The 94,673-nt window shown below is 69.2% G+C and carries 93 protein-coding genes and 4 pseudogenes; 37 read left to right on the top strand and 60 right to left on the bottom strand.

All coding sequences use genetic code 11. The features are described 5' to 3' along the window. Both groEL and groES (MKL01_RS05845) read right to left on the bottom strand, forming a co-directional pair. Window positions 1–669: chaperonin GroEL (groEL, locus tag MKL01_RS05850; RefSeq protein WP_243904273.1), on the bottom strand; the 669-nt coding region annotated here is incomplete at its 3' end. A 99-nt stretch (window positions 670–768) separates the two neighbouring features. After that, window positions 769–1,056, bottom strand: a complete 288-nt coding sequence (gene groES, locus MKL01_RS05845; protein ID WP_243904272.1) for a co-chaperone GroES — start codon at window positions 1,054–1,056, stop codon at window positions 769–771. Between the two features lie 460 nt (window positions 1,057–1,516). On the opposite strand from groES (MKL01_RS05845), the gene MKL01_RS05840 reads away from it, so the two are divergent. After that, window positions 1,517–2,344 (top strand): B12-binding domain-containing protein, encoded by an 828-nt coding sequence (locus MKL01_RS05840; RefSeq protein ID WP_243904271.1) that lies wholly within the window; start codon window positions 1,517–1,519, stop codon window positions 2,342–2,344. Between the two features lie 367 nt (window positions 2,345–2,711). Here the strand turns inward: MKL01_RS05840 and MKL01_RS05835 are convergent, their stop codons facing one another. Continuing rightward, the gene (locus MKL01_RS05835) at window positions 2,712–2,924 is read right to left on the bottom strand and encodes a hypothetical protein (RefSeq protein WP_409566204.1); all 213 of its coding nucleotides are present in this window, start codon (window positions 2,922–2,924) and stop codon (window positions 2,712–2,714) included. Between the two features lie 164 nt (window positions 2,925–3,088). Here MKL01_RS05835 and MKL01_RS05830 point away from each other — a divergent pair, with 164 nt between their 5' ends. Continuing rightward, entirely contained in the window at window positions 3,089–3,481 is a 393-nt protein-coding gene (locus tag MKL01_RS05830; protein ID WP_243904270.1) for a TIGR02300 family protein, read from the top strand. Here MKL01_RS05830 and MKL01_RS05825 read toward each other — a convergent pair. Then, entirely contained in the window at window positions 3,459–3,809 is a 351-nt protein-coding gene (locus MKL01_RS05825) for a hypothetical protein (protein ID WP_243904269.1), read from the bottom strand. The two genes, MKL01_RS05830 and MKL01_RS05825, sit on opposite strands and share 23 nt — an antisense overlap. Window positions 3,810–4,147: 338 nt before the next feature. Here MKL01_RS05825 and MKL01_RS05820 point away from each other — a divergent pair, with 338 nt between their 5' ends. After that, window positions 4,148–4,360 carry a hypothetical protein gene (locus MKL01_RS05820; protein WP_243904268.1) on the top strand — a complete coding sequence of 71 codons (213 nt, stop codon included), beginning with the start codon at window positions 4,148–4,150 and terminating at the stop codon, window positions 4,358–4,360. 141 nt (window positions 4,361–4,501) lie between these two features. Here MKL01_RS05820 and MKL01_RS05815 read toward each other — a convergent pair whose 3' ends face one another. Then, window positions 4,502–4,711 (bottom strand): cold-shock protein, encoded by a 210-nt coding sequence (locus tag MKL01_RS05815; RefSeq protein WP_243904267.1) that lies wholly within the window; start codon window positions 4,709–4,711, stop codon window positions 4,502–4,504. 303 nt (window positions 4,712–5,014) lie between these two features. Between MKL01_RS05815 and MKL01_RS05810 the strand changes: the two genes are divergently transcribed. Beyond that, window positions 5,015–5,281 carry a hypothetical protein gene (locus MKL01_RS05810; protein ID WP_243904266.1) on the top strand — a complete coding sequence of 89 codons (267 nt, stop codon included), beginning with the start codon at window positions 5,015–5,017 and terminating at the stop codon, window positions 5,279–5,281. 40 nt (window positions 5,282–5,321) lie between these two features. After that, window positions 5,322–5,453, top strand: a complete 132-nt coding sequence (locus MKL01_RS35640; protein ID WP_279604417.1) for a hypothetical protein — start codon at window positions 5,322–5,324, stop codon at window positions 5,451–5,453. Between the two features lie 149 nt (window positions 5,454–5,602). Here the strand turns inward: MKL01_RS35640 and MKL01_RS05805 are convergent, their stop codons facing one another. Beyond that, on the bottom strand, window positions 5,603–5,758 hold the full coding sequence (locus tag MKL01_RS05805) for a hypothetical protein (RefSeq protein WP_243904265.1): 156 nt from the start codon (window positions 5,756–5,758) through the stop codon (window positions 5,603–5,605). A 621-nt stretch (window positions 5,759–6,379) separates the two neighbouring features. Between MKL01_RS05805 and MKL01_RS05800 the strand changes: the two genes are divergently transcribed. From MKL01_RS05800 to MKL01_RS05790, 3 genes are all read left to right on the top strand, one after another. Beyond that, on the top strand, window positions 6,380–6,589 hold the full coding sequence (locus MKL01_RS05800) for a cold-shock protein (RefSeq protein WP_243904264.1): 210 nt from the start codon (window positions 6,380–6,382) through the stop codon (window positions 6,587–6,589). Window positions 6,590–6,693: 104 nt separating this feature from the next. Continuing rightward, entirely contained in the window at window positions 6,694–7,056 is a 363-nt protein-coding gene (locus tag MKL01_RS05795) for a DUF6481 family protein (RefSeq protein WP_243904263.1), read from the top strand. 45 nt (window positions 7,057–7,101) lie between these two features. Continuing rightward, window positions 7,102–7,299: a hypothetical protein gene (locus tag MKL01_RS05790; RefSeq protein WP_243904262.1), complete on the top strand. Its 198-nt coding sequence runs from the start codon at window positions 7,102–7,104 to the stop codon at window positions 7,297–7,299. A gap of 255 nt (window positions 7,300–7,554) precedes the next feature. Here MKL01_RS05790 and MKL01_RS05785 read toward each other — a convergent pair whose 3' ends face one another. From MKL01_RS05785 to MKL01_RS05775, 3 genes are read right to left on the bottom strand one after another with little or no spacing between them, the layout of a single operon-like run. Then, window positions 7,555–8,190 carry a glutathione S-transferase family protein gene (locus tag MKL01_RS05785; protein WP_243904261.1) on the bottom strand — a complete coding sequence of 212 codons (636 nt, stop codon included), beginning with the start codon at window positions 8,188–8,190 and terminating at the stop codon, window positions 7,555–7,557. A 19-nt stretch (window positions 8,191–8,209) separates the two neighbouring features. Continuing rightward, window positions 8,210–9,862: a cation/acetate symporter ActP gene (actP, locus tag MKL01_RS05780; RefSeq protein ID WP_243904260.1), complete on the bottom strand. Its 1,653-nt coding sequence runs from the start codon at window positions 9,860–9,862 to the stop codon at window positions 8,210–8,212. Continuing rightward, window positions 9,859–10,122, bottom strand: a complete 264-nt coding sequence (locus MKL01_RS05775; protein ID WP_243904259.1) for a DUF485 domain-containing protein — start codon at window positions 10,120–10,122, stop codon at window positions 9,859–9,861. Before MKL01_RS05775 ends, actP begins: the two co-directional genes overlap by 4 nt. 216 nt (window positions 10,123–10,338) lie before the next feature. On the opposite strand from MKL01_RS05775, the gene MKL01_RS05770 reads away from it, so the two are divergent. The 3 genes from MKL01_RS05770 (at window position 10,339) to MKL01_RS05760 (ending at window position 13,373) form a co-directional block, all read left to right on the top strand. Further along, the gene (locus tag MKL01_RS05770) at window positions 10,339–11,040 is read left to right on the top strand and encodes a hypothetical protein (protein WP_243904258.1); all 702 of its coding nucleotides are present in this window, start codon (window positions 10,339–10,341) and stop codon (window positions 11,038–11,040) included. A 220-nt stretch (window positions 11,041–11,260) separates the two neighbouring features. Beyond that, a complete protein-coding gene (locus MKL01_RS05765; RefSeq protein ID WP_243904257.1) occupies window positions 11,261–12,259 on the top strand; it encodes an NAD(P)H-binding protein in 999 nt (332 codons plus the stop codon). A gap of 250 nt (window positions 12,260–12,509) precedes the next feature. Then, entirely contained in the window at window positions 12,510–13,373 is an 864-nt protein-coding gene (locus tag MKL01_RS05760; protein ID WP_243904256.1) for a transglutaminase family protein, read from the top strand. Window positions 13,374–13,618: 245 nt separating this feature from the next. Here MKL01_RS05760 and MKL01_RS05755 read toward each other — a convergent pair whose 3' ends face one another. From MKL01_RS05755 to MKL01_RS05740, 4 genes and pseudogenes are all read right to left on the bottom strand, one after another. Beyond that, window positions 13,619–14,161, bottom strand: a complete 543-nt coding sequence (locus MKL01_RS05755) for a TetR family transcriptional regulator (protein ID WP_243904255.1) — start codon at window positions 14,159–14,161, stop codon at window positions 13,619–13,621. An 89-nt stretch (window positions 14,162–14,250) separates the two neighbouring features. Beyond that, a pseudogene (locus tag MKL01_RS05750) lies at window positions 14,251–14,547 on the bottom strand (hypothetical protein); the annotation flags it as partial. A gap of 191 nt (window positions 14,548–14,738) precedes the next feature. Next, window positions 14,739–16,463, bottom strand: coding sequence for an ATP-binding protein (locus MKL01_RS05745; protein WP_243904254.1), 1,725 nt, complete (start codon window positions 16,461–16,463; stop codon window positions 14,739–14,741). Then, entirely contained in the window at window positions 16,444–17,961 is a 1,518-nt protein-coding gene (locus MKL01_RS05740) for an ATPase domain-containing protein (RefSeq protein WP_243904253.1), read from the bottom strand. The genes MKL01_RS05745 and MKL01_RS05740 overlap by 20 nt, the downstream gene beginning before the upstream one ends. A 344-nt stretch (window positions 17,962–18,305) precedes the next feature. Here MKL01_RS05740 and MKL01_RS05735 point away from each other — a divergent pair, with 344 nt between their 5' ends. Together MKL01_RS05735 and MKL01_RS05730 are read left to right on the top strand one after the other, a co-directional pair. Continuing rightward, window positions 18,306–19,049, top strand: coding sequence for a dienelactone hydrolase family protein (locus tag MKL01_RS05735; RefSeq protein ID WP_243904252.1), 744 nt, complete (start codon window positions 18,306–18,308; stop codon window positions 19,047–19,049). 112 nt (window positions 19,050–19,161) lie between these two features. After that, window positions 19,162–20,781 carry an FAD-dependent oxidoreductase gene (locus MKL01_RS05730; protein WP_243904251.1) on the top strand — a complete coding sequence of 540 codons (1,620 nt, stop codon included), beginning with the start codon at window positions 19,162–19,164 and terminating at the stop codon, window positions 20,779–20,781. 267 nt (window positions 20,782–21,048) lie between these two features. Here MKL01_RS05730 and MKL01_RS05725 read toward each other — a convergent pair whose 3' ends face one another. The 5 genes from MKL01_RS05725 to MKL01_RS05705 form a co-directional block, all read right to left on the bottom strand. Next, window positions 21,049–21,360 (bottom strand): response regulator transcription factor, encoded by a 312-nt coding sequence (locus MKL01_RS05725; RefSeq protein WP_243904250.1) that lies wholly within the window; start codon window positions 21,358–21,360, stop codon window positions 21,049–21,051. 45 nt (window positions 21,361–21,405) lie between these two features. After that, window positions 21,406–22,623 carry an ABC transporter permease gene (locus MKL01_RS05720; protein ID WP_243904279.1) on the bottom strand — a complete coding sequence of 406 codons (1,218 nt, stop codon included), beginning with the start codon at window positions 22,621–22,623 and terminating at the stop codon, window positions 21,406–21,408. Next, on the bottom strand, window positions 22,623–23,339 hold the full coding sequence (locus MKL01_RS05715) for an ABC transporter ATP-binding protein (RefSeq protein ID WP_243904249.1): 717 nt from the start codon (window positions 23,337–23,339) through the stop codon (window positions 22,623–22,625). Before MKL01_RS05715 ends, MKL01_RS05720 begins: the two co-directional genes overlap by 1 nt. Then, complete coding sequence (locus tag MKL01_RS05710; protein WP_243904248.1) at window positions 23,336–24,778, bottom strand: efflux RND transporter periplasmic adaptor subunit; 1,443 nt, start codon at window positions 24,776–24,778, stop codon at window positions 23,336–23,338. The genes MKL01_RS05715 and MKL01_RS05710 overlap by 4 nt, the downstream gene beginning before the upstream one ends. 162 nt (window positions 24,779–24,940) lie before the next feature. Further along, on the bottom strand, window positions 24,941–25,561 hold the full coding sequence (locus MKL01_RS05705; protein WP_279604416.1) for a response regulator transcription factor: 621 nt from the start codon (window positions 25,559–25,561) through the stop codon (window positions 24,941–24,943). Window positions 25,562–25,909: 348 nt separating this feature from the next. On the opposite strand from MKL01_RS05705, the gene MKL01_RS05700 reads away from it, so the two are divergent. The 5 genes from MKL01_RS05700 (at window position 25,910) to MKL01_RS05680 (ending at window position 32,100) form a co-directional block, all read left to right on the top strand. Further along, complete coding sequence (locus MKL01_RS05700; RefSeq protein WP_243904246.1) at window positions 25,910–26,257, top strand: hypothetical protein; 348 nt, start codon at window positions 25,910–25,912, stop codon at window positions 26,255–26,257. Window positions 26,258–26,463: 206 nt separating this feature from the next. Continuing rightward, window positions 26,464–26,952 (top strand): hypothetical protein, encoded by a 489-nt coding sequence (locus MKL01_RS05695; protein ID WP_243904245.1) that lies wholly within the window; start codon window positions 26,464–26,466, stop codon window positions 26,950–26,952. Window positions 26,953–26,990: 38 nt separating this feature from the next. Beyond that, window positions 26,991–27,245: a hypothetical protein gene (locus tag MKL01_RS05690; protein ID WP_243904244.1), complete on the top strand. Its 255-nt coding sequence runs from the start codon at window positions 26,991–26,993 to the stop codon at window positions 27,243–27,245. An 85-nt stretch (window positions 27,246–27,330) separates the two neighbouring features. After that, window positions 27,331–27,702, top strand: a complete 372-nt coding sequence (locus MKL01_RS05685; RefSeq protein WP_243904243.1) for a hypothetical protein — start codon at window positions 27,331–27,333, stop codon at window positions 27,700–27,702. 621 nt (window positions 27,703–28,323) lie between these two features. Beyond that, complete coding sequence (locus tag MKL01_RS05680) at window positions 28,324–32,100, top strand: PAS domain S-box protein (RefSeq protein WP_243904242.1); 3,777 nt, start codon at window positions 28,324–28,326, stop codon at window positions 32,098–32,100. Window positions 32,101–32,545: 445 nt separating this feature from the next. Here the strand turns inward: MKL01_RS05680 and MKL01_RS05675 are convergent, their stop codons facing one another. After that, a complete protein-coding gene (locus tag MKL01_RS05675) occupies window positions 32,546–33,142 on the bottom strand; it encodes a hypothetical protein (RefSeq protein ID WP_243904241.1) in 597 nt (198 codons plus the stop codon). A gap of 580 nt (window positions 33,143–33,722) precedes the next feature. On the opposite strand from MKL01_RS05675, the gene MKL01_RS05670 reads away from it, so the two are divergent. Together MKL01_RS05670 and MKL01_RS05665 are read left to right on the top strand one after the other, a co-directional pair. Then, entirely contained in the window at window positions 33,723–34,775 is a 1,053-nt protein-coding gene (locus MKL01_RS05670) for a hypothetical protein (RefSeq protein ID WP_243904240.1), read from the top strand. A gap of 45 nt (window positions 34,776–34,820) precedes the next feature. Beyond that, entirely contained in the window at window positions 34,821–35,921 is a 1,101-nt protein-coding gene (locus MKL01_RS05665) for a TAXI family TRAP transporter solute-binding subunit (RefSeq protein ID WP_243904239.1), read from the top strand. A 129-nt stretch (window positions 35,922–36,050) separates the two neighbouring features. Here MKL01_RS05665 and MKL01_RS05660 read toward each other — a convergent pair whose 3' ends face one another. The 11 genes from MKL01_RS05660 to MKL01_RS05610 all read right to left on the bottom strand — a co-directional run bounded on the left by MKL01_RS05660 (window position 36,051) and on the right by MKL01_RS05610 (window position 47,732). After that, window positions 36,051–37,052 carry a zinc-dependent alcohol dehydrogenase family protein gene (locus MKL01_RS05660; RefSeq protein WP_243904238.1) on the bottom strand — a complete coding sequence of 334 codons (1,002 nt, stop codon included), beginning with the start codon at window positions 37,050–37,052 and terminating at the stop codon, window positions 36,051–36,053. A 154-nt stretch (window positions 37,053–37,206) separates the two neighbouring features. Continuing rightward, on the bottom strand, window positions 37,207–38,406 hold the full coding sequence (locus MKL01_RS05655; RefSeq protein ID WP_243904237.1) for an alcohol dehydrogenase catalytic domain-containing protein: 1,200 nt from the start codon (window positions 38,404–38,406) through the stop codon (window positions 37,207–37,209). Between the two features lie 67 nt (window positions 38,407–38,473). Continuing rightward, a complete protein-coding gene (locus tag MKL01_RS05650; RefSeq protein ID WP_243904236.1) occupies window positions 38,474–38,773 on the bottom strand; it encodes a putative quinol monooxygenase in 300 nt (99 codons plus the stop codon). A gap of 346 nt (window positions 38,774–39,119) precedes the next feature. Continuing rightward, on the bottom strand, window positions 39,120–39,668 hold the full coding sequence (locus MKL01_RS05645) for an Hsp20/alpha crystallin family protein (RefSeq protein ID WP_243904235.1): 549 nt from the start codon (window positions 39,666–39,668) through the stop codon (window positions 39,120–39,122). A gap of 176 nt (window positions 39,669–39,844) precedes the next feature. After that, window positions 39,845–40,168, bottom strand: a complete 324-nt coding sequence (locus MKL01_RS05640) for a chaperone modulator CbpM (protein ID WP_243904234.1) — start codon at window positions 40,166–40,168, stop codon at window positions 39,845–39,847. A 13-nt stretch (window positions 40,169–40,181) separates the two neighbouring features. Then, complete coding sequence (locus MKL01_RS05635; RefSeq protein ID WP_243904233.1) at window positions 40,182–41,057, bottom strand: DnaJ C-terminal domain-containing protein; 876 nt, start codon at window positions 41,055–41,057, stop codon at window positions 40,182–40,184. Between the two features lie 55 nt (window positions 41,058–41,112). Further along, window positions 41,113–41,721: a nucleotide exchange factor GrpE gene (locus MKL01_RS05630; protein WP_243904232.1), complete on the bottom strand. Its 609-nt coding sequence runs from the start codon at window positions 41,719–41,721 to the stop codon at window positions 41,113–41,115. A 28-nt stretch (window positions 41,722–41,749) separates the two neighbouring features. Further along, window positions 41,750–44,338: an ATP-dependent chaperone ClpB gene (gene clpB / locus MKL01_RS05625; protein ID WP_243904231.1), complete on the bottom strand. Its 2,589-nt coding sequence runs from the start codon at window positions 44,336–44,338 to the stop codon at window positions 41,750–41,752. Window positions 44,339–44,480: 142 nt separating this feature from the next. Beyond that, entirely contained in the window at window positions 44,481–46,388 is a 1,908-nt protein-coding gene (gene dnaK, locus MKL01_RS05620) for a molecular chaperone DnaK (RefSeq protein WP_243904230.1), read from the bottom strand. A gap of 335 nt (window positions 46,389–46,723) precedes the next feature. Further along, on the bottom strand, window positions 46,724–47,254 hold the full coding sequence (locus MKL01_RS05615) for a DsbA family protein (RefSeq protein ID WP_243904229.1): 531 nt from the start codon (window positions 47,252–47,254) through the stop codon (window positions 46,724–46,726). Next, window positions 47,220–47,732, bottom strand: coding sequence for a redoxin domain-containing protein (locus MKL01_RS05610; RefSeq protein ID WP_243904228.1), 513 nt, complete (start codon window positions 47,730–47,732; stop codon window positions 47,220–47,222). Before MKL01_RS05610 ends, MKL01_RS05615 begins: the two co-directional genes overlap by 35 nt. Window positions 47,733–48,122: 390 nt before the next feature. On the opposite strand from MKL01_RS05610, the gene MKL01_RS05605 reads away from it, so the two are divergent. Then, complete coding sequence (locus tag MKL01_RS05605; RefSeq protein ID WP_243904227.1) at window positions 48,123–48,827, top strand: helix-turn-helix domain-containing protein; 705 nt, start codon at window positions 48,123–48,125, stop codon at window positions 48,825–48,827. On the opposite strand, the gene MKL01_RS05600 is transcribed toward MKL01_RS05605, so the two are convergent. Beyond that, the gene (locus MKL01_RS05600) at window positions 48,824–49,789 is read right to left on the bottom strand and encodes an LLM class oxidoreductase (RefSeq protein ID WP_243904226.1); all 966 of its coding nucleotides are present in this window, start codon (window positions 49,787–49,789) and stop codon (window positions 48,824–48,826) included. The two genes, MKL01_RS05605 and MKL01_RS05600, sit on opposite strands and share 4 nt — an antisense overlap. 471 nt (window positions 49,790–50,260) lie before the next feature. Next, entirely contained in the window at window positions 50,261–51,220 is a 960-nt protein-coding gene (locus MKL01_RS05595; protein WP_243904225.1) for a helix-turn-helix domain-containing protein, read from the bottom strand. Between the two features lie 611 nt (window positions 51,221–51,831). Between MKL01_RS05595 and MKL01_RS05590 the strand changes: the two genes are divergently transcribed. The 3 genes from MKL01_RS05590 to MKL01_RS05580 all read left to right on the top strand — a co-directional run bounded on the left by MKL01_RS05590 (window position 51,832) and on the right by MKL01_RS05580 (window position 57,657). After that, window positions 51,832–52,290, top strand: coding sequence for a MucR family transcriptional regulator (locus MKL01_RS05590; RefSeq protein WP_243904224.1), 459 nt, complete (start codon window positions 51,832–51,834; stop codon window positions 52,288–52,290). A gap of 448 nt (window positions 52,291–52,738) precedes the next feature. Next, window positions 52,739–57,028 carry a diguanylate cyclase domain-containing protein gene (locus tag MKL01_RS05585; RefSeq protein ID WP_243904223.1) on the top strand — a complete coding sequence of 1,430 codons (4,290 nt, stop codon included), beginning with the start codon at window positions 52,739–52,741 and terminating at the stop codon, window positions 57,026–57,028. A 308-nt stretch (window positions 57,029–57,336) separates the two neighbouring features. Further along, the gene (locus tag MKL01_RS05580; protein ID WP_243904222.1) at window positions 57,337–57,657 is read left to right on the top strand and encodes a PsiF family protein; all 321 of its coding nucleotides are present in this window, start codon (window positions 57,337–57,339) and stop codon (window positions 57,655–57,657) included. Window positions 57,658–58,045: 388 nt separating this feature from the next. Here the strand turns inward: MKL01_RS05580 and MKL01_RS05575 are convergent, their stop codons facing one another. Next, complete coding sequence (locus tag MKL01_RS05575) at window positions 58,046–59,257, bottom strand: alkene reductase (RefSeq protein WP_243904221.1); 1,212 nt, start codon at window positions 59,255–59,257, stop codon at window positions 58,046–58,048. Between the two features lie 389 nt (window positions 59,258–59,646). Here MKL01_RS05575 and MKL01_RS05570 point away from each other — a divergent pair, with 389 nt between their 5' ends. After that, complete coding sequence (locus tag MKL01_RS05570) at window positions 59,647–60,183, top strand: SRPBCC family protein (protein ID WP_409566203.1); 537 nt, start codon at window positions 59,647–59,649, stop codon at window positions 60,181–60,183. Window positions 60,184–60,409: 226 nt separating this feature from the next. Here the strand turns inward: MKL01_RS05570 and MKL01_RS05565 are convergent, their stop codons facing one another. Continuing rightward, complete coding sequence (locus tag MKL01_RS05565; protein ID WP_243904278.1) at window positions 60,410–61,069, bottom strand: BON domain-containing protein; 660 nt, start codon at window positions 61,067–61,069, stop codon at window positions 60,410–60,412. A 607-nt stretch (window positions 61,070–61,676) separates the two neighbouring features. On the opposite strand from MKL01_RS05565, the gene MKL01_RS05560 reads away from it, so the two are divergent. The 4 genes from MKL01_RS05560 (at window position 61,677) to MKL01_RS05545 (ending at window position 65,371) form a co-directional block, all read left to right on the top strand. Further along, entirely contained in the window at window positions 61,677–62,255 is a 579-nt protein-coding gene (locus MKL01_RS05560) for an HdeD family acid-resistance protein (protein WP_243904219.1), read from the top strand. Window positions 62,256–63,118: 863 nt separating this feature from the next. After that, the gene (gene trxC / locus MKL01_RS05555; RefSeq protein ID WP_243904218.1) at window positions 63,119–63,562 is read left to right on the top strand and encodes a thioredoxin TrxC; all 444 of its coding nucleotides are present in this window, start codon (window positions 63,119–63,121) and stop codon (window positions 63,560–63,562) included. A gap of 49 nt (window positions 63,563–63,611) precedes the next feature. Beyond that, a complete protein-coding gene (locus MKL01_RS05550) occupies window positions 63,612–64,139 on the top strand; it encodes a DUF1931 family protein (protein ID WP_243904217.1) in 528 nt (175 codons plus the stop codon). A gap of 77 nt (window positions 64,140–64,216) precedes the next feature. Then, a complete protein-coding gene (locus tag MKL01_RS05545) occupies window positions 64,217–65,371 on the top strand; it encodes an L-dopachrome tautomerase-related protein (protein WP_409566202.1) in 1,155 nt (384 codons plus the stop codon). A 165-nt stretch (window positions 65,372–65,536) separates the two neighbouring features. Here the strand turns inward: MKL01_RS05545 and MKL01_RS05540 are convergent. Then, window positions 65,537–65,662, bottom strand: a pseudogene (locus MKL01_RS05540) (IS701 family transposase); the annotation flags it as partial. Window positions 65,663–65,784: 122 nt separating this feature from the next. Here MKL01_RS05540 and MKL01_RS05535 point away from each other — a divergent pair. Beyond that, window positions 65,785–66,165, top strand: coding sequence for a nuclear transport factor 2 family protein (locus tag MKL01_RS05535; protein ID WP_243904216.1), 381 nt, complete (start codon window positions 65,785–65,787; stop codon window positions 66,163–66,165). A 197-nt stretch (window positions 66,166–66,362) separates the two neighbouring features. Further along, window positions 66,363–66,854: a hypothetical protein gene (locus MKL01_RS05530; protein WP_243904215.1), complete on the top strand. Its 492-nt coding sequence runs from the start codon at window positions 66,363–66,365 to the stop codon at window positions 66,852–66,854. 18 nt (window positions 66,855–66,872) lie between these two features. Here the strand turns inward: MKL01_RS05530 and MKL01_RS05525 are convergent, their stop codons facing one another. From MKL01_RS05525 to MKL01_RS05465, 13 genes are all read right to left on the bottom strand, one after another. Then, a complete protein-coding gene (locus MKL01_RS05525) occupies window positions 66,873–67,400 on the bottom strand; it encodes a hypothetical protein (protein WP_243904214.1) in 528 nt (175 codons plus the stop codon). A gap of 388 nt (window positions 67,401–67,788) precedes the next feature. Then, window positions 67,789–68,511 (bottom strand): TMEM175 family protein, encoded by a 723-nt coding sequence (locus tag MKL01_RS05520; protein ID WP_243904213.1) that lies wholly within the window; start codon window positions 68,509–68,511, stop codon window positions 67,789–67,791. A 191-nt stretch (window positions 68,512–68,702) separates the two neighbouring features. Then, window positions 68,703–70,349 (bottom strand): chaperonin GroEL, encoded by a 1,647-nt coding sequence (gene groL / locus MKL01_RS05515; protein ID WP_243904212.1) that lies wholly within the window; start codon window positions 70,347–70,349, stop codon window positions 68,703–68,705. A 52-nt stretch (window positions 70,350–70,401) separates the two neighbouring features. Next, window positions 70,402–70,692, bottom strand: coding sequence for a co-chaperone GroES (gene groES, locus MKL01_RS05510; protein WP_243904211.1), 291 nt, complete (start codon window positions 70,690–70,692; stop codon window positions 70,402–70,404). 203 nt (window positions 70,693–70,895) lie between these two features. Continuing rightward, window positions 70,896–71,402: a PRC-barrel domain-containing protein gene (locus MKL01_RS05505; RefSeq protein WP_243904210.1), complete on the bottom strand. Its 507-nt coding sequence runs from the start codon at window positions 71,400–71,402 to the stop codon at window positions 70,896–70,898. A 481-nt stretch (window positions 71,403–71,883) separates the two neighbouring features. Continuing rightward, window positions 71,884–73,152, bottom strand: a complete 1,269-nt coding sequence (locus MKL01_RS05500; RefSeq protein WP_243904209.1) for an MSMEG_0569 family flavin-dependent oxidoreductase — start codon at window positions 73,150–73,152, stop codon at window positions 71,884–71,886. Between the two features lie 39 nt (window positions 73,153–73,191). Then, a complete protein-coding gene (locus MKL01_RS05495; protein WP_243904208.1) occupies window positions 73,192–73,473 on the bottom strand; it encodes an MSMEG_0570 family nitrogen starvation response protein in 282 nt (93 codons plus the stop codon). Next, window positions 73,466–74,641, bottom strand: coding sequence for an MSMEG_0565 family glycosyltransferase (locus MKL01_RS05490; RefSeq protein WP_243904207.1), 1,176 nt, complete (start codon window positions 74,639–74,641; stop codon window positions 73,466–73,468). Before MKL01_RS05490 ends, MKL01_RS05495 begins: the two co-directional genes overlap by 8 nt. Further along, on the bottom strand, window positions 74,638–75,633 hold the full coding sequence (locus tag MKL01_RS05485) for a sll0787 family AIR synthase-like protein (RefSeq protein WP_243904276.1): 996 nt from the start codon (window positions 75,631–75,633) through the stop codon (window positions 74,638–74,640). Before MKL01_RS05485 ends, MKL01_RS05490 begins: the two co-directional genes overlap by 4 nt. Continuing rightward, window positions 75,633–76,178, bottom strand: coding sequence for an MSMEG_0567/Sll0786 family nitrogen starvation N-acetyltransferase (locus MKL01_RS05480; RefSeq protein ID WP_243904206.1), 546 nt, complete (start codon window positions 76,176–76,178; stop codon window positions 75,633–75,635). The genes MKL01_RS05485 and MKL01_RS05480 overlap by 1 nt, the downstream gene beginning before the upstream one ends. Continuing rightward, on the bottom strand, window positions 76,175–77,278 hold the full coding sequence (locus tag MKL01_RS05475) for an MSMEG_0568 family radical SAM protein (RefSeq protein WP_243904275.1): 1,104 nt from the start codon (window positions 77,276–77,278) through the stop codon (window positions 76,175–76,177). The genes MKL01_RS05480 and MKL01_RS05475 overlap by 4 nt, the downstream gene beginning before the upstream one ends. Further along, window positions 77,232–78,308 carry a Nit6803 family nitrilase gene (locus tag MKL01_RS05470; protein WP_243904205.1) on the bottom strand — a complete coding sequence of 359 codons (1,077 nt, stop codon included), beginning with the start codon at window positions 78,306–78,308 and terminating at the stop codon, window positions 77,232–77,234. Before MKL01_RS05470 ends, MKL01_RS05475 begins: the two co-directional genes overlap by 47 nt. A 64-nt stretch (window positions 78,309–78,372) precedes the next feature. Continuing rightward, window positions 78,373–78,855, bottom strand: a complete 483-nt coding sequence (locus tag MKL01_RS05465) for an MSMEG_0572/Sll0783 family nitrogen starvation response protein (protein WP_058191264.1) — start codon at window positions 78,853–78,855, stop codon at window positions 78,373–78,375. A gap of 354 nt (window positions 78,856–79,209) precedes the next feature. Here MKL01_RS05465 and MKL01_RS05460 point away from each other — a divergent pair, with 354 nt between their 5' ends. Continuing rightward, window positions 79,210–80,649, top strand: coding sequence for a PLP-dependent aminotransferase family protein (locus tag MKL01_RS05460; protein ID WP_243904204.1), 1,440 nt, complete (start codon window positions 79,210–79,212; stop codon window positions 80,647–80,649). A gap of 361 nt (window positions 80,650–81,010) precedes the next feature. Here the strand turns inward: MKL01_RS05460 and MKL01_RS05455 are convergent, their stop codons facing one another. Genes MKL01_RS05455 through MKL01_RS05435 form a run of 5 tightly spaced genes read right to left on the bottom strand, consistent with a single transcriptional unit; the run spans window position 81,011 to window position 87,174 of the window. Next, the gene (locus MKL01_RS05455; protein WP_243904203.1) at window positions 81,011–81,787 is read right to left on the bottom strand and encodes a hypothetical protein; all 777 of its coding nucleotides are present in this window, start codon (window positions 81,785–81,787) and stop codon (window positions 81,011–81,013) included. 43 nt (window positions 81,788–81,830) lie between these two features. Beyond that, complete coding sequence (locus MKL01_RS05450; RefSeq protein WP_243904202.1) at window positions 81,831–84,938, bottom strand: efflux RND transporter permease subunit; 3,108 nt, start codon at window positions 84,936–84,938, stop codon at window positions 81,831–81,833. After that, window positions 84,935–86,128, bottom strand: coding sequence for an efflux RND transporter periplasmic adaptor subunit (locus tag MKL01_RS05445; RefSeq protein WP_243904201.1), 1,194 nt, complete (start codon window positions 86,126–86,128; stop codon window positions 84,935–84,937). Before MKL01_RS05445 ends, MKL01_RS05450 begins: the two co-directional genes overlap by 4 nt. Before the next feature lie 59 nt (window positions 86,129–86,187). After that, complete coding sequence (locus tag MKL01_RS05440) at window positions 86,188–86,400, bottom strand: hypothetical protein (protein WP_243904200.1); 213 nt, start codon at window positions 86,398–86,400, stop codon at window positions 86,188–86,190. Window positions 86,401–86,409: 9 nt separating this feature from the next. Further along, complete coding sequence (locus MKL01_RS05435; RefSeq protein ID WP_243904199.1) at window positions 86,410–87,174, bottom strand: hypothetical protein; 765 nt, start codon at window positions 87,172–87,174, stop codon at window positions 86,410–86,412. Window positions 87,175–87,323: 149 nt separating this feature from the next. Here MKL01_RS05435 and MKL01_RS05430 point away from each other — a divergent pair, with 149 nt between their 5' ends. Both MKL01_RS05430 and MKL01_RS05425 read left to right on the top strand, forming a co-directional pair. Then, a complete protein-coding gene (locus MKL01_RS05430) occupies window positions 87,324–88,172 on the top strand; it encodes a MurR/RpiR family transcriptional regulator (protein ID WP_243904198.1) in 849 nt (282 codons plus the stop codon). Between the two features lie 70 nt (window positions 88,173–88,242). Then, the gene (locus tag MKL01_RS05425) at window positions 88,243–89,028 is read left to right on the top strand and encodes a hypothetical protein (RefSeq protein WP_243904197.1); all 786 of its coding nucleotides are present in this window, start codon (window positions 88,243–88,245) and stop codon (window positions 89,026–89,028) included. A 90-nt stretch (window positions 89,029–89,118) separates the two neighbouring features. Here the strand turns inward: MKL01_RS05425 and MKL01_RS05420 are convergent, their stop codons facing one another. After that, window positions 89,119–89,640 carry a DUF1993 family protein gene (locus tag MKL01_RS05420; protein WP_243904196.1) on the bottom strand — a complete coding sequence of 174 codons (522 nt, stop codon included), beginning with the start codon at window positions 89,638–89,640 and terminating at the stop codon, window positions 89,119–89,121. A gap of 354 nt (window positions 89,641–89,994) precedes the next feature. On the opposite strand from MKL01_RS05420, the gene MKL01_RS05415 reads away from it, so the two are divergent. Beyond that, window positions 89,995–90,708 (top strand): DUF6065 family protein, encoded by a 714-nt coding sequence (locus MKL01_RS05415; protein WP_243904195.1) that lies wholly within the window; start codon window positions 89,995–89,997, stop codon window positions 90,706–90,708. 44 nt (window positions 90,709–90,752) lie between these two features. Here MKL01_RS05415 and MKL01_RS05410 read toward each other — a convergent pair whose 3' ends face one another. From MKL01_RS05410 to MKL01_RS05390, 5 genes and pseudogenes are all read right to left on the bottom strand, one after another. Further along, window positions 90,753–91,136, bottom strand: coding sequence for a hypothetical protein (locus MKL01_RS05410; RefSeq protein ID WP_243904194.1), 384 nt, complete (start codon window positions 91,134–91,136; stop codon window positions 90,753–90,755). Between the two features lie 178 nt (window positions 91,137–91,314). Beyond that, window positions 91,315–92,010, bottom strand: coding sequence for a VIT family protein (locus MKL01_RS05405; RefSeq protein WP_243904193.1), 696 nt, complete (start codon window positions 92,008–92,010; stop codon window positions 91,315–91,317). 4 nt (window positions 92,011–92,014) lie between these two features. Beyond that, window positions 92,015–92,223: pseudogene (locus tag MKL01_RS05400) on the bottom strand (cytochrome b); the annotation flags it as partial. A gap of 6 nt (window positions 92,224–92,229) precedes the next feature. Beyond that, window positions 92,230–92,493 (bottom strand): annotated as a pseudogene (locus MKL01_RS05395) (IS5/IS1182 family transposase); the annotation flags it as partial. Between the two features lie 173 nt (window positions 92,494–92,666). Further along, the gene (locus tag MKL01_RS05390; RefSeq protein WP_243904192.1) at window positions 92,667–93,062 is read right to left on the bottom strand and encodes a heme utilization protein; all 396 of its coding nucleotides are present in this window, start codon (window positions 93,060–93,062) and stop codon (window positions 92,667–92,669) included. A gap of 171 nt (window positions 93,063–93,233) precedes the next feature. On the opposite strand from MKL01_RS05390, the gene MKL01_RS05385 reads away from it, so the two are divergent. Together MKL01_RS05385 and MKL01_RS05380 are read left to right on the top strand one after the other, a co-directional pair. Next, the gene (locus MKL01_RS05385) at window positions 93,234–93,791 is read left to right on the top strand and encodes a sigma-70 family RNA polymerase sigma factor (protein WP_243904191.1); all 558 of its coding nucleotides are present in this window, start codon (window positions 93,234–93,236) and stop codon (window positions 93,789–93,791) included. Further along, the gene (locus MKL01_RS05380) at window positions 93,788–94,483 is read left to right on the top strand and encodes an anti-sigma factor domain-containing protein (RefSeq protein ID WP_243904190.1); all 696 of its coding nucleotides are present in this window, start codon (window positions 93,788–93,790) and stop codon (window positions 94,481–94,483) included. The genes MKL01_RS05385 and MKL01_RS05380 overlap by 4 nt, the downstream gene beginning before the upstream one ends. 49 nt (window positions 94,484–94,532) lie before the next feature. On the opposite strand, the gene MKL01_RS05375 is transcribed toward MKL01_RS05380, so the two are convergent. Continuing rightward, window positions 94,533–94,673: fasciclin domain-containing protein (locus MKL01_RS05375; protein ID WP_243904274.1), on the bottom strand; the 141-nt coding region annotated here is incomplete at its 5' end.

Raw genomic sequence — 94,673 nt, 5'->3', positions numbered from 1 at the left:
GTGGATCAGGATGTACGGATCCTCGAGCTCGGCGACCATCTTCTCCGCGTTGGTGATGAAGTACGGGGAGAGGTAGCCGCGGTCGAACTGCATGCCCTCGACGACGTCGAGCTCGGTCTCGGCGGTCTTGGCCTCCTCGACCGTGATCACGCCCTCGTTGCCGACCTTCTGCATGGCGTGGGCGATCATCTCGCCGATCTCGGTGTCGCCGTTGGCGGAGATCGTGCCGACCTGGGCGATCTCCTCCGAGGAGGCGACCTTGCGGGCGCGGGCGCCGATATCCTTCACCACCGCGGCGACCGCGAGGTCGATGCCGCGCTTCAGGTCCATCGGGTTCATGCCGGCGGCGACGTACTTCACGCCCTCGCGCACGATGGAGGCCGCCAGCACGGTGGCAGTGGTGGTGCCGTCACCCGCGGCGTCGCTCGACTTCGAGGCGACTTCGCGCACCATCTGGGCGCCCATGTTCTCGAACTTGTCGACGAGCTCGATCTCCTTGGCGACGGTGACGCCGTCCTTGGTGATGCGCGGGGCGCCGAAGCTCTTCTCGATCACGACGTTGCGGCCCTTCGGCCCCAGCGTCACCTTCACCGCGCTGGCGAGCAGCTCGACGCCGCGCAGCATCTTATCGCGGGCATCGACTGAAAAACGGATGTCTTTAGCGGACATGGGGGAGGCTCATCATCTGTCGTTTGGCCCCGAGGCACGCCACAGCGGGCGCCTCGAAGGGCAGGGCGGGGTTCGAGACCGGGCGCGGCCCGACCGGAGCTAGGCGACGACGCCCAGGATGTCGGATTCCTTCATGATCAGGAGGTCCTGACCGTCGATCTTGACCTCGGTGCCGGACCACTTGCCGAACAGCACGCGGTCGCCGGCCTTCACGTCGAGCGGGTTGATCTTGCCCGCCTCGTCGCGGGCGCCGGGACCGACGGCGACGACCTCACCCTCCTGCGGCTTCTCCTTGACCGTATCGGGGATGATGATGCCGCCCTTGGTCTTCTCCTCGCCCTCGATGCGACGGAGCACCACGCGGTCGTGCAGAGGCCGGAATTGCATTGTCAGATCCTGATCGGTCCCAAGCGAGTTCCGGCCGACATGGCTGGCACGATCGCGGGACAAGGCCGGGGCGAAGCAGAGCGTCGCGGCTCGACCGGACCGTCCTTAGCACTCGCATCACGGAAGTGCTAATGCATTGACGGTCCCGATGACGCCGGCGGATCGGGCTGTCCCGGAGCGACGCGCGGCGGCCGAGGTGCGGCATGGCAGTCCCACGGGCTTGTTCCGGGCGCCGGCACCGCGAATCACGGCTGGTGTCTGACCAACCCCGGGACGCTGCGGCAACGCGCCGTCGCGGGCTTCGGCGTCCCGTCCGGGTATGAGGGTCGCGGGCGCCGAAACGGCAGCGCTGCGGTCACGATTCCGGAACCGCCCGCCTTGCCATGCAATATAATTCATGCGGGCGGTTGCATTCTTCCGGGGCTGGAACCTATAGTGCCCTCGGGTGCTGGGGATACCGATGTCGGGAACGGCAGGGATCGACGAGACGGGCGAGCGCGTCAGCCGACGCCCCGGTCTCAGTCACGGCGCGGCCGCGCATCGACGCGCCAACCTCCATGCCGACCTGGCCCAGATCATCGAGGGCGAGATCCTTCCGCGGCTCGTCCTCGCCCACCAGGGGGACCGCCGAGCGCCTCCGGGACAATCCCCCACGCCTGAGCGCGTCACCGCCTTCGCCGAGGCGCTCGTCGGCGGCGATCCGGACGAGCAATGGATGCGCGCGCTGCTGGAGGAAGGCCTCCCCCTGGAGGGCCTCCTGCTCGACCTGTTCGCCCCGGCGGCGCGCCACCTCGGACGGCTCTGGGAGGAGGACGAAGCGAACTTCCTCGACGTGGCGGTCGCGCTGGGTCGCCTCCAGAGCCTCGCCCGCGCGCTGTGCGCCCGCCTGGAGGGCGCCGACGTGCCGGCGAACGGACGCCGCGTCCTGCTGATGCCCTGTCCGGGGGAGACGCATCTCTTCAACCTGGCGCTCGTCGCGAGCTTCTTCCGCGAGGCGGGCTGGAGCGTGGTCCTGTCGGGCGGCGCGGACGAGGACCCCGCCGCCCGGGTCCGGGCCGAGCGATTCGACCTGATCGGTATCTCGCTGTCCTGCGACGTGCACCTGCCGGTGATGACCGATCTGGTCGCGACGCTGCGCGGGGCGTCCTGCAATCCGGGCGTCCGCGTGATCGTGGGCGGTCCGCTGTTCCTGCGCGACCCGGCCCATGCCGCCACCGTCGGCGCGGACGCCACCGCCCAGGACGGGCGTTCCGCCGTCGAGGTTGCCGAGGCCCTGTTCGCGCGCTGACGGCGGCGGGTCTCCCGTCGAGGCCTGCGGGAGGGCAGGGCGCGGATCGTGCGGGCGAGGCCGGGACCGGTCGAGGGTGCGCGGCGGGGCCGGACTGGCCGGGCGCCGACGCATATCCGGCGCGCGTTCGTCCGGGGCCTCGTGCCCGACGCCGGTGACGGAGGACGCGCTTCGGGCGCGCGCCGTCAGCCGCTCCGCACGCCGCAGCGGGGATCGCGGTCGCGATGCGGGATTCCGCAGTCGCCGGGGCGGTCGGGCCCCGCGTCCGGGCACACGTTCAGGGCCGTCCGCGCGCGACGCGGCCGGGGACGGCTCGAACGGCGCGCGCTCCGATCAGCCCCGAGGGGCTCGGCGTCCGGCCGCCCGCTCAGCGACGCCCGGACGCGGCATTCGGTTTCAGCGCCCGCTCGACGGCCTCCATGGCGCTCTCATGCGCCTTCTCGGCACTGCGATGCGGTCGGTCGGACCGTTCGATCAGCTTGCCGCTCCGCCGGATCGCCCACTGGAAGTGGCCCTCCGGCTTGGCGAGCGGCGAAACTTCGATGGAGTAGGGGTGTGGAACTTCGTCGGCCATCGGCATGCTATGCCAATCAACTGCGGGCAGCGCTACCCTTAAACGCACCCCCGCCGGCCGAACACCCGCGGATCCGGCCCGCGCAGGTGGGATGACGGGACGCCGTCGCCCGCATAGATACAGCGCCGGGATCGCCGGCTTTCGGCGTCACAGGCTCAAGGAGACCCGAGGTGGCAAGCCCAGAACTCGGCACGAAGCGGATCTGCCCGACCACGGGCAGGAAATTCTACGACCTCAACAAGAACCCGGTGATCTCGCCTTATTCCGGCGAGGTCGTCCCGACCTCGGTGGCGACGACCCTGAGCAGGGGGGCGGCGCCCGTGGTGGCCCGCAAGGAGGCGCCCCCCGAGGACGAGGACGAGACGGACGGCCCGGAACTGGTGTCGCTCGACGAGGTCGAGGCCGAAGATGCCGACAAGGATACCGATACCGACACCGAGGGCGACGACACGCTCGATGTCGAGGAGGACGGCGATACGGTCGAGGACGACACCCTCGTGGTCGATGAGGACGACGATGACACCACCGATCTCGTCGAGGTCAGCGACGACGACGACGAGTAGCGACACCCGGTCCCGCCGCGCCGGGCCCGGGGCAGCCACCCGGGGCCTGGCCCCCACGGGGGCGCGCCCGGGCCGTGGGCCTGGCCATGAGCAGGGCGGCGCGCACAGCCATGCGCCGCGCCGGTTCGTCGGCCTCGCCGTCGCGCATCGTGGCGGGTGCGACGGCGTGGGCCGCGACGGCCGCAGCCAGATCGAGGCTGTGGTGCGGCCCGATCGGGTGATCCTGCGTGGTCGGGTCGGCGAGGTAGAGATCGACCGCGGCACTGAGGTCCTCGATCGCGATGCGCTCGTCGATGACGAGGTCCCAGAGCGTGGCCTCATCCGGCATCGACGGCGTTCCGCACCGCGCAGCGCGGATCGCACCCCTGTAGCAGCGAGGACGGCCTCATCGTAAGGGACACGCGTGGTCGCGGCGGCGGCCGAGAGACATCGCCGCAGACGGCCGAGACGCGCGCCGCAGCGCGATCCTGCGGCTCATGCACGGTCTGCTGCCGGATCCTGGCGATCGAAGCGCTCGGCAAGCCGGCGGGGCTCCTGTGTCACCACAACACCGGCTCGGCGTGCGGGATCTACCGCGAGCGCCCGGAGGCCTGCGCCCGGTGGTACTGCCTGTGGCGCAAGATCGGCGCGCTGCCGGATGCGCTGAGGCCCGATCGGGCGGGCGTCATGTTCGCGCTGGAGAATCGGTCGCCGACCACGCCGGCCGTCGAAGGAGCCTGCATCGTCGGCCGCGCCGTGGACGGGATGCGGGCGTTCGACCGGTGGGAGGTGGTCGAGGCCTTCGCCATGTTCGCCCGCGAGGGGGCGCTGCCGGTGTGGAAGGTCGCCGGCCGCCACGCGCACGTGATGCCTCCGGGCCCGCCCGTCCCGGGACCGTGACGTCGGCGGCACCCGAGATCGGGCGGCCGCCGGTTTCATTGGCGCGAGCCGATACCCAACCTGGCTCGCGGCAATGACGATAGGGGTCCGATCACCCGGGGCGCAACGCCGTGCGTTGGCCGGTGTCCGGAATGGGGAGGCTCAGGCGCTCTTCAGATTGGCGGCGCTTTCCTTGCCGCTGCGCCGGTCGGCCTCGACGTCGTAGGAGACCTTCTGCCCCTCGATCAGGTTGCGCATCCCGGCGCGCTCCACGGCGGAGATGTGGACGAACACGTCCTTGCCGCCGTCGTCGGGCTGGATGAAGCCGTAGCCCTTGGTCTCGTTGAGCCACTTCACAGTGCCGGTAGCCATCGCGATGTCCTAATTGTTTCTATCGTCGGCTCGCCTAAGCGGCTCGCCATGAGGCACGAACCGCCTGTCCGGGCCGACCGTTCCGTAATAGGCATAAGCCGGGGGGCCGTCAGCAGGCGATTGCACGAAACCCGACCGGGCGTGCCGGGCACGCCCGTGCCGCGCCATTCCCGCCGCCCGGGCTATCTTTGCCGCGCAGAGGGGCGCAGGATGCCCGCATCGGGGACAGGCGGCCTCAGGCTCCAGCGGCCTGTGGCGGGCGTCCCCGGCCTGGAGGGGGCGGACGCGCGGATGGCAGACGTCGTGAGCTTCCCGACCGGCCGCCGGTCCTCCTGTGCGATCTCGCCGTATCGCGCGTACCGGTTCGCGCCCGATGGCAGCGTCAGATCAACCATACTGATCGAGGCCGACACCGACGCGGAAGCGGCTGAACGCGCCCTGCACCTGAGCGACGGCGAGCGCGTCGAGCTCTGGTCGCGTGCCCGATTCGTGGCCCATGTCGGGCCGCCGGACACCCCGATCGCGACCTCGGTCAGATTGCTCGGGGACGAGCCGACGATTGACCCCTGAGGGCGGCATTCCGCCTGCGATGCCAACGAGGAGCGACATCATGGCCACCGAGAAGCCGCGCGGCAACCGCGAGACCAAGAAGCCGAAGAAGGCCGTGCCGAAGACCATCGCGGCGGCACCGTCGACCAAGGGTACGGTTGCCGGGGCCGCGAAGACCTCCGGCCGAGGGTGAGGCGCGGGCCGCTGACCGGCCGGCATAGCGCCCGGCCGGTCAGCGGCGCGGGCAGGCCCGAAAGATCGAGGGCAGTCGGCGTCCGCGGCTGAGCGGACGCCGGCATCGTTGCGGTCCCGTGAGCCCGGTCGATGCCGGCGGTCGCGCTCTCAGGCGCGGGTGAACGGATTGCCGGACTTGAAGGTCTTGCCTTTCGGCTCGGCCTTGCGGGGGTCCGGCTTGTCGGCGAGCAGGCGCTTCACACGCTCGTTGAAGTCCTCGGGCGTAACGGCCTGAGCTTTGCCGGTCGTGAATTCGCGAGCCATCTCGGCCTCCGTCCTGCGGCCCAAAGCACACAATTGCGCGGAGGGATGAGGTTCTATGCACCGTCTCGGAACGCGGCGCTAGAACAGCATTCCGGAAATCGACGCCAGGACGATGGTCCAGCGCCTCGAATCGGCATCATCTGTTTCCGAAAACCCCAAGCCACCTTTCGGGATACGGCTAAAACACCTGCGCGGCTGGACGACCCCGGCTGTTGCCGCGACGGGAGACGGGCCTCACGCGGTGGGTTCGGGCGCGCCAGCGCCTCCCCGTTCACGCGCGGCCGGCGCCTTTCCCTGGCGTCACGGCCGCCGAACCGGTCGGCTTCAAGACTGCCCCCGTCCGGATCAGCGTGCGTCGGCATCCTCCGCGGTCAAGCACAGCACGGCGCGCGGGCCTGAGGTTATCGGTACTGCCTGCATGTCTGCCCCCATCGGATGCGTGGTTGTGATTGTCTCGCGGATGGCGTACCAATGGGTCATCGACTTTTGGCCAGATATTCGGCCGCACCGCCTGAACAGGGCGCGCGTTCTGCATCTCTCCCATTTTCGACGACCAGAGACCGACCGCGTGCAATGCACGCGGTCGTCCCATTCGTTCGCCTAAATAGATATGGAATACCTATGAGCATCGGCACCGTTAAGTGGTTCAACGACACCAAGGGCTTCGGCTTCATCCAGCCGGATGACGGCGGCAAGGACGTGTTCGTGCACATCTCCGCCGTCGAGCGCGCCGGGATGCGCAACCTGGTCGAGGGGCAGAAGATCTCCTACGAGATGGAGTCCGACCGCCGCACCGGCAAGCAGTCGGCCGGCAACCTCCAGGCCGCCTGAGCCTCGCTCCTCCGCTGACGACGCGTTTCGAAGCCGCTCGCTTGTGAGCGGCTTCATCTGTTTCTCGCCACCCGGCCGAGCCGCGGTGCGCATAAGGAATCTACGTGGGTCAATTCAAAACCAATCAGCTCGCCGATCGCCTCGAGGCGGTCGCCCTGGCGCGGCAGGCGACCCTTGCCCGGTTCCGGGCGCGCCCGGCGGCTGATGATCCGGCGGTTCTCGCGCGGCAGGCTGCGCGGCAGGCCGTCGTCCAGGCCCGCGACGTGCGGATCTCCGAACGGGACATCGCCCGTCACGCCGCCGAGGCCGAGCGCGAAGCGGAAGCCCTGGCGGCCCGCGAGCGTGCCGCGGCGGACCTCATCCGGCAGGCAGCCGAGAAGGCCGAGCGGCAGGCAGCCCTCGCCGCCGAGCAGAAGGCCGCGCGCGACGCGCGCTTCGCGGCCCGCAAGGCCAAGGCCCGGCGCTAGGCCGGTCCCGGCCCCCTTCATCGCCATTCCTCTGGAGGACGTGACATGTCTCACAAGTTCAAGGTCGGTCAAAGCGTCCGGCAGATCGGGACCATCTACGCCGGCAACAAGGCCATCGTCGACGGCTCCTTCGAGGTGGTTCGGCTCATGCCGGACGACCGGTCGGGCGAGCCGACCTATCGGATCAAGTCCGCGACCGGCGAGCGTGCCGTGCGGGAAGACGATCTGGTCCTCGCCTCCTGAGCCGTCGCGGGCGCGCGCCGAGCCGCCCGCGGGAACCCGCCTTCCGGGCGGCTCCTGAACGTGGCGGCTCGCCGGTTCTGAGCGTCCTCCGAGAGCTTCGGACCCCGGACGACACCCGTTCTCGGGGCCGAGACCGCCTTTTCGCGGGCCGGACAGGCCTGCGGGGGCCGATGGGCCTGTCTTCGCGCCGGGAGGAACCCTTCGCAGGGACCTTCAGGGCCTTCGCGGTGCCGCGCGCGACGACGGGCGTGCCGGCTACACCACCTTCTCGGTGATCCGCTGCGGCGTGGGCTTCGTCGCCTGGAAGGAGGGCCGGCGCTCCATGCGATCGCTGTAGGCGGCGAGGTTCGGGTGCTGCGCGCGCCACGGATAATCCGGCCAGCGGACGTCCAGATACCCGACGACCGTCCCCGCCGCGATGTCGCCGAGCCCGAAGCTGTCGCCCACCGCGTACTCGCGGGTGCCGATCAGGCGTGCGATCTCGCGGACCCCGCCGTCGACCTTCCGCCGCTGCCGGGCGATCCATTCCGGGCTCTGCCGTCCCGGCTCGCGCATCTGCTCGAAGAACATCAGCACGAACGCGTCGCAGGTGCCGTCGCACAGCACCTCGAACTTGCGGGCGAGGAGCCGGCCGTCGACATCGGCCGGCACGAGCGGCGGCGTCGGGTACTTCGCCTCGATCCATTCGACGATGTAGTGCGACTCGTAGACGGCGCTCCCGTCCTCGAGGATGAGCACCGGCAGCTTCTCCAGCGGATTGTACTGCGGGGTCACCGAGGTGCCGTGCCAGGGCACCTCCGTTTCCAGCGCGAAGGGGATGCCCTTCTCGGCGAGCGCGATCCGCACCTTGCGGGCATAGGGGCTCGGCGTGGCGCTGATCAGCTTCATCATGGCGTGATCCTCGGCGGGTTCATTCCGCGGCCGCCGGCACGGGCGGCGCTGTCCGGCCGATCGAGGCGCTCCGCTGGTGATCGATCCGTGCCTGCGGACTCCTGTCCGTCACCGACACGACATAGCAGACCAGGAACGCCAGCGGCATCGTCACGATCGTCGGCGGATCGATCGGGAAGATCGGGGTCGCGTAGCCCAGCACGCCGACCCAGACCGGGCGGCCCAGGACGGTGAAGAGCAGCGCTGTCCCGAGGCCGACGCATCCCCCGGCCACCGCGCCGCGCGTCGTGAGCCCCGGCCAGTACAGGACGAGGATCAGGAGCGGCAGCGTCGACGAGCAGGCGACGGAGAACGCCAGGCTCACCATGTAGGCCACGTTCTGGTTCTGGAACGCGATGCCGAGCCCGATCGCCACGATCCCCAGGATCACGGTGGCGTAGCGCGAGACACGAACCTCGGAGGCCTCGCTGGCGCCGGCGCGCCGGAACACGCTGGCATAGAGGTCGTGCGACACCGCGGTCGCGCCCGCGAGCGTCAGGCCGGCGACGACGGCGAGGATCGTCGCGAAGGCGACGGCGGAGATGAACCCGAGCATCAGGTCGCCGCCGACCGCGTGCGAGAGGTGGATCGCCGCCATGTTCCCGCCGCCGATCAGGCCGCCGGCGGCGTTCACGTAGGCCGGGTTCTTCGCCACGAGGGCCAGGGCTCCGAACCCGATGACGAACACGAGCGCGAAGAAGTAGTTCATCCAGACGGACGCCCAGAACACCGAGACGCGGGCCGCCCGGGCGTCGGGCACCGTGAAGAAGCGCATCAGGATGTGGGGGAGGCCGGCGGTCCCGAACATCAGCGCGAGGCCGAGCGAGATCGCCGAGACCGGATCGCGCGACAGGAATTGCGGCGTCAGGATCGCCTCCCCGCGGGGGTGGCGCGAGACCGCCTGCCGGAGCAGCGCCCCGTAATCGAAGCCGAAATGGCCCATGACCAGAAGTGCGATCACCGTGCCGCCGATGAGGAACAGCACGGCCTTGGTGATCTGCACCCACGTCGTCGCGACCATGCCGCCGAACAGGACGTAGCAGATCATCAGGATCCCCACGATGAACTGCGCATAGAGGTAGTCGAGGCCGAGCAGCAGGCGGATGAGCTGACCGCCCCCGACCATCTGGGCGATGAGGTAGAACGCGATCACCACGAGGGAGGCCGAGGCCGCGAAGATGCGGATCGGCTTCTCCTGAAGGCGCGTGCAGGCGACGTCCGTGAAGGTGAAGCGGCCGAGCGCGCGCAGGCGCTCCGCCATCAGGAAGACGACGATCGGCAGCCCGGTCGTGTAGCCGACCGCATAGATCAGCCCGTCGAACCCGTTCCCGTAGACGAGGCCGGCGAGCCCCAGGAAGGCGCCCGCCGAGATGAAGTCGCCGGCGATCGCGAGACCGTTCTGGAATCCGGTGATCCGTCCTCCGGCCGTGTAGAAGTCCGACGCCGATTGCGTCCGCTTCGCCGCCCGGTAGGTGATGAACAGCGTGCCCACCACGACGGTGGTGAAGAGCGCGATCGCCGTGAGGTTGAGGCCGCCGGCCGCCCCCGTCTGCGCGAGCGCGGGTGCCGGTGCGAGGGCAGTTGCGAGGGCGGCGAGACCCGCCAGCGCGCGGCGCGACGCCGAAACGGTCATCGGACGCCCGCGCGGTTCGCGACGAGCACGTAGATCCCGGTCAGGGCGACGCCGAGGGCGATGACGAACAGACCGTACGCGAAGGCGATCGTCACCGTGCCGCCTTCGACCAGGGGTCTGGCCAGGACGGCCGGCGCGAAGGCGCCGAGCCCGACGAAGCCGAAGTAGAAGACGATCAGGATCGCCGTGAGGGCGAGGCCGAGCCCGGGGCGCCCGATTTTGTCGTCCGCCACGGAAGGCGGGGAGATCTGCACAGTCATGGATGTTTCCGGACGCGTCCCGGAGGCATCAGCAACTCGGATGCCAAGCCGAAGACCGGTTCGGGAAGGAGACCCCTCGACCGGGACGGATGCCCGCTCCGGGAGCCCGGTCACGCACCTTGCGGCGCCGGCCATCGGGCCGGCCCGCGGACCCTCCGGCTGTCCGAGCCGGCCGCCCGTTGCCGGCATCCGGAGATCGCCGTATCCGCAACGGCGATGCCCCGCCGATCATCCCGCGCCATCCGGTTCGACACCCTCTTCGCCGAGGTCGGGGCGCGGCTCCCCCTGTTCGAGGACCTGCCCCCCGACACGATGGAGCAGCTCACGGCATCGGGCTTCGGCCGCGGCCTCCTGACGGCCTCCCTGCGTTCCCGCCTGCGCAAGGCCGGGTTCCGGGACCTCGGCCATCTGGCCGGGTCCTCGCCGGACGCGATCACCGGGATCAGGAAGTTCGGCCCGGTCCGGCTCGAGCGCCTGCGGACGTTCCTCCTCGGCGAGATCGCACGCGGGTTGCCGGGCGCGCGCGCGATCCACGCGGCCGAGGCAACCCGGGACCGGCGGCTCGGCCGGTTGCGGGATATGCCGGTCGGCAGCCTGCCCCTGGATGCGGACGCCATCGCGGCGTTGGGCCTCGCCGGAGGGTCCTGCGCGGACCTCGCCGGCCGTTCACGGGACGACCTCCTCGGCACGGGACGCGTGACGTCCGGCGATGTGGATCGCATCGTCGCGGCGCTCGCCGGCTTCCTCGGAGCGGGGCGGCCGATCGCGCCTCGGCCCGCGGAGGACTCCGGGGACGCGCCGGCGGCGGCGGTGGAGGCGATCGCGGCCCGTCGTGCCGCCCGGCTCGCGGAGCAGGATCGCGAATGGGAGGAGGCCGCTCCCGTCGGCGGTCGGCGGGGTGGGTCCCGCACGGGCTGAAACCGGTGCCGCGGACGGCGGAGCGGTCAGCCCGTCATCGTCCGGCGGCAGACCGGGCGCCGGAACCCCCCTATACTGACGAGCCGGGGCAACGACCCTCCGGCGCCGCCTCTCCCGGGGAGCGCCCGTTCCGAGCGGGTGGGGCGCGGCTTTGCAGACGAGCGGACCGGCCGACGATGACCATCCATGCCGGGCATCCGCCCGCCCGGAGCCAGCGCCGGTGAACCCGCAGAGGCCGGACGGCCCACCACCGCGCCGCGTCCTCGTCCTCGGCGGCACCGGGACCATCGGCCGGGCGACCGTGCGGGCGCTGGTGTCCCGCGGTCATGAGGTCGTCTGCCTCGTCCGGCGCAACGCGCAGGGCTCTGATCCCGCCGGCGCGCTCCCCGGCGCGGCCCTGCGGTTCGGGGACGTGACCGATCCGGCGTCGCTCGCCCGCGACGGCCTCCGCGGCGAGCGGTTCGACGTCCTGGTCTCGTGCCTCGCCTCGCGCACCGGATCACCCGACGATGCCTGGGCGATCGACTACAGGGCGCATGTGAGCGCCTTGCAGGCGAGCCGGGCTGCCGGCGTGACGCAGATGGTCCTGCTCTCGGCGATCTGCGTCCAGAAGCCGAGACTCGCCTTTCAGCACGCCAAGCTCGCCTTCGAGGCCGAGCTGGCCGCCTCGGGCCTCGCCTACACGATCGTGCGGCCCACGGCCTATTTCAAATCGCTCTCGGGGCAGCTCGACCGATTGAGACGGGGCAAGGCGTTCCTGGTCTTCGGCGACGGCCTGCAGACCGCCTGCAAGCCGATCAGCGACGACGACCTGGGCGCTTACCTCGCCGATTGCATCGACCATGCGGGCCGGCGCAATCGCATCCTCCCGATCGGCGGACCGGGGGACGCGGTCACGCCGAGGGCGCAGGGCGAGCGGCTGTTCGCCCTGCTCGGGCGAGAGCCGCGGTTCACCCATGTGCCGGTGGTGATGCTGGACGTGATCATCGCGATCCTGGCCACCCTCGGACGGGTGATGCCGGCGCTGGCGGCCAAGGCGGAACTTGCCCGCATCGGGCGCTACTACGCCACCGAGTCCATGCTGGTCCTGGATCCGGCGACCGGGCGCTATGATGCGGCCGCCACGCCGTCCACGGGCTCCGACACGCTGTTTGACCATTACGCGCGCCTGGTCCGGAGCGAAGTGATCGCGGAGCGGGGCGACCACGCCGTGTTCTGAGGACGCGCGGATCACCCACCGGCCGCCGACCCCCCGCCGCTCCCGGCGGACGCGGAGACGACCGCGTTGTCGCGGGATCCGGACCGCCGCGATCCGCTGGCGGGCGTCATTCGACGCTGGTCCCGAAAGGCCGTATCGCACGAGGAACACGGCGCTCCGCGTGCGGTGAGTCCGCGGATCCGCCGCCCGACCGGGTGCGGACGCGGGCGCCGACGGTGTCGCCCGCCCTTCCGGACCCGAGGATCGCCGAATGGTCACGCTGCAGATCCATCACCGGACCCTGTATCGCTATGCGCGGCCCGTGAGCCTCGGGCCTCACCGGCTGATGCTGCGGCCCCGGGAGAGCCAGGACGTGCGTCTCGTGGCCAACGCGGTGACGCTGACGCCCGACGGCACCCTGCACTGGGCCTACGACGTCTTCGGCAACGCCATCGCGACGGCGACCTTCGGGGCGCCGGCCGACACGCTGGTGATCGACAGCGTCGCCCGGGTCGAGCTCTCCGCAGCGGTCTATCCGGTCTTCGACATCGCCGCGTCGGCGATCACCTATCCGTTCCTCTATTCCGATGACGCGTGGACCGATCTCGGTGCCCTGACCGTCCAGCAATACCCGGATGACGGGCGCCTGCGCGCCTGGGCCCGGGGGTTCGTCGCCTCCGACCCGACCGACACGCTCTCGCTGCTCCAGGACCTGAACGCCGGCGTCGCCGACAGCATCGCCTACAGGGCTCGGGAGGATGAGGGCACGCAGGCCCCGGACCAGACCCTTTCCATCCGTCAGGGCTCCTGCCGGGATCTCGCGACCCTGTTCGTCGAGGCCGTTCGGAGCCTGGGCTTCGGGGCCCGGATCGTCTCGGGCTACCTCCACGACCCGACCCGGACCCTCGTCGGCTCCGCGGATGCCGGATCGACCCATGCCTGGGGCGAGGTCTACGTTCCCGGTGCCGGCTGGATCACCTTCGATCCGACCAATCGCAGGATGGGCGGCGCGAATCTGATCCCGGTCGCGGTCGCGCGGGACATCCGGCAGGCCATGCCGGTGGTCGGCAGCTTCATCGGGCTTCCGGGCGACTTCCACGACATGGCGGTCGAGGTCCACGTCACCGAGGCGTGAGCCGGGGCGATCCTCGTCGGCGGCCCCGCCCGGCGCCGGGCTGGATGGCGCACCGGTATCGGCGCGCTGCGCGCGGTCCCTTCGCCGGTCGCGCGGCGGGCGGGTTTGGCAGAACGGCCGCGCCAGGCCCGGGCGCCAACGAGCGGGCGATCACTCTGTATCCCGGCCCCGCGGGCGGGCTCGACCGCGCGTTCAGAGCGGGGCCGCCGCCGCGGGCGGTGCGGACCGCCCCGGCTTCGTCAACCTCACGCGGTGACGGAGGCCTGTGCGGCCTCGATCAGGTCACCCGCCAGCGCCTCGTCGTCGACCGCCCGCGCCAGCACGATGGCGCCGACCAGCGTCGCCAGGGTCGCCAGGGACCGTTGCCTGCGACGCTCCTTGGCCCCCCGGGGCGTCAGGCCGGCGAGGATGGCGGCCAGGCCCTCGACGCCCCGGGTGAACCGCGCCCGGACGGGGCTGCCCGGCGGCTCCCGTGCCACGTCGTTGGCCAGGGCGGCGAGCGGACAGCCCCGGCCAGGCGACCGGACGTGCCCGAGGGACAGGTAGTTCGCCACGAGGGTGTCGAGGTCCCCGCGGTTGTCCTCGGCAAGCGCGGTGTCGAACGCCTCTGCCGCGAGCGCCTCCTTGTTGGCGAACTGGCCGTAGAACCCGCCATGGGTGAGCCCGGCGGAGGCCATGATGTCGGCGACCCCGACGCCGTGGAGACCGCGCTCCCGGAACAGGGAGGCGGCGACCTCGACGACGCGTCGGCGGTTGAGCTTGGCCTGCTCCTGCGAGACCCTGGGCATTGCCTGATCCTCCGGCGTTCCTGCGGGCTATATAAATGCGTTCCATCATCTAAAGAAGGGAGCGGCGCGCGCTGCCCGGTCAGGCCCGGTCACGGGGCCGCCTGCGCCGGCATCGCGTCGGCGGCGGATGCGACGCCCGCCCGGCCGGGCTCCCGCGCCACCCGGAACCACAGGGCGTAGAGCGCCGGCAGGAACAGCAGGGTCAGCAGGGTCAGCAGGGTCCCGACCCCGACGCCGCCGATCAGCACGTAGGCCAGCGCTCCCCAGAACACCGAGTGGGTCAACGGGATGAAGGCCAGTATGGCGGCGGCCGCCGTGAGGATGACGGGCCGGGCGCGCCGCACCGTCGACTCGACGATGGCCGCGTAGTCGGACAGGCCCGCGGCGCCCCGTCTCGAAGGCCGGTGCCGCCTCCGTGGCGCCCACGCGGGCCGCCCCGGAATCCGCGTGCCCGTCAGGGGGATGATCGCGTCGTCATGACGGTGGCATGGACCCCGGCGCGCGCCGGAAGCCTGCGCGGCCGCCCGACGACCAGCCTGACCGCTCAGGGCGGCGGGAGCGGCCGCGGATCCGCGCGTCAGCGAGACGGCAGCGGATGGACGTAAGCCGGGCTCTGGTCCCGGGTCGCCTGGAGGGCGACCGCGAGCTCGCCCAACTGGTAGGGCTTGGGGAGGATACCGACGCCCTCGGCATCCGCCTCCCGCTTCGCCGCCTCCGCGTAGCCACTGGTCAGCAGCACCGGCAGCGCGGCGCGCCGCCGGCGCAGCTCCCGGGCCAGATCGATCCCGTTCATGCCGCCCGGCATCATGATGTCGGACAGCACGATGTCGATCCTGCGCCCGTTCGCCAGCGCTCCCAACGCGGCTTGGGCGCTGGCGACGCGGATGACCTCGTAGCCGAGATGGGCCAGCATCTCGTTCACGAGCGCCGCAACCTCGTCGTCATCCTCGACAAGAAGCACGTTCCCGATCGAGCCCGTCTTCGGCCGATCGAGATGCAGGTCGATCAGATGCGACTGCTCGGCGGCGGGGGTCCGGTTGGACCGCGGCAGGATCAGGATGACGCGCGTGCCCCGGCCGACCGCACTCTCGATCCGCACCGTCCCCCCCGACTGGGTCGCGAACCCGTAGACCTGCGGAAGGCCGAGCCCCGAGCCCTTGCCGATGTCCTTCGTCGTGAAGAAGGGCTCGAACACGCGCTCCTTGACCTCCGGCGGCATGCCGGTCCCGGTGTCGATGACCGAGAGCCGCACGGAATCGCCGACCCGGTCGCCGGAGCCGTCGTCGGAGCGGGCAGGCGCATTCTCGCCCCGGACCACGATCGTCCCACCGTCCGGCATCGCGTCGCGCGCGTTCACCGCAAGGTTCAGGATGACGAGTTCGAGCTCGCCGGGATCGACCTCGACCGGCCAGAGATCGTCGGCGAATTCGAGCCGGACATGCACGTCGCCCCGGAGGCTGCGGTCGAGCAGCTCACGCATGGCCCCGATCTGCCGCGCGAGGTCGACGGGCTCGGGCCTCAGCGCCTGCCGCCTCGAAAACGCCAGGAGCTGGCGGGTCAGTCCGGCGCCGCGTTCGGCGGCCTGGCGCATGCCGTCCATGAGGCGCCGGCGCCGCGTCGGGTCGGCCTGCCGATCCAGCATCTCGAGGCCGCCGGAGACCACCATCAGCAGGTTGTTGAAGTCGTGCGCCACGCCCCCGGTGAGCTGACCGATCGCCTCGATCTTCTGGGCCTGCCGCAGGCTCTCCTCGACCCGGGCCCGTTCCGCCATCTGCCTTTGCAGCTGACGGTTCGCCTCCTCGAGCTCCCGGGTGCGGGCGACCACGAGGGCCTCCAGCTCCTGGGCCGCCTGCTCACGGGCCTCCAGCAGGGCGCGGACCTGATACTGGCGCTGGCGCGCCCGCACGGCGGCCTGGATCGTGCTCGTCAGCGTGATCGCCTGCACCGGCCGCTCCAGCAGCGAGACGTTGCGCAGGGCGGCCAGCAAGCGCTGACGCCAGGCGGCGACGGCCGGCTGATCCTGTCGGCTGGTCAGCACCACGAACGGCAGATCCGACCACGCGGGCTGGCCCTCCACGAAAGCGAACAGGGCAGACAGATCCTTGCCGAACAGCCCCTCCTCGGCGACGAACACCGCCGCCGCACCCGCCGCGATGCCTTCGACCAGCTGCGGCAGCGTGGGACATATCTCGGCCGTCAGGCCGCTGCGGCGGAGCAGGTCCGCGGAGGCGGGGGCATCCCGCCCGATCGGCGCGTGGACGAGAACGCGTAGGTTGCCCCCTTCAACGATCGTGGTGTTCATCGACCACCATGAGGGGTGCGTTGTCGCCGTCGTAACGCGGCGTGCCCGTGAAGATGCCGCTGAAGTTGGGCAGCGGACGCCCCACCGTGATGCCGTCCGGACCGAGAAGGAACTCCCGGATCGTGTGCTCGTGGCTGCCGCTGCGCTTCTTCACGACCGAGAGGGCGCGCCGGACGGTGCCGCTCACCTCGAAGTAGCGCAGCATCAGCACGGCATCGCTCAGGTAGCTGAGGTCGATCGGCGTATCCATGGGGCCGACAAGCCCGTTCTGAGCGAGAACCAGGGCCGTCAGCACCCCCTGCTGGCCGAGATAGCTCAGAAGCTCGTGCATCTGCAGGATGAGGAAGCGCTCGTCCGGCATCGCGTTCAGGTAGCCGTTGAGGCTGTCGATCACGACGACGCGCGCGCCGTCGACCTCGACGCTGTGCCGGACGGTGGCCGCGAACTCGCCGGGGGACAGTTCGGCCGGATCGATCTGCTGGAAGGTCAGCAATCCGGACGCGAGCACGGGCTCTAGCCCGAGACCGAGCGACTTGGCCCGCGCCTCCAGCGTGCCCCGTCCCTCGTCGAAGGCGAAGAATGCCGCCGGTTCGCCGCGTTTGGCGGATGCGATGGCATACGCGAGGGCCAGGGAGGACTTTCCCACCCCGGCCGCACCGAGGAGCAGAACGTTCGTGCCGAATTCGAGGCCGCCGCCCAGCAGCTGGTCGAGTTCGGGGATGCCGCTCAAGGCGAACGTGCCGACGAAGCTCTTCTGGTGCTCGGCGGCGACGAGCCGCGGGTAGATCGCGAGGCCGCCCTTCTCGATGGTGAAGTCGTGATGGCCGCCCCGGAACTTGATGCCGCGCATCTTCACGACACGGAGGCGCCGGCGCTCGGCGCCGTAGTCGATCGCAAGTTGTTCCAGGAGAACGACGCCGTGGGAAATCGAGTGAAGCTGAAGATCGTTGTCCTGGGACGTGAGATCGTCGAGCAGGATCACGGTGCATTGTCGGCGGGTGAAGAAGTGCTTGAGTGCCAGGACCTGGCGACGATAGCGGAGGGGGCTCTGCGCCAGCAGCCGCAGCTCGGACAGGCTGTCGAACACGACACGCGAGGGGTTCGTCTCCGCGACCTTGTCGAAGACGAGCTTGGTGGTCTCATTGAGCTCCATCTCGGCCGGATGGAACACGGTCAGCTCGCGATCCGGGTCGAGACTGGTCTCCGGCGGGACCAGTTCGAACACGTCGACCCCATCGAGCGACCAGCCATGGCGGTTGGCGACGAGCCGCAGTTCCTGCCGGGTCTCGGACAGCGTGATGTAGAGGACCCGCTCTCCCCGCCGGGCACCCTCCATCAGAAACTGCAAGGCAATCGTGGTTTTGCCCGTCCCCGGTCGGCCCTCGTAGAGGTACATGCGGTTGGCGTCGAGGCCGCCGCCCAGGATGTCGTCGAGCCCGGCGCTGCCCGTCGAGAGACGCGGCGGATCGTCGGTATCGTCCGGTTCGACTGCGCTCATGGGCGCACCTGGAACCCGAACACGTGGATGAACTGCAGACGCTCGGGGGTAATCGACATGTTCTTCGCGATGCGTTTTGGCATAGCCGTCCAAAGGCAGCAGCTTTCGACGTGTCGCGCATGCTGACACGGCCGACGACAACACTGCCGAAGCCACCCGGGTTCCTGTAAGCCGCGGCCGGCGGAACGATCCGGCTCCCGTCACAACGTCGATTTGCGATGATCCGCTGCAAAGGACGGCCTCGGGCGGCCGCTCCGACCGACCGGGATGGTTTGCGGTCGGTCCACCGACGGTCGTAAGGGGTTCGAAGCGGACATTTCCGCCCTCCGGCCCAGGACCGCCCGATGCCGAACGCAGCCGTCACGATCCGGACCCGCGATGGGGACTGCCCGGCATACGTCATGACACCAGACCGCGGCGGACCATGGCCTGCGGTGATCCTCTACATGGACGCCGGCGGCATCCGGCCGGCGATGGTCGACATGGCGCAGCGGCTCGCCGGGGCGGGCTACGTCGTCCTGCTGCCGGATCTCTTCTACCGCTACGGACCCTACGGACCGTTCGTGCCCAGGGAGGTGTTCGCGGGCGACTTCCGCGCCGTCCTCGGCCCGCTGATGGCCACGACCGGCAACGACAAGGCCGCCGGGGATACGCAGGCCTTCCTCGGCTACCTCGATACGCGCGACGACGTTGCGGGCCGCAGGATCGGTGCGGTGGGCTTCTGCATGGGGGGCGGCATGGCTTTGGCGGCGGCGGGAACCTATCCCGACCGGTTCGCGGCCGCGGCGAGCTTTCACGGGGGCAACCTCGCGACCGACGCGCCGACGAGCCCCCACCTGTTCGCGCCGAAGCTGGAGGCGGAGGTCTACGTCGCGGCGGCCGAGGCCGACGGCAGCTACCCGCCCGCGATGGCCGAGCGGCTGGAGAAGTCCCTGACGCAGGCCGGCGTCCGTTATACGACGCGCACCTATCCGGCCGCGCATGGCTGGATGATGCCGGACTTTCCCGTCTACGATCACGCCGCCGCCGAGCGTGGCTGGACCGAGATGCTCGCGCTCTTCGACCGGACCCTGCGGGGCGGCGCGTGACGGCGCGCTGAACCGATCCGGCCTCCGCTGCGAGCCAGGGGTCCGGTCCGCGTCGGGGCGAGTCCGGATCGGGCGCTGCGCCCCAGCGGCCGGGATGCACGGGAGACGCGACATGGAGACGATCGGCCGGGACCTGCGCGAGATGCAGCGCGTGCCCCTCGCGGCATCGCATATCGCGGCGCTTCAGGCTGCCGGCGTCGAACGGCACTACCCGGCCGGGACGTTCCTGGCGCGCGCGGGCGAGCCTGCCGACCGGTTCGTCTACGTCGAAGCCGGCGAGATCGAGGTGGTCAATCCCTTCACGGGCGAGCGTCACCTTCCGTTCACCCTCGGGCCGACCCAGTTCATGGGCGAGATCGCGTTCCTGAACGGCGGCAACTGGTCGATGCCGATGCGGGCGGTCCGGGATACCGCCGTGGTCGAGGTGCCGCGGCTGGAGATGCTGCGTCTGATGTCCGAGATCCCCGAGATGTCGGACATCGTCATCACGGTTCTGGCCGCGCGGCGCCGGCGCCAGCTCGACGCGCGCGACGGCACGTTGGTGCTCCTCGGCGAGGACGACGACCGGGCCGTCCGGCGGATCGCCGAATTCGCGAGCCGCAACCGCCTTCCCTACCGATCCCATGCCCTCGGAAGCCCGGAGGCCGGCGCGGTCGCACGCACCTGCGCGATCGCCTCCGGCCAGCCGGCCGTGATCTTCGGACGCGACATCGTCGTGACGGACCCGACGCCCGACAAGGTCGCCCAACTGCTCGGCCTCAACTACAACCTCATCGATGACGAGGCCTTCGACGTGCTCATCGTCGGTGGCGGGCCGGCCGGCGTGGCGGCCGGGGTCTACGCGGGCGCCGAGGGGCTGCGCGCCCTGGTGGTCGAGGACGTCGCGGTCGGCGGCCAAGCCGGCACGTCGAGCCGCATCGAGAACTACATGGGATTTCCGACGGGCATCTCCGGGGCCGATCTCGTCTGGCGCGGCGAGGTCCAGGCGATGAAGTTCGGGACCCGGTTCGCGATGCCGCGGCGGGTGGCGAAGCTGGAGCGGCTCGAGGACGGGGCCTTCTGCGCGACCTTCGAGAATGATCAGCGTGTCCGGGGCCGGGCCGTCATCGTCGCGACCGGCGTCCAATACCGGCGCCTGCCGATCGATCGGCTCGAGGCGTTCGAGGGCGCGGGCGTCTATTACGCCGCGACGGAGATCGAGGCGCGCTATTGCCGGAACGCCGAGACGATCATCATCGGCGGCGGCAACTCCGCCGGGCAGGCGGCGATGTTTCTCAGTCGCTCGGCCCGGCACGTCCGCCTGCTGGTCCGCGGGCCGTCGCTGGCGGCCTCGATGTCGCGCTATCTCTCGAGCCGTCTGGAAGCGGACCCGGCGATCACGATCGAGTACGGTTCCGAGGTCAGCCTGCTCCACGGGGATGACCGCCTCGAAGCCGTGACGATCCGCAGCCTGGTCGACGGGACGGTCCGCACGATCGCGACCTGCGCCATGTTCGTCATGGTGGGGGCCGCGCCCAACACCCGCTGGCTCTCGGGCCTCATCGCCCTCGATGGCCACGGCTTCGTGCTGACCGGGGACGCGGTCGGCGCGGACTCGCCCTACGCGACGTCGCACCCCGGGATCTTCGCGGTGGGCGATGTGCGCGCCGGCTCCGTCAAGCGCGTTGCCGCGTCCGTGGGCGAAGGGTCGGTCGTCATCTCCAGGGTCTGGGACTACGTCCGGGCGGCGTGAAGGCCCCGCGCTCCCCGGGGGCGGGGGCAGGCACGCGCGTCTCCCGGAACGCGGCCGGGTTCCCGGGGCGAGGGCGCGCGGCCGGACCGGCTTGGCGCCCGGAGGGCTTTCCGGACGTGCTGCGGCTGGAGCGTTCCCGGTTCGATCCGGCGCGTGGCCTGCGGCAGCGAAGACGGCGCAGGGAGCTGGCCGGCCGGAAGCGGTCCGCACGCTTTCGCTCTCGGACACGGCAAGTTATTTCAGTCCAGTAAGTAATAACAATTCATTCTACACATTCCGGCTTATCGCGGCGGCGCCGGACCGCAGCATCGGCATCAGAAGCATCGCGATCTGCGTCCGATTGCGGAGCTTGTACTTGCGCATGATGTTGCCGATATGCGCGCGCACCGTATTCGGCGAGATGCCCATCTCGTGGGCGATGACCTTGTTAGGATGCCCCAAGGCGATGAGCGCGATCAGTTCACGCTCCCGGGCCGTCGGGCGATCTCCTGCGTCATCGCGCTTCTCGCGGCCGGACCGGCACAGCCGGATCGGCCGCCTGACCTCCACCGTCGCTTCACCCCACAGTGCCGATTTCATCGTTTCCTCCTCACCGTGCCGTGCCGCGAGACCGTCAGTGCTCGGTCATTCGGCCCGGAGTGCATCAACTGGATTGAGCCTGGACGCGCGGTAGGCCGGGTAGAAGCCGAAGAACAATCCGGTCAGCGCGGAGAACCCGACCGCGAGAATCACCGCGCCCGGGTCGATGACGGTGGTCCAGCCCGCGGAGCGCGCGACGGTCAGGGAGACAAGGCCCCCCAGAGCGACGCCCACCAAGCCGCCGGTCAGGCAGAGGACGAGCGCCTCGCTGAGGAACTGCAGGCGGATATCCCGGGCCCGGGCCCCCACGGCGCGCCGGATCCCGATCTCGCGGGTCCGCTCGGTCACCGATACGATCATGATGTTCATGATGCTGATGCCTCCCACGAGCAACGAGACGCCGGCGATCGAGGTCAGCAGGATGGCGACGGTGCGGGTGGCGCCGCGCTGCGCCTGGGCCGCCGCGGCGGGGTCCGCGACCTTGAAGTCGTCGTCCTGGTCCGGCGGTATGTGGTGGCGCTGGCGCAGGAGGTCCTCGATCAGCTCCCGGGCCCGGACCATGCTCTCGTCCGAGGTGGCCTTGGCGATGATGTAGGCCACGGCATCCCGGGTCATGCCGCCGGCGCTGCCGAGGAACCGGAGCTTGGCCGTCGACAGCGGAACGAAGGCGACGTCGTCCTGATCGGGGCTCTTCGGGGCGAGCACGCCCACCACCTCGAAGGGAACGTTCATGATGCGGATCTCCGATCCGATCGGATCGGCGTCGGCGAAGAGCTCGCGGGCGACCACGCTGCCCAGGATCGCGGCTTTCCCCGCGGTGGTTTCCTCGGTGCCGTTGAAGGAGCGGCCGGCCGCGAGCGCCCAGTCCCGCACCAGGAAGTGGCTCGCCGTGGTGCCGTTGAGGGTCGTGTTCCAGTTGCGGTTCTCGTGAACCACCTGTCCGCTGCCGGAAATGGAGCCCGCGGCCGCGCGGATCTGCGGCACCTGCTCCAGGATGGCATCGACGTCGCCCTCGGTGAGGGTGGTGCGCGTCCCCGCCTTCAGGCGGACCGCACCCTGGCGGGCGGCCCCCGGATTGATCATCAGGACGTTCGCCCCGATCGCGCGGATCTGCTGGTTGACCTGGGTCTGCGCGCCGTTCCCGATGGCGAGCACGGTGACGACCGAGGCGACGCCGATCACGATCCCCAGCATGGTGAGGACGCTGCGCAGCGGGTTGTGCCGCAGCGAGCCGAGCGCCATCAGGAGGGCCTGGGACAGCATCACGCCGGCACCCGGACCAGCCCGGGTGCGGTGTTCGCTTGGTCGGAGGCGATGCGCCCGTCGTGCAGCCGGACGATACGGCCGCAGCGTGCCGCCACGCCGAGATCGTGCGTGATGATCAGGAGCGTGCGGCCCGCCCGGTTGAGGTTCCGGAACAGCGCCAGGATCTCCGTGCCGGTGTTGCTGTCGAGCGCCCCGGTGGGCTCGTCGGCGAGGACGATGCCCGGGTCGGTCACCAGGGCGCGCGCGATGGCGACGCGCTGCTGCTCGCCGCCTGACAGGCGCGACGGGAGATGATCGGCCCGGTGGGCGAGGCCGACGGATTCGAGCGCCGCCTCCGCCCTTCGGCGGCGCTCGACCCGGCCGACCTTCGCGTAGAGGAGCGGCAGCTGCACATTGTCCAGTGCGCTGTGTCGCCCGAGGAGGTTGTAGGACTGGAAGACGAAGCCGATCCGCCGGTTGCGCAGAACGGCGCAGCGGTCCGGCGACAGCCGCCCCGTATCCACCCCCTCGACGAGGATGCGGCCCGATGTCGGGCGGTCCAGGAGGCCGACCAGGTTCATCAGGCTGCTCTTCCCGGACCCCGAGGGCCCGACAACCGCCACGCACTCGCCGCTTCCGACATCCAGGGTCACGTCGTGCAGGACCGGGACGCTCACGTCGCCCATCCGGAAAACACGGTTGACCGCGTCGAGCCTGACCATCGCGTCGGTCATAGCCCCAACCTTATCCCGAGGAAGCGCGACGGTTCGGCGGGCTCGGCCTGGCCGATGACGACCCGGTCGCCCTCCGAGAGCGCCCCCTCGCGGAGCGCCACTTGGTCCGCGCCCGACACCCCTGTGGTCACCGGGACCGCGCGGAGCGCGCCGGCGGCGTCCTGCATCCACACGGCCTGCTCCGGCGCTGCCGCCTCGGTGGCCGGCGCCGTGACCGTCCTGGCCGCCTTGGCGGGCCTGAACCGCAGAGCGGCGAGCGGCACCTTGAGGATGTCGTCGTCGCGGTGGATGATCAGCCGCGCGAGCGCGGTCATGCCCGGCAGGAGCAGGCCGTCACGGTTGTCGGTCTTGAGGACCACCGTGTAGGTCACGACGCCCTGGGTGGTCTGCGGCGCCTTGCGCACCTGGCGGACCACGGATTCGAAGCGGCGGCCGGGATAGGCATCGACCGTGAAGGTCGCCCGCTGTCCCGGCACGACGCGCCCGATGTCGGTCTCGTCCACGCGGGCGTGGATCTCCATCTCGGCGAGGTTCTTGGCGACATTGAAGGCGGTGCGCGCCTCCAGGCCGGTGGCGAGCGTCTGGCCCTCGTTGACGAAGCGCCCGACGATCACCCCGTCGATGGGCGAGCGGATGATGGTGCGGTCGAGTTCGATCTCGGCGGCCCGCAGGCTGGCCTCGCGCAGGGGGATGGAAGCCTGTGCCTCCGCGACTTCGCCTTCGAGCCTGCGGACCTCGGCCGCCGCGGCATCGACGGCGAAGCGATTGAGGTCCAACAGCGAGGTGGATTCGCGCACCTGCGCTCCGCGGGAGGCGAACTCGGTCTGGGCCTCCTCGACCGCTGTGAGCGACGCGGCCTCGTGCGCCCTCAGCAGCGCCTTGCGGTCGACGTTGCGCTTGGCCGATGCCTCGAGGATCTGGGCGTTGTCGAGCCTAGCCGACAGGACGGTTCGATTGCCCCGGGCGTTGTCGAGGTCGATCCGGGCCCGGTCGAGCCGGGCCTGCTGGACCCGGGCGTTGGCGACCGTGACGGCGAGGCCCGCGCGCTCCTGATCGACCTTGGCAATGAAGCTGCGCTGGTCGATTCGGGCGAGCGGGTCGCCCTTCTTAACCCGGTCGTTGAAGTCGACGAAGAGCCGGGCGATCTGCCCCGGCAGCTGCGAGCCGACCTCGACGGTCTCGACCGGCTGGAGGGCCCCGGTGGCGGTGACGATCTGCTCCAGGCTGCCGCGCTGGATCACCGCGGTGATGAAGCGCGCCGGTTCGGGCGCGGGTGCAACCAGCTCGCGGGTCAGATCGCCGAAGGTCCGGACCGACCAGTCCGCCGCGCCGCTGACCGCTGCCGGAAGCGCCTCGGCGTCCGGATGCACAGCCACGACGGCCGTGAGGCCACCGGCGGCGACAGATGTGCACAGGATGCTGAGAAACCAGCCTCCCATGGCGTCCCTCCTGCGTCCGCCGCCAATCGGAACCGGACCGGTCCGCGCTCGACGACGTCTTGGCCGCTTTGCGCGGCTGAATGAATGTCTTGCAGATCTTTGCCGTGTCGAAAATCCGGGCTGCTCCATACGGGCGAGCCCGTACGCATTGACGGTGCTTGATCAGCCGCGCCCGGCCTCGATGGCGACCCGCACGAGTTCCTGAACCGTTTGACACTCGGTCTTGGCCATGATTCGCGAGCGGAAGACCTCGACGGTCCGTGGGCTGATCGCGAGCTGATCGCCGATCTCGCGATGTCGAAGACCCAACAGCACCTGATCGAGAACCTGACCCTCGCGCTGTGTCAGGCGCGCGAATCGCTCGCGCGCAAGGGCGCGCCGTGCCTCGCGCGAGAGCGTGCGGGGCTCGCTCACCGCCGCGCGCACGGCCTCCACGAGGGTTTCCGGAGCGAACGGCTTCTCGATGAAGTCGCAGGCGCCGAGCTTCATGGCCCGGACCGCCAGGGACACGTCGCCGTGCCCCGTGACCACGATGACGGGAACCGCCGAACCGACGGCGCGAAGACGAGTGAGCAAGCTGAGGCCGTCGATACCCGGCATGCGAAGGTCGGTGAGGACGCAATCCGCATCCGGAAGGGCCCCTTCGGAGAGCAGCTCGCCGGCGCTGGCGTATTCGCGGACGCGGAAGCCGGAGCATTCCAGGATGGCCGTGACGGTCGCGCGCATCGCGGCACTGTCTTCGACCAGACGAACGAGCGATCTCGCGTCCGCAACGTTTTCCATCGCTTCGCGGCCTCTATTCAATAAATGCTATTAACTCCACCGGCCAAGATAGCACCAAATTCTGTCCGTGTAAGACCCGTGTGCGAAACGTAAGGTCAAACCCGTACAGTCCGAGCAAAGACGGCTCTATTTCTGCGCCCGGAAATCCGCGCAAGTCAATGCAGAAAATGGGTTATTTGAGACGAAGATTTAGCAATGGACTAGTCCTAAAATATTAGGATCTAAATACAGCTTTCAAGGGAGCGGTGATTAAGTAATCCTTGAAACGTCGCTGAGGGCGGGTCCAGCCGGCCGAAGCGGTGGTCCATGCGGCGCTCTCGCCGCTTCGTTCATCTATGGAGGCATGCGATGAAAAAGATCCTGCTCTCGGCCGTGGCTGCTCTGTCCCTCTGCGCTCTGCCCTCGACCGGGCACGCCTTCTCAATCGGAAGCGGCAACGGCAACGGCAACGGCAACGTCGGGGTCGGCAACGGCAACGCCAACGGCAACGGCAACACCGGCGCCTTCAACGGCAACCTGAACGGCAACGGCAACGTCGGTTTCGGGAACGGCAACCTGAACGGCAACGGCAACCGCGGCATTCTCAACGGCAACGGGAACGGCAACCTCAACTATGGGGCGTTCAACGGCAACGGGAACGGCAACTTCAACTACGGGTTCGGCAGCGGCAACTTGAACGGCAACCTGAATCGTTGATCCGCGCAGGGGTGCCTCGGGAGCGCTCCGCCGCTTCCGGGGCTTCCCGCATCGCCAAGCGCATGGAGGCGGCCACGCAAGTGCTGCCACCCCTTCGCCGGTCCTAGTCTCTCCCGGGTTGGTGCCGGCGCCCGCTGCCGTTCGGCCGACCATCTCTGAGCCTACGGCCCCGCATCGAGTCCATTACAGGCTAGGAGGAGGTCACGATGGCAAAACCTTCAGTTTTCGTCTTCGCCGCAGTTCTGGCCGCCACGGTCACGGGCGAAGGCGTCTCGGCGCAGACGTTCGGCATCGGCAACGGCAACGGCAATGGCAACGGCAACGTCGGGATCGGCAACGGCAACCTCAACGGTAACGGCAACACCGGCTACGGCAACGGCAACGGCAACGGCAACGGGGCCCCGTCCTCCAACGGCAACCTCGGCGCGTTCAACACGGGAACCGGCAACGTGGGCGCCTTCAATTCCGGAACCGGCAATACCGGTGCCTTCAACGGCCTGGGCAACACCAGTTCGACGAGCGGAAACAACAACGTTGGGGCCTACAACGGCAATCTGAATACCGGGACCCACAATGGCAACGGAAATATCGGATCGTTCAACGGCAACCTGAACGGCGGCAGCTACAACGGCAACGGGAATCTCGGCGCCGTGAACGGCAACCTGAACGGGAATGCGTCGCTGCGCGTGCGATGAACCGGCCGAAGCGCGTCGACAACGATCCGGAGGGAGCCGTGCGGCAGACCAAGGACGAGCGGTCGCCGCCCGGCTCACGCAAGAAGCCGTCACGCGTCATGAACGGGGATGCCCGCGGGCACGACAATGCGTCTGACGAGCGGCCGACCGCCGGGCGTGGACCGCGCCGGGACGAGGGCGGACGCAAGAAAAAGGGCGCCGGTCCGGTCCAGCGGTCCGCGACGCGCGCCCTCGTCCAGGGGATCAAGGGCAGGCCCGAGATCCGCAACGCCGGACCGGGCACCGGCGCATAGGGCGCCGGTGCCCGGTCCGGCGAAGGTTTTCCCGCAGTCGTCTGCCGGTGACGACCGCCGCGGACATCCAGGGACGGAGATTGGCATGCATTGGAACGCCGCCACCGTTTTCGCGACCTGCCTGGTCAGCTCAGGGTCGACTTCCCCGGGATGGGCGATCTGGCAGCCCGCAAAGGCCTCGTCGTCCCCGGCCGCGTCATTGCCGAGCTGCGACGAGCCGTTCAACCGCAGGCAAGTGATCTTGGTCGGTTCCGAGGTTGGCAGGGACGCCTACCGGAGATCGTCCGGAAATTTCAATGGAAACGGGAACATCGGCAACTTTAACGGCAATGGCAATTCCGGAAATTTCAACGGCAACGGCAATTCCGGCAACGGCAAGGGCAACGGCTACCGCTCGAACGGCAACGGAAACGGTCCGGGATGGACCATCCGCGCACCGAGACGTGCCGACGAGTAAGACCTGAGCCGGCAGACGCGCCGTATCGGCCGGACGCGGCGCCCGGATCGATGTCCACGGCGATGTCCGATCCGGTTCGTGACGCGGCGGAGGGGGGCTGCGCGGTGTGCAACCCGCGCCCGGCGGCCCTTGGTCGACGATCCTGGCCGCCACAGCCCCCATCCACGGCAGCCCTCGCGGCCGTGCCCCCCGGCCGGCCTCATCATCGCTGCGGGCGTCACCCGCGCGCTCGGTCACGTCTTCCCGGAAGGACGATCGGGCCGCATCCGGGTGCAACGCTTCAGGGATGAGGCCGAGGCGAGACCCTTCCTGCTCCCGGTCGCCGACGACGGAGTCAGGCTGCCGGCTTGCTCCGGTCATCCGGCCGGGATCGCGGACGCGCATCCTCGATGCTCCGGCATCGCGCTTGGAGTGGCTCGTCGCCCGCGCACCCAGGCGGGCATGACCAGCCTGCACGTCCGACTTCCGGCATGAGGGGGCGGGCTTCGCGCATCGTGCACAGGGCCCGACTTATTGCGCGAATGCGTTTGTACTTTCAGCCAATCCTGAACTCACAATCTTGCTCTCTGATATGGAACGGCAGCATTGTGCTGCTCATGGTAGCAAGACGGGGATATTGTCGTGACGACGGCTCCCTGGCGCGACGTCCTTGAGGTGAGATCCTGGTCCGGACGGCGCGTCCCATCCCCGGCCGTGGCCGCAGCCAGCATCGCCGTGCTCGGTGCCGTCCTCGCCCTCGGGACGACCAGCTGGATCGAGTATCGGAACGGGCGTCTTGCCTCGGAGCGGTTCGTGGCCGCGACGGACCGTCTGGTCTCGCGGGTCCGGGATCGGCTCGGCCAGTATGAGTACGGGTTGCGCGGCGCGCGCGGGGCCGTCATCGCCGCGGGCGGCACGCGCATCACCGGGCTGACCTTCCGGCAGTACAGCCAGAGCCGCGATCTCGACCGTGAGTTCCCGGGGGCCCGCGGCATCGGCTTCGTGCAGCGGGTCGCCCGCTCGGAGGAATCGGCCTTCCTCGCCGCCGTCCGGACGGCGGATGGCAGCACGTTCGAGATCTGGGAACTGGCCGCCCACGCGGGCGACCGCTTCGTCATCCGATGTGTCGAGCCGCTCGAGCGGAACCGCGAGGCGCTCGGGTTCGACGTGGCCTCGGAGCCCGAGCGCCGCGCCGCGGCCGTGAGCGCGCTGGCGACGGGGGCCGCCACGATGACCGGGCCGATCACCCTGGTGCAGGCGCCGGGTCGAGAGGACCGGGGCTTCCTGCTGTTCCTGCCGGTTCTGGTGGCCGATCCGGAGGCCGCGGCGCGGGACGACCGGCATGCCTCGGCGATCGGCTGGCTCTACGCGGCCCTCGTGATCGACGATGTCGTCGCCGGGCTCGACCTTGAGCCGGGGCATCTCGACGTCGCCATCACCGACCGTCCGCGCGGCGCCCGCTTCTTCGCGACGCCGGGCATGGACCAACCTCCCGAGACGCGGCTGTCGGCGGTCCGGACCCTCCGGATGTTCGGCCGGACCTGGGAGGTCGCGGTCCAGGCGCGTTCGCCGTTCCTGACGGATTTCATCCGCCCCGCGGCGCTCAGTGTCGGCGTGGTGGTGCTGGTGGTCGGCCTGCTCGGGGCAAGCTTGGCCTATCTGTACCTCGTGGGCCGCCGCCGCGAGACGCTGGCGGCGGTGGAGAGCAACCGCCTCGCGGCGATCGTGGAGAACGCCGACGAGGCCATCCTCGGCAAGACGCTGGACGGGACCGTCACGGACTGGAACCCGGCGGCGGAGCGCCTCTTCGGGTATCCGGCCGCCGAAGCGGTCGGGCGCAAGGCCGCGGATCTGATCTTCCCGCCCCATCTCCACCCGGAGGAACACGAGACGCTGGCCGCCATCGCCCGCGGCGAGGCGGTCTCCACCCGCGCGACCCTGCGCCTGCGCCAGGATGGCGGGCTCGTGCACGTCCTCGTCAGCGTCTCGCCGATCCGGGCCCGGGACGGGACCATCGTCGGCGCGGCCACCGTGATGCGCGACGTCGGCGAGTTGGTGGCGAACGAGGCGCGGATCCGCGCCCTCAACGCCGATCTGGAGCAGCAGGTCGCGGAGCGGACGGCGGACCTGGGGGCCGTGGCCGCCACCCAGTCGGCGATCCTCCGGCATGCCACCTACGCCATCATCGCCACCGACACGCAGGGCCGCATCACGGTGTTCAATCCCGCCGCGGAGCGCATGCTGGGCTACGCCGCGTCGGAGGTGGTCGGCCGGTCGACGCCGCTGCTGTTCCACGACCCCATTCAGGTGGCGGACCGGGCGCACCGGTTCTCCGCGGATCTCGGCCTGCCGATCGAGCCGAGCCCGGACGTGTTCCGCGTCCCGCGCCGGATGGTTCGGCCGAACATCGACGAATGGATCTACGTGACCAAGGATGGAAGCCGCCTCCCCGTCCTCCTGAGCGTCGACGAGATGCGGTCCGGGGACGGCGCCACGCTCGGGTATCTGGGGATCGCGCTGGATCTGACCGAGCGCTACCGGCACGCCGCCGAGCTGCGGGCGGCGAATGCCGGGACGTGGAGCTACGATCCGGTGAGCGGCCGGGTCCGGATGTCGGCGGAGTGTGCCCGCCAGCACGGCTTGCCGGACGCCGAGACCGAGCTCGACGTCGAGGCGCAGTGGCGCCCGCTCGCTCACCCGGAGGATGTCGATCGGGTGCTGGCCGACCTTGCGGCGGCCCAGGCGAGCAAAGGCGGCTACACCACCGAGTTCCGCGTGGTCCTGCCGGACGGACGCACGCGCTGGCTGACCACGATCGGACGCGTGGATACCGAGGCGGGGGCCGGCCGCGTCATCGGCCTGACGCTCGACATCACCGCGCGAAAGGAGGCGGAACTCGCGCTCGCCGAGGCGAGGCAGGACGCCGAGCGGGCGAGCCGGGCGAAGGGCGACTTCCTGGCGGCGATGAGCCACGAGATCCGGACGCCGCTCAACGCGATCCTGGGCTTCACCGGGCTGATGCTGAAGGCCGGCCGGCTGGAGCCGGAGGAGCGGCGTCAGACGGAGCTGGTGCGCTCGGCCGGCCTGGCCCTGTTGACGGTCGTCAACGACATCCTCGACGTCTCGAAGGTCGAGGCGGGGGCGATGACCTTGAACATCGGACCGTTCCTCCTGCGGAGGCTGCTCACGAATTGTGTTGCGATCATCGACGTGGTCGCGCGGACCAAGGGTCTTTCCGTGCGGATGGAGGTCGACAGCGCGGTCCCGGACGCCCTGTCGGGGGACGAGGGAAGGTTGCGGCAGGTGTTGCTCAACCTGCTGAACAACGCGGTGAAATTCACCCACGCCGGCACGGTGAAGCTGGAGGTCCGCCACGCGGGGTCGGATGCCGAAGGCGAACGCCTGCGCTTCGCGGTGACCGACACCGGGATCGGCATCGCGGGGAACAAGCAGCATCGTCTGTTCCGACGGTTCAGCCAGGTCGACAGCTCGATCGAGCGCGAGTTCGGCGGCACCGGGCTGGGTCTGGCGATCTGCAAGGCCCTGGTCGAATTGATGGGCGGGGACATCGGCGTCGATAGCGCGGCGGGGCTGGGGTCGACCTTCTGGTTTACCGTGCGGCTTCCCGCGGCCGACGCGGTCGCGCCGGAGGCCGCACCGACGCCGAAATCGACGGGCCGCAAGGGGCGCCTCCTGCTGGTGGAGGACAATCTGGTGAACCGGGAACTCGCGCGGACGATCCTCGAACAGGCCGGTCACGCGGTGGAGGCGGTCGGCGACGGGGACCAGGCCGTTCGGGCGGCGGCGGCGGGCACGTTCGACGCGGTGCTGATGGACGTGCAGATGCCCGGCATGGACGGCCTCACGGCCACGCGGGCGATCCGGATGCTTCCGGACCCCGCGGGGCAGGTTCCGGTGATCGGCATGTCGGCCGGCGTTCTCCCGGATCAGGTCAGGCGCTGCGGCGAGGCCGGCATGGACGACCACGTGGTCAAGCCGTTCCAACCCGACAGCCTCCTCGACACCCTCGCGCGCTGGCTGCCGTGCGACGGGAGCCGGGAGCCATCGACCGGATCGGGCTTCGATGCGCGGATCTTCGACGCCGTGGCCGTCAAGGTTGGAGCGGAGCGCATGCGGGACGTCCTGACGATCCTCGACGCCGACTTGGCGCAGGCGTTCGCGGAGCCCGTTGTCTCGGCGACGGATCGATCCCGGCTCCGGTTCGAGGCCCACACCCTGGGCTCGGCCGCAAGCGTGCTGGGCTTCACCGCCGTCATGCAGGCGTGCCGCACCCTCGAAGCGCTGGACGAGGCTGTGGTGATCGATGCCGGCCCCACGCCGTTCCTGTCCGCTGTGGCGAAGGCTCGCAGCGCGGCGAACGCGGCGCGTGTGGAGATTCAGGTCCGTCGGGGATCGTGAGGCGCGCATCGGATGATCGCCCGGGATCGGGGCCTCCCGCGATCGGACGTCTGCGAGGATGTGCGCTGAACGCGTGTCCCGTCCTGCGATGGTACGGCCGGAGCATTTCCGGGTTGACTTGGATCACGCGCCTGACGGGCTGGGCGCGGATCCGCTCTCCGTTAGGGGAGGGGGTGGTGCCGGATGTGGCTCGGCGGTGCCGTCTGCGCCACCCCCACCTCCAGCTCCTCCCCGCAAGGGGGAGGAGAGCGCGTCGCGCATCGTGATCCGGATCAGATAAAAACGCTCCAATCTGATAAATGGGACGCGCGAATATTTTAATTCCGCGGCATGAAGAGCCGGCGATAAAACTTTGCCGAACTGTGTTCAATGTCGGCAATCGGCGTGAAGTTGTAGGTCGGCTATCGGGCGGCGACCGGCACGGCCCGGAGTGCCAGGCCGCCTTTCAGGTCGCGGGGCGATTGCCCTTGGGCGCACGCGCGCGCCGCTCGACCCGTCGCCTGCCGCGGATCTGGTCGACCATGTCGGCATCGTAGGCTGCGGCGGCGTCCGCCTCGGCAGGGGCATAACCAGCCTCCGCTATCGGCGCCGCGGCCCGCTGGACCTCGGCCCCGACGCCGACCTGGCACCGGATCCCCTCCGTCAACAGGGCCCGGGCGACGTCGGGATCGTTGCAGAGGATTTGCGTCGCCGCGGCCCTGTGGCCGAGGGCGAAGAGCGTGCGCGAGTACAGGCGCAGATTGCAGTCCCGGTCGGTGGTCGTGCCGCCGATGGTCACGCCGAAGCCGGGGCCCGCTCCGCCGATGCTTGTGCTGCCGAGGCAACTCTCGATGCCGGCAGCGGCCAGGCCGGGCGCGACCACCGCGGGTGCCTGGCGCCGGGCGTGGAGAGCGACGGTATTCGAGACGACGTTGTTGCCCCCGTTCCCGTTGCCGTTTCCATTGCCGTTCCCGTTGCCTGCCACGACCTGAGCGTGCGTCGGGAGCGTTGTCGCCATCAACACGAGGAGGAAGGCGGCGGCGATCGTTACTGGCTGGCGCATTCCCGCGGACCTCGCTGGCCGATCGAAACCCGCATGGGTCTATTTTTGAGAGCTTAATCGATCAATAACCAAAGGTCTGAAAGCGATAGATATTGTCTCTGTGTGTCGAGCGTGCATCGCGGTGCCTGGATCGTGCTGGAGCGCCGACAGGCCGTAGATCTGAATGGTCCGCCACGACCACCGCTTCGTCGATGCAGGGTCCGTCCGTTGCCCTGGGGAAGGCCTGCGAGTCCCGGAGAGGCTTCCCATCGAGGTCGCTCATGATGGCTCAAGTCAGAGGCGCCCCCGCACCGAACCTCCGCCGCGCCATTGCGCGGTCAATCACGCGGACGCCGGAGCTCCGGAGGGACGGAGCGGATGGAGATCGGCGCGGACCGCATCGTCGCCGGTGGCGAACCGGCGGGATCTGGTCCCGGCGACAACTCGAACGCCCACAGGGCATCGCTTTCTACGCGACCACGTTCGTCACCTTCATCCGCATCAATCCGGCAAATGCTAATCAACATTAATTGACGCTTACCGCTAAGTACTGTATTCGGCAAAAAAATCTAACGGAACGCGCCCGACTGGAGTGCATCCGATGGGAACGTCCTACCGAATTAGAGCCAGATATGCGCTGACCGCGCTTGCGATGGTTCTCACAGTTTCGCCACCGGCGTCGGCGCAGATCGCGGGCCGTGACCCTGTCACCGAAGGTGCGACACCCAACGACCGAAGCGACACGGCTCCCGCCCCCGGCGGAGCGCCCGATGTCTCGATCACCACCCATGATGCCGTCGGAGAGTTCGGCGTCGCACTTCCGGTTGAAATCAATTTTATCCATGCACAGAGGGTCATTGTCGAAGCGATCAACCTATTCGGATTGCCGCACGGTACGACGATCAGCGACTCGACCAATACGTTTTCGCCGTCGAGCGACAGCGACGATGTCGACATCAGTTCGTGGGATCTCTCGAAGCTTCAGATCACGCAGAGGGACGAGCGGACGCGCAATTTCCCGATCGCGGTCGCGGCGATCTGGACCTCGGAGCGGGGCGGCCGTTTGGAGGTCACGGCCAGCCGCTTCAACGTCACCTTCGTTCAAGGCAACCGGGATCGTCCCAGTGGCGCCGGCGGCGAACCCGGCAGCTCCGAACAGCCGGCCGCCCAGATCCGCGAGACGGTCCCCTCCGCCCAGCCCGTTGCAACCGTCGCCCGTCCCGACGCGCCGGCCTCCGGCGTCTTCGTGCCGGAGGTGCATGTCGCGCCCCTGAGAGATACGGCGGCAGTCGAGCGCCCGGCGGCTCCGACCGTCGCGGACGGGAGATCCGCCGTCGAAGCAAAGGCTGCGGCCCTTCCACGACCTGCGGTGGCGCCGCAGCCAGCGCCGCGGGCCGATCCGCTCGTCGAGCGGGCCAAGGGCCTGATCCGGCTCGGGGACATCAGCGGCGCCCGGCTCCTGCTGGAGCGCGCACAGGCGCGCAACGCGTCGAACGCGACCTTCCTGTTGGCGCAAACCTGGGACCCGGCCATGCTGCGGACCTGGAAGGTGCGTGGCCTGCGGGCGGACCCGGACCTTGCCAGACGTCTGTACGCGAAGGCCGCGGGTGAGGAGCGGTCGGATGAGCGGCTGCTGGCCGCGACGGGCCGCTGAGAGCAGGCCCTAAGCACGGCCGGACGATCACTGAGGGACGCACACATGCCGAGGCTTGCCCAATTCGCTGCCTTTCTCGGGCTCGCTGCCCTGACGGCCGGGCCGACCGCGCGGGCCTCGGACACGACCCCCGCCGACACCGCGCCTGCGACGGAGGCCGCCCTCGGCGAGCGGATGAACGCCAACACCGTCACGGTGGTGACAGGCACACCGGGCGGGACCTACTTCCGCGTCGGGGCCGATCTCGCCTTCGTGCTGGATGACGGCGACAAGCTGCGGGTCCTGCCGATTCTCGGTAAGGGCGCGGGCGAGAACGCCTACGACATCCGCTTCCTGAAGGGCGTCGATCTCGGATTCGTCCGCACCGACACACTGGAGCAGCTGCGGCAGGACAAGCGGCTGAAGAACATCGAGCGGCACATTCAGTTCATCGCCAAACTCTTCGATGACGAACTGCACATCGTCGCGCCGAAGGCGGTCCGGACGGTCGGCGAACTCGCCGGCAAGCGCGTCAGCTTCGATGTGAAGGGGAGCGGCACCGATTACAGTGGCCGGGCGATGTTCCGCGAGCTCGGCGTCAACGTGGAGGCCGTCAACATCGATCAGCCGACTGCCATCGAGATGCTGCGTAAGGGCGAGATCGAGGCCGTCGTGTCGGTGGCGGCCAAGCCGGTGGCCTTCATCGCGGGCTTCGATCCGGGGGATCGCTTCCACTTCGTGAAAGCGCCCTATCCGGACGCGATCAGCGAGGCCTACATCCCGGCGACCCTGACGCGGGCGGACTACCCGAAGCTCGTGGGCGAAGAGGCGGTCGAGACCGTCGCCGTGGGCACCATCCTCGGTGTCTACAACAGCCCGAAAGGATCGCCGCGTTACGAGAAGCTCGTTCGGTTCGTCGACGCGTTCTTCGGCCAGTTCGACAAGTTCCTGGCGCCGCAGCGGCATCCGAAATGGCGCGAGGTCAACCTCGCGGCATCGGTGAGCGGCTGGACACGCTTCCGGCCGGCTCAGGAATGGCTCGACCGCCACCGGGAGGAGGTCGCTTCCCAGCCGGATCTCGACCGCTTCTTCCAGTCGCAGCTCGACCGGCCGGCCGGAAAGGAAGAGATCTACCAAGCCTATCTCAAATGGCGCCAGGCGCGGTGACCGCGCCGAGGGACTGATCGCCGACGACAGCGAGCACGACCGGGGTCCCTTGTGAGGTCGGCCGGCCATCGCCGCCTCCGTGCTGCACACGGCGGTCCGGAATCACGAACGGACCGGGGACGACGTGCCTCAAGGTCGTTGGGGGACGGTGACGACGATTTTCCCGACCTGCTCGTTCGACTCCATGTAGGCGTGCGCCTGGACGATCTCGTCGAGCGTGAAGGTCTTGGCGATGATCGGCTTCAGGCGCCCGCCGGCGAGCCCATCCTCGATGAAGGCCGAGGCGCGGGACAGCCGCTCCTGGTCCCGAACGAACTCGAACAGGGTGTAGCCGCGCATCGTGAGGGCCTTCTGCAGGGCTGCGATGACCGGAAACGGCGTGGGCGCGGTGGCGAGGGCGCCGTAGATGACGATGACGCCGCGGTGGCTCATCGCCTGGGCGATCGCCTCGACCTGGGGGCCGCCGACCGGGTCGAACGCGAGGCGCGCGCCCCGACCGCCCGTCGCGTGGTTGACCTCGGCCACGAGGTCCTGCTCGGACGTGACGACAACGTGCGCGGCGCCCGCGTCCTCCAACGCCGCCGCCTTGGCCCGCGTCCGGGTCGTCGCGATCGCGCGCGCGCCGATGCTGTTCGCGATCTGGATCGCCGCGAGTCCGACACTCGAGGACGCCGCCGTAATGATGACCGCCTCGCCCCGTCCGAGCCGACCGATGTCGATGAGCGCCCCCCAGGCCGTGAGGTAGGCCATCCAGACCGCCGCCGACTCGATCGCCGAGGTCCCGGTCGGGCGTTGGACGACGCCGTAAGCCGGCACGAGGGCCGTGTCGGCGTAGACGCCGTAATCGTTCATGGAAAAGGCCGGGATGACGCTGACGGAATCGCCCGGCGCGAAGCCGTCGACGCCCTCGCCCACGGCCTCGACCGTCGCGGAGGCTTCGTAGCCGAGGCGCGCGGGCAGACGCGGCGTTTCGAGGTAGGCGCCCGACCGGAACATCGCTTCGGCGCGATTGAGACCGATCGCCTCGACGCGGACGCGCATCTCCCCGCGCTGCGGATCGCCGACCGGGAGATCATCGAGCTGCAACACCTCCGGTCCACCGGTCCGATGAAACCTGACCACCCGTGCCATGGCGATTGTCCTTCGGTGGTCGCGCCGGAGGCGCGTGCGGCGCGGAGCGATCGCCCGGCGCGAAGGCCGGGCGAGGCCGATCCCCTGTGGTCTCCCCGGTCCTTGCCGATGGGCGCGGGCGCCCGGACGCGGCGCCCACGGCATCCGCGGTGACTCAGGCCGCCAGTTTCGTCGTGTTGTGCGGATCGATGACGAACTTCTTGGGCGCGCCCTGATCGAAGATCCGGTACGCGTCGGGCGCGCGTTCGAGCGGGATGACCTCGACGTTCACGACCTTTCCGAGATAGGGCATGCGATCCCAGAGGATCGCCATCATCAGATCGCGGTTGTAGTGCATGATCGGCGCTTGCCCGGCCGAGATGTGGGGCGACTTGATCCAGGCCTTGCCGAAGTCGATCCGATACCGCCCGGCTTTGGCGTCGGCGTCGATGGCCTGGGGATCCCCCGCCGTATAGATTCCGGGCGCGCCGACGGCGCCGTTGGCGCGGACCACCTCGATCATCGCGTTGAGGACGGCGGCCGGATCCTCTCCGGCGCCGGGTCCGGCCCCGTGCGCCTCGAAGCCGACGGCATCGACGCCGCAATCCACCTCCCGTTTGCCGAGGATCGCCTCGATCTGGTCGGCGAGGGGTGTTTCGGAGGACAGATCGACGGTCTCATACCCGGCGCTCTTCACGAGGGCGAGGCGCTTGCTGTTGAGGTCGCCCACGATGATGCAGGAGGCGCCCAGGAGCTGGGCGGAGGCGGCGGCGCACCGGCCGACGGGGCCTGCGCCCGCGATATAGACCGTCGAACCGGGTTTGACGCCCGCCTGGATGCAGCCGTGAAAGCCCGTCGGCAGGATGTCGGAGAGCAAGGTCAGATCCTTGATCTTGGCCAGCGCCTGATCCTTGTCGGGGAAGCGAAGCAGGTTCCAGTCGGCGTAGGGAACCATGAGATAGTCGGACTGTCCGCCCTGCCAGCCGCCGAGATTGAACCCGTAGGCGCCGCAATCGACCACATCGTTGACGTTCATGCAGGTGTCGGTATGGCGCTCCTTGCAATTGCGGCATCGCCCGCAGGAGACGTTGAACGGGACCGAGCAAAGGTCGCCCTTCTTGATGAAATGCACGTCGGGCCCGGTCTCGATCACCTCGCCGGTCATCTCGTGGCCGAGCACCATGCCCACGGGAGCGGGGAACCGCCCGCGGTAGATATGCTGGTCGCTGCCGCAGATGTTGGTGGTGACGATCTTGAGGATCGCCCCGTGCGGCGTCTTGTTGCCCTTTGGATCGACGAGCTTCGGATAGTCGAAGGTTTGAAGCTCGACCTTCTTCGGTCCCATGTACGTGATGACCCGATTGTTCGATGCCATGATCGTTGTTCCTTCCCTGACTTGCGGAACGTTTGATCGTCCCCAGCGATCTCCTGGCCGTGGCCTTTCAAGGCAGCTTGGCCGCGAGGACGTCGAGCTTCTCGATTCGCGGGGCCGAGGCGAAGAGCTCGGGCGCCCGCTCCGTCAGGGCCGCCGCCACGCGGCCGGAGAGATGTGCTTGCCGTCCCGCTTCATCGGGAAACGCGTCGAAAATTCCGAACGTCGAGGGGCCCATGCGGAGGCCGAACCATGCGACGGTTCCGGGCTCGTTTTGAACGATGGGCCGGCTGTCTCTCAGGAACGCCTCGACCGCCGCTTCCTGCCCGGGCTTGGCTTCCAAGATGACGAACAGTGCAAACTTGACCATCGGCCTGTTCCTTCCGGACTGTCCCGGCGAAAGCGGACGTCACCGCCGTTCCGGCCCCGCGCCGGACCGGGGCCGGCGGCCGTCACATCTCTGACGGCGGTCGCGGTCCGGCCGCGTGCGCGGGCGAAGACGAGCGCCATGAGGGCTGCGGCGAGCAACGCGGTCATGGAGGCGATTGCGACGACCGCTGGAGGCCCGTCACCCGCCCGATCCGGGCCGGCGAAGGGTTCACGACATCAGTATCGGCCGGTGTCGAACCGGCATGCGGGGCTGAGAGCCCTTGCCAATCCGATGCGGCCCCGCCGTTTGGACTGTACGGGAAGGACCGGCCCGCGATCCGGGTCCGTCAATGCGGCGTGGACTGGTCGGGTGCCTTGGCCTGCTGGCTCGCCTCGGCGCCGTTCTGACTGGGGGTGCCCGTGGATCCGGAGGCTTGGTCCGTGCTGGCGCCACGAACCTGCACGCGGCGCGTCCGCTGCTGAGCCTCGGCCTTCGGGAGCGTGATCGTGAGCACGCCATTCTCGACCCGGGCCTCGACCTGTTCAGGATCGACGCGGAACGGCAGCGCGAGCGCGCGCTGGAACGTGCCGAAGATGCGCTCGCTCACGTGAGCATTCTGGCGGTCTTCCTGGCGCTCGATCTCCTTGACGGCGCGAATGAGCAAGGTGTCCTCATCGATCATCACCTCGACATCCGCCTCGCGCGCACCGGGCACCTCGGCGGTGATGCGCACCTTGTGGTCTGTCTCGGTGATGTTGATGTCCGGAACGAGGATCATGGCGCCGGCTTGGCTGGCGGCACTTTCGGTTCCAGCACCGGCCCCCGGCACGTCCTCGAGGAGACGGTTCATATCGTGGTAGAGGGCGAGAAGCGGCGTCAACATCGGGCTCGGCATGCCGCGCCGCGTCGCACTGCTCGACCGCTGGAAGGCAACTGGTCCTCGAGACATGGTGTCGATCCTCGCTGAGGATTGGCCGAATCCCGCCGGCTCGCTTCCCTGTTCGAGGCGGCGGGATCGCGTTGGATTAGCCGATAGAGGACATCGCAGCCCTGACGCCGGTCAGTTTGACTTCAGGATCGGCGATCCGCCGCGCAGGCATCGACGATCTGCCGGCGGATCGCGGCGGGCTGCGCCTGCAGGGCTCGCAGGATCGCCTGCAGCACATGCCGCAAGCCGCCGACCTGATCGATGAGATCGAGCACGACCGCGATGCCGTCGTCGTTGATCCCGAGATCGTGCTGCAGATCCCGGATCAGCTGGGCCCTGGCGAGATCGATCTCGACGTAATGCCAGACGCCCTCCCGGAACGCCGGTACGAGCCAGCCGGTCTCGAGCCAGATCTGAAGCTTGTCGGGGCGCAGGTCCGCCCGAGCCAGAAATTCGCGCTCGTCCATACCGTCCCCCTCGTCACAGATTTCGATGCCACGCGGCGATCGCGCGTTCGAGCTCGGGATCGGGCTTGTCCGGCAGCTTGATCAGCAGCTTGACGTAGCCGTCGCCCGCCGTCCCGTCCGACCTCTGGACGCCCTTGCCCTTGAGGCGAAGCACCGTGCCGGAATTGCTCCATTTCGGGATCGTCACGGTCACGGGCCCGGCCGGGGTCGACACCGTGATGCGGCCCCCGAGCACCGCCTCGTGCAGCGGCACGCCCTGTTCGAAATGGATGTCGTCGCCTTTGCGCCGGAAGACCGAGTGCGGGCGGACGCCGATCTCGATCAGCGCATCGCCCGGCGGCGCGCCGCCCGCACCCGGCTCGCCCTTGCCGCGCAGGCGCAGCGTCTGTCCCTCGCGGGTGCCCGCCGGGATCCGGACGTCGAGCGTCGCGCCGTCCGGCAGGGTCACCGGGCGCGTGGTGCCGTTGACCGCGTCGAGGAAGTCGAGGTCGAGATGGTAGCGGACATCCGCGCCCCGGCGCCGGAAGTTCGACCGTCCCCGGCGGCCGAAGATCTCCGAGAGGATGTCGTCGGTATCGAAGTCCGCAAAGCCCGCGTCGCTCGCATAGGCATGGTCGGCGGAGGGCCCCGTAAAATCGCGGTAGTAGCGCTGGCGGGGCCGCTCGACGCCGGAGATGTCGATCTCGCCGCGATCGAAACGGGCGCGCTTCTCCGGATCGTTCAACAGGTCATAGGCACGCGACACGTTCTTGAACTGCTCTTCCGCCTCCGTATTGCCGGGGTTCAAGTCCGGATGCAGTTTGCGCGCGAGCTTGCGGTAGGTCTTCCGGATCTGCTCCGGGGAGGCATCGCTCTTCACACCGAGAATCGCATAGGGATCGTCGCTCAACGCTTCCTCCCCGCGCCGTCGTGTGGCGAAGCCTGCCTCCGTTGGGGACGACGCCCTAGGGATGCCGATTCAAGGGATCGTGCCCGGGGTGATCGTCCCGAGACGCTCCGCGGCGGGTCACGGTGACCCGGGCGGGGCGCAGCAGCCGATCGTGGATGACGTAGCCATCCTCCATGACGTCGCGGACGGTCCCGGGCGCGGTCGCCGGATCGTCGACCTCCATCATGGCCTCGTGCCGCGACGGATCGAACGGCGCGCCGAGGGCAGCGACCTGCTGTACGCCGACGCGCTGCAGGACCCCCATCAGGAGGCGCTCCGTGGCGCGCACCCCGTCGGTGAGGGACGCGCCCTGCGACGCCGGCTGCTCCGACGCGACGATGGCCCGGCGCAGATTGTCCAGAACCGGCAGAAGCTCGCGGGCGAGGCCCGTCACGGCGAATTGCCGCTCGTCCTCCAGGTCGCGCTGCGCCCGACGCCGGGTGTTGTCGGCTTCGGCCAAGGCCCGCAGGACGCGGTCCTGAAGCGCGGCGTTCTCGGCCTGCAGGGCTGCGGTCGCGTCCGTGCCCGATTGAGGGGCGGCGCTCGCCTCGGGGGCCTCCGCCGGCACGGACAGGCCGGCGGAGGCCGGCGGAGCGCTCGCGTGATCCGAAGGCTTCTCAGGCATACCAGGCTTCCTTTCGGCGCGGGGGATGTCAGGCTGCCTGAGCCAAGCTCGCGCCGTTGACGGCGAGCTGGCCGTTGAGGACCGTGACCGAGACCGGCGCGCCGTCCTTGATCGCACCGGTCAGGAGCATCTTGGCCAGCGGGTTCTGCAGATGGCGCTGGATCACGCGCTTGAGGGGCCGCGCGCCGTAGACCGGATCGTAGCCGGCATTGGCGAGCCAGTCCTTGGCCGCCGCGTCGACCTGCAGGACGATCTTCCGCTCGGCCAGCCGCCTTCCGAGGCCTTCGAGCTGGATGTCGACGATCCGGCGCATGTCGCTGCGGCCGAGCCGGTTGAACAGGATGATCTCGTCGAGCCGGTTGAGGAATTCGGGCCGGAACGCGCGGCGCACGACCTCCATGACCTGCTCGCGGGCCGCCTCGGCCGGCTGGCCCTCCATCAGGGCGGCCAGGAACTCGGCGCCGAGGTTCGACGTCAGGACGATGATCGTGTTGCGGAAGTCGACCGTGTTCCCCTGCCCGTCCGTCAGCCGCCCGTCGTCCAGCACCTGCAGCAGGATATTGAAGACGTCCGGGTGCGCCTTCTCGACCTCGTCGAAGAGGATCACCTGATAGGGCCGCCGCCGGACCGCCTCCGTCAGGACACCGCCCTCCTCGTAGCCGACATAGCCGGGCGGCGCGCCGACGAGCCGCGAGACCGCGTGCTTCTCCATGAATTCGGACATGTCGACGCGCAGCATCGCCCGGTCGTCGTCGAACAGGAACTCGGCCACGGCTTTGCACAATTCGGTCTTGCCGACGCCGGTCGGCCCGAGAAACAGGAAGGAGCCGATCGGCCGGTTCGGATCCTGCAGGCCCGCCCGGGCCCGCCGGACCGCGTCGGACACGGCCACGACCGCCGGTTCCTGGCCGACCACGCGCTGGCCGAGCTTTTCGTCCATCGCCATCAGCTTGTCGCGCTCGCCTTCGAGCATCCGCGTGACGGGAATGCCCGTCCAGCGCGAGACGACGGCGGCGATGTCCTCGGCCGTGACCTCCTGCTTGATCAGCCGGCCCTGGCTCGCCTGCATCGCATCCGCGAGGCGCTTCTCCAGCTGCGGGATCACCGCGTAGAGGAGTTCGCCGGCGCGCGTCAGGTCGCCGCGCCGTTCCACCTGCTCGAGTTCGATCCGGGCCTGCTCGGCTTGCGCCTTCAGCTGCTTGATCTCACCGAGCTTCGCCTTCTCGGCCTCCCATTGTGCCGTCAGCTCGGCCTGCTTGGCTTCCCGCGCGGCCAGCTCGTCCTCGACCGTCTTCAGGCGCTCCTGTGCGCCCGGATCGGTCTCCTTCCTCAGGGCCTCCCGCTCGATCTTGAGCTGGATCACGCGGCGGTCGATCTCGTCGAGTTCCCGGGGCTTGGACTCCGCGGCGATCCGGAGCCGGCTCGCGGCCTCGTCGACGAGGTCGATCGCCTTGTCGGGCAGGAACCGGTCGGCGATGTAGCGGTGGGACAGCGTGGCGGCCGCGACGATCGCGCCGTCGGTGATCCGCACGCCGTGATGGAGCTCGTACTTCTCCTTCAGACCGCGCAGGATCGAGATCGTCTCCTCGACGGAGGGCTCGCCGACGAACACGGGCTGGAAGCGGCGGGCGAGCGCGGCATCCTTCTCGATGTTCTTGCGATACTCATCCAGGGTGGTGGCGCCGATGCAGTGCAGCTCGCCCCGGGCCAGGGCGGGCTTGAGCATGTTGGAGGCATCCATCGCCCCCTCGGCCTTTCCGGCGCCGACGAGGGTGTGCAACTCGTCGATGAACAGGATGACGTCGCCCGACGCCGAGACCTCCTGGAGGACGGCCTTCAGCCGCTCCTCGAACTCGCCCCGGTACTTCGCGCCGGCCAGGAGAGACCCGAGATCGAGGGACAGGAGACGCCGATCCTTCAAGGTGTCGGGCACGTCGCCGTTGACCATGCGTTGGGCGAGCCCTTCGACGATCGCGGTCTTGCCGACGCCCGGCTCGCCGATCAGCACGGGATTGTTCTTCGTCCGGCGTGAGAGAACCTCGACGGTGCGCCGGATCTCCCCGTCGCGTCCGATCACCGGATCGAGCTTGCCCTGGCGGGCATCCTCGGTGAAATCCCGCGTGTATTTCCGCAGCGCCTCGTAGCCCTCCTCGGCCGACGCGCTGTCGGCCCGGCGGCCTTTCCGGAGCTCGGCGATGGCGCCCTCGAGGGCGGAAGGCGTCACGCCCGCCTCCTGGAGGAGCGCGCCCGGACCGTCCGGGGCCTCGGCCAGGGCGAGCAGCAGGTATTCGACGGTGACGAAGCTGTCCCCGGCCGCCCGCGCCCGCTCCTCGGCCTTGTCGAACAGGCGCGCGGTCTCGGGGGCCATGAAGATCTGGCCGGCACCGCCGCCCTCGACGCTCGGAAGCTTCGCCAGGTCGCGGTCCAGAGCCGACGCCAGCGCCTCGGGGCGGCCGCCCGCGGACCGGATCAATTGCTTCGCCAGGCCGTCCGCGTCGTCGAGCAGCGCCTTCAGGAGGTGGAGCGGCGTGAGCCGCTGATGGCCCTTGCGCTGGGCCAGGCTCTGGGCGGCCTGGATCGCGCCCTTGAGATGATCGGTGTACGTGTCGATCTGCATCGCTCACCCCGGTTGATGGACGCCTGACGCGCGGCGAAGCCTCCGCACCGGCTCGGGCCGGCCTCCCCCGCCGGGACCCGTCGCAGGCGGGGGTGCCGGAGCGCGCTCCGCGGAGCCGGAGATCTCGGGCCGGCCCCGGGCCCTAGTGCGCGCCCTGGTCCTGGCGGCCGTGTTCCTCGAACTCCGCGTCGACGACCTCCGGCTGCGGGGCGCTCCCGCCGCCGTCTGCACCGGCAGCGGGGCCTTCGGGCTTGGCGCTCATGACCTGGGCCAAACGCTGCGCCAGCTGTGACAAGCGCTCGGTCGCCTGCCGGATGCGGTCGACGACCTCGCCGCCGATCGCCTCGCGCAGGGCCGCGATCGCCTGTTGCAGCTCGGTCTTCAGGTCGCTCGGCACACGCTCGCCCGCCTCTTCCTGGCTGCGCTCGGTGGTGTAGATCGCGGCATCGGCCTGGTTGCGGGCATCGACCAGTTCCCGGCGGCGCTTGTCGTCCTCCGCGTGGGCCTCGGCTTCCTGCACCATGCGCTGGATCTCGCCCTGGTCCAGGCCGCCCGAGGCCTGGATGCGGATCTGCTGTTCCTTGCCGCTGGCCTTGTCCTTGGCGGTCACGTTGACGATGCCGTTGGCGTCGATGTCGAAGGTCACCTCGATCTGCGGCGTGCCGCGGGGCGCCGGCGGGATGCCGACGAGGTCGAACTGGCCGAGCATCTTGTTGTCGGCCGCCATCTCGCGCTCGCCCTGGAAGACCCGGACCGTGACGGCGTTCTGGTTGTCCTCCGCCGTCGAGAAGGTCTGGCTGCGCTTCGTCGGAATGGTGGTGTTGCGCTCGATCAGCTTGGTCATCACGCCGCCGAGCGTCTCGAGGCCCAGCGACAGCGGGGTCACGTCGAGGAGCAGCACGTCCTTGACGTCGCCCTGGAGCACGCCCGCCTGGATCGCGGCGCCGATGGCCACGACCTCGTCGGGATTGACGCCCCGATGGGGCTCGCGCCCGAACAGGGTCTGGACCGTCTCCTGCACCTTCGGCATCCGGGTCTGGCCGCCGACGAGGACGACCTCCGCGATGTCGGACGGTTGCAGCCCGGCATCCTTGAGGGCGGCCTGGCACGGCCCGATCGTGCGCTTGATCAGGTCGTCGACGAGGGCTTCGAGCTTGGCGCGGGAGAGCTTGATGTTGAGGTGCTTCGGGCCGCTCTGATCGGCCGTGATGAAGGGCAGGTTGACCTCCGTCTGGGTCGCCGAGGACAGCTCGATCTTGGCCTTCTCGGCGGCATCCTTGAGACGCTGGAGGGCGAGCTTGTCCTTGGTCAGGTCGATGCCCTGCTCCTTCTTGAACTCGGCCGCGAGGTATTCGACCACGCGGTTGTCGAAGTCCTCGCCGCCCAGGAAGGTGTCGCCGTTGGTGGACTTCACCTCGAACACGCCGTCGCCGATCTCCAGGATCGAGACGTCGAAGGTGCCGCCGCCGAGGTCGTAGACCGCGACGCGGCCGCTGCCCTTCTTGTCGAGGCCGTAGGCGAGCGCGGCGGCCGTCGGCTCGTTGATGATGCGCATCACCTCGAGGCCGGCGATCTTGCCGGCGTCCTTGGTGGCCTGACGCTGGGCGTCGTTGAAATAGGCCGGGACCGTGATCACCGCCTGCGTCACGGATTGACCGAGCTTCAGTTCGGCGGTCTCACGCATGCGCTGCAGGATGTAGGCGGAGATCTGGCTCGGGCTGTAGGTCTTGCCCTTGATCTCGACCCAGGCGTCGCCTTTCGGCCCGGAGACGATCTTGTAGGGCACCATGCCGATATCTTTCTTGGTGACCGGGTCGTCGTAACGGCGCCCGATCAGCCGCTTGATGGCGAAAACGGTGTTTTCCGGATTCGTGATCATCTGCCGCTTGGCCGGCTGCCCGACCAGGACCTCGCCGGACTCCGTGAAGGCCACCACCGACGGGGTCGTGCGACCGCCCTCGGCGTTTTCGATGACATTGGCCTTGCTGCCGTCCATCACGGCGACGCAGGAGTTCGTCGTGCCGAGATCAATGCCGATCGCCTTCGCCATGGGAGATACTCCTTCATGTCTGCGCGATGCAGACCGATCGAGATCGAGGCCGGGTCGATACCTGTTGCGGAGGGTCGAATGCTGCGTCGGGCCGATGCTACATCGTGCGTCGTCCATGGACATGACGCGGATCAGTTTCGCCGGGGGGCTCTCTATTCGAAGGGTCGGGCATCGCGGGGTCTCGGTGCCTGACGAAGTGTGGCGCCGGCAGGCACCGGTGCCGGCGCCTGGTCGTGCGAGGAACGCTCGAAGGTCGTCTGCCCGTCAGACGCGCAGGGGGCCGACTTGCCCCCGACGCGCCCGCGCAGCCCGCCCAAGTCCGCCGCCGAGGCGGGCTACAGCCCGGAACGCACGGACTGAATGGCATCCGCCAGATGCTGGTAGTCGAACGGACCATCATGCCGATGGCCGTTGATGAAGAAGGTCGGGGTCCCGTTGACGCCGCTCCGGATGCCGCCCCGAAAATCCTGCGCCACCTTCGGTGCATAGGTGTGCGCCTCGAGGGCGACCTCGAGCGTGCGCTCCGACAGGCCGAGCGCCCGGGCTGCACCCATGAGGAACAGCAGGCTCAACTGTTCCTGATGCGCATAGATCGCATCGTGCATGTCCCAGAACCGGCCCTGGGCCCCCGCGAACTCCGCCGCCTCGGCGGCCGGCTCCGCAAACGGGTGGATTTCGGTCAGCGGGAAATGGCGGAACACGTAGGTGAGGTCGTCGCCGAAGTGCCTGCCGAGCTGCATGACCTGAACATGCGCGAGACGGCAGTAGGGACATTCGTAGTCACCGTACTCGACGAGGACCACCTGCCCGTTGGCACCACCCCGGGCGTGATCAGCCGCCGTTACCGGCACTTTGAGCTCGGCCATCGCTGTTCTCCTGTTTCTCAAGTCGATCCAGCGCATCGAGGATGCCGTCTGCACCGGGGTTGACGGCGATCGGGGAGCGGTAACTCCAGAAGATGATCCCATCGCGATCCACGACGAACAGCGCCCGCTCGCAGACACCTTCGCCGTCACGGTAGGCGCCGTATTGCCGGGCGATCGCACCCTTGGGCTCGAAGTCCGCGAGCAGCGGAAAATGGAGGTGGCGTGTCTCGGCGAAGGCCTGATGGCACCAAGCACTATCGACGGAGATTCCGACCACCTCGGCGTCGTGCTCCCTGAATTCCGGCAGCACCTGATTGTAGACCGCCATCTGATCTCCGCAGACGGGGCTCCAATCCGCGGGATAGAACGCCAGAATAGCCGGTCGTCCGCGCAGGTCGCTCAACGAGAGAGTCTGGTCGGGTGTGACGTGGAGCGTGAAATCGGGCGCCGTGACCCCGGGCGCTAAGACCTGTCCCATCCTGAATCTCCCGGAAAGGCTGCTGTCCGGCCATCGCGCATCTGACTACGAGACGGGGCCTCTCAACACTGACGAGCATCAGTTCCGGCGCCTTCGGACACGCGCGGATCGACGACCGGCACGCCCGTTCGGCGACAATCCCGGATCCGGTCGCGGCCATCGGGCGGCGTCTTCGGCGCGTCCCGGCTTGGACCCGGGCGCGTGGTCGTCGCGCCCGCGTGGTCGAGCGCGACGGTCGCGTCCGGAATCGCCACGCGGTGCCCGTCGATTCCCAGGAAGCCGCCGGCCCGCACAGATGGCGGTTCGGACCCGGGATAGTCCCTAGGTGCCCTCCGCATGGTGCGAAATGCCGCGATGCCCGATCTAAGGGGCTCGCGAGAGGGGAGCATCATGCTGCAGCCTGGTCACGCAGTGCCCGCTCCCGGCCCTCGCGTTGATTGGCCGCCCGCTTCGGCCCGCACCACCGGCGATCTCACGCTGGCTCGCATCACCCCTCTCGGCCGGGTCGACCATTTCCCGCCCGGCGTGACCCTCTATGCCGAGGGCGATGCCGGCGATTTCGTCTACTGGGTGGTGGCCGGGATGGTCCGGACGACCAACGTCAGTCGCGACGGCAAACGGGTCGTGCGCGGGTTCCATCTCTCCGGGGAGTTCTTCGGGATGGAGCGCGCCCCGGTGCATGCCTCGTCCGCCGAGGCGGTCAGCGACACGCGGGCCGTACGCTGTTCCCGCTCCCGGCTGGACGCGCTCGCGGCGTCGGACTCGCAGATCGCGAACGAGCTCTGGTCGTGGCTGCTGCGGATGACGGAACGCGCCCAGGATCTCTCGGTGCTCGGCCGCGCCAGCGCGACCCAGAAGCTCGCGTATTTCCTGATCGACCTGATGTGCAGGGTTTCGGCCGGTCGATCGATCGAGCTGCCGATGTCGCGCACCGACATCGGCGACTATCTCGGTCTGTCGAGCGAGACCGTGAGCCGCACATTCACCACCCTGCGCCAGGATGGGCTGATCAGCACGCGCGGGCGCTACGTCACCCTCCTCGATCCCGGTGCCCTGCAGCGCATGAGCGGCGGCCTGATGCGCGGTTCCAGCTAGGCCTTCAGCTGCGGCAGCACCTCGCGGCCGATCTCGTCGAGCACCTCGCCGGCGCTGCGGGCGCCGTACTTGAGGTTCAGGATAACGTGGTGGACGCCGATCGCGCGGAGCGCGACGAGAAAGTCGAGGAGGGCTTTGCGACCGCTGCGGAACCCGAGGTGGATGGGTTGCGGCGGGTGATCGGGCTCGGCGTGCAGATCGATGTAGAGGGATTGGGCGAAGGGCTTGAACGTGCCCGGCGCCACCGCCGCGGTGGTGGCCCGCCACCGGGCCGCAAGGTCGGCTTGGCGGTCCAGCGAGCGCGGGTAGGTGATCCAGCCGTCCGCATGTTCGGCGATCCACTCGGGGCTCTGCCGGCTCGATCCGGTGACGAGCATCGGCAGCCGTCCGATCGGCTTCGGCACGAGGTCGACGGTGCCGAGCATCTCTCCGAAGCGCGAGTGCAGGGTGGGGAAGGTCTCTTCGAGAACCTTCCGGATGACGACGAAGCTCTCGCGAAACAGGACGTCGCGCGCGTCCAGGGGGACGCCGAAGGCCGGGAATTCGATCGGCCGGTCGCCCGAGGCCACCCCCATGACGAAACGGCCTCCCGACAACCGGTCTACGGAGGCGGCGGCCTTGGCGGTATGGATCGGGTGGCGGAGCGGGAGGACGATCGATCCCGTCGCCAGGGCGATCTCGCGCGTCTGCGCGGCGATCCAGCCGAGCCAGACCCAGGGGTCATAGACCTGCCCGAGGTCGCCGAAGTTCGGATCCCGCAGGGGCACGTCGCGGGTCCAGAGCGCCGCGTAGCCGAGTTCCTCCGCCCGAGCCGCCAGACGCTCCTGATCGCGCATGGTCGGCTGGTCGCGCTGGAATGCCTCGATGGGAAAGAAGACGCCGACCGTCAGGCGGCCCGGGGCGAACATGCGCCGGAACCCGGACGTGCCGCTCGGGTCGGCTGCGCCGTCGGCCTGAAGCATCAGAAAACTCCGGGGCTCGGTTGTCGCTGCGCTTCGTTCAGCAACCACTTTCCGAGCCCCCGGGCCCTGACGCATGTCAGCCGGATCCGAGCGCCTCCGGACGCGCTGGCGGCCCGTCGCGCCGTGGGGCTTGCAACACACGGTTCACGTCCACCCTCGACAGGCTGAGCGCGGCGGCCGGATCCGCCCCCGTCAGGGACGGACCACACGGCAGGTCCCGGGCCCGATCGATCGGCCCCCGGGGCCCCCTGACGGCTCGAACAGCCGATGTCCCGTACACCCCGGGCCCGGACGCCCCCCTCGGCAGTCGTCCCGGGGATCGTCGGCAGGGACGCAGACCTGCGCGTCCCGGTCCGCCGCGTGGCAAGCCCACCCCCCCCCAGCCCCGCGGGATCGAGCACCGGGGGCGATCGACCGGCGGCGAACACGCCCGCCGACGCGGGGATGCATTTCGAAGCACGTGGCCGACGTTCAGGTCCTCTGCCCTGCGCGACGACGAAGCTCACTGGGCAACACGCCGTAGGCGGCTTTGAACCGGCGGCCGAAATGGGTCATGTCCGAGAACCCCCAGCCATAGGCGATCTCGCTGACCGTCCGGCCCGCCTGCAGGGGGTCTTCCAGCGCCTGCCGGCAACGCGCGAGGCGCCGCGCTTGGACGAGCTGCACGAGGGACGTATTCTCGTCGGCCAGCACTTCGTTGGCGTATCGCACGCTGACCCCGGCTGCGCTCGCGACGGCGCCCGCGTCGAGGGTCCGGTCAGCCAAGCGTGCTTCGACCACGGCCCGCAACCTCACGCGGACAAGGGACCGGGAGGGCGTTGTGCGCAAGCCGTCCGGCCCCATCATCCGCCCGACCGATAGGGTGATCAGATCGAGCAGGTGCGGTTCAAGAAGCGCTTCTTCGGTCGGGCTCAGATCCTGTGTGTGGACCGACAGCATCGCGAGGCTTGCCGACAGCAGACTGTTCTCGGCCGTGTTCAGCGGGATCGCTCGGCCCGTCATCTCCCGCGTCTGCCCCAGTCGCGCTTCCATGAGCTGCCGTGGGATCTTCAACACGAGCATGTCCGACGCGTCGGAAAACCGTCCCAGGTAGGGCAGCCTCGGGTCGATCAGCGTGATATCCCCCGCCTCCAGCACGACGTGGCGGCCGTCCTGCTCGAGAGCGACCCGCCCGCCAGATTGCCGGCAGACGAGCAGCTCTTCGGTGTTCGCGTGCGCGATGTGACGCCGTGTATGGGCAACCGACATTTCCGAGTTCTGGAATACAACAAGGCCGATGGCACCGACCTTGCCGGAGCGGAGCTGAGCGCGGAACGTGGTCCGGCATCTCGGTGTCGAGGCGTGATCAACGACATCCTTCCGGGCGACATCGTGCCAGAAATCGAACCGATCCCGCGGGTGGACGTGCTCTGTCGAGAAAACGGTCTTCACTTGGCCCTTGCCTGTTCGAATAGCCGACGATGAGCGCTGACTCAGCCGATTCGAAGCCCCACCGCCGTGATCTATTGTCCCCCCGCGGGCTGAAGGCAACCAGCTCGTCAGATCGGGGCCGGAAAGATCGCATGCCATGATGTTGCTTCAACGCATACGAAGGCCTGCCTCCGAGGGCTTGGCGCGAAAGGGATCGCGCCTGAAGAACGACGATTTCAAAAGCGAATTTGAAATCGCTCGCTATGAAATACGATCTGAAATATTTGTGCTTTCATATTAAAGTTTTTACCCATAACGATACGACGCGTATTGCAGAAACTTGTAGGCAACTTCATTGCGCCCTGCGGTAAGATGTACGCGCGACGTCTTGGTTCGGGGCCGAAGGCGAGATGTGACGGCGAAGCTGGTCGATGTTGCTCGATTTATGGCGACAGCGACAGTTCGAGAGGCGGTGGACACGGGTTCCCGAGGGATTGGGAACGTCGAACCGCAAGCGGGCTCGCCGCGGCGGAATTCAGTTCCACACCCGACGCGGCCAAGAACGATCTAATTGCACGCTATTGCTTTCGCGATCGGAACTTCACCATCCTGTCGATCAAGGAGGAGAGTCTATGATCGAAGTTTACGGGCGCCATCCGGTCAGTTCGATAGCGTTGGCCAGAAATATCGTCTCAGCCTATGTCTCGAACAATCCGGTTCCCGTGTCCGAGCTTCCGGACCTGATCGGCCGTGTCTATGGGATGCTCCGCCGACTCGTGAATGGCGATGCGATGGACGCACCCGTGGAGATCGCCGACAAGGCGACACCCGCGCAGGTCCGCAAGTCGGTCACGCCGGATGGGCTGATCAGCTTCATTGACGGCAAAGCTTACAAGACGCTGAAGCGGCACCTGGATCGCCACGGGCTCACCCCGCGCAGCTACTGCGAGCGCTACGGATTGCCGGCCAACTATCCCATGGTCGCCTCGAGCTACGCTGAGCAGCGCTCTCAGATCGCCAAAGCGATCGGTCTCGGGAAGCCGATCGCGCGCGCCGATCAACGCCGGGCAGGGACGCCCGGCAGCCGATGACGGTGGGAGCTTCGGATTCCCCGTAAGCCTTCGCCGGCGGACCCGCATCGTCGGGCGCGGCTTGCGGTCCTGGCCCCGTCCCGGATCGAGCGGGCGAGAGCGGCCCGATGACGGCCGCGGGCACGAGCGCCAAGTTCAACGCCATCGCGTTGTGAAGACCGGCGCTCCTCCCGGCGAGCTATGCGCAGCAGCGCGCCGGATGACCTGCCTCCGTCGGAGCGGCCCGGCAGAATTTGGTACCGTATTCATCCAGAAAACGCGCGGGATATGCGCGCCGATCGGTGCCGAATCCGGCGTCATTGCTGGACTTGCGCGTCAATGACCTTTCGATTTCCGTCGGTCGGCGCCGAGCGAGCGCGATTTCTTAACCTGTGCTTGGATAGCGTGGTCCTCGGGTTGAGCGCGGCGGGGCACCCGGGGGGTGCAAGCGGACCCAAGTGGATCAGACATGCATCCGGTTCATCCGAATGAGGTCGGGCGTCTGCAGGCTCTGCGCGGCCTCGACGTGTTCGGCTCGCCCGCCGAGGCGCAGTTCAACGCACTCTGCCAGACTGCGCAGGCGCTGTTCGGCGTTCCGATCGCCCTGGTAAGCCTCGTCGGCGCGAGCGAGCAGCGGTTCAAGGGTCGATGCGGCCTGGACGCGAGCGGTACCCCGCGGGAGTTTTCCTTCTGTACCTACGCCATCCTGTCCGACGCGGTGATGGTGGTGGAGGACGCCACGCGCGATGAGCGGTTTGCCGCAAATCCGCTGGTCACGGGCGAGCCGCACATCCGCTTCTATGCCGGCGCGCCGCTCGTGCTCGCCCCGGGCATCCATCTCGGATCCCTGTGCGTCATCGACCGGATACCGCGCACGTTCTCGGCCGAGCAGCAGGACCAGCTTCGGAGCCTGGCGGAGATCGCCGTAACCCTGTTGCGCATGGGCAAGGCGGAGCGCGAGGCTCAAGAGAGCGCGACCCTGTACCGGCTGCTGGCCGACAACGCCACCGATCTGATCGTCCGCTGCGACCTCGACGGGACGCGCCACTACGTGTCGCCCGCAGCGAAGCGGCTGCTCGGCTTCGAGCCGGAAGACCTCATCGGCACGAAGGCGATCGACTTCATCCATCCGCAGGACGCCGAAGCCTTCGCGCACCTGCTCGAGCAGGTGAGAGGCGGGCAGCTCAAACAGGCGGTCAGCCAACAGCGTTACCGCCACAGGGACGGCTCGTGGGTCTGGGTCGAGGTCTCGTTCAATCTCACCACCGACCCGGCGCTGGGGACGCCGGACGGCTACGTCGCCGTCATCCGGGATATCGCCCTGCGCAAGGAGGCCGAGCGGCAGATGGCGCATATGGCGCGTCACGATCCGCTCACGGGCCTGCCGAACCGGCTCCTCTTCCGCGAGCAGCTCGCGGGGGAGATCGCGCGGACCCAGCGGGGCGGCGGCGGCTTCGCGTTGCTCTGCCTCGACCTGGATCGGTTCAAGCCGGTCAACGACACCCTCGGGCATCAGGCCGGCGACAGCCTGCTGTGCGCGGTGGCGCAGCGGCTGAAGGGCGTCCTGCGCGCCGAGGATATGGTGGCGCGCCTGGGGGGCGACGAGTTCGTCATCATCCAGACCGGGAAGGGCTGCGCCGAGGGAGCGGTCGCGCTGGCCGAGCGTCTGCTGGCGGCGGTCGCGACGCCGGTCGATCTCGACGGCTATCCGGCGAGCATCGGCCTCAGCATCGGGATCGCGCGCGCGCCGGACGATGGGCTCGACGCCGACCGCCTGTTCTCGTGCGCCGACCAGGCGCTCTACCGCGCCAAGGCCGCCAACCGAGGCGGCTATCACCTGTACGGGGCCGACGCGGCTGGGCCCGCCTGTGCGCACGACGGCCAGGCGCACGATCCGACGACGGACCCCGCGCGCCCGGATCGGTCCGAGCAGGGGCTGCTGGGCGCGCTCTTCAGCGGCCTGCTCGAGAACAGCACCGACTCCGTGACGCTCGTCGATCCGGATGGCCACATCCTGTTCATGAGCGCCGGCAGTCGGACGGTGATGGAGATCGACGACATCCAGCCGCTCCTCGGCCGGTCCTGGCTCGCATTCTGGCACGGGGCGGATCGCGAAGCGGCTCAGACCGCGCTCGCGACCGTGAGGGCCGGGCGCAGCGCCAGCTTCCGCGGCTTCTGCCCGACGCCCTCGGGACAGCCGAAATGGTGGGCGGTCAACCTCAGCCCGCTCCCGGGCGGCCGGTCCGGCCCGGAGCGCATCCTGGCGGTATCCCGGGACATCACCGACCAGGTCGCGCTGGAGGCCGATCTGCAAACGACGCTGCGGCGCTATCAGGCGCTGATCGAAGCCACCGGCGCCATGGTCTGGCGCGCGGACGCGGTCGGCAGCATCATCGAGATCTCCGGCTGGGCGGCCTATACGGGACAGGCGGCGGACGCCCATCTCGGGCAGGGCTGGCTGGACGCCGTGCATCCGGAGGACCGGGAGACGGTCGCCGCGGCCTGGCAGGCCACCAGGGCCACCGGGCAGGCCGGCCGTGTGACGTACCGGATCCGTCATGTGCAGGACCCGTATCGCTGGGTTCTGGGCCGGACCGTCCCGCTGACGGACGAGGCGGGTCAGGTCCGGGAGTGGGTCGGCACGATCACCGACATCCACGAGCAGCATGAGGCCGCCGAGACCATCCGGGTTCAGGAGGAGCGGTACCGCCTGGCCGTGCGCGCCACGCAGGACGGCATCTGGGACTGGGACGTGGCGTCGGACGACGTCGCCTGGATCAAGGCGACCGGCGAAGTGCGCAACTACACGAATGACGAGAGCAAACCGTCGCGGTCGCGCTGGGGGGCTCGGATCCATCCCGAGGACCGGGCGCGCGTGCTCGCCAGCTTTGCCGCCGCCGTCGACGGCACGGACGATCGCTGGCAAGCCGAGTACCGCTACCGCGGCGACGACGGGGTCTACACGGAGGTGATCGACCAGGCCTTCGTCGTCCGCGACGGGCGGGGGCGGCCCATCCGGATGGTCGGTGCGGTGCGCGATGTGACCGAGCAGCGGCAGGCGTCCTCCGCGCTGCGGACCAGCGAGGAGCGCCTGCGTCTCGCCCTGCGCGCCGGCCGGATGGTGGCGTGGGAGCGCAACCTCACGACGGGCCGGAGCACCCGATCCGAGAACGCCCCGCAGATCCTCGGTCTGCCGGCCGAGTGGCAGGCGGAGTTCCTCGATCTCGTCCACCCGGACGACCGGGCTCCCATGGCGGAGTTCCTCCGGTCGGACGAGGCGCGCGCGGAATGCGAGTTCCGGTACGTCTCACCCACCGGACGCACGCAGTGGCTGTGTTCGTCGGTCGAGCGGGTCGATGCGGATCGGATCGTGGGGATCACCTTCGACATCACGGAACGCAAGCTCGCCCAGGAGAAGCTGTGGCGGACGGCCAACCTCGATGCGCTCACGGGTCTGCCGAACCGGCAATTGTTCCGCGGGCGGATGGAGGCGGCGCTCTCGGAGGCGGAGCGCGACGGGACCTGCGTGAGCCTGCTGCTCATCGACCTCGACCATCTGAGGGATCTGAACGACACCCTCGGCCACGACGTCGGCGACGCCGTGATCTGCGAGGTCGCCGATCGCCTGCGGGACGGCCTGCGGCCCTGCGATACCCTCGCGCGGCTCACGGGGGACGAGTTCGCCCTCATCCTTGTCGAGCCGCTGCGGTTGCCCAACGCCGTTCAGCACGCGGAAACGCTGATCGAGCGCCTGCGCCGGCCGTTGCGGATCCGGGACCATACGCTGACCTGCAAGGCCAGCATCGGCGTGGCGGCCTACCCGGATCACCACGCCGATTGGCGCGAGCTTCTCAAGGATGCCGACCTCGCGCTGACCCAGGCCAAGGCGCGGGGCCGCGACCGCGTCGTCGCGTTCTCGGCCGCGATGCGCGTGGACGGCCTGCGCCGGCTGAAGGTCGCCGCCGAGGTGCGCGCCGCTCTCGCGGCAGGGCGGATCGTGCCGTATTACCAGCCGAAGGTCTGCTTCACGACGGGCCAGATCGTCGGCTTCGAGGCGTTGGCACGCTGGCGGCATCCCAAGAGAGGGTTGCTGACGCCGGGCTACTTCGGTTCGGCCTTCGAGGACCCGGAGCTGTCCACCGCGATCGGCGACACGATTCTCGAAACGGCGGCCGCCGACATGCGGGCCTGGACCGAACGCGGCCTCACCTTCGGGCGGGTCGCGGTGAACTTCGCTGCGGCCGAGTTCCGCAAGCCCGATCTGGCCGGCATCATCCTCGACGTCCTGGGCCGCTTCGGGGTCCCGGCAACACAGTTCGAGGTCGAGGTCACCGAGACGGTGTTCCTGGGTCACGGCGCGGAATCCGTCCCCGCGACGCTCGCACGCCTGCACGCCAGCGGCATCAGCATCGCGCTCGACGATTTCGGAACCGGCTTCGCCTCGCTCACGCATCTGAAGCAGTTCCCGGTCGACCACATCAAGGTGGACCGGAGCTTCGTGCGCGACCTGGAACAGGACCCGGACAACGCGGCGATCGTCGCGGCCGTGATCGGCCTCGGCCGGAACCTCGGGATGACGGTCACGGCGGAAGGTGTGGAGACGGTGGAGCAGGCGCAGCACCTGGCGGCGATGGGCTGCAACTACGCTCAGGGCTACCTCTACGCCAAGCCGATGGCCGGCGCGCATGTGCCGTGGCTGCTCAAGACCTGGCAGCCCGGCGCGTTCGTCGGTGAGCAGTTCTCGACACGCTCGGCGTGAGGGCTCGTTCACGCCGCCGAAACCCGTCAGCGGGTCCGCGCGGAGGACCGCCGGGGTGCCTTCGCACCCGTCCGCTCTTCGGAACGGGATGATCTGCCCGGTACGGCGGGGTCGGGGGCAAACCGGACGGCGGCTTAGGGGGCACCGGGACGGCGCGCCCTCGTCCACAGGAGCGTGCCGAAACCGGTCGCGGCGTATGGTCGAAATGGAAGTCCTCGCCGTGAATTGATGGGACGGCTTCAGTTTTGATCCTGGCTGTAGCAATCGTTGGCCGCTACGTTCGGCGATCCCACTGGAGGACCGTCGTCGTGCGTACCCTTGCCCTCGCCTCGGCTCTCATCCTCGTCTGCACGGTGTCGGTCCCGGCGCAGACCCCCGCACCCTCTGAGGCCCAGGCGGCTCAGCGGGATCGGATGAAATCGTGCAACGTGGATGCCGGCACACAGAAGCTGACGGGCAGCGCCCGCAAAAGCTTCATGGCCGGTTGCCTGGCGGGGAAGAGTGCTGCGCCGGCCAAGGAGCTGACCCCACAGCAGGCCAAGATGAAAAGCTGCAACGCGGATGCCTCGGCCAAGAGCCTCAAGGGCGCCGAGCGCAAGGCGTTCATGAGCACCTGCCTCAAGGGTTAGCGCCTGCAGCCACGCCGAGTTCGCGTCGGACCGCCGAACGACGGGACGGTCGATACGAGACGGCCGCCATTCGACCGAGGCAGCGCTGCCGGAGCGTCTTCTCTCTGAGGCGGATCACGACGCGCGACGCGCTCCCCTCCCCCTTGCGGGGAGGAGGTGGAGGTAGTGCAGACGGCACCGCCGGGCCACGACCGGGACCACCCCCACGCCCATACCCTCGCCGCAAGGGCGAGGGGATGCGCGCCCAGACCGTCAGGCGCGTGATCCAAGTCCAACCGAAAATAATTTAGCTTTTTTATTTATGCATCATGGAGTTAGACCCGTTATCTGCTGTGAAGATCGCAGATACGACAGGGACCGGGGCCGGTCATGCTGCCTTGAGCGGGAATCATCTCCAGCTCTGGTCAACGCAGCTCCTGGGCTGTTCGCCGCTGTGCTGCGCCAGATTGGGATAGTCCGTGTAGCCTTTCTCGCCGCCGCCATAATAGGTGGTGGGGTCGTCGGCGTTGAGCGGGGCGTTCGCGCGCAACCTCTCCGGCAGATCGGGATTGGCGATGAATTTGCGGCCGAACGCGACGAGGTCGGCCATCCCGTCGCGAATCCACTGCGCAGCCGTCCCGGCGTCGAAACCTCCGGCGGCGATCAGCGTCCCCTTGAACCGCTCGCGGATCAGTCTGACGAGCGCGAGAGACCGCTGATCGGGGAGCTCCCCTTTCTGCATCTGCTCCACGGCCGGATTGACAAGGTGGAGATAGGCGAAGCCGAATTGGGCAAGCCGCTCGCTGAGGTAGCCAAAGGTGGCTTCCGGGTCGTCGTCGCTGATGTCGTTCATCTTGCCGAGGGGCGAGATCCGGACACCGATGCGGTCCGGTCCCCAGATCCGAGAGAGGGCCTCGGCAACCTCCAGCAGCAGGCGAGTCCTGTTCTCCACCGAACCGCCATACAGGTCGGAGCGACGGTTTGTGCTGCTTTCGATGAACTGGTCGAGCAGGTAGCCGTTTGCGGCGTGGATCTCGACCCCGTCGAAGTCCGCCGACTGGGCGTTCCGCGCCGCGCGCTCGTACTGCGCCACGACGTAGGGCATCTCTTCGAGGGCCAGGGCGCGCGGGCGGACGAAGGGGACGAGGGCCGCTTCACCCCGCTCGTTCTCGATGAAGGCCTTCCCCTGCGGAATGATCGCCGATGGGGCGACGGGAAGCATGTTGTCGGGCTGGAGGGCCGGATGCGAGATCCGGCCGACATGCCACAACTGGCAGAAGATGCGTCCGCCGGCCCCGTGTACGGCTTTGGTGACGTGGCGCCAGGCCTCGACCTGCTCGCTGCTGTGGATGCCGGGCGTCCAGGCATAACCCTGCCCCTGCATCGAGATCTGGGCCGCCTCGCCGACAATGAGCGCCGCGGAGGCGCGCTGCGCGTAGTAGCAGGCCGCGAGCGCACCCGGCACGTTGCCCGGCCACCGCGCGCGTGAGCGCGTGAGGGGGGCCATGACGATGCGATGCGGAAGTTCGAGAGGGCCCAGCCGATAGGGCTGGAACAGCACGCTCGTATCCGAAGACTCCGCCGGGCCGCGCGTCCGCGAGAGGGTCGCTGTCTCTTCCATGGAGAGCCTCCTTCGGACGCGCGCCGGCCGACATGCCCGGGCCGCCCGGATCACGCGATCCGGACCCCCCCCGATGCGGCGGGCCGTCCGCTCGAAATCCGATTATAGGAACGGCCCGATCGCAGGCCCTGATGTCCGTCAGCGTCGGACAAACTTGAAGGCCGCCGCGCTGCGCGGCACTGCATTGGTCCGGGCTGCCCTCGATGACCTCCCCGATGAGTCGCCTCGACGCCGCGGTCGGCGGTGCGGGGCACGGCAGCGCGGCCTCGTTCGTGCGCGCGGTATTCGGCTGACGCGTGCAGGACACGGACCGGCGTCAGCAAGGATCAGGACCGGCTGCCGGAGACCGTACGAGCCCGGGCTGGAATGCCGATTGGCTGACGATCGTCATGGACCCGGCGAGACGATCCGTCTCATCCTTCCAGGCAACGAGGATGGCCCTGGCGGGGCCGTGCCTCATCAAACTCTCCCCGGGGTCGACCATGCAGATCCATGTGAGCAGGCCGGTGGCTGCGTCCCCGGCGAAGGTATTCCACCTGGTCTCGAACGCGGTGGAGTGGCCTCTCATCCTCCGGACCGTCGCGAGCGCGGAACTCCTGACGGAGGGGGCGCTGGGCGAGGGGTCACGCCTGCGCGAGCGCCGGCTCCTGGTCGGGGCTGAGGCCGTCGTCGAGTCGGAGGTGATCGAGTTCGCCCGCCCGCATCGCTTCCGGCTGTCGACCGCGACGTCCGATCGCTACTTCGACCGGGATTTCATCATCGACGCACTGGAGACCGGATCGCGACTCACGCTCGCGATCCGCCCGGGTTCGCGGGCCGCCACGGGCCGTGCGCTCCTCGACATCCTCTCGGCGGTTCTGCAGGTCCGCCTGAGCGACGAGCTCGAGATGGACATCGCCGATTTCGCGGCAGTCCTGCGGGCCTGATCGAAGACGGCGTCCTGCCGATCGCCGTCACGGCGGGCGGGAACGGCCTTTCGCCGAGGCTGGCGCCCCTGGGCGCCCGGTCCGGATCGGGTACTCTCCCACGGCTCGCGGTGCCGGCCGCGCCCGCATTCAGGATCGAGGTCACGCACGGGCACGAAGACGGGGAGGCCGGGCGAGCCCCGGCCTCGGTCCATCGCCCATCCAGCCTGGAGGCTGGGCCGGGAGCCTAAAGGCTGATGGTGATACGGTTGTCGACCCGGGTCACGCCCGGCGCCGCCCAGGCGACCCGCTCGGCTTCCTGACGCTCGGCCCAGGAGCGGACCGTGCCCTTGAGGATCACCTCGCTGCCTTTGGCCTCGACCATGACGCGGTTCGCGTCCACCTCGGCGCTGCGCCGGAAGGCCTCGTCGATCTTTTGCTTGATCTCCGATGCAGCGGCCCGCGGCTTGACCTGGACGAGATTGCTGACGCCCTTCACGCCCCGGACGTAACGCACCGCGGCTTCTGCGGATTCCTTCTGGTACTGCCACTCGACCGCGCCTTCGAGGCTGACCCAGCCTTTTTTCACCGTGACCTGGATGTGCTCCGCGCTCATAGGAAGCCGGTGCTTGAGGGCCGTGACGGCGTCGCGCGCGATCTCCGGATCGGGCCTCTCGTCGATGCTGGGCAGGCGGACCTCGATATCGTTCGCCACGCCGGCGACGCCGCTCACGTGCTTCACGGCGCGCTCGGCATCCCACTTTTCCGAGAAGCTCTTCGTGAAGCCGGTCAGCGTGACGACGCCGTTCTTCACCGCTACGGCGATGTCGGTGGCGTCGATGCTCGGGTTCCAGCGGAGTTCGGCTTCAACGTCTCTCTTGATTTCTGCGTCCGTTCGGGTGGCCATTGTCGTGCCTCCTGCGTGGCTGACGAGGATTGACGCCCACGGTCGACGGCGGAGTGAGCCTGCCGTGAACCAAGCCAAGTCTGGGCGCCTGCGTTCAGGGCCCCCTGACCAGCGTCATCGTGCGATCTGTTCGCGGAACCGACCGCGGCCAAGGCGGCCCTGGCGATCCGCATCTTGACCTCCGCTTGCTGATCACTGGGCGGGCCTCGCCAGAGTGGGCGAAGCAGACGGGAGATTTCGCTCCGGTCTGCGCCCACCGCTCTGACGAGTGTCAGCCCGTTGCAGTTTCGTCCGCATGCGCCCGGACTGGGCCGCGCGCGGCCGGTCGCGCCGAAGGCCGGCAGATTGCGGACGGAATGCGCGGCGCGCGGCCAATCATGGCGTCAGACTGATCGGCGTCAGGGCTGCGGTGCGCCGTATCCGCTAAGTCAGCCGCCTCGACCGAGGAAGCGAGCCGGCAGGCCATGGCGCCCGACCAGACCCTGCCGCACTGGCGGACCCGGATCACGGGCCGGTCCGCCTCACACTCCAAACGACGAGGATGCCTATGGCTGGCGGAAGCACTCAACCCTTTCGTGTCGGTTGGAAATCGGCCGACACGGACGTCATGAACCATTCGCTGGCCCAGAACTGGTGGGTGATCGCCCTTCGGGGTGTGATCGCGATCGGGTTCAGCATCCTGGCCCTCGCGACGCCGGTCTCGACGTTGATCTCGCTAATCCTGATCTTCGCCGCCTACATGCTGGTCGACGGCCTCTTCGCCATCGTCGCGTCGCTTCGGGCGGCGCGGCACAGCAAGCGCTGGGGCGCCCTCTTCTTTGGCGGGCTCGTCAACATCGTCACAGGGGTGCTTGCCGCCGCGTGGCCCGGCATCACCGCCCTCGTGTTCGTGGTGATGACGGCGGTCTGGTCCATCGTCTCGGGCGGCGCCATGCTGATGGCGGCGATCCACCTCAAGCGCGACCATGGACGGTGGTGGCTCGCGCTCGGCGGACTCTCATCGATCGCCTTCGGGATCATCCTCGTTCTGGCCCCGTTCGCGGGTGCCGTGGTGCTGACGTGGTGGATCGGGATCTACGCCTTCGTCTTCGGCGTCGCCATGCTGGCGCTCGCCTTCAGGCTTCGCGAACACCGCAACGATCGGCCAACCCCCGGAATGGCGCAGCCGGCGCAGGGCGCGATCTGAGGATTTGGCGGATCCGGGCCGGATTTCACCAGTGCCGCGCGCTTGACGGGACGCGTGTCCGTTGCGGGTCTTCCAGCTACCGGGGGCTGCAACACATCGCGGAAGGGTGCCGACGACACCGGGGGAGCGGGACGGGTCCGCGGCGGTCATCGCGTGCGCACGCAAGTCGGACCCTGGCGCTCAGGATGTCCGCCCGCCGTGCCGTTCAAGAATCCCCGTTGGAGATCCCGACGGGGCGTACGCCTCTGCCGCGTAGGAGAACGCCAATGTCGTGCAAAGCCCGCGTCCGGCCCTCCTGGAAGCGCCGGAAGAAGTTGACCAAGCCCGGCGAGCAGAAGAAGGGCGTCCGCAAGCACAAGCGGTAGGCTCAAGTATTGTCGGTTTGAATGGGATCCCGCGCGCGACGGTCTGGCGCGCATCTCCGCCCCCTTGCGGGGAGGGGTCAGGGGCGGTGCCTTCTGCACCATCCCCACCCCCACCTCCTCCCCGCAAGGGGGCGGAGCGCGCGTCGCGCTTCGTGGTCCACATCAGATAGAAAACGCTCAAGCGGCGGCGCGACCGCGCGGGATCGGCGCTCCCGGGTTGCGCCCGAACGGGCCCGGCGCGGCTTGACGTTCGTCGGCCGCGCCGGGCTACCGGCCAGCCGCACAAGGGGGGGCGATGCCGGTCGCTGTCTGTCCCGCTTGCGCACGCCCCATTCACGCACCACCGAGCCGCATTCGCCCGAGAGAAGGGCGGACGGCCACATTCCTCGAACCGCGGCGCGCATTCGCGGACAATGCTGGGGCTGATGTCCCGATAGGCCGTCCAGAGGGGCGGCCGCCTCGCCGGCGGCAAGAGGGTTGAGCCAGGGAGAACGACCGATGAGCGAGGACGGACGTCACATCGTCTGCCCGCACTGCGCGAGCATCAACCGCGTCCCCTCATCCAAGCCGGCCAAGGCGGCGCGATGCGGGCGGTGCAAGCAGGCGCTGTTCACCGGACATCCGGTTTCGGTCGACGCCGCACAGTTCGACCAGCACATCCAAAAGAACGACATCCCGGTCGTGGTGGATTTCTGGGCCGCGTGGTGCGGTCCCTGCAAGGCGATGGCTCCCGTCTTCGAGCAGGTCTGCACCGAACTCGAGCCCGACTTCCGGTTCCTCAAGGTCGATACCGAAGCGGAGCAGGGGTTGGCGGCGCGATACGGTATCCGCAGCATTCCCACGATGATGCTGTTCTTGAAGGGCGAAGTGACCGCCCGACGTGCCGGCGCGGTCAACACCGAGGCCCTCCGAGCCTGGCTCCGGCAGCACGCGATCCGGTGAGGGCCGGCACAGGCAACGATCGGGCGGCGAGCCGAACTGACAGGCATCAGTGCGGCGTGGGGTCGGTACGCTTAAGCCGGCCGAGCATCGTTCCACACAGGTCAATGGTGATTCCACGACTGCGCTTCCCGTAGCAGGTATCGTTCGGTTCGAACACTTCTTTCGGGAAACAGATTCGCTCGTCGTCGACAAGAGCGATCTGAAGCGTCTTGGCGGCTTCGTCGACCGTAAGCTCCGAGATCTCGTTCTGCGCGCCGGAGCCATCGCCAAGGCGAACGGCCGCGAGATCGCGGAGCCGCACGATCTCCCGATCACCAAGGGATTCCAGGAACGGATCCACGAGTTCCGCGCCGTCAGCAATGCCGCGGCCGTCAAGGAGAGCCTCGCCGCGATCACCGATGGGCCGGCCTCGATGGCGGCCTGCAGCGATGACACCGAAGCATGGCTTCCCGAGGTCGCCGGCGGCCTCTGCCTCGCGCTCTCTCGGTTTTTCAAGATCATCATCGACCCGCGCCAGAAAAATCCGCAGACGGTGGACTGGGAACGAGCGGAGCGGCTGATCGATATCCTGATGTGAGGCGTCATCACGGGCCGGATCTGCTTCAATAACGCAACGCAGATCCGCACGATCATTGCCACGCGGTGGGGTGGGCCATGGCCAGACGCGCAACAGGAACCGTGCTCGTCGGAACGCTCCTGGCCACCGCATCCATGGCACAGCAGAGTGCGGCACCGTCTCAGGGTCCAGCGAGACTGCAGCCGGTCGCCAGCTTCGAGCATCAAGTGACCGGCGTGACCGTCTCGAAGGAGGGACGCATCTTCGTCAACTTCCCGCGTTGGACGGAGGATGCGCCGATCTCGGTTGCCGAGGTGACGAGCGACGGCCGGATCAAGGCTAACCCGGACGACGCGTGGAATTCCTGGCGCAATGCCAAGAAGTACCAGATATCGGCCGCGGATCACTTCGTGTGCGTCCAGAGCGTCGTGGCCGATGCGTACGGCAATCTCTGGGTCGTCGATCCGGCCGCGCCAGCCACGGCCTTCATCGTGCCGGGCGGGCCCAAGCTCGTCAGGATCAACCTGAAGACGAACAAGGTCGCCCAGGTGATCCGGTTCGACGAGACGGTCGCACCGCAGGGCAGCTACCTGAACGATGTGCGGTTTTCGCCGGACGGCCGGCATGCCTATCTGACCGATGCCGGGGCCACGGGTGCTCTCGTCGTGGTGGATCTACAGACCGGCCAGGCTCGACGGGTCCTTCACGCCCATCCGAGCACCCAGCCGGAGAAGGATGTGGTAGTGAAGACCGATGGGCAGGCGCTGCGCCAGCCCGACGGCCGGAAGGTCGAATTCGCCGCTGACAGCATCGCGCTCTCTCCGGATGGGCGCACGCTCTACTGGAAGGCCCTGACCGGCCGGACCCTCTATCGCATCGCGACGGAGGCCTTGGAGAACCCGCTTCTGTCCGAGACGGATCTCGCAGCGCGTGTGGAGCGCGTCGCCGAAACCGAGCCGACGGACGGACTCTGGATCGACGGGCGCGGGCGGCTGTACCTGAGCGCGATCGAGCAGGACGCGGTGAAGGTCCGGGAAGGGGATCGGGTCACGACCCTCGTGCGGGACGAGCGGCTGCGCTGGCCCGATACGTTCTCCGAGGGACCCGACGGAACGGTCTACGTCACCAGCTCCCGCATTCAGGACATGAGCTGGTTCAAGCCCGAGAACGGCCCGCGCCTCGCGACGCAGCTGTGGCGCATTGAGCCTGGACGGACCGGAGCGGCGACCGGGTCCGTCGGGCAGCCCCGATGACGCCGACGGGGTCGCCGGGATGACGACGCACGCATCGCGGCGAATGCGAACGCGGTAAGGCCCAGATCCGCACCCCGGGCTCGGACGCTGGACCCGACGCGCCCGCGCATGACGCTCATGCGCGAGACGGCCGTCGAGAGCGGGTCTCCATGTGGGCCAGCCGGAGCGATGCGCGCCGCGAGAGGCCTCGCCCTGCTTCAGGAAGCCGGTCTCGTCGAGAACCGGGACCGCGGCCGGGGCGGCCAGCGTCTCCGGGGCATGATCCCGCACCGCGTCGGCCAGGGCCTCCGCCCCCTTTCGATCACTCGGCGCGTCCGCTGGGACCGCCCTCCCACCTCTCCCGGAAGCCCGTTCCGGGTCAGGCGCGTGGTATGCTGGCCCAGGATCGTCGGCCATGCTCACGGAGGCTCGATATGACCGATCAGGAGGTTCGAGACGCTCTCAACCGCCATTGGGCAGCATCCGACGCGAGTGATTTCGATCAGGAGCACGAAATCTATCGCGAGGAGGCGGTCCTTGAGTATCCGCAATCGGGCGAGCGCATCCGCGGGCGGCAGAACATCCAGTCGTCGCGCGCCGCGCAGCCGAACCGGAAACGCTTTACGGTCCGGCGGATCATCGGTGCGGGCGGATTCTGGGTCACCGAATATGTTCTGACCTATGACGGGCGGCCGTCCTACACCGTGAGCATCATGGAGTTTCTGGATGGGAAAGTGATCCGGGAAACCCAGTATTTCGGCGACGCGTTCGAGCCTGGGCCGTCCCGGGCCCAATGGGTCGAGCAGATCGCCTGAGGCTCCGTCCCCCTCAAGGAGCTGCAACGAGCAAGGCTCAGCACGCTTGCCTCCCCTGCGCCGTCTGCGATGTGGCTCGACCCGAACCGTCGCTATCTATCCGTGTCTTGGCGCGCGAGCGGCTACCGAGCGCCGGATTCCGACACCGCGAACGGCGCGGCGTATCCGCGTTTGAATCCCGAAAGGTTTGATCCACGATGCAGTTGCTCCCGCGCGTAATCACGTCCACCGCAGAGCGCGTGCACCGAGAATTCGACGATCGTGGTCCCGAGGCGTGTATCGATAGCCTCACGCGAGATCTCGAGCGGAACAATCCGGAGATCCTCGACATGGTGGCGCGATGCGCGACCGACCTCGGAAATCCGTCCAAGATCCTGTTGGGCTTCGGCCTGTTCTATCGTGCGCTCACCGCGGAATGCGGCGCTGACTTTGAGAACCTGCTGCACCCGCTCCCCCGCGTCAGCCCGGAGACCCGGGATCTCCTCGTGCGCGAGATCGACCAGACAGGGTCTGAGACGTTCACGGTGGCGTGCATCCACGACCTCGAGGCGAACAACCCCGAGCTGCTTCAACTGGCCCACAGCTTCGCCTCGGCCCACGGCGACTACCTGGGCGTGATGCAGGCCTTCGCGCTCGTCTATCGGGCGCTCGCGGACGAAGCCATGCGCGAGCGACGCCGCGTCCATTGACGGTCCCCGGACGTCCGCTCAGGCGCGTCCGCCGGTGCCCGCCTCGCGCCATGCGGCCGCCCTCTCGGCGACGGCGACCGCACCCGCGTGGTTGAGGAAGGCCTCGATTTGGGCGACCTGCGCCTCGGGTGTGCGCACGACAACCAGGGTGCCGCCGCGGCGGATGCCTTCGGCGTACACGTCTGCGTCATCGGCCCCGAGCCCCGACCCTATCAGGGCCCCCGCGAGCCCGCCGACGGTGGCGCCGCCGAGCGCAGCCGCGACGAAACCGCCCGCTACGACCGGTCCGACACCGGGGATGGCCAGCGCCGTGAGAGCCGCGAGCGCGGTTATGCTGCCGCCGAGGACGCTGCCGATTGCGGCGCCCGTGACCGCGCGGCTCTGGGCGGTCTCGTCGAGGCGCTTGGCATGTTTCAAGTCGGCATCGTTCGCAACCAGACTGATCTCGATGCCGTGCAGGCCGCCGCTTTCGAGCTCCTGGACCGCCGTTGCGGCCGTCGCGTAGTCCTCGAACAGTCCGGCGACGGCAACCTGGTTCTCAGCCATCGGAACACCCTCCCGAGGCAGCGGTGAGAAAATCCTGTCCGGTCGAGAATGACGTCCTGCGGTGCACACGCATTGACGCGCGTCAGTGCGCGACGCGCCGATGCGGTGGCAGCCAGGCGGGGCACACCAGCACACCGGACAGGACGCCGTGAAGCCTGGACGCGCTGTCCCGCCGCTTCGGGCGCACTCCAGATGCAGTCCTACCTCGGGTCGGTCATTCAGTGCGGCCGCTCAGGCAGTTCCTTCAAGGGAGTGCCGGAACAAGTGTATTGATCCGCCGCGCGCGCCAAGCCCATCTATGGCAACCTCGCGGAGGCGGCACCCCGCGCGGGAGGTCGGCACGACCTCGAGCCGACCGGGGTTCCTGGCCGCGTGTCTGGCTATGGGTTCAACACCGTTGATCCCCCGAAGCATGGCCTGCGACCCAGGCCTCCCGCTGCCCGGTTGTCCAGCGCACCACGATAGGGCCGGGCAGGGCGTAGTAGATCAGCAACAGGATATAGATGCCGATGCTGAGGTAGGGGGTCACCAGGGCTAGGAAAAAGGCCAGGCCGTACAGGAGCGGCACGAGCCGCCAGTGCCATGTCAGCGCATAGAGACGATTTGCGTTCATGTTCAATTTCACCAGCCGGGCGCGCTGGGCATGCTGCCACATGAAGCTGAACGTCATCCCCGCCAGGCAGAGTGCGGCGCTGTAAAGCAGCGCCGCGATGCGAAGGTCGTTCGTGTCGGAGCGCGCATATTCCGCCATGAGTGCCGTCGTGAACGGAAGAATGGCGACGCAGAGAAGCAAGATCAGGTTCGTGAACAGCAGCACATGGTCGCTGTGGCGCAGATGATGGAACATGGTGTGATGGTTCGCCCACACCACGCCGACCTGCAGGAAGCTGAGAACGTAGGCGGCATAGACGGGCCACTGGCGCAGCAGCGCCGCCGTCAGTTCCTCCCCGTGCAGATCAGCCTCCCGCGGCACTCGGATGTCCAGGACCAGGAGCGTGATGATGATCGCGAAGACTCCATCGCTGAACGCTTCGATCCGTGTTGGCGATGGTGCCTCGTCGATGAGCGCGAACGGAGCATCGTTGGGAAGCTCGGACCGATGCTGGAGCATGCCCTGTCCATTGTCTGTCGCGGTGGTCCGGCGCTTCCGCGGCTCGCGGATCCGCCGCGCTCTGACGTCGCCAAGGACATCCGTGTCGCGAAGCCCATAACCCAAAGCGGAATCTGTGTTTTACTCGCACTGCCCCGGCGAGGGCACGCGAGCAGCGGCAGGATTATTGGGAGCTTTGCGATACGGCTGCCCTAGAAATCCATGCCGCCCATTCCACCCCCCATGCCTCCGCCCGGCATGGGCGGCGGTGGGTCCTTCTTGGGCGCTTCGGCGATCATCGCCTCGGTGGTGACGAGGAGGCCGGCGACCGAGGCCGCGTCCTGCAGGGCGGTGCGCACCACCTTCACGGGATCGACGATTCCGGTCTCGATCATGTCGACGTAACGCTCGGTCTGCGCGTCGAAGCCGAATGTCGGCGAATTGCTTTCCATGACCTTGCCGACCACCAGGGATCCTTCGACGCCGGCGTTGTCGGCGATCTGGCGGATCGGGGCTTCGAGGGCCTTCAGCACGATCTTGATGCCGGCCTGGACGTCGGGGTTGTCGCTCGTCAGGCTGCGGGCCACCTCCTTTGCCCGGAGGAGCGCCACTCCACCACCGGGGACGATGCCCTCCTCGACAGCGGCGCGGGTGGCGTGCAGGGCGTCCTCGACCCGGTCCTTCTTCTCCTTGACCTCGATCTCGGTCAAACCGCCGACGCGGATCACCGCGACGCCGCCCGCGAGCTTGGCCAGGCGCTCCTGCAGCTTCTCCCGGTCGTAGTCCGAGGTCGTCTCCTCGATCTGCGCCTTGATCTGCGCGATCCGGCCCTCGATGTCCGACTTCTCGCCGACGCCGTCGATGATCGTGGTGGTCTCCTTCTCGATCCGAACCCGCTTGGCCCGGCCGAGCATATCGACCGTGACGTTCTCGAGCTTGATGCCGAGGTCCTCCGATATGGTTTGTCCCTTGGTCAGAACCGCGATGTCCTCCAGCATCGCCTTGCGGCGATCACCGAAGCCCGGCGCCTTCACGGCCGCGACCTTCAGGCCGCCGCGCAGCTTGTTCACCACCAGCGTGGCGAGCGCCTCGCCCTCGATGTCCTCGGCGATGATCAGGAGCGGCTTGCCGGTCTGGACCACGGCCTCAAGCATGGGCAGCATCGCCTGGAGCGAGGACAGCTTCTTCTCGTGGATGAGGATGTAGGGGTCCTCGAGCTCGGCGATCATCTTCTCGGCGTTGGTGACGAAGTAGGGTGAAATATAGCCACGATCGAACTGCATGCCCTCGACGACATAGAGTTCGGTCTCGGCGGTGCGGGCCTCCTCGACCGTGATCACGCCCTCGTTGCCCACCTTCTGCATGGCCTCGGCGAGCATACGGCCGATCTCCGGATCGCCGTTGGCCGAGACCGTGCCAATCTGCGCGATCTCATCGTTCTTGGTGATCTTGCGGGCGCTCTTCTCCAAGTCCTTGATGATGGCCGTGGTCGCGAGGTCGATGCCGCGTTTCAGGTCCATCGGGTTCATGCCGGCGGCGACGTACTTCACGCCCTCGCGGACGATGGCCTGGGCCAGGATGGTCGCCGTGGTGGTGCCGTCACCGGCGATGTCGTTGGTCTTCGAGGCGACTTCGCGCACCATCTGGGCGCCCATGTTCTCGAACTTGTCGGCGAGCTCGATCTCCTTGGCGACGGTGACGCCGTCCTTGGTGATGCGCGGAGCGCCGAAGCTCTTCTCGATCACGACGTTGCGGCCCTTCGGGCCGAGCGTCACCTTCACCGCGTCGGCGAGGATGTCCACGCCGCGGAGCATCTTCTCGCGCGCTGTGACGGAGCACTTGACTTCCTTGGCGGACATGATCCTGCTCCATAAACCAAATTTTCAATCTTGGTTGCGCAGAGCGCTCAATCTAATTCTCTATGACGCCCATGATATCGGACTCTTTCATAATCAACACATCCTCACCATCAACGACTATTTCGGTGCCTGACCACTTCCCGAAGATCACGCGGTCGCCGGCCTTGACCCCGAGGACCATCAGGTTTCCCTTGTCGTCGCGTACGCCCGGGCCGACGGCGACGACTTCCCCCTCCTGGGGCTTTTCCTGCGCGGTATCGGGGATGATGATGCCGCCCTTGGTCTTCTCCTCGGCACTGATGCGCCTGAGGACGACCCGGTCGTGCAGCGGACGGAATTTCATCGTAAGCCTCCTCAATGCGCCGGTTCGGCTGGTGGCTGCGTTGCGGTGACGTCCGACCGGGCACAGCCCGGCATGCCGCGAGGGCTCGGCGTGCCCGGGCCGCAATCGAGATGCGGTTCAGCCTGTCCCCGCCCGCCGTCTCCGTGTCGAGGCGAGCCGGCGTCACGGGCCGGTCGTGGCCCAAGCGTTCGCGCCGCGCCCCGTCAGATCAGATAACGAAACTCCGGCAATTTCTTCAGCTCTTCCTTGCTGGCGCCAGGCAGGACGATCTTTCCTTTTTCGTCATCCAGTTTCAGCTGATCGAAGGGGGTTGCGATCAGGTGACCGCCCAGACCGAGGAATCCTCCCACCTGTATGACGGCGAATAAAACCTTTTCCTTCCCGATAATGATGTCGTCGATGCTGCCGATTTTCTCATCCTTGTCGTTGACGACGGTGCTGCCGTGCAATTTCGTCGTGCGCCAGCCCTTTGCGACTTCTTTCACGTCTACGCTCAGGAGGCGGACCACCTGGGAGAAGGCCGGCACGGCAACCCCGACCGTCGCGATACCACCCGCAAACACGGAACCCGCCACGAGCAACGCGATGACGTGGAGGCGCGCCCAGGGAGCTTGACCCGAACGCCGAGGTCGAGACGTCTGGTGCCGAACGTTGCGCGCCACGGTTTCCCGCCAAGCTGCGTCCGGTCGAACGTGGCGATAGAGGTCCATAAGAGCACTCCATGAAAACGGGGTTGGACATGGCGCTCGACCGAAACAGTGGCCATTGCCGCCGTCAGCCTCCGCGAACGAAGTTTTGCCCCCACGATGGACGTTGCACATTGATCCGCGTCAGACCGACGGGCGATTGTTAGTTGCCTCTGCCGACCGCTGACTTGGGCGAACCTCGGAGGCCGATGTTCCCGGAGACGAACGCTGACCCTGAGCCACCAGACTGGGCCGCGCCGTCGAGGCTGAGCGCGCGCAGCCCGGCCGCGTAGCGCCGCCATGCTGGTGGCGGCTGCGGTCTCGGAGAGGAAGACGCGCACGGAGCCGCCTTTCACGGATGATGCCGTGGCGGCCGAGGAACCGCGACGGCCCGCTCCCCACCCGCCCGGGAGAGGCGACGGCGAGGCGGCCTCGAACAGGGGGCGAGGCCGCCATCGGTGCCGGGCCGGCGGACGCCTCGAGCGCCGCCTCGGAGGCGGCCGGCCTACCCGGCGAACTTCAGGGCGAACCGCTCGGCGCTCAGGCGCTGCTGAATGACCTGCGCGACGAACTCGGCATCGCGGCCGACCGCACCGAAGCGGCCCGAACCCCAGGTGTTCAGCCAGGGCAGGCCGATGAAGTAGACGCCGTCCTCCTGCGTCACGCCGCGCTTGTGCTTGGGGCTCCCGGCACCGTTGAACACGGACGCGTCGAGCCACCGGAAATCCGGCGTGAAGCCGATGCACCAGATGATCGCGGTGATGCCCGAGCCCGCCAGGGCGAGGCCGGTGACGGGCTCGCCCGGCTCCCAGACGGGGGTATAGGGCTCCTGCACCGGAGCGTCGATGTTGGTCTCGGTGATGTACGTGTCGATGGCAGCGTTGATGCCGTTGTACGTCCGGTCGGCCCCGTCGAGGGAGCGCTTGAGGTTGTCGCGGAAGCGCAGAACCCCGTCGTCATAGTCTTCCAGCACGCCGTAGAGCTTCATGCCTTCCGTGGCGAAGCGGCGCAGGTCGATGTCCCGCCCGCCGTCGCGGCCGGTCACGTAGTGGTTGGTGTTGTCGCGGACGCCGTCGCGCAGCGGGTGATTGTCGACGGTCATCTCGTAGTAGCCCATGTCGGCGAGCCACGTGACGACGTCGCGGCCGCGGTAGAACCGGGCGCAGCGCGGCGCATCGCCCACCGCGAGATGGACCAAGCGGCCGGCGAGATGCAGGTCCTCGGCGATCTGCGCGCCGGACTGACCCGAGCCGACCACCAGAACCTCGCCCTCCGGCAATTGCGCCGGGTTGCGATACTGGTTCGAGTGGATCTGCACGACCGAGCCCGGCAGCTTCTCGGCCATGCGCGGGATGATCGGGGTATGATAGCCGCCCGAGGCGACCACGACCTCGTTGGCCGTGTAGTCCCCGTCCGAGGTGCGAACCGAGAAGAGACCGTCGTCGGCTCGTGCGACGCGTGTGACCGCGACACCCTCGCGGATCGGCGGGTTCACCCGAGCCACGAAGCCCTTCAGGTAGGCGACGATCTCGTCCTTCCTCATGAACCCGTCGGGATCCGGCCCGTCGTAGGGGTGCCCCGGCAGGTCACACTGCCAGTTCGGCGTGACCAGGCAGAACGTGTCCCACCGCTGACTCGACCACGTGTGAGCGGCGGTCTGCTTCTCGAAGACGAGATGGTCGATCCCGCGCTGCCTCAGGTGATAGCTCACCGAGAGGCCGGCCTGGCCACCGCCGACGATGGCGACGGGGACGTGACGGGGCGTGGATGTCATGGCTCTGGCTCCGCGAGGGTCCGAGGGGAGGCGCCGGGTTCAGGTCTCGAAGGTCTCGACCGTGACGAGGCCGCCCGGGGCCTGCCGCTTCGCCGCGGTCTCGATCCGGGCGAGCTGGGCCATCGCCGACGAGCACGCGAAGCCGTACTTCTCGCGCACCCGCTCGCTCGCGATGTTGAGGGCCGTGCGGGTCTTGTCGACGAAGTCGTCGAGGGCGTAGCTCTCGCCGACAGCGAGGAAATCCTTCACGACGAGGGAGGGCGAGTAGCAGGCCTCGCGACGGCCATCGGGCCAGCGGATGTGGAAGTGCATCTCAGGCATGGATCGGCTCCCGTTCGACGCGGGCGCAGGCCGCGTAGGTATCGAGGTGACGCCCGGCGCAGGCGCGCCAGGAATGCGCGGCGGCCCGGGTCGAACCGGCCGCCCGCAGGGCCGCGCGCGTCGTCGGTGCCAGGGCGGCCGTCATGGCGTCGGCGATGTCCCGGGGATCGCCAGGATCGACGAAGAGGGCATCGTCGCTCCGGAGGTACTCGGTGAAGGGCGGCCGGCGGGAGACGATCGCCGGGGTGCCGCAGGCCATCGCCTCCAGCACGCAGAGCCCGAAGCCCTCCGTCCAGGAGGGAAAGGCGAGACCGTCCGCCATCCGATAGAAGGCCGGCATCTCCGCCTGCGAGACCGGTCCGGTCTCGATAACCGCCGCGCCGCGCCCGACCGCGAGCCCGTGTGCGCTCAGCGCGGCGTGGCAGCGGGCGCGATACGATGCGTGATCGAGGAGCGATGCGCCGCCCACGATCACGAGTTGCGCGTGGCGGTGGCGTCGACGCAGGAGCGCGAAGGCCTCGATGATCCCGGCCGTGTTCTTGCGCTCCTCGAATCCGCCGACGCTCAGGACGACCGGTCCGCCCCCGATGCCCCAGCGCGCCCGCACGATCGCGTCGGCTTCGGTCGGCGCCTCCCGGTAGATCGACAGGTCCACGCCGTTGCCGACGACGCCGACCGCCGTACCGAGATCGTCCGCGATCCGGTCGGCCCAGGCGCGGCTGACAGAGAGGAGGCGCGTGGCCTCGCGGATGGAGCGATCCTGCCAGTCCGCGAGCACCGGGTCGGAGAAGCGATCGACGTGGTGGACGGTGCGCACGAAGCCGGGGATCAGGCGGCGATGCTTGAGCGTCGCGAGGGCATTGCCGCCGATGCCGCAATGGGCGTGAAAGACGTCGAAGTCACGGGCGGCGGGCGACGCGAAGTGGCGCAGGTAATCGTCGATGCGCGCCCGCACGAGGTCGACCGTCGTGCCGGCGACCGGCTCTGCTGCCACCGACACCGTCGGGCAGGCGGCGGCCCGATAGAAGCCGCGCCCGGACGGATCGGAGGCGTGGACCACCGCCTCATGCCCGAGGGCGCACAGGGCCTCGGCCAGCGCGAGGCAATGGGCGACGCCGCCGCGCGGGTTCGTGGAGTGGGTCAGGATGGCGATGCGCAGGGCCGTCATGGGACGGCACCGATTCCGTCCCGGCCACAGCCGATCAGCGGGCCGACCGTGAAGTCCCAGACGACGGCCTCGTCCCCGGCGGCATCGCGCACCCGGGCGACCCGGCTCGCGTCGAGCTTACCCACGGTGGCGACCGCGATGTCCCGTTCGGCGAACCGCGCGCGGACGGCTCGGGTGCGATCCGGGGGCACGCTCAGCAGGTAGCCGAAGCTCGGGAAGGCGGTGAGCCAGCGGGCGAGGGGCACGTCGGCCGGCCGCGGGATCGCGTCGAGGTCGATCACACCGCCGACGTTGGAGCATTCCAGCAGCATCAGCGCCGTGCCGACGACGCCCGCCATGCTGATGTCCTTGGCGGCGCAGGCCAGACCGTCCTCCGCGAGGCCCGGCAGCAGCGCGAGGTCACCGCGCAGGCGCTCGCCCGGCGCGCCGGTGGAGGCGTCCCAGTACGGGTACGGATCGCGGAAGCGTCCGCGGAGGTCGATTGCTGCGACGAGGTCGTCGCCGGGCGCCGCGTCGAAGCTCGTGAGCAGGCGCGGGCCGGCCCGGCCGAGCACGGCGACCGCGAGGTTGCCCGCATCGGCCCGGGTATTGGTGTGACCGCCGACGATCGGGACGCCGTAGAGCGCCGCAGCGTCGGAGAGGCCGGCCAGGATCGGGTCTGCCGCCGCGGCATCCCGGCTCCACAGGGCGTCGACCACGGCGAGCGCCCGCCCGCCCATGGCGGCGATGTCGCTGAGATTGACCATGATCCCGCAATAGCCGGCGAAATACGGGTCGGCCGCGACGAAGCTGTCGAGGAAGCCCTCGATGGCGAACAGCAGGTGGCCGTCGCCATCCGGCAGGGCGGCACAATCGTCGCCGACCGGCACCGCGGCGCGCCGGCTGCTCAGTCCGAGGCGCTCGACCACGGCATCGATGTCGCGCTTGTGCGCGACGCCGCGCGCGTCACGGATCTGGCCGGCCAGGGCCTGGAGGTCGAGGCCCGCATTCATCACGCGGCCCTGCGGAACGTGACGAGCCCGTGCTCGGGATCGTGCATCGGCGGGTAGGCCGCGAGGTCCGCCTGCATCAGGTGATGCGGCCGCCCGTGCAGGTCGACCGCGTCGAGGCGCGTCCAGTGCAGGGCCTGGAACAGCGCGACGTTCCGGTCCTGCACATGGGCGAGGAACCGGGTGCAGCCCCGCGCGTGGGCCGAGGCGACCGCGACCTGGATGAGCCCGGCTCCCAGTGCGGCGGTGCCGCGGAACGGTCCGGCGACGGCCAAGCGCGAGCCCCACCACGCGCCGGGACGCTCCTGCTCTTCGTGGATGCGCACGGTGCCGACCACGGCGTCGGCCTCGCCGCCGAGGGTCGAGAGGGCGCAGATCGGGATGGCGTGCGCGTCGACGGCGTCCCGGTCGTCATCGGCGAAGATGCGCTGCTCCGTGCAGAAGACCTGGCGGCGCAGGGCCGCGCAGGCGGTCCGCTCCCACGGGCTCGTGGCGAACTTGATGCGGAAGTGGCTCGGCCGGTACGGCGGCACGGGTTCCAGGATCATGAGGCCGCCCCCGCGCGCTCGTAGGTGGAGAGCGCCGAGCAGGCGCCGCAGCGACCGCAGCCCGCCTTGATGTCCGTCGCGCGCAGGTTCGCGCCGACCAGCATGTCCGCGAGGGGTTTGAGGATGGCGTGCATGAAGTCGGGGCTCGGCGCCGGATGGCTCTCCAGCGGAGTGCCGGAGATCGGCACGAACGGCACCACGAAGGGATAGACGCCCATCCCGATCAGGCGCCCGGCCATCGCCAGGATCGCCGCCGGCGCGTCGCCGAGGCCGGCCAGGATGTAGGTCGAGACCTGGCCCCGGCCGAAGACCGGTACGGCGGCCTCGAAGGCCGCATAGTAGCGCTCCAGCGGCACGCTCGCCTTGCCGGGCATGATCCGGGCCCGGACCTCGGGCGTGACGGTCTCCAGGTGCATGCCGAGGGCATCGATGCCCGACGCCTTCATCCGCTCGAACCAGCGGTCGTCCTCCGGCGGCTCGCACTGCGCCTGGATCGGCAGGTCGACCGCGGCTTTGACCGCGAAGGCGCTCTCGCACAGGATTGCGGCGCCCCGGTCGGTGGCGTTCGGGGTGCCCGTCGTCATGACCATGTGCTTGACGCCGTCGAGGAGCACGGCCGCCCGGGCGACCTCGGCGAGTTGCTCCGGCGTCTTGTGCGCGACGGTGCGACCGGCGGCGAGCGACTGGCCGATGGAGCAGAACTGGCAGGTCTTGGTGCGGCTCGCGTAGCGGATGCAGGTCTGGAGGACGGTGGTGGCGAGCACGTCCTGCCCGTGCAGCACGGCGATCTTCGAATAGGGCACGCCGTCGAAGGTCGAGAGCGCGTAGAAGCGCGGCTTGCCCGGGAAGGTCGCCCGACCGATCACCGCGCCGTCATGCTCGATCACCGAGACCCCGTTGGCGTCCGGGCGGCGAACCAGGAAGGGGGAATCGAAGGCGGCCTCGGTGTGGACCGGCACCATCACGGTGCGGCCCGCGATGGTCATGGCCTTGTGGTCGGAGGGGCCCGCCCCGCCGCGGCGGCTCGGCGCCCCGGCGCGGCTGTCGGCAAGCCTAACGCCGTAGGACTGCAACGCGTTGATCAGGCGCTCCGTCGGCATCCCCACCAGGGCCGCCCCGACCGGCGGACCCGAGGGAAGGCTCGTCGGACGCGGAGAACTGCTCATGGTCGAGGCTCCGGAAATCGGTCTGGGAACGGATCGGCTGGTGCACGAACGGGGCCGGACGGTCGTCGTGGAGCAGGCTGAGGAGTTCGGGGCGCGCGTAGTGGCCGACCGAGTCCATCATCCGCTTGCGCTTGGTCACGAGCGCGAGGTCCATGTCGGCGATCAGGAGGCCCTCGCCGGCGCCCAGCGGCTCGGCGAGGTGCCTGCCCTCGGGCGAGACGATGGCGGTGCAGTTGCCGCCGCGGCAGGCGCCGCGCAGGCGCTCGTCCGGGCAGACCTGCGCCACCTGCGCATCGGTGAGCCAGCCGGTGGCGTTGACCACGAAGCAGGCCGCCTCAAGGGCGTGGTGGCGGATCGTCACCTCCATCTGGTCGGCGAAGATCTGGCCGACCAGCGAGCCCGGGAACTGCGCCGCGTGGATCTCCTCGTGGCGCGCCATGAGGGCGTAGCGGGCGAGCGGGTTGTAGTGCTCCCAGCAGGCCAGCGCCCCGACGCGGCCGACCGCCGTCTCGACCACGGCGAGGCCGGCGCCGTCGCCCTGACCCCAGATCATGCGCTCGTGGTAGGTCGGGGTGATCTTGCGGCGCTTGAGCTTCAGGCTGCCGTCGGCATCGAAGATCAGCTGCGCGTTGTAGAGCGAGCCGTGGTCGCGCTCGTTCACCCCCAGCACGATCACGGCGCCGTGGCGGCGCGCGGCGGCCGAGACGGCCTGCGTCACCGGTCCCGGCACGGCCACCGCGCGCTCGTAGAGCCGCAGGTGCTCGGCGCCCTGCATCGCCGGCGGCAGCACGAAGGAGAAGTAGGGATAGTAGGGCACGAAGGTCTCGGGGAAGACCATGAAGCGCGCGCCCTTGGCGGCGGCCTCGTCGATGGCATTGAGCACCCGCTCCAGCGTCCCCTCCGGCCGGTCGAGATCCGGCGCGATCTGGACGGCGGCGGCCCGCACGATCCGGTTCTCTGACATGGATGATCCTCCGGCGGTGACGGCGGCCGCGTCGGGGGCGACCGCCGGATGCGCTGCGCGGGCGTCAGACGGTCCAGGTGTCGATGATCACCGCGTTGTCGCGCTTGTGCAGGAGGATGCAGTCGAGGACGTCGAGGGGGTTGATCATGCGGATGCCCTCGATGAAGGCCGCCTCGCCGTGGCCGTAGAGGGCCTGGGTCGAGAACCGGCAGGCGTAGACCTTGCCGCCCTCGGCCATGAACTTCTCGAGCTGGTTGTTGAAGTTGAGGTGTCCCGGAAACGCCTCGTCGCCGAGCCGCGGGAAGCCGCGCTGGACGCCCAGCGTGATCCCGGGTCCGTAGAGGAGGATCGAGGTCTCGAAGCCCTTGCGCTGCAGGCGCGTGGCCTGGAGCAGGTTGACGAGGCCGATGGAGCCCTCGAACGCGACGGTGTGGAAGGTGACCAGCGCCTTCTGGCCCGGCTCGGCCTTCACGTCCTCGAAGACCTTCTCCTCGTAGTCGACCAGGAAGTCGCCCTTCTTGTGGGGCTCGCGATTGACGGCAGGCATTGATCTCTCTCCTCGATGGATGGGACCACAGCAGCCGGAGCTTCCGGCGGTCACAGGTCATCCAGGGCAAGCGGTGTGCCAAACCGCGACGATCAATAAGCCATCAATGCGCCGATCCAGTATCCATACAATAAACCGATCAATCACGGCGAATATGAGCGTGAGTTGGGCATCAGCTCGCTCAATCCACGCGCAACGACTGCCTGCTTGCTGCTCAGGACATACAGGTTCGACGATCGCCGATTGCCGGCATTGTATGGAGCGTTCGGCGAGCGCTGCCGGAGGCGATCGCGGTACAGCTATTGCTAGCCATACAATCGAGCATTGATTGCATCGTGATCCGGGCCGCGACGAATGACTTCGCCAGAGCGAGACGAACGACCGAACCGGCAGACTGGATCGGCTAGGACTTGGGCGCCGGATCTGAAGCGATGGGGCAAGCCCCATTACCTCGCCATCGCGGAGGCGTTGGCGGAGGACATCCGGACCGGGCGTCTGACGGCGGGGACGCGCCTACCGACCCAGCGCGCCCTCGCCGAGGCGCTCGACCTGAACTTCACGACCGTTTCGCGCGGCTACGTCGAGGCCCACAAGCGTGGGCTGATCGAGGGGCGCGTCGGCCAGGGGACCTTCGTGGTCGATCCGGCTCGGCCGCCCCGTTCGACCGGTGCCGCGGCCGAACGTCGGATCGGTCCGGTCGACTTCACCATGAACCTGCCCCCCGAGCCCGACACGCCGGCCCTGCAGGCCCGCATGCAGGCCTCGTTCGCGGAACTGTCCGGCGATCTCACCAACCTGCTGCGCTACCAGGGCTTCGGCGGCACGGAGGAGGACAAGGAAGCGGCTCTGCGCTGGCTGAGAGGCCGCGGGGTCGTCACCTCCCGGGAGCGCCTGCTGATCTGCCCGGGCGCGCACAGCGCGCTGTTCAGCATACTGGGGCAGGTCGCCCGGGCGGGCGACACGATCTGTGCCGAGCGGATCACCTATCCCGGCATCCGCGCCCTCGCGGCGCACCTACGCCTGCGCCTCGTCGATCTGCCAATGGACCGCTACGGGGTCGACCCCGATGCCTTCGCCGCGGCCTGCACCCGAGTGGCACCGAAGGCCATCTATCTGAACCCGCTGCTGCAGAACCCCACCACCGCGACCCTGCCCAGGACGCGGCGCGAGGCCATCATCGCGGTTGCGCGGCGATACGCCGTCGCCATCATCGAGGACGACGCCTACGCGCGCATCTGCCCGACCCCGCCGCCGAGTTTTGCGGAACTCGCGCCGGAGATCACCTACTATGTGGCGGGTCTCGCCAAGTGCCTGGGCGCCGGACTGCGCCTCGCCTTCCTGGTCGCCCCGAGCGCCCGTTCCGCCCTGCCGCTGGGCGGCGCCCTGCGCGCCGCCACGGTCATGGCCTCGCCGATCGCGACGGCCCTGGCGACGCGGTGGATCACGGATGGCACCGCGGAGGCCGTCGTGCAGTTCGTCCGCGCGGAATCGGCCGCGCGCCAGCGCATCGCGACCGCGATCCTTCCCCCCGGGACCTACACCGCCGATCCGCACGCCTTCCATCTCTGGATCACGCTGCCGGAGGGCTGGACGCGCTCGGCCTTCGCCAGCCAGGGTCGGTCGGCCGGGCTCGGCGTCATCGCCAGCGACCCTTTCTGCGTCGCGGGGACTCCGCCGGAGGCGGTCCGCCTCTGTCTCGGCGGCCCCTCGACCCGGCAGCAGATCACGCACGGACTGGAGGTGCTCGCCCACGTGCTCGAAGGCTCGCCGGCCCTCGCCTCAGCCTACATCTGAACCGTCCGGGCCGGGTGCCGGTCAAAGCGCCCGCGCGGTCGAGGCCTTCCGGGTGGACGGCCGTGCAGGCGGGGACGGTCTGCTCGCGATCGGCCGGATCTGGCCGTCAGCAGGATGTCTGCCCAGGAGCAGGCCGGCGGAATCGGACCCGCCGTCGAGGATTCATGCAAACCGGTCCGCGAGACCGGCGCCCCTTAGCACGCGGGGGCATCCCAGAAGTGCGCAGCCAGACAAAGGTTCGACGTCACCCCGATCCCGCGGTGATCCTCGCACGCACCGGCCTTCGTCGTCCGGAGGGCCGCGCGGCTTCGGTGGCGCGGGGTCCGGGGAGCCTGCTCGTCCGGTGCCCGCAGCGTTCACCTCACGGGCGGGCGTCCCGCGCCGTCGGATGCGTGCCGGCGCGCTGGGGCAACAGGAGGACGGCGGCGACGATGAGGGCCGCCAGGACGGCCGACGCCAGGGGGCGGCTGAGGTTCAGTCCGCCTTCGGCCACGGGCTTGTCGAGGAAGTCGCCCACCGTCGCCCCGAGGGGACGCGTGAGGATGAAGGCCGCCCAGAACAGCAGCACCCGCGAGACGTCCGTCCGGTAGTACAGGATCACGACGACCAAGAGGGCCGCGCCGAAGACGAGGGCGCCGCCGTCGTAGCCGAGGCCCCCGGTATCGGCGAGCCAGTCGCCGAGCGCCGTGCCGAGCGTCTGCGAAAACGTGATGGCCGCCCAGTAGAACGCCTCCACGCGGGGCGTGGAGACCGTGTCGACCGCGATCGTGCGCTCCGACGCGTACCAGAGCCCGAGGACCGCCGCGAGGCAGGCGAGCAGGAGCGTGGCGCCGCCGGTGTAGCCGATCCCGAGCGAGCGGTCGGCGAAGTCCGCCATGGTGGTCCCGAAGGTCGTCGAGGCGATGATGGTCGCCCAGTATAGGACCGGGTTGAACCGGCGCGACAGGATCTGGGCGACGACGAGGGCGACGAGCAGAGCGGCGAACAGGGCGGTGCCCGCCAGATAGCCCCAGCCCAGGGTCATCGTGACGGTGTCGCCGCCGGTCTCGCCGAGGGTGGTGGCGAGGACCTTGATGATCCAGAACCCGAGGGTGACTGCGGGCACCTTGCTCAAAGTGCGGTCGCGGGTCTCGCTCATCGTCTGCGCTCCTTCCAGGCGATAGCGGCCGGGCGATGAGGGCTCATCGCGCTTCGGCGGCATGGGGCGGGCGGCCTGGACGTCGCCGGGCGAGCATCGCGCTCAGCCTGTCCATGGCGAGGTAGACGACCGGCGTGGTGAACAGCGTCAGCACCTGGCTGACCGCCAGGCCGCCGACGATGGCGTAGCCGAGGGGCTGGCGGATCTCCGAGCCGGTGCCGGTGCCGAGCATCAGCGGCACGCCGCCCAGCAGCGCGCACAGCGTCGTCATCAGGATCGGGCGGAAGCGCAGCAGGCAGGCCTCGTGGATCGCCGCCTCGGGCGACTTGTCGCCCTCGCGCTCGGCCACGATGGCGACGTCGACCAGCATGATGCCGTTCTTCTTGACGATGCCGATGAGCAGGATGATCCCGATGATGCCGATCATGTCGAGCGGCCGCCCCACCAGCATCAGCGTCGCGAGCGCCCCCAGCCCGGCCGAGGGCAGCGTCGACAGGATGGTCAGGGGGTGGATCGTGCTCTCGTAGAGCACGCCCAGGATCACGTAGACGGCGAACAGAGCCGCCAGGATCAGCGGCGGCGTCGAGCCGAGGGAGGTCTGGAAAGCCTGGGCGTTGCCCTGGAACGCGGTGGCCACGGAGGACGGCATGTGCAGATCGGCGGCCGCCTTCTGCACGGCCGCGACGGCGGCCCCGATGGTCGCCCCCGGCGCCAGGTTGAAGCTCAGGGTGACGGAGGGGAACTGGCCCTGGTGGTTGATCACCGCCGGCATCGTGCCGGTCTCGACCTTGGCGATCTGGCTCAGGGGCACCGCGGTGTTGTCCTGGGAGCGGACGTAGATCCGCTGCAGGGCGTTGGGCCCGAGCTGGTCGTGCGGGTCCACCTCCAGGATGACGTAGTAGTAGTTCAGCGGCGCGTAGATCCGCGCCACGTGACGCTGGCCGAACGCATCGTAGAGGGTGTTGTCGACGGTGGCCGGGTCGATGCCGAGGCGCGCGGCAGCCGTGCGGTCGACCACGACGTCGAGCATGCGCGCGGACGATTGCTGGTCGCTGGCGACCGCGGTCAGCTCGGGCAGCTTCTGCAGCGCTTCGAGCAGCCTGGGCCCGTAATGGTTGAGCTCCTCCAGGTCGATGTCGGTCATCGTGAACTGGTACTGGGTCTTCGAGACGACGGCGCCGATGGTGATGTCCTGGGCGGCCTGCATGTAGACCTTCATGCCCTGGACCTGATCGAGCGCCTTCGAGAGCCGCGCGATGACCTGATCGGCCGTGACGTCGCGCTGCGCGCTCGGCTTCAGGCTGATGAACACGCGGCCGTTGTTCTCGGTCACGGTCGGGCCGCCCGGGCCGATGTAGCCGGCTACGTCGGCCACGGCCGGGTCCTTGGTGATGATCCCGAGGATGGCCTGCTGGCGCTGCTTCATCCCCTCGGGCGAGACGTCCTGCGCCGCTTCGCTGATGCCGATGATCAGGCCCGTGTCCTGCTGCGGGAAGAAGCCCTTCGGGATCGTCCAGAACAGGTAGCCCGTCAGCGCGATGGTGCCGAAGAAGACCAGCAGGGTGAGGGCGCGGTGGCGCAGGGCGACCTTGAGCCCGTCGTCGTAGCGTGCGGTGAGCCAGTCGAAGACGCTCTCCAGCCCGCGCGAGACGCGCCCGGGCGGCCTCGTCTCGCGACCCGGCAGGAGCCTGGCGCACATCATCGGCGTGAGCGTCAGCGACACGACCACCGACACGAGGATCGAGACCGCGACGGTCACGGCGAACTCGCGGAACATCAGCCCGACGACGCCGCCCATCAGGAACAGGGGGATGAAGACCGCGACGAGGGAGATGGAGATCGACAGGATCGTGAAGCCGATCTCGCCGGCCCCGTCGAGGGCCGCCTGCATCGGCGTGGCGCCCGCCTCGATGTGGCGGACGATGTTCTCGACCATGACGATGGCGTCGTCGACCACGAAGCCGATGGCGATGGTGAGCGCCATCAGCGACAGGTTGTCGAGGCTGTAGCCCAGCCCGTACATCACCGCGAAGGTGCCGATCAGCGAGATCGGCACCGAGACCGCGGGGATCACGGTCGCCCAGAGCCTGCGCAGGAACAGCGCGATGACGCCGACCACGAGCGCGATGGTCAGGAGCAGGGTGACCTGCACGTCCGCGACGCTGGCCTGGATGGTCTGGGTCCGGTCCGAGGCGATCTTCACGTCGATGCCCGGCGGCAGCGAGGCCTGGAGCTGCGGCAGCGCCTTCTTGATCGCCGCCACCGTGGCGATGACGTTGGCCCCGGGCGCCCGCTGCACGGCGAGCGCCACGGCCGGCTTCTCGCCGACCCAGCCCGCCAGGGTGACGTCCTGGGGGGCCTTGACCGCGCGGCCGATGTCGCGGACCCGGATCGGCGCGCCGTCGCGGTAGGCGACGATGGCGTCCTCGAAGCCGGCGGCGGTCATCAGCTGGTCGTTGCTCTGCAGGGCCACGGCCTGCTGGCTTCCGTAGAGCTGCCCCTTGGGCTGCAGCACCGTCAGGTTCGCGAGGGCGGTGCGCACCGTCTCGAAATCGAGGTTCTCGGCCGCGAGCTGGGCCGGATTGACCTGGATGCGGATCGCCGGGCTCTGCAGTCCGCCGACGCCGACGAGGCCCACGCCCGGGACCTGCGAGATCTTCTGGGCCATGAGCGAGGAGGCGTAGTCGCTGACGGTCGTGATCGGGAACACGTCCGACGACATGGCGATCAGCAGGATCGGGACGTCGGCCGGGTTGGTCTTGCGGTAGGTGGGCGGGTTCAGGAGCGCCGCCGGCAACTGTCCCTGGGTGGCGTTGATGGCCGCCTGCACGTCGGAGGCGACCGAGTCGATGGTGCGGCTCCGGTCGAACTGCAGCGAGATCTGGGTGAAGCCCGTGCCGCTGCTCGACGTCATCTGGGTCAGCCCGGGGATCTGGCCGAACTGGCGTTCGAGCTGGGTGGCCACCGAGGCGGCGACGGTCTTCGGGTCGGCGCCCGGCAGCTGGGCCGTGACCTGGACGGTCGGCGAGTCGACGTTCGGGAGGGCGGCGACCGGCAGGAGGGTGTAGCTGATCGCGCCGAGCACCACGACCGCGAGCATGAGCAGGCCGGTGGCGATGGGCCGCCGGATGAAGCCCGCGGAGAGGGTCATGGCAGCATCCCCGCCGTGGCCGTGGAGGTGTCGGGCACTTGGTCGGGAGGCGCGGGCGTGATCCGGGTGCCGGGCTTCAGCCGGTACTGGCCCTGGACGACGACGGTCTCGCCGGACTTCAGGCCCTCCGAGATCAGGGCGACGCCGCGGGTGCGCTGCCGGATCCTGACCGGCCGCACCGAGACCGTGTCGTCGGCTCCCACCACGTAGACGAACTGGCCCCTGTCGTTGAGCTGCAGGGCGTTGGTCGGCACCGTCAGCGCCGCCGTCTCGACGGACGTCGTCACCGCGACGTTCACGAAGCTGCCCGCCCAGAGCTGGCGCTCGGCGTTCGGGAAGACCGCCTTCAACTGCACGGTCCCCGATCTGGGGTCGGCCTGGTTGTTGATCAGCAGCAGGGTGCCGGCATCGAGCATCCTGTCGCCGGACTGGTCGTAGGCGGTTGCCGCGACCGGGCCGCGCGTCAGGGCGGCCTGCACGGCCGCGATGTCGCTCGTCGGGAGCGTGAAGAGCACGCTGATCGGCTGGACCTGGGTCAGGACGACGATGCCGGCGGGGTCGGTCGGGTTGATGATGTTTCCGATGTCGACGCGGCGGATGCCGGTCACCCCGTCGAACGGGGCCCGCAGCGTCGCGAAGTCGAGCTCGGTCTGCGCGTAGTCGATGGCGGCCTGATCGCCCTTCAGGGCGCTCTCGCTCTGCGCGATCTGCGCGCGCTCGCTCACGACCTGCTGGTCCGTGGCGAAGCCCTTCTGCAGGAGGGGCTCGTTGCGGGCGAGGTTGGTCTTCTGGTTGGCGAGGAGCGCCTGATCCTTGGCGAGCTGAGCCTGCGCCTGTTCGAGGCGGGCCTGGTAGATGCGCGGGTCGATCCGGGCGAGCACGTCGCCGCGCCGGACGAACTGGCCTTCCTTGAAGTCGGCGCTCTGCAGGTATCCGGTGACCTGGCTGCGGATGGTCGCGACGTTCAGGGCATTCACGGTTCCGACGCCCCTCAGGGTCAGGGGCACGTCCTGGGTCCGCACCGGGGCCGTCACCACGGGGACGGGCGCGGGCTCCGCGGCCTGGGGGCCGGAGGACGGTGGCGGCGACGCTCCATGGTAGGCGACGGCACCCCCGACCGCGCACAGGGCGAGGGCCACGACGGCGAGCTTCCCCCGACCGGGCCGGCGGACCCGCGTGGATCCGGGCATCTCCGTCGGGCCATGGGACGGATCCGTCGGCCGGTGGGGCAGGGCGGGCCGTTCCCGGGTCATCGGGTCGCGCCCGCGCGCCGGAGGACGCTGTCCAGGAGGATCGCGCCGAGCCCGGCGACGAGCAGGATGGCGACCCAGGGGCTCGGCGGCCGGAGGAAGGCGGAGAGCGACCCCGCCAGGATGATCCAGCCGACGATGGCGGCCGCGAACCCGACGTCGTCGACGACCAGGCCGACGAGTTCGCGAAGGATGGTCGAGAGGGCGTTCATGGGCGGCGCCTAGCGGACGGCCAGGGTCGGAGCCGCCGCCGCACGTCGCCGGCCGAGCGGGACGGCGAGCGCGGCGACGAGCAGGTATGCGAGCGTGAGCCCGGGGATCGACCAGTCGCCGCCGGGCCAGACCAGGCGGAGACCCTCGCCGACCCAGAATGTCCCGAACGCGGCGAGCAGCACCCCGACCGAGAACTTGAGCGCGTTCTCCGGCACCATCGCCAGGGGCCGGTGCAGGACGATCCCGAGCGCGGCCACCACCAGGAGCGCCGCCGCGGCTCCGAGGCCGGCCGGGACCAGGAGGCCGACGCCGCCCGCGCCCACGGCGATGACGATGAACACGACCTCCAGGCCTTCGAGCAGGGTGATCTTGAAGGCCGTGGCGATCGCGACCGCATCCCAGACTCCGCCGGCCGGACCGGCCGCCCGCAGGCTGCCGGTCTCCCGGGCGTAGGCCGCGGTCTCATCGTGGAGCGGGATCACCCCGGCCGCCCGCAGGATCGCCTTGCGCAGCCACCGGAGGCCGAACAGCAGCAGCAAGCTACCGACGATCAGTTGGACGGCCTGGAGCGGGATGCGGGTCAGCAGAGGGCCGAAGAGCAGGACGACCGTCAGGAGGGCGACGAGCGCGGCGGCGGTGCCGGTCAGGGCACCCCGCCAGCCGCGCATCGCACCGACCGCCAACACCACGGTCAGCGCTTCGACGAACTCCACCGCCGAGGCCAGGAAGGCCGCCAGGGCGGTCGGCCATGCATGCACCCAGTCGACCGTCATCCGCGCCTGTCCTCCAGCCGACCGGCCGCGCCGCAGCGGGTTGCCCGGCGGCAAAATTGTAGCTAACACTACCATTGTCAAGAAATTTGATTTTTATGCTACAAGCGCCGGGTGTTTCCGACGGCGCTTCGGCGGCGGGGGGCAGAACCGTGACCGATGATTTCCGCAGCACCGTCAGACGCCTGACGCCGTCGCTGTCCCCGGCGGCGGCCCGCGTCGCGAGCTACCTCGACCGGAACCGCGCGACGGTCCTGGCCAGCTCGGCCGCCCAGATCGCGGCGCAACTCGGGACTTCGGACGCCACGGTGATCCGTGCGGTCCAGGCGCTCGGGTTCGACGGCCTGCCGGATCTCAAGCAGGCGCTGGCCGCGGGCCTCGACGACCGGCGAACGCCGGCGGCCGATATGGGCCGCACCCTCGCGGAGGTCGGCGACGACGCGGGTCAGGCCATCGACGCGGTCCTGGATGCCCATCGCGAGGGGATGGAGGCGCTGCGGACGGAGGCCGGTCGGACCGCCATCCTGGCGGCCATCACGGCCCTCCACCCGGCGGCGCGCATCGGGGTGTTCGGGATCGGGCCCTCCGCGCACCTCGCTCGGTATCTCGCCTTCCAGCTGACCCGATCCGGGCGGCGCAGCTTCCTCCTCGACGCCACGGGGTGGTCGCTCGCCGATCAACTGCTCGGCCTGCGGGCCGACGACGCGGTCCTGCTGCTCGCCTACGGCCAGCCCTACCGGGAGGTTCAGGCCGTCATGGCCGAGGCGCGCCGCCTGGGCCTGCGGGTGGTCCTGGTGACCGACACGCAGGACAGCGCGCTGGCCCGGCAAGCCACGGTCGTGCTCCTGGCCCGGCGCGGCCGCGCCAACCAGGTCGCGCTCCACGCCACGACGCTGATCGCCCTGGAGGCGGTCATCCTCGGCCTCGCCGCGGCCGACCGCGACAACGCCCTCCAGCAACTGGCCGACCTCGACCGGCTGCGGAAGCTCGTCGGTCCGTGAAGGACCCTGCGGTGCGCCCGTCGAAGGGATCCCGCTCCAGGCCCCGTCGCCCCTCAGGGAATTCAAATCCATGCCCGAAGACAGGATGGTGACCGAGACGAGCAAGGTCCCGGAGATCACGCTGGCGTTCTGGACGATCAAGATCGTCGCCACCACCCTGGGCGAGGTCGGCGGCAACGCCGTCACCCTGACGCTCGGATTGGGGTACCTCGTCGGCACGCTGATCTTCGCGACATGCCTCGTCGTGGCGGTGGCGGCCCAGATCCGGGCCAGACGCTTCCACCCCTACCTGTACTGGGCCGTCATCACGGCGACGACGCTGGCGGGCACGACCCTGGCCGACTTCTTCGACCGGTCCCTGGGCATCGGCTATCTCGGCGGGTCGCTGACCCTGTTCGCGCTGGTGCTCGCCTCGCTGGGCCTCTGGTACCGGTCGGAGGGGACGGTGGCCGTCGAGACCGTCGCGAATCCGAGGGTCGAGGGCTTCTACTGGCTGACGATCACGGTCTCGCAGACGCTCGGCACCGCCCTGGGCGACTGGATGGCCGACGACACGCCGCTCGGCTACAACGGCAGCGCCCTGCTGATCGGCGGCGTCCTGGCGGTCATCGCCGTCCTGTATGTCCGCACGACGGTCTCGCGCACCGCGCTGTTCTGGGCGGCCTTCATCCTGACGCGGCCGCTGGGCGCGACGGTCGCCAACTCGCTCGACAAGCCGGCCGCCCAGGGCGGTCTGGCGCTCAGCGACCTGACCATCTCGGCCGTGCTCGCCGCCGTGATGGTCGCCTGCGTCTTGCTCGTCCCGCAGCGGGCGGGGCGCCATCCCGTCGCCGGAGCCGGCTCATCCCGCGCGTGAGCCCGGTTCGCCGTCAATCGGTCGCGGTTGCCCCGGCTCCCGGCCGGCATACGCCTGGGACCGGGCCGGGCCGCCGCTCGAAAGGTTCGCCTACTTCGCACCCTGGATGTTCGGCGGACCGAGATGCTGGAGGAAGTCCGGCTTGCCCAGGGTCACCCCGGCGCCGCGCAGGATCGCGTAGGCGGTGGTGACGTGGAAGAAGAAGTTCGGAAGCGCGAAGCCCGTGAGATAGGCCTGCCCGGTGAAACGGTATCCCATGCCGTTCGGGAACTTCAGTTCGACCTCACGCTCTGCGGCCGGGGCCAGGGCGGCCGGATCGACGCCCTCGACGAACGCGATGGTCCTGGCGCAGCGCTCCTTGAGTTCGGCGAAGCTGGCCTCGACATCCGGCATCGCGGGCGCTTCGATCCCGGCGAGCCGCGCCACCGCGTTCTTGGCGCTGTCGGATGCCATCTGATACTGCGCCGGCAACGGCCTCATGTCGGGGGCGAGGCGGCCGAGGAGCAAGGCGGCCTCCGGCTTCTCCGAGGCCGCCTTGTCGAGCCACGCGCTCATGTTGCGCAGCCCGTTGACGAAGATCGGGACGCTGACGTCGTGAAGGCTGATGCTCATCCCGGGTCGCTACGGCACCGGCCCCCTTGGGCGCGGTGACGAAGCGCACACCGCGTGACGGCGCGTTCCCGGGCCGATGCGCCCCGCCCGCGCGTCGCGGGGCGGCCGAAGAGGCTCCGACGACGACGCCCGCAGGGTCGGTAAGCCGGGCACGGCGTGAAGGGTCGAGGAGGCGGTGACCCGCCTCGGTTGCCACGTCGTCGGCGTCGGGAACCGCATGCCTGGGGTCGGGGCGTCCCCGCGGGATGTCCCGGTCCCGCCATGACGCCACCGGCCCATCACAAGGTGGTGCGTCGCGCCGAACCGTCTCCTCGACCTTCGCGTTGCGAAGCGACGGCGGGGGAAAGACGACGCATGCGACAGGTGAAGGTCAGGCTGATCGAGCCGGGGCTGCGCCCCCGGCGGACGCGCCTGGAGATCCCCGGCTGGGCGGGCAATCCCGAGCCCCGGGTGGACGGCTCGCAGGAATACGCCTGGCACTGCATCCCCTTCTCGGAGGCGGCGAAGGGCGGGATCGAGCTGTTCTATCCCTACGATGCCGAGTTGCGGGTCAGCACCCGGGATGGGAAGCCGGTCTTCGAGGGCGACCTCGGCGAGCCCCCCGAGCCGGGCCTGCAATGGCCGCCGTTCCGGAGCTTCGGCGACGCCTACTACACCTACCAGATCCTCATCGACCTGAAGGTCGAGGACGGGTGGGCGATCAAGACCGAGACCCATCCGCGCTTCTACACCGACCGGACCGGAACCGTGCCGGTCGCCGTGCCTGCGCTCCTGCGGCACTGGTGGCCGATGATGTATTTCATGGTGTTCAAGACCCCCGACGAGGGCCGCACCCACGTCTTCCGGAAGGGCGAGCCCTTCATGCAGGTCACCGTCGTCCCAGCCGAGGCCGATTTCGAGCTCGTGCCCATGTCCGAGGCGGAGGCCGCCGAGCGCGAGTTGCAGTCCCGGCGCATCTACGCGAGCCGCCACACCCTGTCGGCGGACACGCAATGGACCTCGGCGACCGACACCGTGTTCGACGGCACCTACAGGCGCATCCTGGGCGCCGCGAAGAGCCCCAGCTGAGGCGCGGCAGGGCGGGACCGGCGTCCCGCCCTGCCGCAGGCTGCTCAATACCCGTAGGGCCGATAGTAGCCGTGGTGATGGTGGTGATGGTGATGGTACCGCCGGAAGTACCGGTGATGATGATGGTGATGGTGGTAGAACGGCCGGAAGAACCGGTGGTGGTGGTGATGGTGGTGATAGTAGTACTGGGCCTCCTGGACGGTCGCCTCGCCCTCGGATGCCGGCGGCAGTAGCTCGGCCTTGGCCGCGGCCGCGTCGGACTCCCTGAGGAGTGCCACCGCATCCGGGATGGGCTTGAGCAGGTCGGCGTAGCTCTCGGCCTGCATGGCCACCGCGAGGCCGATCGGGGCCGGCATCGCGGCTTGCGCCGGATCGGCGGCCGCCAGCAGGGTGACGGCCCCGATCAGGCCAGCGACTGTCTTGTCCATCGACGGGATCCTTCCTTCACCGGCGCGGCCCACAATCCCGGAGGGGTCGTGGACAAAAGCGCCGCCGGAAACACCAGGCATCGGAGAGCCGTTCCGGCCTGACGCCGGCCGGACCATCACATCTCCGGCATGAGCGCCACGATGCGCCGAAGATGCCCGGCCACGGCCCGAGCCGGAGTCAGACGGCCTTGCCGACGAGGCTCCCGATGCCGGCGGTGACGGCCATCGCCAGCACGCCCCAAACGGTGACGCGGGCCGTGGCCCGTGCGATCGGGGCGCCCCCTGCCTTTGCGCCGAGCGCCCCGAGCACCGCCAGGAACACCAGCGAGGCTCCGGACACGGTGTAGACCGCGAGGTGGCCCGGCGAGAGCGCCGCGGCCGCCAGCGGCAGGGCCGCCCCGGCCGAGAAGGTCGCCGCCGAGGTCAGCGCCGCCTGGACCGGGCGCGCCGCCGTGACCTCCGAGATGCCGAGCTCGTCCCGGGCATGGGCGGCGAGCGCGTCCTTGGACATGAGTCGCTCGGCGACCGTGAGGGCGAGAGCGTGGTCGAGGCCGCGGTCGACGTAGATCCGCGCCAACTCCTCCTTCTCTGCCGCGGGGTCGTCGGCGAGTTCGCGCCGCTCGCGGGCGAGGTCGGCTCGCTCGGTGTCGGCCTGGGAACTCACCGACACGTACTCGCCGGCCGCCATCGACATCGCGCCCGCCACGAGGCCGGCGCTGCCGGCGATCAGGACCTCGCCGGTGTTGGCGGCGGAGGCCGCCACGCCCACGATCAGGCTCGCCGTGGAGACGAGGCCGTCGTTCGCGCCGAGCACGGCCGCGCGCAGCCAGCCGATCCGGTCGATGAGGTGCCTCTCGGCGTGGACGGGGCGCATGGGGTCAGCCTTTCCAGGGCAGCATGCGGCGCAGGACCGCGTCGTGCCAGAGGGAATGGTGGACGCGCGCGGCGCCCTGGAACAGGGCCGGCGCCATCGGGATGTTGGCGGCGAGTGCGTGCCATTGCGTCGGGGGCCGGCGCCACGCCGGGTCGCCGACCTGCGACGGCTGATCGGACCCATGGAGGCGCCGCGCACGAAGGCGTTGGCGATGGTGCCCGTGGCGAAGGCGACGTGGAGGTCGGCGCGTCGTTCCGAGCGGTTGGTGAGCCGGCGGAAGCGGGCCAGCCATGCCAGCCGCGTGCGCCGCACGATCCAGCGGCAGGGGCCGCGTTGCACGCTGCTCTGGAGGCCGCGATGCGCGGCGTGCGGCTGCGACCGCTGCGCGCGCCCGTCAACGCAACGCGGGCCGGCCGCCGGCATACGGCTGTCGTGGGCGGTGGCCCCGCTCGGCCTCAGGCCGAGCCGTGGCCCCCTGGCGTCCTCGCGCGTCCTGAAGCTGCGCCAGTCTCGCACCGCCCGGAGGTCGATGGGTCCGAGGGCGTCCATGCCCTCCCGACACCGCCGCACGGGGCTGTCCCGCGGTCCCGGCCCCGGCCGCGCGAAAACCGCATCGCGCGCCGCCAGCCCGTGATCGGATCGGGCGGCGGGATACGTCAGCCTGCCCGCTTGGCGCTCCAGCTGCCGCTGCACTCCACCAAGCCACCCGACGTGCGCCATGTCCCACTGCCGCCGCCGCTCGCGGTCAGGTTGCCGGCGATCGGCACCTTGTTCGAGCCTTGGGTGATGATCGCCTGCACGACACCCCCGGCCGAGACACCGCCGTCGATATCGACCTCTTCCCCGGGGATCGAGGCGTCGCTGTTCCGGATCTGCACCTGATAGCGCGTGCTGGCCGCGCATGGGCCCTCCGTCGTCGCGGCGACGATGGTCCACGAGCCGTCGTACTGGTTCGGGACGCGCACCTTCTTGGTCGCAGCCTCTGCCGGGCCGAGAAGGCCTGCCGCGAGGGCGGCAACAAGGATTACGGGCGGGGTACGTGCCACGAACATCTCCGACGGTCGCGCCGCCGGGGTTGACCACGCCCCCGAAGAACGGAGGCGTCGGCTTAAAAGTTTCAGACGCCGCCCGACGCGCGCTCCGGCCGGACGACAGTTTGAAAACCGGGTCTGGACCGGTACGAGGCATCCTGGGCAGCCGCACAGAGAAGCTGAGTGCTGGGATTGGCCGACGACGATAAACTGCGCGGGCTGCTCGCCGAGGTCGGCCGCGGCGATGCCGCGGCGCTCGCCCGGTTCTACGACCTGACCAGCCCGAAACTCTTCGGCGTCATCCTGCGTATCCAGAGGGATCGAGGCTTGGCCGAGGACGTCCTGCAGGACGCGTACCTGCGGGTCTGGCAGGCGGCCGGAAGCTACGATCCCGCAGCGGGGCGCCCGCTTCCGTGGCTGTGCGCCATCGCGCGCAATCGGGCCATCGACAGTCTGCGCCGGAGAGGTGCGACCGAGGTTCAGCGGCCTGCGGAGGATGACAGCGAGGACTGGGTGGCGAGGCTGATGGATCCACACGACGACGCGACGGCGTTCATGGATCGGGACGCGCTCAGCACCTGTCTCAATCGCCTGGAGCCGATGCACCGGGACTGCGTGGTGCTGGCATACTGTGAGGGTTACTCGCGCGAGGAATTGGCGCAGCGCTTCGACCGCCCGGTCAACACGATCAAGACCTGGCTGCATCGCGCCCTCGCGGCACTGAAATCCTGCCTGGAGACGGTGTCGTGAGCGGCGGCGGCGGCGAGCCGGCCCCGGATCCCGATCTCCGGGCGGCCGAGTACGTGCTGGGTACCCTCGACGCGAGCGAGCGGGCGGAGATGGACCGGGCGATCGCCGTCGATCCCGGCACGGCGAGCCGGGTGCGGGCCTGGGAGCGGCGGCTGGCGCCGTTGCTCGATGCCATCCCGCCGGCGTCGCCGGCACCGCGCGTGCGGGCGGCGTTGCTGCGGTCGCTGCCCGGTGCTGTCCCGGCCGAGCCGGACCAGCTCGCCGCCTTGCGTCGGCAGGTGCGGCGATGGCGGATCGTGTCCGCCGGAGCCGGGTTGCTGGCGGCCGGTCTCGCGTTGTTCGTGGGGGTGGGGCTGCGGCCGGGCCAGGAGGGCGGCCGCTACCTCGCGGTGGTGCAGGGCGGCGGTACGCTCCCGGCGCTGATCGTGCGCGTCGACACCCGCACCGGCACGGCGCAGGTCAGGCCGGTCGGTGCCGAGACGCCCGAGGGCCGGGCCCTGGAACTCTGGTATGTCGGCGCCGGAGGGCCGAAGTCGATCGGTCTCGTGGAGGCGGCCTCCAGCCGGGTGGCACTCCCGGCCGGGGCTTCGCCGGACGGGGCGATCGCGGTCTCGGTCGAGCCGCCCGGCGGCTCTCCGACCGGGCAACCGACCGGACCGGTGATCTACTCGGGCAAGCTCATCCCCGAATAGGGTCGGACGGTGCGGCGCGTGCCGGTCGGGATACGCGCCGCGTTCGTCCTCAGGGCATCATCACGCCGTTGACCACGTGGATGACGCCGTTCGACTGCATGACGTTCGGGATCGTCACCGTGGCGGTGTTGCCCTTCACGTCGGTCACGTAGACCTTCTTGCCCTGCGCCGAGACGCCGAGCGGCTCGCC

This window comes from Methylobacterium sp. J-070 (genome assembly GCF_022829385.1).
Taxonomy (GTDB): domain Bacteria; phylum Pseudomonadota; class Alphaproteobacteria; order Rhizobiales; family Beijerinckiaceae; genus Methylobacterium.
Note: the sequence above shows the minus strand (reverse complement) of the source record. Positions and strands in the feature narration are given on the sequence as shown.

Bases quoted from the DNA above. Each gene is read 5' to 3' on its own strand.
- groES (WP_243904272.1), bottom strand. From the start codon at position 1,056: ATGCAATTCCGGCCTCTGCACGACCGCGTGGTGCTCCGTCGCATCGAG.
- MKL01_RS05840 (WP_243904271.1), top strand. From the start codon at position 1,517: ATGTCGGGAACGGCAGGGATCGACGAGACGGGCGAGCGCGTCAGCCGA.
- MKL01_RS05835 (WP_409566204.1), bottom strand. From the start codon at position 2,924: ATGCCGATGGCCGACGAAGTTCCACACCCCTACTCCATCGAAGTTTCG.
- MKL01_RS05825 (WP_243904269.1), bottom strand. From the start codon at position 3,809: ATGCCGGATGAGGCCACGCTCTGGGACCTCGTCATCGACGAGCGCATC.
- MKL01_RS05820 (WP_243904268.1), top strand. From the start codon at position 4,148: ATGTTCGCGCTGGAGAATCGGTCGCCGACCACGCCGGCCGTCGAAGGA.
- MKL01_RS05815 (WP_243904267.1), bottom strand. From the start codon at position 4,711: ATGGCTACCGGCACTGTGAAGTGGCTCAACGAGACCAAGGGCTACGGC.
- MKL01_RS35640 (WP_279604417.1), top strand. From the start codon at position 5,322: ATGGCCACCGAGAAGCCGCGCGGCAACCGCGAGACCAAGAAGCCGAAG.
- MKL01_RS05805 (WP_243904265.1), bottom strand. From the start codon at position 5,758: ATGGCTCGCGAATTCACGACCGGCAAAGCTCAGGCCGTTACGCCCGAG.
- MKL01_RS05800 (WP_243904264.1), top strand. From the start codon at position 6,380: ATGAGCATCGGCACCGTTAAGTGGTTCAACGACACCAAGGGCTTCGGC.
- MKL01_RS05790 (WP_243904262.1), top strand. From the start codon at position 7,102: ATGTCTCACAAGTTCAAGGTCGGTCAAAGCGTCCGGCAGATCGGGACC.
- MKL01_RS05785 (WP_243904261.1), bottom strand. From the start codon at position 8,190: ATGATGAAGCTGATCAGCGCCACGCCGAGCCCCTATGCCCGCAAGGTG.
- actP (WP_243904260.1), bottom strand. From the start codon at position 9,862: ATGACCGTTTCGGCGTCGCGCCGCGCGCTGGCGGGTCTCGCCGCCCTC.
- MKL01_RS05775 (WP_243904259.1), bottom strand. From the start codon at position 10,122: ATGACTGTGCAGATCTCCCCGCCTTCCGTGGCGGACGACAAAATCGGG.
- MKL01_RS05770 (WP_243904258.1), top strand. From the start codon at position 10,339: ATGCCCCGCCGATCATCCCGCGCCATCCGGTTCGACACCCTCTTCGCC.
- MKL01_RS05760 (WP_243904256.1), top strand. From the start codon at position 12,510: ATGGTCACGCTGCAGATCCATCACCGGACCCTGTATCGCTATGCGCGG.
- MKL01_RS05755 (WP_243904255.1), bottom strand. From the start codon at position 14,161: ATGCCCAGGGTCTCGCAGGAGCAGGCCAAGCTCAACCGCCGACGCGTC.
- MKL01_RS05745 (WP_243904254.1), bottom strand. From the start codon at position 16,463: ATGAACACCACGATCGTTGAAGGGGGCAACCTACGCGTTCTCGTCCAC.
- MKL01_RS05740 (WP_243904253.1), bottom strand. From the start codon at position 17,961: ATGAGCGCAGTCGAACCGGACGATACCGACGATCCGCCGCGTCTCTCG.
- MKL01_RS05735 (WP_243904252.1), top strand. From the start codon at position 18,306: ATGCCGAACGCAGCCGTCACGATCCGGACCCGCGATGGGGACTGCCCG.
- MKL01_RS05730 (WP_243904251.1), top strand. From the start codon at position 19,162: ATGGAGACGATCGGCCGGGACCTGCGCGAGATGCAGCGCGTGCCCCTC.
- MKL01_RS05725 (WP_243904250.1), bottom strand. From the start codon at position 21,360: ATGAAATCGGCACTGTGGGGTGAAGCGACGGTGGAGGTCAGGCGGCCG.
- MKL01_RS05720 (WP_243904279.1), bottom strand. From the start codon at position 22,623: ATGCTGTCCCAGGCCCTCCTGATGGCGCTCGGCTCGCTGCGGCACAAC.
- MKL01_RS05715 (WP_243904249.1), bottom strand. From the start codon at position 23,339: ATGACCGACGCGATGGTCAGGCTCGACGCGGTCAACCGTGTTTTCCGG.
- MKL01_RS05710 (WP_243904248.1), bottom strand. From the start codon at position 24,778: ATGGGAGGCTGGTTTCTCAGCATCCTGTGCACATCTGTCGCCGCCGGT.
- MKL01_RS05705 (WP_279604416.1), bottom strand. From the start codon at position 25,561: ATGGAAAACGTTGCGGACGCGAGATCGCTCGTTCGTCTGGTCGAAGAC.
- MKL01_RS05700 (WP_243904246.1), top strand. From the start codon at position 25,910: ATGAAAAAGATCCTGCTCTCGGCCGTGGCTGCTCTGTCCCTCTGCGCT.
- MKL01_RS05695 (WP_243904245.1), top strand. From the start codon at position 26,464: ATGGCAAAACCTTCAGTTTTCGTCTTCGCCGCAGTTCTGGCCGCCACG.
- MKL01_RS05685 (WP_243904243.1), top strand. From the start codon at position 27,331: ATGCATTGGAACGCCGCCACCGTTTTCGCGACCTGCCTGGTCAGCTCA.
- MKL01_RS05675 (WP_243904241.1), bottom strand. From the start codon at position 33,142: ATGCGCCAGCCAGTAACGATCGCCGCCGCCTTCCTCCTCGTGTTGATG.
- MKL01_RS05670 (WP_243904240.1), top strand. From the start codon at position 33,723: ATGGGAACGTCCTACCGAATTAGAGCCAGATATGCGCTGACCGCGCTT.
- MKL01_RS05665 (WP_243904239.1), top strand. From the start codon at position 34,821: ATGCCGAGGCTTGCCCAATTCGCTGCCTTTCTCGGGCTCGCTGCCCTG.
- MKL01_RS05660 (WP_243904238.1), bottom strand. From the start codon at position 37,052: ATGGCACGGGTGGTCAGGTTTCATCGGACCGGTGGACCGGAGGTGTTG.
- MKL01_RS05655 (WP_243904237.1), bottom strand. From the start codon at position 38,406: ATGGCATCGAACAATCGGGTCATCACGTACATGGGACCGAAGAAGGTC.
- MKL01_RS05650 (WP_243904236.1), bottom strand. From the start codon at position 38,773: ATGGTCAAGTTTGCACTGTTCGTCATCTTGGAAGCCAAGCCCGGGCAG.
- MKL01_RS05645 (WP_243904235.1), bottom strand. From the start codon at position 39,668: ATGCCGAGCCCGATGTTGACGCCGCTTCTCGCCCTCTACCACGATATG.
- MKL01_RS05640 (WP_243904234.1), bottom strand. From the start codon at position 40,168: ATGGACGAGCGCGAATTTCTGGCTCGGGCGGACCTGCGCCCCGACAAG.
- MKL01_RS05630 (WP_243904232.1), bottom strand. From the start codon at position 41,721: ATGCCTGAGAAGCCTTCGGATCACGCGAGCGCTCCGCCGGCCTCCGCC.
- clpB (WP_243904231.1), bottom strand. From the start codon at position 44,338: ATGCAGATCGACACGTACACCGATCATCTCAAGGGCGCGATCCAGGCC.
- dnaK (WP_243904230.1), bottom strand. From the start codon at position 46,388: ATGGCGAAGGCGATCGGCATTGATCTCGGCACGACGAACTCCTGCGTC.
- MKL01_RS05615 (WP_243904229.1), bottom strand. From the start codon at position 47,254: ATGGCCGAGCTCAAAGTGCCGGTAACGGCGGCTGATCACGCCCGGGGT.
- MKL01_RS05610 (WP_243904228.1), bottom strand. From the start codon at position 47,732: ATGGGACAGGTCTTAGCGCCCGGGGTCACGGCGCCCGATTTCACGCTC.
- MKL01_RS05605 (WP_243904227.1), top strand. From the start codon at position 48,123: ATGCTGCAGCCTGGTCACGCAGTGCCCGCTCCCGGCCCTCGCGTTGAT.
- MKL01_RS05600 (WP_243904226.1), bottom strand. From the start codon at position 49,789: ATGCTTCAGGCCGACGGCGCAGCCGACCCGAGCGGCACGTCCGGGTTC.
- MKL01_RS05590 (WP_243904224.1), top strand. From the start codon at position 51,832: ATGATCGAAGTTTACGGGCGCCATCCGGTCAGTTCGATAGCGTTGGCC.
- MKL01_RS05585 (WP_243904223.1), top strand. From the start codon at position 52,739: ATGCATCCGGTTCATCCGAATGAGGTCGGGCGTCTGCAGGCTCTGCGC.
- MKL01_RS05575 (WP_243904221.1), bottom strand. From the start codon at position 59,257: ATGGAAGAGACAGCGACCCTCTCGCGGACGCGCGGCCCGGCGGAGTCT.
- MKL01_RS05570 (WP_409566203.1), top strand. From the start codon at position 59,647: ATGGACCCGGCGAGACGATCCGTCTCATCCTTCCAGGCAACGAGGATG.
- MKL01_RS05565 (WP_243904278.1), bottom strand. From the start codon at position 61,069: ATGGCCACCCGAACGGACGCAGAAATCAAGAGAGACGTTGAAGCCGAA.
- MKL01_RS05560 (WP_243904219.1), top strand. From the start codon at position 61,677: ATGAACCATTCGCTGGCCCAGAACTGGTGGGTGATCGCCCTTCGGGGT.
- trxC (WP_243904218.1), top strand. From the start codon at position 63,119: ATGAGCGAGGACGGACGTCACATCGTCTGCCCGCACTGCGCGAGCATC.
- MKL01_RS05545 (WP_409566202.1), top strand. From the start codon at position 64,217: ATGGCCAGACGCGCAACAGGAACCGTGCTCGTCGGAACGCTCCTGGCC.
- MKL01_RS05535 (WP_243904216.1), top strand. From the start codon at position 65,785: ATGACCGATCAGGAGGTTCGAGACGCTCTCAACCGCCATTGGGCAGCA.
- MKL01_RS05530 (WP_243904215.1), top strand. From the start codon at position 66,363: ATGCAGTTGCTCCCGCGCGTAATCACGTCCACCGCAGAGCGCGTGCAC.
- MKL01_RS05525 (WP_243904214.1), bottom strand. From the start codon at position 67,400: ATGGCTGAGAACCAGGTTGCCGTCGCCGGACTGTTCGAGGACTACGCG.
- MKL01_RS05520 (WP_243904213.1), bottom strand. From the start codon at position 68,511: ATGCTCCAGCATCGGTCCGAGCTTCCCAACGATGCTCCGTTCGCGCTC.
- groL (WP_243904212.1), bottom strand. From the start codon at position 70,349: ATGTCCGCCAAGGAAGTCAAGTGCTCCGTCACAGCGCGCGAGAAGATG.
- groES (WP_243904211.1), bottom strand. From the start codon at position 70,692: ATGAAATTCCGTCCGCTGCACGACCGGGTCGTCCTCAGGCGCATCAGT.
- MKL01_RS05505 (WP_243904210.1), bottom strand. From the start codon at position 71,402: ATGGACCTCTATCGCCACGTTCGACCGGACGCAGCTTGGCGGGAAACC.
- MKL01_RS05500 (WP_243904209.1), bottom strand. From the start codon at position 73,152: ATGACATCCACGCCCCGTCACGTCCCCGTCGCCATCGTCGGCGGTGGC.
- MKL01_RS05495 (WP_243904208.1), bottom strand. From the start codon at position 73,473: ATGCCTGAGATGCACTTCCACATCCGCTGGCCCGATGGCCGTCGCGAG.
- MKL01_RS05490 (WP_243904207.1), bottom strand. From the start codon at position 74,641: ATGACGGCCCTGCGCATCGCCATCCTGACCCACTCCACGAACCCGCGC.
- MKL01_RS05485 (WP_243904276.1), bottom strand. From the start codon at position 75,633: ATGAATGCGGGCCTCGACCTCCAGGCCCTGGCCGGCCAGATCCGTGAC.
- MKL01_RS05480 (WP_243904206.1), bottom strand. From the start codon at position 76,178: ATGATCCTGGAACCCGTGCCGCCGTACCGGCCGAGCCACTTCCGCATC.
- MKL01_RS05475 (WP_243904275.1), bottom strand. From the start codon at position 77,278: ATGCCGACGGAGCGCCTGATCAACGCGTTGCAGTCCTACGGCGTTAGG.
- MKL01_RS05470 (WP_243904205.1), bottom strand. From the start codon at position 78,308: ATGTCAGAGAACCGGATCGTGCGGGCCGCCGCCGTCCAGATCGCGCCG.
- MKL01_RS05465 (WP_058191264.1), bottom strand. From the start codon at position 78,855: ATGCCTGCCGTCAATCGCGAGCCCCACAAGAAGGGCGACTTCCTGGTC.
- MKL01_RS05460 (WP_243904204.1), top strand. From the start codon at position 79,210: ATGACTTCGCCAGAGCGAGACGAACGACCGAACCGGCAGACTGGATCG.
- MKL01_RS05455 (WP_243904203.1), bottom strand. From the start codon at position 81,787: ATGAGCGAGACCCGCGACCGCACTTTGAGCAAGGTGCCCGCAGTCACC.
- MKL01_RS05450 (WP_243904202.1), bottom strand. From the start codon at position 84,938: ATGACCCTCTCCGCGGGCTTCATCCGGCGGCCCATCGCCACCGGCCTG.
- MKL01_RS05445 (WP_243904201.1), bottom strand. From the start codon at position 86,128: ATGCCCGGATCCACGCGGGTCCGCCGGCCCGGTCGGGGGAAGCTCGCC.
- MKL01_RS05440 (WP_243904200.1), bottom strand. From the start codon at position 86,400: ATGAACGCCCTCTCGACCATCCTTCGCGAACTCGTCGGCCTGGTCGTC.
- MKL01_RS05435 (WP_243904199.1), bottom strand. From the start codon at position 87,174: ATGACGGTCGACTGGGTGCATGCATGGCCGACCGCCCTGGCGGCCTTC.
- MKL01_RS05425 (WP_243904197.1), top strand. From the start codon at position 88,243: ATGCCCGAAGACAGGATGGTGACCGAGACGAGCAAGGTCCCGGAGATC.
- MKL01_RS05420 (WP_243904196.1), bottom strand. From the start codon at position 89,640: ATGAGCATCAGCCTTCACGACGTCAGCGTCCCGATCTTCGTCAACGGG.
- MKL01_RS05415 (WP_243904195.1), top strand. From the start codon at position 89,995: ATGCGACAGGTGAAGGTCAGGCTGATCGAGCCGGGGCTGCGCCCCCGG.
- MKL01_RS05410 (WP_243904194.1), bottom strand. From the start codon at position 91,136: ATGGACAAGACAGTCGCTGGCCTGATCGGGGCCGTCACCCTGCTGGCG.
- MKL01_RS05405 (WP_243904193.1), bottom strand. From the start codon at position 92,010: ATGCGCCCCGTCCACGCCGAGAGGCACCTCATCGACCGGATCGGCTGG.
- MKL01_RS05390 (WP_243904192.1), bottom strand. From the start codon at position 93,062: ATGTTCGTGGCACGTACCCCGCCCGTAATCCTTGTTGCCGCCCTCGCG.